Source organism: Acinetobacter sp. AR2-3 (assembly GCF_001878775.1).
Classification (GTDB): Bacteria; Pseudomonadota; Gammaproteobacteria; order Pseudomonadales; family Moraxellaceae; genus Acinetobacter; species Acinetobacter lwoffii_D.
Map to the genome: position 1 here is coordinate 55,645 of NZ_MJIQ01000038.1, position 89,548 is coordinate 145,192.

86 protein-coding genes and 7 pseudogenes (1 of these 93 cut by a window edge) are annotated in these 89,548 nt (G+C 43.5%); 40 read left to right on the plus strand and 53 right to left on the minus strand.

Translation table 11 applies throughout. The features are described 5' to 3' along the window. The 10 genes and pseudogenes from rplP to BFN00_RS07260 form a co-directional block, all read right to left on the minus strand. Positions 1-85, minus strand: the 5' portion of a protein-coding gene (gene rplP, locus BFN00_RS07215; protein WP_004281506.1) for a 50S ribosomal protein L16. It extends 329 nt beyond the left edge of the window; only the first 85 of its 414 coding nucleotides appear in the window; it begins with the start codon at positions 83-85; its stop codon lies beyond the left edge, outside the window. After that, a pseudogene (rpsC, locus tag BFN00_RS07220) lies at positions 25-841 on the minus strand (30S ribosomal protein S3). Before rpsC ends, rplP begins: the two are co-directional and overlap by 61 nt. Position 842: 1 nt before the next feature. Next, the gene (rplV, locus tag BFN00_RS07225) at positions 843-1,172 is read right to left on the minus strand and encodes a 50S ribosomal protein L22 (RefSeq protein ID WP_001982638.1); all 330 of its coding nucleotides are present in this window, start codon (positions 1,170-1,172) and stop codon (positions 843-845) included. An 11-nt stretch (positions 1,173-1,183) separates the two neighbouring features. Next, entirely contained in the window at positions 1,184-1,459 is a 276-nt protein-coding gene (gene rpsS, locus BFN00_RS07230) for a 30S ribosomal protein S19 (RefSeq protein ID WP_004281508.1), read from the minus strand. Positions 1,460-1,478: 19 nt separating this feature from the next. After that, positions 1,479-2,303 carry a 50S ribosomal protein L2 gene (gene rplB / locus BFN00_RS07235; protein WP_004281509.1) on the minus strand — a complete coding sequence of 275 codons (825 nt, stop codon included), beginning with the start codon at positions 2,301-2,303 and terminating at the stop codon, positions 1,479-1,481. 11 nt (positions 2,304-2,314) lie between these two features. Continuing rightward, entirely contained in the window at positions 2,315-2,635 is a 321-nt protein-coding gene (gene rplW, locus BFN00_RS07240) for a 50S ribosomal protein L23 (protein ID WP_004281510.1), read from the minus strand. Continuing rightward, positions 2,632-3,234 carry a 50S ribosomal protein L4 gene (rplD, locus tag BFN00_RS07245; RefSeq protein WP_004281511.1) on the minus strand — a complete coding sequence of 201 codons (603 nt, stop codon included), beginning with the start codon at positions 3,232-3,234 and terminating at the stop codon, positions 2,632-2,634. The genes rplW and rplD overlap by 4 nt, the downstream gene beginning before the upstream one ends. Before the next feature lie 11 nt (positions 3,235-3,245). Continuing rightward, on the minus strand, positions 3,246-3,884 hold the full coding sequence (gene rplC / locus BFN00_RS07250) for a 50S ribosomal protein L3 (RefSeq protein WP_071850873.1): 639 nt from the start codon (positions 3,882-3,884) through the stop codon (positions 3,246-3,248). Between the two features lie 60 nt (positions 3,885-3,944). After that, complete coding sequence (rpsJ, locus tag BFN00_RS07255) at positions 3,945-4,256, minus strand: 30S ribosomal protein S10 (RefSeq protein WP_000070912.1); 312 nt, start codon at positions 4,254-4,256, stop codon at positions 3,945-3,947. 272 nt (positions 4,257-4,528) lie between these two features. Further along, a complete protein-coding gene (locus BFN00_RS07260) occupies positions 4,529-5,263 on the minus strand; it encodes a type 1 glutamine amidotransferase (protein ID WP_005108602.1) in 735 nt (244 codons plus the stop codon). Positions 5,264-5,426: 163 nt separating this feature from the next. Between BFN00_RS07260 and BFN00_RS07265 the strand changes: the two genes are divergently transcribed. From BFN00_RS07265 to yihA, 5 genes and pseudogenes are all read left to right on the plus strand, one after another. Further along, on the plus strand, positions 5,427-6,629 hold the full coding sequence (locus BFN00_RS07265) for a PLP-dependent transferase (RefSeq protein ID WP_071850875.1): 1,203 nt from the start codon (positions 5,427-5,429) through the stop codon (positions 6,627-6,629). A gap of 18 nt (positions 6,630-6,647) precedes the next feature. Beyond that, complete coding sequence (locus BFN00_RS07270; protein WP_005249894.1) at positions 6,648-8,198, plus strand: helicase HerA-like domain-containing protein; 1,551 nt, start codon at positions 6,648-6,650, stop codon at positions 8,196-8,198. A 152-nt stretch (positions 8,199-8,350) separates the two neighbouring features. Beyond that, entirely contained in the window at positions 8,351-9,112 is a 762-nt protein-coding gene (locus BFN00_RS07275; protein WP_071850877.1) for a globin domain-containing protein, read from the plus strand. 97 nt (positions 9,113-9,209) lie between these two features. Next, positions 9,210-9,650, plus strand: coding sequence for an RrF2 family transcriptional regulator (locus BFN00_RS07280; protein ID WP_071850878.1), 441 nt, complete (start codon positions 9,210-9,212; stop codon positions 9,648-9,650). Between the two features lie 105 nt (positions 9,651-9,755). Further along, positions 9,756-10,532: pseudogene (yihA, locus tag BFN00_RS07285) on the plus strand (ribosome biogenesis GTP-binding protein YihA/YsxC); the annotation flags it as partial. A 276-nt stretch (positions 10,533-10,808) separates the two neighbouring features. Here the strand turns inward: yihA and BFN00_RS07290 are convergent. Both BFN00_RS07290 and BFN00_RS07295 read right to left on the minus strand, forming a co-directional pair. Beyond that, complete coding sequence (locus BFN00_RS07290; RefSeq protein WP_071850882.1) at positions 10,809-12,056, minus strand: dicarboxylate/amino acid:cation symporter; 1,248 nt, start codon at positions 12,054-12,056, stop codon at positions 10,809-10,811. Between the two features lie 174 nt (positions 12,057-12,230). Continuing rightward, the gene (locus tag BFN00_RS07295) at positions 12,231-13,103 is read right to left on the minus strand and encodes an acyl-CoA thioesterase (protein ID WP_071850884.1); all 873 of its coding nucleotides are present in this window, start codon (positions 13,101-13,103) and stop codon (positions 12,231-12,233) included. A gap of 284 nt (positions 13,104-13,387) precedes the next feature. On the opposite strand from BFN00_RS07295, the gene plsB reads away from it, so the two are divergent. Beyond that, positions 13,388-15,955, plus strand: a complete 2,568-nt coding sequence (gene plsB, locus BFN00_RS07300) for a glycerol-3-phosphate 1-O-acyltransferase PlsB (protein ID WP_071850886.1) — start codon at positions 13,388-13,390, stop codon at positions 15,953-15,955. A 190-nt stretch (positions 15,956-16,145) separates the two neighbouring features. Here plsB and BFN00_RS07305 read toward each other — a convergent pair whose 3' ends face one another. After that, on the minus strand, positions 16,146-16,949 hold the full coding sequence (locus tag BFN00_RS07305; protein WP_071850888.1) for an NAD-dependent epimerase/dehydratase family protein: 804 nt from the start codon (positions 16,947-16,949) through the stop codon (positions 16,146-16,148). Between the two features lie 33 nt (positions 16,950-16,982). Between BFN00_RS07305 and recG the strand changes: the two genes are divergently transcribed. Together recG and BFN00_RS07315 are read left to right on the plus strand one after the other, a co-directional pair. Beyond that, complete coding sequence (recG, locus tag BFN00_RS07310) at positions 16,983-19,028, plus strand: ATP-dependent DNA helicase RecG (protein ID WP_071850890.1); 2,046 nt, start codon at positions 16,983-16,985, stop codon at positions 19,026-19,028. Next, complete coding sequence (locus BFN00_RS07315) at positions 19,015-19,650, plus strand: ComF family protein (RefSeq protein ID WP_071850892.1); 636 nt, start codon at positions 19,015-19,017, stop codon at positions 19,648-19,650. The genes recG and BFN00_RS07315 overlap by 14 nt, the downstream gene beginning before the upstream one ends. A gap of 4 nt (positions 19,651-19,654) precedes the next feature. Here the strand turns inward: BFN00_RS07315 and BFN00_RS07320 are convergent, their stop codons facing one another. Together BFN00_RS07320 and BFN00_RS07325 are read right to left on the minus strand one after the other, a co-directional pair. Then, a complete protein-coding gene (locus tag BFN00_RS07320) occupies positions 19,655-20,056 on the minus strand; it encodes an NUDIX hydrolase (RefSeq protein WP_071850894.1) in 402 nt (133 codons plus the stop codon). Between the two features lie 30 nt (positions 20,057-20,086). After that, positions 20,087-20,677 (minus strand): LOG family protein, encoded by a 591-nt coding sequence (locus BFN00_RS07325; protein ID WP_004732303.1) that lies wholly within the window; start codon positions 20,675-20,677, stop codon positions 20,087-20,089. A 152-nt stretch (positions 20,678-20,829) separates the two neighbouring features. Between BFN00_RS07325 and BFN00_RS07330 the strand changes: the two genes are divergently transcribed. Next, entirely contained in the window at positions 20,830-21,843 is a 1,014-nt protein-coding gene (locus tag BFN00_RS07330; RefSeq protein WP_005248226.1) for a CorA family divalent cation transporter, read from the plus strand. Between the two features lie 242 nt (positions 21,844-22,085). Here the strand turns inward: BFN00_RS07330 and BFN00_RS07335 are convergent, their stop codons facing one another. The 8 genes from BFN00_RS07335 to dxs all read right to left on the minus strand — a co-directional run bounded on the left by BFN00_RS07335 (position 22,086) and on the right by dxs (position 31,009). Then, positions 22,086-22,376 (minus strand): STAS domain-containing protein, encoded by a 291-nt coding sequence (locus BFN00_RS07335; RefSeq protein ID WP_071850897.1) that lies wholly within the window; start codon positions 22,374-22,376, stop codon positions 22,086-22,088. Positions 22,377-22,391: 15 nt separating this feature from the next. Continuing rightward, the gene (locus BFN00_RS07340) at positions 22,392-23,030 is read right to left on the minus strand and encodes an MlaC/ttg2D family ABC transporter substrate-binding protein (RefSeq protein ID WP_071850898.1); all 639 of its coding nucleotides are present in this window, start codon (positions 23,028-23,030) and stop codon (positions 22,392-22,394) included. Between the two features lie 18 nt (positions 23,031-23,048). Further along, positions 23,049-23,726, minus strand: coding sequence for an outer membrane lipid asymmetry maintenance protein MlaD (gene mlaD, locus BFN00_RS07345; RefSeq protein ID WP_071850900.1), 678 nt, complete (start codon positions 23,724-23,726; stop codon positions 23,049-23,051). After that, positions 23,726-24,505 carry a lipid asymmetry maintenance ABC transporter permease subunit MlaE gene (gene mlaE / locus BFN00_RS07350; RefSeq protein ID WP_005248230.1) on the minus strand — a complete coding sequence of 260 codons (780 nt, stop codon included), beginning with the start codon at positions 24,503-24,505 and terminating at the stop codon, positions 23,726-23,728. Before mlaE ends, mlaD begins: the two co-directional genes overlap by 1 nt. Further along, positions 24,502-25,320: an ABC transporter ATP-binding protein gene (locus BFN00_RS07355; RefSeq protein ID WP_004281532.1), complete on the minus strand. Its 819-nt coding sequence runs from the start codon at positions 25,318-25,320 to the stop codon at positions 24,502-24,504. The genes mlaE and BFN00_RS07355 overlap by 4 nt, the downstream gene beginning before the upstream one ends. Positions 25,321-25,726: 406 nt before the next feature. Further along, the gene (locus tag BFN00_RS07360; RefSeq protein WP_071850902.1) at positions 25,727-27,601 is read right to left on the minus strand and encodes a DEAD/DEAH box helicase; all 1,875 of its coding nucleotides are present in this window, start codon (positions 27,599-27,601) and stop codon (positions 25,727-25,729) included. Between the two features lie 552 nt (positions 27,602-28,153). Then, complete coding sequence (locus BFN00_RS07365) at positions 28,154-28,984, minus strand: inositol monophosphatase family protein (protein WP_004281534.1); 831 nt, start codon at positions 28,982-28,984, stop codon at positions 28,154-28,156. Positions 28,985-29,098: 114 nt separating this feature from the next. Next, positions 29,099-31,009, minus strand: coding sequence for a 1-deoxy-D-xylulose-5-phosphate synthase (gene dxs / locus BFN00_RS07370; protein WP_071850904.1), 1,911 nt, complete (start codon positions 31,007-31,009; stop codon positions 29,099-29,101). Positions 31,010-31,318: 309 nt separating this feature from the next. On the opposite strand from dxs, the gene ribA reads away from it, so the two are divergent. Continuing rightward, positions 31,319-31,921 (plus strand): GTP cyclohydrolase II, encoded by a 603-nt coding sequence (gene ribA, locus BFN00_RS07375; RefSeq protein WP_004645027.1) that lies wholly within the window; start codon positions 31,319-31,321, stop codon positions 31,919-31,921. Between the two features lie 139 nt (positions 31,922-32,060). Here ribA and hemN read toward each other — a convergent pair whose 3' ends face one another. After that, positions 32,061-33,434 carry an oxygen-independent coproporphyrinogen III oxidase gene (gene hemN, locus BFN00_RS07380; RefSeq protein ID WP_071850906.1) on the minus strand — a complete coding sequence of 458 codons (1,374 nt, stop codon included), beginning with the start codon at positions 33,432-33,434 and terminating at the stop codon, positions 32,061-32,063. A 239-nt stretch (positions 33,435-33,673) separates the two neighbouring features. Here hemN and hemF point away from each other — a divergent pair, with 239 nt between their 5' ends. The 5 genes from hemF to BFN00_RS07405 all read left to right on the plus strand — a co-directional run bounded on the left by hemF (position 33,674) and on the right by BFN00_RS07405 (position 38,637). Continuing rightward, a complete protein-coding gene (gene hemF, locus BFN00_RS07385) occupies positions 33,674-34,630 on the plus strand; it encodes an oxygen-dependent coproporphyrinogen oxidase (RefSeq protein WP_071850909.1) in 957 nt (318 codons plus the stop codon). A 134-nt stretch (positions 34,631-34,764) separates the two neighbouring features. Then, entirely contained in the window at positions 34,765-34,971 is a 207-nt protein-coding gene (locus tag BFN00_RS07390) for a hypothetical protein (protein ID WP_004281539.1), read from the plus strand. Between the two features lie 99 nt (positions 34,972-35,070). Next, positions 35,071-35,859, plus strand: a complete 789-nt coding sequence (gene aroE, locus BFN00_RS07395) for a shikimate dehydrogenase (RefSeq protein ID WP_071850960.1) — start codon at positions 35,071-35,073, stop codon at positions 35,857-35,859. Positions 35,860-36,256: 397 nt separating this feature from the next. Continuing rightward, positions 36,257-38,080 (plus strand): acyl-CoA dehydrogenase C-terminal domain-containing protein, encoded by a 1,824-nt coding sequence (locus tag BFN00_RS07400; protein WP_071850911.1) that lies wholly within the window; start codon positions 36,257-36,259, stop codon positions 38,078-38,080. A gap of 347 nt (positions 38,081-38,427) precedes the next feature. Then, positions 38,428-38,637, plus strand: coding sequence for a cold-shock protein (locus tag BFN00_RS07405; RefSeq protein ID WP_004281542.1), 210 nt, complete (start codon positions 38,428-38,430; stop codon positions 38,635-38,637). Between the two features lie 223 nt (positions 38,638-38,860). On the opposite strand, the gene hemW is transcribed toward BFN00_RS07405, so the two are convergent. Then, a complete protein-coding gene (hemW, locus tag BFN00_RS07410; RefSeq protein ID WP_005101242.1) occupies positions 38,861-40,015 on the minus strand; it encodes a radical SAM family heme chaperone HemW in 1,155 nt (384 codons plus the stop codon). Positions 40,016-40,141: 126 nt separating this feature from the next. Here hemW and BFN00_RS07415 point away from each other — a divergent pair, with 126 nt between their 5' ends. Together BFN00_RS07415 and BFN00_RS07420 are read left to right on the plus strand one after the other, a co-directional pair. Continuing rightward, positions 40,142-40,600, plus strand: coding sequence for a DMT family transporter (locus BFN00_RS07415; RefSeq protein ID WP_005101244.1), 459 nt, complete (start codon positions 40,142-40,144; stop codon positions 40,598-40,600). A gap of 99 nt (positions 40,601-40,699) precedes the next feature. Continuing rightward, positions 40,700-41,998, plus strand: a pseudogene (locus BFN00_RS07420) (MATE family efflux transporter). Positions 41,999-42,040: 42 nt separating this feature from the next. Here the strand turns inward: BFN00_RS07420 and BFN00_RS07425 are convergent. Beyond that, complete coding sequence (locus tag BFN00_RS07425) at positions 42,041-42,247, minus strand: DUF1737 domain-containing protein (protein ID WP_071850912.1); 207 nt, start codon at positions 42,245-42,247, stop codon at positions 42,041-42,043. A 287-nt stretch (positions 42,248-42,534) separates the two neighbouring features. On the opposite strand from BFN00_RS07425, the gene BFN00_RS07430 reads away from it, so the two are divergent. Both BFN00_RS07430 and BFN00_RS07435 read left to right on the plus strand, forming a co-directional pair. Continuing rightward, entirely contained in the window at positions 42,535-43,833 is a 1,299-nt protein-coding gene (locus BFN00_RS07430; RefSeq protein ID WP_005248249.1) for an ABC1 kinase family protein, read from the plus strand. A gap of 96 nt (positions 43,834-43,929) precedes the next feature. Further along, positions 43,930-44,181 (plus strand): type B 50S ribosomal protein L31, encoded by a 252-nt coding sequence (locus BFN00_RS07435; protein ID WP_004732342.1) that lies wholly within the window; start codon positions 43,930-43,932, stop codon positions 44,179-44,181. Between the two features lie 89 nt (positions 44,182-44,270). Here the strand turns inward: BFN00_RS07435 and crcB are convergent, their stop codons facing one another. Beyond that, entirely contained in the window at positions 44,271-44,651 is a 381-nt protein-coding gene (gene crcB, locus BFN00_RS07440) for a fluoride efflux transporter CrcB (protein WP_005101255.1), read from the minus strand. 175 nt (positions 44,652-44,826) lie between these two features. Here crcB and BFN00_RS07445 point away from each other — a divergent pair, with 175 nt between their 5' ends. After that, entirely contained in the window at positions 44,827-45,159 is a 333-nt protein-coding gene (locus tag BFN00_RS07445) for a HopJ type III effector protein (RefSeq protein WP_071850914.1), read from the plus strand. A gap of 73 nt (positions 45,160-45,232) precedes the next feature. Here the strand turns inward: BFN00_RS07445 and BFN00_RS07450 are convergent, their stop codons facing one another. After that, a complete protein-coding gene (locus BFN00_RS07450) occupies positions 45,233-45,796 on the minus strand; it encodes a hypothetical protein (RefSeq protein WP_005101258.1) in 564 nt (187 codons plus the stop codon). Positions 45,797-45,987: 191 nt separating this feature from the next. On the opposite strand from BFN00_RS07450, the gene BFN00_RS07455 reads away from it, so the two are divergent. Beyond that, on the plus strand, positions 45,988-46,617 hold the full coding sequence (locus BFN00_RS07455) for a class I SAM-dependent methyltransferase (RefSeq protein WP_004732352.1): 630 nt from the start codon (positions 45,988-45,990) through the stop codon (positions 46,615-46,617). 18 nt (positions 46,618-46,635) lie between these two features. On the opposite strand, the gene BFN00_RS07460 is transcribed toward BFN00_RS07455, so the two are convergent. Beyond that, a complete protein-coding gene (locus BFN00_RS07460) occupies positions 46,636-47,214 on the minus strand; it encodes a hypothetical protein (RefSeq protein WP_004732353.1) in 579 nt (192 codons plus the stop codon). Positions 47,215-47,241: 27 nt separating this feature from the next. Continuing rightward, the gene (locus BFN00_RS07465) at positions 47,242-47,709 is read right to left on the minus strand and encodes a Holliday junction resolvase-like protein (protein WP_004645008.1); all 468 of its coding nucleotides are present in this window, start codon (positions 47,707-47,709) and stop codon (positions 47,242-47,244) included. 124 nt (positions 47,710-47,833) lie between these two features. Here BFN00_RS07465 and BFN00_RS07470 point away from each other — a divergent pair, with 124 nt between their 5' ends. The 5 genes from BFN00_RS07470 to BFN00_RS07490 all read left to right on the plus strand — a co-directional run bounded on the left by BFN00_RS07470 (position 47,834) and on the right by BFN00_RS07490 (position 53,129). Then, complete coding sequence (locus tag BFN00_RS07470; protein ID WP_064094557.1) at positions 47,834-48,478, plus strand: ParA family protein; 645 nt, start codon at positions 47,834-47,836, stop codon at positions 48,476-48,478. A 128-nt stretch (positions 48,479-48,606) separates the two neighbouring features. After that, entirely contained in the window at positions 48,607-49,737 is a 1,131-nt protein-coding gene (locus BFN00_RS07475) for an AI-2E family transporter (protein WP_502686041.1), read from the plus strand. A 122-nt stretch (positions 49,738-49,859) separates the two neighbouring features. Beyond that, positions 49,860-50,402: a superoxide dismutase family protein gene (sodC, locus tag BFN00_RS07480; RefSeq protein WP_071850962.1), complete on the plus strand. Its 543-nt coding sequence runs from the start codon at positions 49,860-49,862 to the stop codon at positions 50,400-50,402. Positions 50,403-50,528: 126 nt separating this feature from the next. Continuing rightward, positions 50,529-52,712, plus strand: a complete 2,184-nt coding sequence (gene yccS / locus BFN00_RS07485) for a YccS family putative transporter (RefSeq protein ID WP_071850964.1) — start codon at positions 50,529-50,531, stop codon at positions 52,710-52,712. A gap of 120 nt (positions 52,713-52,832) precedes the next feature. After that, entirely contained in the window at positions 52,833-53,129 is a 297-nt protein-coding gene (locus BFN00_RS07490) for a DUF3817 domain-containing protein (RefSeq protein WP_071850918.1), read from the plus strand. A gap of 179 nt (positions 53,130-53,308) precedes the next feature. Here BFN00_RS07490 and craA read toward each other — a convergent pair whose 3' ends face one another. From craA to BFN00_RS07510, 4 genes are all read right to left on the minus strand, one after another. After that, positions 53,309-54,538 carry a chloramphenicol efflux MFS transporter CraA gene (craA, locus tag BFN00_RS07495; protein ID WP_071850921.1) on the minus strand — a complete coding sequence of 410 codons (1,230 nt, stop codon included), beginning with the start codon at positions 54,536-54,538 and terminating at the stop codon, positions 53,309-53,311. Between the two features lie 265 nt (positions 54,539-54,803). Continuing rightward, entirely contained in the window at positions 54,804-55,388 is a 585-nt protein-coding gene (locus tag BFN00_RS07500) for a hypothetical protein (protein ID WP_071850923.1), read from the minus strand. Positions 55,389-55,466: 78 nt separating this feature from the next. Continuing rightward, a complete protein-coding gene (locus BFN00_RS07505; protein WP_071850925.1) occupies positions 55,467-55,844 on the minus strand; it encodes a hypothetical protein in 378 nt (125 codons plus the stop codon). A 141-nt stretch (positions 55,845-55,985) separates the two neighbouring features. Further along, the gene (locus tag BFN00_RS07510) at positions 55,986-57,395 is read right to left on the minus strand and encodes a D-2-hydroxyglutarate dehydrogenase (protein ID WP_071850927.1); all 1,410 of its coding nucleotides are present in this window, start codon (positions 57,393-57,395) and stop codon (positions 55,986-55,988) included. Positions 57,396-57,749: 354 nt separating this feature from the next. On the opposite strand from BFN00_RS07510, the gene serA reads away from it, so the two are divergent. The 3 genes and pseudogenes from serA (at position 57,750) to BFN00_RS07525 (ending at position 61,025) form a co-directional block, all read left to right on the plus strand. Beyond that, a complete protein-coding gene (gene serA, locus BFN00_RS07515) occupies positions 57,750-58,982 on the plus strand; it encodes a phosphoglycerate dehydrogenase (protein WP_071850929.1) in 1,233 nt (410 codons plus the stop codon). A 124-nt stretch (positions 58,983-59,106) separates the two neighbouring features. Further along, positions 59,107-59,973 (plus strand): EamA family transporter, encoded by an 867-nt coding sequence (locus tag BFN00_RS07520; RefSeq protein WP_071850931.1) that lies wholly within the window; start codon positions 59,107-59,109, stop codon positions 59,971-59,973. Between the two features lie 119 nt (positions 59,974-60,092). Beyond that, positions 60,093-61,025: pseudogene (locus BFN00_RS07525) on the plus strand (IS5 family transposase). A gap of 7 nt (positions 61,026-61,032) precedes the next feature. On the opposite strand, the gene BFN00_RS07530 reads toward BFN00_RS07525, so the two are convergent. Further along, a complete protein-coding gene (locus tag BFN00_RS07530) occupies positions 61,033-62,211 on the minus strand; it encodes a hypothetical protein (RefSeq protein ID WP_071850932.1) in 1,179 nt (392 codons plus the stop codon). Positions 62,212-62,574: 363 nt separating this feature from the next. On the opposite strand from BFN00_RS07530, the gene BFN00_RS07535 reads away from it, so the two are divergent. Beyond that, a complete protein-coding gene (locus tag BFN00_RS07535; protein WP_071850933.1) occupies positions 62,575-63,453 on the plus strand; it encodes an EamA family transporter in 879 nt (292 codons plus the stop codon). 410 nt (positions 63,454-63,863) lie between these two features. Here BFN00_RS07535 and BFN00_RS07540 read toward each other — a convergent pair whose 3' ends face one another. The 5 genes and pseudogenes from BFN00_RS07540 to truB form a co-directional block, all read right to left on the minus strand. After that, the gene (locus BFN00_RS07540; RefSeq protein WP_004281581.1) at positions 63,864-64,331 is read right to left on the minus strand and encodes a hemerythrin domain-containing protein; all 468 of its coding nucleotides are present in this window, start codon (positions 64,329-64,331) and stop codon (positions 63,864-63,866) included. Positions 64,332-64,465: 134 nt separating this feature from the next. Continuing rightward, positions 64,466-64,882: pseudogene (locus BFN00_RS07545) on the minus strand (sulfite exporter TauE/SafE family protein); the annotation flags it as partial. Between the two features lie 61 nt (positions 64,883-64,943). Further along, positions 64,944-66,248 carry an RNA-guided endonuclease InsQ/TnpB family protein gene (locus BFN00_RS07550; protein WP_005101271.1) on the minus strand — a complete coding sequence of 435 codons (1,305 nt, stop codon included), beginning with the start codon at positions 66,246-66,248 and terminating at the stop codon, positions 64,944-64,946. A gap of 123 nt (positions 66,249-66,371) precedes the next feature. Then, positions 66,372-66,719, minus strand: a pseudogene (locus BFN00_RS07555) (sulfite exporter TauE/SafE family protein); the annotation flags it as partial. A gap of 12 nt (positions 66,720-66,731) precedes the next feature. Beyond that, a complete protein-coding gene (truB, locus tag BFN00_RS07560; protein WP_004644992.1) occupies positions 66,732-67,637 on the minus strand; it encodes a tRNA pseudouridine(55) synthase TruB in 906 nt (301 codons plus the stop codon). 181 nt (positions 67,638-67,818) lie between these two features. Between truB and BFN00_RS07565 the strand changes: the two genes are divergently transcribed. From BFN00_RS07565 to BFN00_RS07585, 5 genes and pseudogenes are all read left to right on the plus strand, one after another. Then, on the plus strand, positions 67,819-68,847 hold the full coding sequence (locus tag BFN00_RS07565) for a lipase secretion chaperone (RefSeq protein WP_071850934.1): 1,029 nt from the start codon (positions 67,819-67,821) through the stop codon (positions 68,845-68,847). A gap of 389 nt (positions 68,848-69,236) precedes the next feature. Continuing rightward, positions 69,237-70,247: an esterase/lipase family protein gene (locus BFN00_RS07570; protein ID WP_071850935.1), complete on the plus strand. Its 1,011-nt coding sequence runs from the start codon at positions 69,237-69,239 to the stop codon at positions 70,245-70,247. An 85-nt stretch (positions 70,248-70,332) separates the two neighbouring features. Then, positions 70,333-71,304 (plus strand): esterase/lipase family protein, encoded by a 972-nt coding sequence (locus BFN00_RS07575; RefSeq protein ID WP_071850936.1) that lies wholly within the window; start codon positions 70,333-70,335, stop codon positions 71,302-71,304. A 133-nt stretch (positions 71,305-71,437) separates the two neighbouring features. Then, positions 71,438-72,406, plus strand: coding sequence for an esterase/lipase family protein (locus tag BFN00_RS07580; protein WP_071850937.1), 969 nt, complete (start codon positions 71,438-71,440; stop codon positions 72,404-72,406). A gap of 69 nt (positions 72,407-72,475) precedes the next feature. Next, positions 72,476-73,455: pseudogene (locus tag BFN00_RS07585) on the plus strand (esterase/lipase family protein). Between the two features lie 70 nt (positions 73,456-73,525). Here the strand turns inward: BFN00_RS07585 and rplS are convergent. The 12 genes from rplS to ispH form a co-directional block, all read right to left on the minus strand. Next, a complete protein-coding gene (gene rplS / locus BFN00_RS07590) occupies positions 73,526-73,900 on the minus strand; it encodes a 50S ribosomal protein L19 (protein WP_004281205.1) in 375 nt (124 codons plus the stop codon). Between the two features lie 185 nt (positions 73,901-74,085). Further along, the gene (trmD, locus tag BFN00_RS07595; protein ID WP_071850938.1) at positions 74,086-74,820 is read right to left on the minus strand and encodes a tRNA (guanosine(37)-N1)-methyltransferase TrmD; all 735 of its coding nucleotides are present in this window, start codon (positions 74,818-74,820) and stop codon (positions 74,086-74,088) included. A gap of 28 nt (positions 74,821-74,848) precedes the next feature. Further along, positions 74,849-75,397 (minus strand): ribosome maturation factor RimM, encoded by a 549-nt coding sequence (gene rimM, locus BFN00_RS07600; protein WP_004281200.1) that lies wholly within the window; start codon positions 75,395-75,397, stop codon positions 74,849-74,851. Between the two features lie 30 nt (positions 75,398-75,427). Continuing rightward, positions 75,428-75,685 carry a 30S ribosomal protein S16 gene (gene rpsP / locus BFN00_RS07605; protein ID WP_004281198.1) on the minus strand — a complete coding sequence of 86 codons (258 nt, stop codon included), beginning with the start codon at positions 75,683-75,685 and terminating at the stop codon, positions 75,428-75,430. A gap of 144 nt (positions 75,686-75,829) precedes the next feature. Continuing rightward, entirely contained in the window at positions 75,830-76,264 is a 435-nt protein-coding gene (locus tag BFN00_RS07610) for a type IV pilin protein (protein ID WP_071850940.1), read from the minus strand. Then, entirely contained in the window at positions 76,258-76,893 is a 636-nt protein-coding gene (locus tag BFN00_RS16245) for a type IV pilin protein (protein ID WP_071850942.1), read from the minus strand. Before BFN00_RS16245 ends, BFN00_RS07610 begins: the two co-directional genes overlap by 7 nt. A 1-nt stretch (position 76,894) precedes the next feature. After that, positions 76,895-80,821 carry a pilus assembly protein gene (locus BFN00_RS16140; RefSeq protein ID WP_249449788.1) on the minus strand — a complete coding sequence of 1,309 codons (3,927 nt, stop codon included), beginning with the start codon at positions 80,819-80,821 and terminating at the stop codon, positions 76,895-76,897. Between the two features lie 12 nt (positions 80,822-80,833). Further along, entirely contained in the window at positions 80,834-81,586 is a 753-nt protein-coding gene (locus BFN00_RS07625) for a pilus assembly PilX family protein (RefSeq protein ID WP_071850946.1), read from the minus strand. A gap of 10 nt (positions 81,587-81,596) precedes the next feature. Then, positions 81,597-82,544 carry a PilW family protein gene (locus BFN00_RS07630; protein WP_071850948.1) on the minus strand — a complete coding sequence of 316 codons (948 nt, stop codon included), beginning with the start codon at positions 82,542-82,544 and terminating at the stop codon, positions 81,597-81,599. Further along, positions 82,544-83,053, minus strand: coding sequence for a type IV pilus modification protein PilV (pilV, locus tag BFN00_RS07635; protein ID WP_427937710.1), 510 nt, complete (start codon positions 83,051-83,053; stop codon positions 82,544-82,546). The genes BFN00_RS07630 and pilV overlap by 1 nt, the downstream gene beginning before the upstream one ends. Continuing rightward, a complete protein-coding gene (locus BFN00_RS07640) occupies positions 83,053-83,541 on the minus strand; it encodes a pilus assembly FimT family protein (RefSeq protein ID WP_071850951.1) in 489 nt (162 codons plus the stop codon). Before BFN00_RS07640 ends, pilV begins: the two co-directional genes overlap by 1 nt. Before the next feature lie 163 nt (positions 83,542-83,704). Then, entirely contained in the window at positions 83,705-84,655 is a 951-nt protein-coding gene (gene ispH, locus BFN00_RS07645) for a 4-hydroxy-3-methylbut-2-enyl diphosphate reductase (protein ID WP_071850953.1), read from the minus strand. A gap of 133 nt (positions 84,656-84,788) precedes the next feature. Here ispH and gmk point away from each other — a divergent pair, with 133 nt between their 5' ends. From gmk to BFN00_RS07670, 5 genes are all read left to right on the plus strand, one after another. Next, a complete protein-coding gene (gene gmk, locus BFN00_RS07650; RefSeq protein ID WP_071850954.1) occupies positions 84,789-85,412 on the plus strand; it encodes a guanylate kinase in 624 nt (207 codons plus the stop codon). 76 nt (positions 85,413-85,488) lie between these two features. Next, positions 85,489-85,770, plus strand: a complete 282-nt coding sequence (rpoZ, locus tag BFN00_RS07655; RefSeq protein WP_004281186.1) for a DNA-directed RNA polymerase subunit omega — start codon at positions 85,489-85,491, stop codon at positions 85,768-85,770. Between the two features lie 214 nt (positions 85,771-85,984). After that, complete coding sequence (locus BFN00_RS07660; RefSeq protein ID WP_004732419.1) at positions 85,985-88,090, plus strand: RelA/SpoT family protein; 2,106 nt, start codon at positions 85,985-85,987, stop codon at positions 88,088-88,090. A gap of 75 nt (positions 88,091-88,165) precedes the next feature. Then, entirely contained in the window at positions 88,166-88,549 is a 384-nt protein-coding gene (ridA, locus tag BFN00_RS07665; protein ID WP_004644973.1) for a deaminase RidA, read from the plus strand. Between the two features lie 220 nt (positions 88,550-88,769). Next, a complete protein-coding gene (locus tag BFN00_RS07670) occupies positions 88,770-88,964 on the plus strand; it encodes a bacterioferritin-associated ferredoxin (RefSeq protein WP_004644972.1) in 195 nt (64 codons plus the stop codon). A gap of 317 nt (positions 88,965-89,281) precedes the next feature. Here the strand turns inward: BFN00_RS07670 and BFN00_RS15955 are convergent, their stop codons facing one another. Continuing rightward, on the minus strand, positions 89,282-89,422 hold the full coding sequence (locus tag BFN00_RS15955; RefSeq protein ID WP_171260773.1) for a hypothetical protein: 141 nt from the start codon (positions 89,420-89,422) through the stop codon (positions 89,282-89,284). Positions 89,423-89,548 lie beyond the last annotated feature (126 nt).

Consider the following 89,548-nt stretch of genomic DNA (forward strand, 5'->3'; position numbering starts at 1 on the left):
AAGATACTGTGCTACCGCGGTGTGCTAGACCAGTGTTACGGCCTTTCTGCACTTTACGGAATTTAGTACGCTTAGGTTGCAACATGGATTATTCTCCTTTTTCAGCAGAACGATCATTGCGACGACCACGACGCTCTTGACCTTCACCACGACCACGACCGCGTTTAGCTGGACGCTCTTCTGCTGGAGCTGGGTTCATGACTTGTTTCATGCCGCCCAAGATCTCACCACGGAAGATCCAAACTTTAACACCGATCGTACCGTAAGTAGTCTCAGCACGCATAGTCGCATAGTCGATATCTGCACGAAGCGTATGTAGAGGTACACGACCTTCACGATACCACTCAGTACGAGCAATCTCAGCACCACCTAAACGGCCTGAAACTTCTACTTTGATACCTTTAGCACCAGCACGCATGGTGTTTTGTACCGCACGCTTCATAGCACGACGGAACATTACACGTTTTTCCAATTGAGAAGCGATAGCTTCAGCAACTAGACGCGCGTCTAAGTCTGGACGATCAATTTCATTGATACTTACTTGCGCAGGAACACCCATAATAGATGTCAATTCGCGTTGTAGTTTCTCAATATCTTCGCCTTTTTTACCGATCACGATACCTGGACGAGCAGTGCTAATAGTTACTTTAGCAGCGCCTGTAGGGCGTTCGATAAGAATATTGCTGATCATCGCGTTTTTAAGTTTTTTGATCAAAAACTCACGAACTTGAAGATCTTTAAGCAAGTATTCAGCGTATTGTTTCGGATTCGCATACCAGTTAGCGTTATGACGTTTCACAACACCTAGGCGGATACCGATTGGATGAACCTTCTGACCCATATCAAACCCCTACCTTAACGGTGATGTGACAAGTACGCTTAGTAATACGATCTGCACGGCCTTTAGCACGTGGCATAATACGTTTCAGGCTCATGCCTTCATCAACGTAGATCGTAGAAACTTTAAGGTCGTCTACATCTAAACTGTTATTGTGTTCAGCATTTGCAATCGCAGATTCCAACGCTTTCTTAACTAGAACTGCAGCTTTTTTGTTGCTGAAGTTAAGGATGTTAAGAGCGTGCGCAACAGATTTGCCGCGGATAAGATCTGCAACCAAACGAGCTTTTTGTGCCGAGATAGCGGCACCGCGTAATTTAGCAGTTACTTCCATCATAGCACCCATTAACGTTTAGATTTCTTGTCAACACCGTGACCGCGATAGGTACGAGTTGGTGCAAATTCACCAAGCTTGTGACCAACCATGTGCTCAGAAACGATCACAGGAACGTGGTTACGGCCATTGTGTACAGAAATTGTTAAACCAACAAAATCCGGGAGGATCATCGAACGACGCGACCAAGTTTTGATCGGCTTACGGTTATTAGCCGCGATAGCCGCTTCAACCTTAGCGAACAAGTGCGCATCGACGAATGGGCCTTTTTTCAGAGAACGAGGCATTGTCAGATTCCTTTACTTGTTACTTAACGCGACGGTCGCGAATAATCATCTTAGTCGTACGCTTATTGGTACGTGTCTTGTACCCTTTAGCTTTTTGACCCCATGGGCTTACAGGTTGAATACCTTTGTTACGCCCTTCACCACCACCATGTGGATGGTCAACTGGGTTCATCGCCATACCACGAACGGTAGGACGAACACCACGCCAGCGTGATGCACCAGCTTTACCTAGTGAACGAAGGTTGCTTTCTGAGTTAGATACTTCACCTAACACAGCACGGCATTCAACGTGAATTTTACGCATCTCGCCTGAACGCAGACGAACGATAGCGTAAGAACCGTCACGACCCAACAGCTGAACTGAAGTACCAGCTGAACGAGCTAACTGCGCGCCTTTACCGATTTTAAGTTCGATGTTGTGAAGAGTAGAACCGATAGGCATGTTGCGAAGCGGCAAGCAGTTACCTGGACGAATTGGAGCATCGTTACCAGACTGTACTTTATCGCCAGCGCGAAGGCCTTTAGGAGCGATGATATAACGACGCTCACCATCAGCATACAATACAAGTGCAATGTGTGCAGTACGGTTAGGATCGTATTCGATACGCTCTACAGTTGCAGGAATACCATCTTTGTTACGTTTAAAATCAACTAGACGGTAGTGCTGCTTGTGACCGCCACCAACGTGACGAGTCGTGATGTGACCGTTATTATTACGGCCGCCAGTACGTTTTTTAGCTTCAACCAACGGAGAGTATGGTGCGCCTTTGTGAAGGTGATCGTGAACCACTTTCTCTACAAAGCGACGTCCTGGAGACGTTGGCTTACATTTTTGAATAGGCATAATTCTCGTCCTTATTCCGCTGTGCTTTCAGCGGTATCGCCCAAGTCAGCCATTTCAACATCTTGGCCAGCTTTCAGGGTGACGTATGCTTTTTTAACATCAGAACGACGTCCTAATGTTTTACCAAAGCGTTTAGACTTACCTTTAGTGATAGTCGTGTTAACTTTAACAACTTCCACACCAAAGAGTTGTTCCACTGCTTTTTTGATTTCAAGCTTGTTTGCATTTAATGCAACTTTAAACACTTGAACACCAGCAGTTTCACCTAAAACTTGTGCTTTTTCTGAGAATACAGGTCCTTGCAGGACTTGATAGATACGTTCGTTGTTCATCCGAGTTCTACCTCAATTTTCTTAGCAGCAGCTACAGACATAACAACTTTGTCGAACGCAATCAAGCTAACCGGATCGATTGCAGCAGCATCAACCACATCAACGTGTGGAATGTTGCGCGCAGCAAGATACAGGTTCTCATCAACAGCATCAGTAACGATCAATGCGCGAGTCGCATTCAAGTCGTTAAGTTTTGCAAGCAATTCTTTAGTTTTTGGAGCTGCAACAGCAAACTCTTCAACTAAAACTAAGCGATCTTGACGAACAAGTTCAGCTAGGATGCATTGCATAGCACCGCGGTACATTTTACGGTTTACTTTTTGAGACCAGTCTTGTGGACGAGCAGCAAAAGTTTTACCACCGCCAACCCAGATTGGGCTACGAATAGAACCAGCACGAGCGCGGCCAGTACCTTTTTGACGGAATGGCTTGCGACCACCGCCAGAAACGTCTGCACGTGATTTCTGAGCTTTTGAACCTTGACGGCCACCAGCTAAATAAGCTGTAACCACTTGGTGAACAAGAGCTTCATTAAATTCACGACCGAACGCAACTTCTGATAATTCAACAGCAGAGCCGGAAACAGTATTTAAATTCACGTTATTTCCCCTCAGGCCTTGATCGTAGGACGAACGATTACGTCGCCACCAGTAGCACCAGGAACCGCGCCTTTAACAACTAGAACTGAACGTTCTGTGTCGATAGCAACGATCTCAAGACCCTGTGTAGTTACGCGTTCAGCACCTAAATGGCCAGCCATTTTTTTGCCTTTGAATACGCGACCAGGAGTCTGGTTTTGACCAGTAGAACCTAAAACACGGTGAGAAACTGAGTTACCGTGAGTTGCATCTTGCGTACGGAAGTTCCAACGCTTAACACCACCTTGGAAACCTTTACCTTTAGATTGACCAGTTACGTCAACAACTTGACCAACTTGGAACAATTCAACGGTAAGCGTACCACCAACTTCACGACCTTCAAGATCAGCTTCTGTAGCACGGAATTCTTGAACTAGACGACCAGCTGCAACACCCGCTTTCGCGAAGTGGCCTTTCTGAGCGTTAGTTACGCGAGATTCGCGACGTTCACCAGTAGTGATTTGAATCGCTTGATAACCATCAGTTTCAAGCGTTTTGATTTGAGTGATGCGGTTAGGATCAAACTCAATCACTGTAACAGGCACAGAAACACCAGCATCTGTAAAGATACGTGTCATACCGCACTTGCGACCGACTAAACCAATAGCCATGTGCATAAACCTCTAAAAAAGCGGCCTAATTAACTTAGAGTGTTAATTAACCCGAAAGCCTTAACCCAATGCGATCTGAACATCAACACCAGCTGCAAGATCTAACTTCATCAATGCATCTACAGTTTTGTCTGTAGGTTGAACGATGTCGATCAAACGCTTGTAAGTACGGATTTCGTACTGGTCACGCGCGTCTTTGTTTACGTGTGGTGATGTTAAAACGTTAAAACGTTCAATGCGTGTTGGCATTGGAATTGGACCACACACTTGTGCGCCAGTACGTTTTGCGGTTTCTACGATTTCTTGAGCTGATTGATCAATCAGGCGATGATCAAAAGACTTAAGACGGATACGAATTCTCTGGTTAGACATACCAGTAAACTCCAAGCCAAATATATAAAGAATCACTCTTGACGCATCTCACCCCACTTTATATGGGCAAGTGTCAAGAGCAGTGAAATATCACTAAGGTCATGATCGATGCCACGACTGTAACGATAGTTAACTACTTTATTCGCAGTTAACCCCCTTCCTATTGAAGGGTCGCTTATTATAGCCATTGTTTAATGCATAAGCAAATCTCTTTTATGGTTTTATCCAAGTTTTCAATTTATGACTTAAAACAATAGTTTATTGTTTAAATACTAGGCAGTTTTTGCCAAAACATATTCTATAGCACGATTTAACATCTGATTTCCTTCAATAAATTTTTGCTTCGTGGTTTTTTTTAATTCAAATAAATTTTGCACATATTTTCCTGAAAATTGCGCAAGCTCTTCTTCATTTTCCAAAAACAATGCCAGGGTTTCCGGCGTGATTTCAGGATGAAACTGGAAGCCCAATACATTTCTGCCCAACTGGTACATCTGATTACGACAGGCTTCATTTTCTGCCAGATGGACTGCACCTTTGGGCAATTCAAATGTTTCATTGTGCCATTGCAGAATATTAAACTGCTCCGGCAGGCTAAAACACGTCTCTGGTAGATTCGCCACTCTGTGCACCGTGGTCCACCCCAATTCTTGTTCTGGATTGCGACTAACACCTGCACCCAAAGCATTTGCAATCAACTGCCCACCCAGACACAGGCCAATTGCTGGTTTACCATGCGAAAGATAGCGACGCAACCAGCGTTTTTCTATTTTTAACCAAGGGAAATTCGCTTCATCATTCACACTCATGGTACCACCCATAATGATCAGCAAATCCACTTCTTCCACTGCAGGCAGCGCCTCGATCTCCAAAGGTCGATCGACGGGTAAAGCAAAAAATTCAGTCGCTGTAATGTGCGCCTGATGCTGCTTTAAAAATTCATAACAACTACCAAAACCTTCACCAGCAATATGCTGAAAATAATGCACTTTTAAATGCGATTTCATGCTCCTCAACCTATTTTTTTAGCTATATAGATTTAGGTTTTGCAAAAATGAAGCCAACTTTTTATAAGACTTGTTGTTTTTAAACAATTCACAACGTAACTGGCAGTGAGTCACAGATTCTCTTAAGCTAGAGTAATATTTGATTACATTTGAGCGCATTCACGTGAAACAAGACCCTCAAACTCGCCTGATTCATGCACCACGAAAGGCTCCTCAAGCGATTTCCACCATTCAGCCTCCCCTCTATCGTGCATCGACGATTATCTTTAACAATACCGATGCCCTGTTTAATCGCCATTGGACCGATGACTATGACTATAGTTATGGCACGCATGGCACGCCTACGACCTTTACGCTGGGCGATAACATCGCACAGCTCGAAGGTGGTTTATATCACCTGCTCGCACCGAGTGGTTTATCCGCGATTAATCTCGTGAATTCTTGCTTTTTAAGCCAAGGAGATGAGGTTTGGGTGGCTGACAATATCTATGGTCCAAACATGGAACATTTACGCAATCTGGAAAAGCGTTATGGAATTACGGTTAAGGTCTACAATCCCATAGAGCTTGATACATTTCAGCCTACAGATAAAGCCAAACTGATCTGGCTCGAGGCTGCTGGCTCAGTCACCTTGGAATTTCCGGATCTGGCTGGTTTAGTGAAAAAAGCTCAGGCACACAATATTCTTACTGCGCTGGATAATACCTGGGGCGCAGGTCTGGCTTTTGATGCCTTTGATTTTAGTGAAGAGCATTTAAGTGTAGATATGACGGTACATGCACTGACCAAATATCCAAGCGGCGGGGGTGATATTCTGATGGGCTCGGTGGTTACGCGAGATAAGGCCCTGCATCACAAACTGTTCCGCGCACATGCCATTCAGGGCATTAGTGTTTCTGGTGATGATGTGGCACAGATACAACGCAGTCTGGCTTCGATGCAACTTCGCTATGAACATCAGTCGAAAAGTGCACTGGCATTAATGACATGGCTTCAACAGCAAGCCGAGTTTGTACAGGTGCTGCATCCTGCTGACCCGGACAGCGCAGGCCATCAGTACTGGAAAGAAATTTGCAAGCAAGGTGATAGTGCCGGCCTGGTCAGCGTGATCTTTGACAGCACATACGTAATGCAGGATATCCGGAATTTCTGTGATAGCTTAAAACTGTTTAAGCTTGGCTTTAGTTGGGGTGGCCCTGTCAGTCTGGTCATGCTATATAACTTAAAAGACATGCGTGTGCTGGAACATTCACACTTAAAAGACGGCTTGCTGGTTCGTTTCTGTATTGGACTGGAATATCCGGAAGATTTGATTCAAGATATTCAGCATGCACTAGAACAAATGAAAAAACTTAAAAACGAATAATAAATAACAGGAAAAGCTATGGGTAGACCAATTGTTATTGCTAAAAAAACTGCGGATACCACACAGGATATTGTGCTGCATTCCCAACTTGCCAATCGACATGGCTTGATTGCAGGTGCCACTGGTACCGGAAAGACTGTGACTTTAAAAGTATTGGCGGAGAGCTTTTCTCGAATTGGTGTACCTGTATTCCTCGCCGATGCCAAAGGCGATGTGTCCAGCCTGGCCAAAGCAGGTGAAAGCAGCCCCAAGTTTGATGAACGGATTAAAAGTCTCAATATCGAGTCCATTCCTTTTGCAGCCTCACCAGTGGTGTTTTGGGATTTATTTGGCGAACAGGGTCATCCGATTCGCACTACCATTTCTGAAATTGGCCCGCTGCTGCTGGCGCAAATACTGAATCTGAATGACACCCAGGAAGGCGTTTTATCTGCCGTGTTTCGGATTGCCGATGATCAGGGTTTATTGCTGATCGACTTTAAAGATCTGAAAGCGATGCTGAGTTATGTCTCTGAGCATGCGGCTGACTTTAAAGCTGAATATGGCAATCTTTCACCCGCCAGTCTCGGTGCGATTCAACGTAATTTGTTAGCACTGGCTGACCAAGGCGGTGACCAGTTTTTTGGCGAGCCGGCGCTGGATCTGATGGACTTTTTGCAGACGGATAGTCAAGGACGTGGCAATATCAATTTGTTGGCGGCTGACAAGCTGATGAATACGCCTAAGCTATATGCCACGTTCTTACTCTGGATGCTCTCCGAGCTGTTTGAACAGCTTCCCGAAGTCGGCGATCTGGACAAACCTAAACTGGTGTTTTTCTTTGATGAAGCCCATCTCTTATTTGATAATGCCAGCCCTGCCCTGCAAGAAAAAATTGAGCAGGTGGTGCGTCTAATTCGCTCGAAAGGTGTAGGGATTTATTTTGTCACGCAAAATCCGTTGGACTTACCTGAAAGTGTCTTAGGCCAGCTCGGCAATCGGGTTCAACATGCTTTGCGGGCTTTCACTCCCAAAGATCAAAAAGCAGTGAAAACCGCAGCAGAGACTTTCCGAGCCAATCCTGAATTTAAAGTCGATCAGGTGATTACCGAACTTGCTGTCGGTGAAGCCCTAATTAGCTGCCTGGATGAAAAAGGCATTCCGCAAATAGTAGAGCGTGGCTGGGTCATGCCGCCGCATTCATCCTTTACACCGATCTCGCTTGAAGAACGCAAGGCTCTCATGCAGCAAAGTATTGTCGCCGGTATTTATGAGCAGCCAGTCGATCGGGATAGCGCCCATGAAATGCTGCAAAACAAGGTCGCAGAACGCCAGCAACAGGCTCAGGCCGCCGAACTTGCCAAACAGCAAAGCAAGGAACAGGAAGCTCTTGCCAAGCAGCAAATTAAAGAACAGGAACGTCTGGCACGAGAACAGCAAAAAGAAGCTGAACGCGCAGCCAAGCAACGAGAAAAACTGACTCAGGATATTGTCGGCACCTTTGCCAAAAGTGCTGCCCGCAGCCTGGGCGGGAGTACTGGGCAGAAAATTGTGCGCGGCTTACTGGGTTCGCTGTTTGGCCGCAAATAATCACCCTCCTTTTCCGATCATCATCACACTTTTTATGGGATATTCTTATATCCCATAATTTTTTATGGTTTTATGACTATGCACTATTGTAAAGCCATTTTAAAAGATGTAAATTAAATGCATCTTTTAAAAAACATCTGTAGACGGCTCTCATGACTCCACAACATATCGAACTTGTACAAGCGACTGTTCCTGTTTTACGTGAAAACGGCGTAGCACTTACCACGTATTTCTATAACCGCATGCTGAACAACCATCCAGAGTTAAAAAACACCTTCAACATGGATCATCAAAGTACTGGCCGTCAACCACGTGCCTTGGCTGCCGCAGTACTTGCCTATGCTGAAAACATTACCAATCCGGGCGTTTTGGCCAAAGCCATCGAACGTATTACCACTAAACATGTCAGCCTGGATATTCAGCCGGATCAATATGCGATTGTCGGTGACAACCTGTTGCACTCGATCAGCGAAGTTTTAGATGTACCCATGGACTCAGACCTGATCGCAGCCTGGAAAGAAGCGTATATGCAACTGGCAGATATTTTGATTGGTGTGGAAAAATCTAAATATGCCACTCTAGCTTCTGAAAATGGTGGCTGGGCGGGCTGGCGCGAATTTGAAGTGGCAGCAGTCAATGATACCGATGCAGGTAAAATCTTTACGCTTAAAGCTAAAGATGGTGCTGCGATTGCAAGTGCTGAAGCGGGTGAACATATTTCAGTACGTGTACAGGTGCCTGAACAGCACATTCGTCAACCACAACAGTTTAGCTTTGACCAGGCTCAAAACGAGCAATATCAAATTACTGTGAAAGCGGAAGAAAATCCAACCGCATTCTCGGTTGCACAGACCCTGATCAACCACTACAAAGTTGGTGATGTGGTCGAAGTGTCTGCCCCGCTCAAGCTTTAATTGCAAAAACGGTTTAGACTAGCATCAGATTCTGATTAAAAGCTCCATTCGTGGAGCTTTTAGCATTCAATTCTTTCATTTTCTAGCTGTTGATCTTATGCAACTCAATAAATTCACTGACTATGCGCTTCGGATCCTGATGTATGTCGCACAGCCACGTGATCTCCCTTATACCATTGCAGAGCTTGCCGAGCGCTTGCAGGTTTCACAAAATCATGCCATGAAAATCGTGCACTTTATGGCGAAACAGGATTGGCTGATCACCACACGTGGCAAAGGTGGCGGCATACGTTTAAATCCGGCAAGCCTGAACCTTCAACTGGGACAGATTGTGCGGATCCTGCAACGCGACAGCAATGTAGTGGAATGCAATAGCCCACCCTGCGTGTTACGTCCGATTTGTGGTTTAAAAAGTATTTTAGATGATGCGGTTGAACAGTTTTATAGCAGTCTGGACCAATATGTGCTTAAAGATGTGATTAGGCCACGAAATGCGCGTTTCAGTAGAAATTCTCCGATCGGCCTAGTTAATCTTTAAAGTCTTGCGGGTCAGGTCTTGTGACTTATTCTTGCGGCAAAGTTCGCTTGCCTGTGCGACTTCCTTTATAATGTTTCATTGTAGATCATTTATTGAAGTTGAGTTATGCACCACAGCAGAGGAAAATCCAAAAACAGTAAGACAGCCCATGCGCCTAAGCAAAAGATCAGCTATGAGAAAAAAGTTGATTCTGCCATTACTGAATATTCTGTGCGCGCACTCAACTGGCTACGCAAAGCCGAATTTTTAATGAGTGCACCCAAACTCAGTCTTTGTGTAGAAGATACAGGCTATGAAATTGCTTTTGCCGGCCGCTCGAATGCAGGTAAGTCTAGTGCGATTAATGCCCTGACTAACCAGAAACAGCTGGCACGTGCATCGAAAAAACCTGGCCGCACCCAGATGATCAACTTTTTCAGTCTGGGTAATCCGGATCAGCGTCTGGTCGACTTACCCGGTTATGGTTATGCGGCTGTGCCTGAAAAAATGAAACTGGTCTGGCAAAAAGAACTGGAAAACTACCTGATTCATCGCCAGAGCTTACAAGGCCTGGTATTGTTGATGGATATCCGTCATCCCCTGCAACACTTCGATGTGATGATGCTGGAATGGGCTTATTCCCGCCAGTTGTTCGTGCATGTCTTGTTAACCAAGTCAGATAAACTAAACCGTGGTCCTGCATCCAAAGCCTTGCAGGAAGTCAAAGCGGCATTGAAAAAGATGAAGCTGGATTTCTCGATTCAACTGTTTTCCTCCATGAACAAACAAGGTTTAGAAGAACTGGCCAGTGTCATGGGTGGTCGTTTGAACTTTACCTTAGATCAAGCGTCTGAATATGATCTGGACAGTATTCCTGAAGCATCAGCGCATGATTTGAATGAATCCGATGAACCGCTTGGAGAACTCGAGCTTAGTGAAACTGATTCAGAGCATATTACTGAAGTATCGATGCATGCTTTAAATGAAGCTGAAGAACCACTGAAATTGCTTGAGCAGGATCAATCCGAGCTTAAAGCGGCAGATGAGCTAAATCAGAATAAGCGTTCAGCGGATTAAGATCCATATCACCGCAATGGTCTGGGATTGTTCTTGATTTATTAAAACTTACCTTATAAAAAAAGCAGACCAATGGCCTGCTTTTTTTATTTTTTAAATGTTTTAGCTATCTGTAGCTTGAAGATCGGGTTCACGTGTATGCCGATCTACCACCACACTGATCATCATATCTCCCTGAACATTCACGACTGTGCGTACGGTATCCAGTAAACGGTCGATCGGTAAAAGAATGGCAATCGCCTCGGCAGGCAAACCGACCGATTGCAAGACCATAATCATGGTCACCATACCGGCACTCGGAATTCCCGGTGCACCCAAGGATGCAATCATCGCCGTCGCACAGACCACCAGCTGCTGCCCCAGACTGAGATCCAGCCCCATTAAATTGGCAATAAATAGAGCTGCAGCTGCTTCATACAGCGCCGTACCATCCATATTTAACTGTGTACCGAGTGGAATTACAAAGCCTGCAGTATGTGGACGCACACCTAAATTTTCCTGCGCGCATTTCATCGACAAGGGCATGGTGGCCGAACTGGAACTGGTGGCAAAGGCAGTAATCAAGGCAGCACGTGTGCCTTTAAAGAACGTGACCGGATCCATCTTGCCGAAAATCCACAGCAATAAAGGCAAAACCACGATGCCATGAAAAATCGTCGTACCGGTGACTACCGCAGCGAATTCAGCCAGACGACTGAGAACTGAAACATCTTCAGTGGCAATTAATTTAGCCAATAAGGCAAAAATACCGAGCGGTGCCAGTTTCATCACCCAGCCAATCATCAACATCATGATTTCAAAAAACTGGTGACTCAGCTTGCGCACAGTACGGAATTTATCTCCACCTGCGACTAGTGCTACACCAACAAATAGCGCAAAGACTACCACCGCCAAGACATTGCCATCGGCAAAGGCTTTAAACGGATTGATCAGGGTATTTTGAATAAAGTTGGTAAAGAAAGAAGATGGCGTGAGCGTATCCGGTGTTTGATGTTGTGCCATGGCATCCTGGAACATCAGTACATCGACGCCTTTGCCCACATCAAACAGATGCGCACACGCCAGACCTAAAATGAGCGCCAAGGTGGTGGTGGTCACACAACACATCAGGGTAATTTTCCAGGTACGGCTCAGTTGCCCACCCGCCTGCAGATTGGATACACCGACCACGATTGAGCTAAAAATCAGCGGCACTAACAGCATTTTTAACAAGCCAATAAAAATACTGCTGACAATACCGATGCCATATAAGCTGATATCAAAAAATGAGGTCTGCGGAAATATCGTCAATAGAAATCCAAACAGCACCCCCAATACGGCGGCAATTAGAATTTGCGTATTTAAGCTCATCTTTTCATGCATTTTTAATATTGATCTTAAGCCGCACTATGCCATGCGAATTCTACAGAATCGAGTAATATTTTATAAACGCGGCGTGAGGACATGATATCAAATGGCCATTTTCATCCGGCTTAAAAACAAAAAGCCGAATCAGGGATTCGACTTTTTGAGCAGGAAGAAAAATTACTGTGTTTCGATTTCACGTAAACGGATCAAGCCTTCCTGAGAGGTACTGCAGACCAGCTCACCGTTCTGCCACATCCGGCCAAAATTCAGGCCACGCGAACTGGCGCTTTGGGTGGCATCCATATCGTAAAGCATCCACTCATCCGCACGGAACGGTTTATGGAAGTACATGGCATGGTCAATACTGGCACATTGTAAACTTGGCGAGATATAGCTCAGACCATGTGGACGAAGCGCCGTGGTCATCAAGGTAAAGTCGGAATAGAAAGCAGCAATGGCCTGATGCAAAGAGATCTGATCAACTTCTGCAGCAATACGGTCATGCGTACGGATATAGTGCGCATAAGACGGTGCTTCAGGTTGAGGCTGGAATGGATTTTGCGGATTGACCGGGCGAATTTCCACATGACGATCACGGGTGAAGGACGCACGGACATTTTCCGGAATAAACTCAATCATTTGTTTGATCAGTTCTGCTTCATTTTTCAGGCTTTCTGCTGGCGGATATTCCGGCTCTGAAATCTGGTAATTGAGACCTTCTTCCTGATGCGCAAAAGACACCATACACATAAAAATAGTGCGACCATGCTGAATCGCACGTACTTGACGGCTGACAAAGCTCTTGCCGTCACGGATACGATCCACTTCATAAATAATCGGTGCGTTGACATCTCCGCCAAACAGAAAATAGGCATGTAACGAGTGTGCCGGACGGTCTGTGGTATAAGACGCAGCGCGGAGTGCCTGCCCTAAAACCTGCCCACCAAACACGCGCTTGCCCACCAGATTACGGCTGATTCCCCGAAAAATGTTTTCTTCTAACTTTTCCAAGCTGAGCAGCTCGACCAGTTCCTGTGTTAAGGCATTCATAAGCAACCTACGTAATATTGGAGATATCCCAAAATGGAAAAACAGATCTAAATAATTAATCTGGAATATTCTGCCACAAAATCAGACCGAAACTCTAAAGATTGCATGACTGTTCTGTCATACTGATGTCATAAGTGACTAGGAAAAGCATCTGCTTTCACGCTAAAATTAGCGCACTTCTGTTGAAGTTGTTAAAAAAAGATATATGGTTTCGCTTTGGAAACCCGCAAAAATAAATCCCCTCAGAAGTCCTGTGGTTTTGGTCAGTAAAATTAGGAGCAGCTATGTCCAAGAATGGCTTTGGTCAAATGTATCGCAAGCTTTCAAGTAAGCTACTTGATCTTGTGGTTACCCCTCATGTTCTTGGGGAAGTACCAAGTGAAGTGACAGCACCTGAACCTGATCAGACCGCGGCAGAATCGCGAAAGCTGGTCTGTTACGTTTTACAGAACCATTCGCGTAGTAATGCGTTGGTCGTCGATGCAGAAACCCGCCGTTTAAAGTTGCCAGCTGCGCTCGATCCAATGCAACTGGGCAATAGTAAGGAAAAAGCTTCGCTGCTGTTTTTACAGCATCATGATGAAAATAACCTGCTCAGCTCACCACCGCATGCTTTCCCGCCGCGCCTGTTACGCCTGATTGAAATCCTGGAACAGCATCCTGAACTGGATGTCGAACTGGTACCGGTAACAGTACTTTGGGGACGTGAGCCTGAAAAAGAAGATTCTTGGTTTAAGCTGTTGTTTACCGATACCTGGTCTACACCGAGCCGGGTCAAGCAACTGGTCAATATCGGCCTGCATGGTCGCCAGTCTTATTTAGAATTCCATGAACCGCAGTCTTTACGCGCATTGATTAACTTTGCCAAAGAGACGCATCCAAATTCAGCGCCAGCAACTTATATTGTCAGCACTTTAAATGATTACCTGGATGGTCAGCGTGAAGTCATTCTCGGGCCGGATCTGTCCGACCGCCGTAATGTGATGCATGGTCTGATCAAGTCACCAGATGTACAGGCGGCGATTCGCAATGACAGTATTCGCAGTAAAACCTCGATGCTGGAATCCGAACGTCGTGCCATCGGTTATCTGAACGAAATCGTTTCCGACTATTCTCATTCTACCGTACGTTTTGCCGACAAAGCACTGACCCGCTTATGGACCCAGCTTTATGACGGCGTGGAAGTCCATAATTTCAGTACCGTGCGTGAACTGGCCAAGGATTATGAAATTGTCTATACCCCCTGTCACCGCAGTCATATTGACTATCTGTTATTGTCATATGTGATCTATCGCCGTGGTTTGATGGTGCCGTATATCGCAGCGGGCGACAACCTGAATATGCCTTTTGTCGGCCAGATTTTACGCGGTGGTGGCGCTTTCTTTATTCGCCGTACCTTCCGCGGCAACGCGCTCTATACCACGGTCTTTAAAGAATATCTGTATAGCGTCCTGTCACGTAATACCCCGCTGGAATACTTTATTGAAGGTGGCCGTTCACGTACCGGTCGTTTGCTACCGCCAAAAACCGGGATGCTGGCAATGACCGTGCATGGTCATTTACGTGGCAAGTCCAAACCGATTGTGTTTGTACCGACCTATATCGGCTATGAACGCCTAATGGAAGGTGGTACCTATGTCGGTGAGATGAGTGGTAAGCCAAAAGAAGCCGAGTCTATTTTTGGTATTTTGAAAACCCTGCGCAAGATTGAACGCATTTTTGGCAAGGTGCACCTGAACTTCGGTAAACCGGTATTTCTGGATGATATCCTGAAACAGCATGGTGCAGAAAATATCAAGATCGAAAAGAACGATGATCCGGTTCCACAAGCGGTTTCTGACGCGGTGAATAGCTCTGCACAGGCTATTCTGGAAAATATTAACAGTGCAGTCGTGATCAATCCGGTATCGTTATTATCTTTAATCTTGCTGGCCACGCCAAAACATACGCTGGATGAAGAAATCTGTATCAAGCAGTTGGATACCTATCGCACCTTGCTCACCGCCCTGCCTTATGATGAACGCATGCAGGTCACGCCGCTGTCAGGCAAAGAAATAATTGCCTATGCGATGAAGCTGAAACTGATCAAGCGGGTGAAGCATGTACTGGGCGATATTATTGCGATTGAAGATAATCAGGCGGTTCTGCTGACCTATTTCCGTAATAATATTGTGCATACTTTTATATTGCCATCCCTGATTGCAGCCTTGACTGAACATAACGGCACCATCCGCCGTCATGATGTGGTCAATATCAGCAGCACCCTGTATCCGTTCCTCAAAGCTGAGCTATTTTTAAAATGGCATGAAGATGAGATTCAGGATCAGGTCAATGCCCATATTGATAACCTGATTTCTGCCAAACTGATCACGCAAGATGGTGAAAACCTCATTGCACCTGCACCAAATACAGAAGCGCATCATCAGCTTGAAGTTCTAGCTGCACCAGTAACCCAAAGTCTGGAACGTTACTACATGACTTTGGCACTGATTACCCAGCGTGGTTCTGGCAATATTTCGACCCGTCAGGTCGAAGAGCTGAGTTATCTGGTGGGACAGCGCCTGTCTGTGCTATATGAGTTCAACTCACCTGAGTTCTTCGACAAAGCCCTTTTCCAGAGCTTTATTAAAGTCTTAACCCAAAAAGGTTATCTGTGTACCAATGAAGACAATGCGATTGTCTTTGATGAGCAGCTAACCAATGTGGCTCAATATGCAGATTTGGTACTGGATGAAGTGAAGCTACAAATGCTGCACCACATCACCGACTTTACGGATGAAGAACTGAAAGAAGCTTTGGATGCAGTTGCGGCTGAACAAGCCAAGAAACGCGCGAAGCGGAAGAAGAAGTAAGATTATTTAAGCCCCTAAGCTCCTTCTCCCTCCGCGGTGAAAAGCACTGCTTCGCAAGGGAGATGAGGAAAAATGTTCAAAAAATTCTCCACCTCTCCCTAGCCCTCTCCTAAAAGGAGAGGGAATTTAATCCTCCCTCTCCCCTTCGAGAAAAGGAGGAATGTTCCTCTTTTAAAAGAAGGGCTAAAGATTATTTTTCCATCAACTCCAAATAATCCTCATAACAATCTGGATGCTCTAACTCAAATCCCATTTTCTGCATTCGAGTCGCATAAAGTTTCTTACCTGTCACCTGCCCGCTCTCAACTTTAAGCAAAGGAATCCTCATCTGCTGTTGAAACCATTGCAATATTTCATGCAATAATTTTGGCTGGTTATCGGTCACAATATAAGAAGATTCCGGATGTTCCACGTGAATCATATGTGACAAGAAACGTGATAAATCTTCAATATGAATCCGGTTGGACCAGTGCAGATTCGGATATCTCAACATCGAGGCGGCCATTTTTTGTAGGCGTTCTACCGATGCTCCATAAATCCCACTTGGACGAATGATGGTACATTTCTCAGGATAAGCAGTGAAATAAGCCTGCTCCATCTGCTGCAAGATTTTGCTCTGAGCATCATTCGGGTGAATTTCAGTTTCGTCATCTACGATTTCACCGGAATTTTGCCCATAGACCCGGGTGGATGACACCACCACAATCTGTTTCACCGGATGCTGTTTCAAGGCAGCCACAATAGGCTGAACAGAATCCAGATAGGTTTGCTGATAGCCTTCAACCGTACTTTGTTTTGGACTAAGTAATACATAGACCCAGTCAATCGGTGTAACTGCTGTTAAATCCAGTTTATGCACATCCTGAATCAGATGAGTTGCGAATGAATCTGTTTTGGGACTCTGGCTAATTGTGCTAATTTGATGACCTTGCTCAAATAGTTGTTTAGCCACACGTCGGGATGTTTTACCATAACCGGTAAATAAAATATGCATTGAGCACCGAATCACAAATCTGGTTGAGGGGACATGGCTGCAGTCCATCAGTTACAAGGCGTTGGCAATGCCGCCGCTTCATTACTCGAAAAACTAAATATCTTCAATACTGATGATTTGCTTTTTCATCTACCACGTGACTATGAAGACCGTAGCACGATCATTCCCATGAATCAATTGAGCGTGGGACGCAGTTATCTGCTGGAAGGGATCGTTAAAGGTGTAGATTTTCCACCCGGTAAACGCAAATCTATGGCTGTGCTGCTGGATGATGATTTTGGCAAGGTTACTTTACGTTTTTATCATATCTATAAAGGTATTACTGACCGTTGCAAGCTCGGTAACCGTTTAAGAATTTTTGGTGAAGTGCGGGTCGGTGCGCGCGGTTTGGAAATGTATCATCCCGAGCTGCAAGTCATTACTGAGGACACACCTTTACCTCAAACCCAGCTCACGGCGATTTACCCGGCGACTGAAGGCCTGACCCAGCCCAAAATACGGGATTATATTCAGCAGGCCCTGGCTCAGTATAGCGATCATCTGCCTGAACTGCTGCCAGCAAAATTTAGCAATGGTTATGCGCTGAAACAGGCACTAGAATATATCCATCACCCACCAGTCAATGCCAATATGCTGCAGTTGGCACAAGGCTCACATCCTGCCCAGCAGCGTCTGATCTTTGAAGAACTGGTAGCACATCAGATCAGCTTATTGACCCGGCGTGCCTTTATTCAGCAGGTCGAAGCACCTTCTTTTGTACCAAGTAAAACCTATGCCAAACAGCTTTTAGCCGGTCTGGCTTTTGAAATGACCGATGCACAAAAACGCGTATCCCGAGAAATCGCGCAGGATTTAAAAACCAATAAACCAATGTTGCGTCTGGTACAAGGCGATGTCGGCGCCGGCAAAACACTAGTCGCCGGTGTAGCTGCCTGTCACGCCCTGGAAGAAGGCTGGCAAGTGGCGTTGATGGCACCCACCGAAATTCTGGCCGAGCAGCATTATCTCAACTTTAAACGCTGGTTTGAGCCTTTGGGCTTAAATGTAGCCTGGCTTTCCGGTAAACAAAAAGGCAAAGCCCGCGCCGCAGCAGAACAGGTGATTCGGGATGGGAGCGCCCATCTGGTGATCGGTACCCATGCCCTGTTTCAGGAAAATGTCGAGTTTGCCAAACTGGGTCTGGTGATTATTGATGAACAGCATCGCTTTGGTGTGGATCAGCGCCTTGCTCTCAGAAATAAAGGTCTGGATGGTATGTCACCGCATCAACTGGTGATGAGCGCGACTCCGATTCCACGCACACTGGCCATGTCTGCCTATGGTGATCTGGATACCTCAGTGATTGACGAGCTGCCGCCGGGCCGTACCCCGATTCAGACCGTGACCATTCCATTAGACCGGCGCGAAGAAGTCTTGCAACGGATTGCCAGCAACTGTGCCGAAGGCAAGCAGGCGTATTGGGTCTGTACCTTGGTGGAGCAATCTGAAACGCTGGATGCCCAAGCGGCCGAAGCCACTTTTGCTGAAATCAAAGAACGCTTTCCTGAACTGAATATCGGTCTGGTACACGGCAAAATGAAAGCCGATGAAAAACAGGCGGTGATGCAGCAATTCAAGCAGAATGAATTACAGCTACTCATCGCCACCACAGTCATTGAAGTCGGTGTCGATGTTCCCAATGCCTCCATTATGGTGATTGAAAATGCCGAGCGTTTGGGCTTGTCCCAGTTGCATCAGTTACGGGGCCGGGTCGGCCGTGGTGCCAAGGCCAGTTTTTGCGCCCTGTTGTATAAACACCCGCTATCGCAAAATGGTCAGGAACGCTTAAGAATCATGCGTGAAACCAATGATGGTTTTATGATTGCCGAGAAAGATCTGGAATTGCGTGGTCCGGGGGAACTGCTCGGCACCAAACAGACCGGTGACATGAATTTTCGGGTGGCCAAACTGGAGCGAGATGATCACCTGCTCAGTCAAGCCCATTATGTCGCGCAACAGATGCTCAAGGATTATCCTGATCAGGCCGAAGCATTATTGCAACGCTGGCTACCGGAAGCACCGCGCTATGCCTATGTTTAAACTGCTGCAACATGGCAAATCCTGGCTCACTCGCTTACAGCCCTGTCAGCTGTGTCATAGCGATTCTCAAGCAATTCATTCAGTTTGTCAGGATTGCTGGCAACAATTGCTCTGGACACACAGCACCATTCAACGGCAGGAAATGCAGTTCCAGATTGCCTGCGACTATGCCTACCCGATGGACCGGCTGATTCAACTGTTTAAATATGAACAGAAGCTGCATTTGCAAAATTTACTGGCAGGTGTGCTGTTAAGTTTAGACCTACCTAAAGTCAGTGCAATAGTACCGATGCCGATCTCGAATGAGCGTCTGGCTGAGCGCGGTTATAATCAATCTCTGGTGCTGGCCAAACATGTGGCAAAACAGTTGAATGTACCCATCTGGCAACCTGTTCGACGAATGAAACAACACTCGCAAAAGGGCCTAAGCCGGCTGGAGCGGATTGAAGACATCCAATCACAATTCCAGATCAGTACCATTTCCAAGCTGCGTTACCGTCGGGTGCTGATTATTGATGATGTGGTGACGACCGGCAGCTCGATTCGAGCACTGAGCCAAACACTTGAACAACTGGGCTGTCAAAAAGTTTATGCAGCCTGTCTGGCAGGTGCTCAAATCTGAAAATTTAAGCTTGGGCGAGTAACTGCGACTTCACCCAAGGAATCACAATTTCAGTAGTCAAGGGTGCGAGTCGTACCTCTTTTTCATCCAGATCGACCCATTTCATTTCGGCAATTTCCGCTTCAATTTTTGGTGCTTGATCCAGACTTACCCAATAGACATAACTCACCAGTTGATGATCTGGTTCATTCGCCGTCTGGGTTTCAAAACGCCCAATGAATTGCTGAATCTCTGCCTTTGTACCAATTTCTTCCTGAATTTCACGCAACATCGTTGCTTCTGGTGCTTCATTTGGCTCCAGTTTGCCACCAACCTGCATAAAGCAGGACGTCCCTTTTTTGCGAACCACCAGCAGTTGCTGCGCTTCATTTAAAATAATGGCCGCAGCCACCGTAATCACTTTCATTTATTTTCTACAAATCATGCTGTGGACAGCTTATTTTACAAGATCGGTCTGATCGACCATACCCCATTTCGCTTCGGGCGGCTGATAACTTTCAAATTGGCGCAAAATATCATCCAGATTATCACTGACAATTAAAGCATCGCTAAAGCGCGCTTTGGTAAAACCTTTCTCAGTCGTCATATGGATAAATTTGAGTAAATCATCATAGAAGCCATCTACATTTAAAAAAGCACAAGGCTTTTTATGAATTCCCAACTGTGCCCAGGTCCATTGTTCAAAAATTTCTTCCAGTGTTCCTGCACCACCCGGAATGGCAATAAATCCCTGTGCCAGTTCCGACATGCGGGTTTTACGCTCGTGCATATTATCGACCACAAACAGCTCGGTAATATGCGGATGCGCCAGTTCACGATTGACCAGCTGTCTTGGAATTACGCCAATCACCTTGCCACCAGCAGCCAAAGCACTATCAGCTATAATCCCCATTAAACCGGAGCGACCACCGCCATAGACCAGCGTCTGATGCCTTGCTGCCAAGGTCTGGCCAACCTTTTCGGCAATCTGGGCATAGAGAGGATCCGAGCCCAGTGCTGAACCACAAAAAATTGCGATAGAATTCATCATTTCACTCTCCAATTGACGCTATATTGTACGAAATCGCTGCAAGCGCGTTTTTTCCAAAAATAACTGCTTAATATCAGTGTTTTTATTCAATTCCTTGTCTAAAATACACCCATTCCAATTCACATACTGCGCCAGGGAGAAAAGACAGCATGCTTGAAGCCTTTTACGCCACAGAGCGCGGTAGCTTAGAAGATATCACGATTAACGGTGATTTCGACCTGCATCCAGATTTAGTATGGCTTGATCTGATTGCACCTTCACAAGAAGAGCAGCAATGGATTCTAGATGCCTATGCACAAAACTTACCGACCTTAAAATCGCTGGAAGATATTTCCTCGAGTGCCCGATTTTACCGTGATGATGATGGTATTTTGCATATCAGTACCTATTTTTTAACCAAAAATAAAAACTATCAGGTCGAGAACGAAAACGAAGATGAATCCAGCATGCTGGCGACGGTACAAACTGTGGCATTTATTCTGCATAAGGACCGTCTGTTTACCTTGCGTGGCGAAAAGCTGGTGGCCTTTCGTGCCTTCCGGGCCCGTGCGCGCCGCAATGATTATGAAATCGATTATAAAGATCCAACCTGGATTTTATTGGGTCTGCTCGAAGCCAAACTGGATGAACTGGCCGACATTCTGGAAGACGTCCATAAAGATTTAGAGAAATATTCAACTGAAGTGTTGAATAACCGCCATCGCGAGCAGATTCTTGATCTGGATGACATGATTACCCGTCTGGCTCAACTGGAAGATATGCTCGGTAAAGCGCAGCTCTGTCTGATCGATTTGCGTCGTGTTCTGACTTTCCTGTCTCGTCCACGCGCCTTGGGCAGTCATATTTATGATGCGGATATCCGAGAACTCAGTGAAGATGTTCGCTCGCTGGTTGAACATGATGCCTTCCTGTTCCAGAAAGTGCGTTTCCTGCTCGATACCACGTCCGGATTCATTAACACTGAACAGAACGATACGATTCGTCGATTCTCGATCTTGCCAAGTATGCTTGCGCCGCCGATGCTAATCGCCAGTATTTATGGCATGAATACCGAAGTTCTGCCTTTTGCACAAGGCACTATGAGCTTTATTATGGTCAGTATTATTTTAATCGGCTTTTTGATTGGGCCATTGATTTACTTTAGATGGAAGAAGTGGATTTAATTTCTTCACCCTCTCTCTAACTCTCTCCCATAGGGAGAGAGGACTTCCAATATTTATTGAGATAGTAGTTTTTAAAAATCATCATTTCTATCCATAAATTTAGAGAGGAAGTTCCCTCTCCTTTTAGGAGAGGGTTAGGGTGAGGTCATATTTTAATCCTTCCTAACGTCCTTTTGATAAAGGAAGGACTTTACTTTTAAAATGTATCAACAATAAAAAAGCACCTTTCGGTGCTTTTTTATTTACTGAATGATCTGTAAATCATCCTGTAAATGACAGGCCTGAATGATATTCATCATTTTAGCAGGGACAGCTTTAAACTGTAGTCCTTGCGCTTGAGGCGTCTGGCGCAACCAGCGCACCAATACCGCCAAAGCCAAAGTACTGCCACTTTCAAGCCCAGCCAAGTTGACCACAAGCGGAAACTTGGTCTGTGACTGAACTACACGCAGACCATTGAGGTAATAGTCCTGCGCATTAGCATAGTCAATTTTGCCTGAAACCTGCAATTCCTGATCCTTGAATACAATCACGGCTCACCTATCTGATTATTTCTTGTTCTTGTCGATTGCAGCTTCTGCATCCGGTTTGAAGTTAGCAATAGCCTTATCTATATTACCGCCATTACGTTTGACTGTCGCAGCAAACTGGTTACGGAATTGCAAACCTAGATCGATACCCGATACGTTGATGTTGCGGATTTTCCATTGTGAACCTTTGTCCACCAGCTGAAACGCTACCGGAATTTTCTCGCCTTTATTATTAAAGTCGATGGTTACAACAGGGTTTTTGCTATTGCTAGCCTTGTATGGACGCACGCTATAGGTCTGATTACTAAACTTGGAAAATGCAGAACCATAATTTTCAATCAGCGTTTCACGGAAATTCTTTTCAAACTGCGCGCGCTGTGCAGCAGTACTATACTGGTTCGTCGCATAAGTCCCCATTACAATACGCGTGAAAGACTGTGAATCAATGTATGGATCCAGATTCTGGCGGACAATCGCTTTGACCAGCGCCGGATTGTTCTGCAATTTTGCATTATCAGCTTTGAGGCGCTCAATCAAACCATCTGCCACTTTTTTAATAAAAGCAGGTGGCGCTTCAGACGGTGCAGCAAACACTGTACCAGCAACCATTGTTGAAAAAATGCTTGCTGCAAGCGTTTGTTTTACTAAAGTCTTCACTGAAATCTCCTCAATCTATTATTCAACAAATGCAGGTTCTGCATCAGTCGATTCTGAAACTGTCGCCTGTTCTGGGGCAGTTTCTTGACTATCCGACGATTTACCGGCACCGCCAGTAATAAACTTCGTCACTAAATCTTCAATTTCCATGGTGCCTTGGGTATTGGCAATCTGATCACCGCGTTTCAAATAGTTCAGACCACCACCTGGAATAATTTTCAGGTATTTTTCACCCAATAACCCATTGGTCGCTACCATAATATAAGCATCCTCATCAATATTGGTGATGGATTTCATGTTAGCTAACAGTTGTTTTTCCATGTCTTTTTGTTGCTCAGGTGCAGCCGCAGTATAGTCCGAACTATAACGCAACTCTTCCAGCGCTTCCTGCTGAACCTGCTTTAACTGTTCAGCATTAAAAGAAGTCAATGCGCCATCCAGGGTCATATGCACGGTCGCCAGACGCGTCACTGGATCCAGGGTAATGTCATCTACCTGCCCCACTTTCACACCACTTAATGCCACTTTGGCACGCGGTTTGATCCCATTTACATTTTCAAAAGTCGCTGTCATTTTATAGCTGTCGGAAATATTGTGTCCAACCAGACCACTGACACGCATCGCCAAGAAAAATAAGGCAATACCAAACAAAATAACAAAAACACCAACGGCCAGCTCACTAGTACGTGATTTCATTAAACACCTCCGAACATGACCGCAGTCAACACAAAGTCAAAACCTAAAACGCACAACGAAGAATACACGACTGTACGTGTTGTAGAAGTTGCAATACCTTCCGATGTCGGGACACAGGCATAGCCTTGGTACACCGCAATCCAGGTACAAATTAATGCGAATACAAAACTTTTAATAATGGTGCCATTCAAGACATCTTTATAGAATTGCACGCTGCTTTCCATGCCGCTCCAATAAGCGCCTTCATCGGCACCCAGAAAATCCACCCCGACCATTTTACCGCCCATAATCCCAACTGCAGCAAAGATGACGGAAAGCATTGGCAAGCTAAAAATCCCTGCCCAAAGACGCGGTGAAATTACCCGCTTCAATGGATCGACACCGATCATTTCCATACTGGACAATTGTTCAGTGGCTTTCATCAGGCCAATTTCAGCAGTCAAGGCCGAACCGGCACGTCCTGCAAACAGCAAAGCGGCGACTACAGGTGCCAGCTCACGCAGCAAGGTCAGCGCGACTGCTGTTCCTAGCATCGACTCACTACCAAAGGTCGACAAGATGCTAAACATCTGCAAACCAAGCACGGCTCCAATAAACAGGCCAGAAACCACAATAATCAGCAAGGACAATACCCCAACCCGATACATCTGATAAACAAACAGCTTTACGCCAAGCCAGGTCGGCATGGAAAATAAAATCTGCAATAGCATCAGGGTCGCGACCCCAATTCCCTGTACACGTTCAATAACGCGTCTACCTAATGCGGCAATTGCATTCATGAACGAACCTCATCACTTAAATAAGCTTGATGACTAAACTGATAATCCACCGGACCTTCTACCGAACCGGTCAGGAATTGCTGTACAAAAGCAGACGGATGCGCTTTCAGCTCTGCCGGTGTTCCTTCGCCCTGAATTTTGCCTTCTGCCACCACATAGATGTAGTCCGCAATCGATAAAGTTTCTGCAACATCATGCGAGACAATAATCGTGGTCAAGTCCAGTGCTTCACGTAATGAACGGATCAGACGAGTCAACACCCCCATCACAATCGGATCTTGTCCGGCAAAGGGTTCATCGTACATGATCAGCTCAGGATCTAGCGCAATCGCACGGGCCAAAGCCACGCGTCGGTTCATACCACCGGATAGTTCAGATGGCATCATCTGTTCTGCACCACGTAAACCGACTGATTCCAGCTTCAGTGCCACGATTTCCTTAATCAGATGTTCCGGCAATTTGGTATGTGCCCGAATCGGAAATGCGACATTTTCATACACGCTCATATCGGTAAACAAAGCACCACTCTGAAACAGCATGCCCATCCGTGCACGTGCTGAAAAAAGTTCGGAACGTGACATCGTGGCAATATCTTTGCCGTCCAGTAAAACCTGACCGTGCTCAGGAACCAGCTGCCCACCAATCAACCTCAATAAAGTGGTTTTACCAGTACCGGATGGTCCCATAATGGCGGTAATCTGCCCACGACGAATACTTAAACTCACGTCGTCATAAATCACGCGCTCACCCCGCTTGAAGCTCAGATTCTTGACTTCAATCAGAGATTGAGTATCTCGCGCTGTTTGATTTTTCATAGCTGAGTTTATTCCTGCATTTTTTCAGCATGCATACTATAAAGGAACGAAGTTCAAAATGTTAGCAGTTGAAAAAGATGGGTTAATATCATAATAAAATGACAATAATTGAATATTTCGGATTTTTTATAGTAAAAATATGTACTTAGGCTTAAGCCAGGTACATTGATTAATTAAAAAGACTGTATAAATAATAGATAATATTACATAAAATCAAAGTCAATGCGATATATGGCATATACACCTCTATCAATTGAGATCGAACAGTTAAGCTTTTCATATTAATAATTATCATAACCCTGACAAAATATGATTTAGTAGACATTTTACGTTAAAAAGCAAAAAACTCAATGCATAAAAAAACCGGTATTTCTACCGGTTTTTTTATCTTCATCTAGCGACTGAATTAGTCGTTAAATTTACGACGTGGACGATCTTCACCACCGAACGAACGTTCACCACGTGGCTTGTCATCAAAGTTGCGACGTACTGGACGATCACCGAAATCACGCTTTGGACGGTCATCACCGAATGAACGCGCTGGACGATCACCGAAACCACCTTCACGACGTGGAGCTGGACGATCACCAAAATCACGTTTTGGACGATCACCATAACCGCCTTCACGAGCTGGTTTATAATCTACACGGTTGCCACGGTTGTCATCATTAGAACGAGGACGGTCACCAAAACCACCTTCACGACGTGGAGCTGGACGATCACCGAAGTCACGCTTTGGACGGTCATCAAACGAACGTTGTGGACGATCACCGAAACCGCCTTCACGACGTGGAGCTGGACGATCACCGAAGTCACGCTTTGGACGGTCATCAAAAGAACGTTGTGGACGATCACCAAAACCGCCTTCACGACGTGGAGCTGGACGATCACCAAAGTCACGACGTGGACGATCTTCGCCAAATGCTGGACGTTCGCCACGAGGTTTGTCATCGAAGCTACGACGTGGACGATCATCACCGCCTTCACGACGTTTGAAGTTGCTTTCGCCTTCAAAACGACGACCACCACCGAAACCACCACGACCGCCATCACGACGACCGCCATCACGGCCACGACCGCGACCAGCGCCATCACGGCTACCACGTGCAGGAGGTGGAGATGGCTCAAGACCTTCAATTTCAGATACGTTTAGACGCGCATCAAGGAAGTCTTCTAAAGCACGGATTTTACCGCGTTCACGATAAGTCGCCAAAGTAATGGCTTTACCAGTACGACCCGCACGACCTGTACGACCGATACGATGTACATAGTCTTCGTTCTTCATTGGAAGACCGAAGTTGATTACGTGTGAAATAGTTGGTACGTCAAGACCACGTGCTGCAACGTCAGTTGCAACCAAGATCTTCGCACGACCTTCACGGATGCTGCGTAAACGACGGTTACGAACAGTTTGTGGCATAGCACCGTGAAGCGCTACAACTGATAAACCTGCTTCAGCAAGTTCTTCAGCCAACATATCTGTGTCTTCTTGAGTTGACGCAAATACAACTGCTTGATCAACTTCTTCTTCGTTCAACCAGTGAGTAAGAAGTTTTTTCTTGTGCTCGAAACCGTCAGTCCAATGCAAAGTCTGAGTAATATCAGTATTTGTAGAGTGACCAGTTTCGATCGAAATACGCATTGGATCATTCATCATGCGTTCTGCAAGTGTAATGATACGTGGTGCAAAAGTCGCAGAGAACATAAGAGTTTGTTTGCGGTTTGCAGCCAACTCACCAATTGCTTCTAAGTCTTCAGAGAAACCTAGGTCAAGCATACGGTCAGCTTCATCAACGATTAACGCGTCAACTTTATCCAATTTGATTTGACGACGATTCACCAAGTCAAGTAGACGACCTGGAGTTGCAACAACAACTTGCGCGCCTTTTAACTGTTGAATTTGCTTACCGAAAGGCATACCGCCCATGATTGCCGCAATACGCACGCCTTTCATGTGACGTACAAATGCAATCGCGTCTTGACATACCTGTTGTGCCAATTCACGAGTTGGTGAAATCACCAAAATATTCGGTTGAGTAACCGCTTTCATACGGTCTTTAAACGGTACTAATGTATCTTGGTTTGCCAACGCATTTAACGTAGGCAGTAAGAATGCAGCAGTTTTACCAGAACCTGTTTGGCTTGACACAAGAAGGTCTTTGCCTTCAAGCGCAGCTGGAATCGCTTGTTCTTGTACAGGAGTAGGAGTAGTAAAGCCTAAAGCGTCGAGAGCCTGGGTTAGAGATTCATCGAGGGAAAAATCAGCAAAAGTTTTGCTCATAGAGAGTATTCACCCTGAAGTGGGTGCTCCATTTAATAAATAACAATTATGGACATCGGCAAAAAGCGGCACAGCAAATAATGCTGAAAATATTAGGATTCAGCAGCGATCCGAGTAACGACGATGTGGATATAACGCACGCATGATTACGGCCGCAAACCTGAAGGAATCGCTTAAGCGATTGGGGCGCGAAGGATATGTCCTCTCTATGGACAGCACGCGCATACAATGATTAGAAGATAGTGTTCAGGTAAAGAACAGAAATTAAGTGCGTGGCGGAATTATAGCAGAATATTCCACAATGTCATTAAGTTTTAAAACTAATTTCCCTTATTCTTAATTTATCTATATATTTCTAATACTTAAAATACAATAAAAAATGTAACAGTCGGTATAAAAAGTTACTTTTCGCCAATTCACCTGATATTTCCAGTATTCAGGCATAGACAAACAATCTTGCATCAGTCTCTCGCGACTTAAATTTCCATGCATAAAAAAGGCATCCCGAAGGACGCCTTTTCTCAATATTAGATCTGATTCATCTAAACCCGATTATTTTGCTGCTTCGCCCCAAGCAGGAACAACTGCTTGCATTAAAGGCTTAAGCATTTTCATTGAACAAGCCAAAACTTGACCATTTTCCATAGAGTCGCTACCACCACGTGCATCAACTACAGTACCGCCTGCTTCTTTCACGATCAATTCGCCAGCTGCGATATCCCAAGGCTTTAAACCAAGTTCGAAATAACCATCGAAACGACCTGCAGCAACATAGGCTAAATCCAATGCTGCAGAACCTGAACGACGATATTGCGCGCCAGCTTCAGTTACGTTTAACAGGGTTTGAAAATGATTCTTGGCATAAGACACAACTTCGCCATTACGCTTGGCACGATAAGCGTGACCAACAGCCATAAAGGTATTTTCCAGGCTGTCTTTGACATTCACACGAATACGGCGCTGGTTCATCATGGCACCACGGCCACGACTGGCAGAGAATAGCTCATCTTTCACCGGATCATAAATCACCCCGTGTTGAGTAATGCCTTTGTGCTGAACTGCGATAGAGATACAGAAATGCGGGAAACCGTTAATGAAGTTTAAAGTACCATCTAACGGATCGATCACCCAACACCAATCGGCGTCATGACCTTTACCTTCCTGATAGCCAAACTCTTCACCAAGGAAACTGTGATTTTTATAGCTTTTACGTAGGGTATCGATGGTCAACTGTTCCAAATAACGATCTACACGCGTTACCGGACCATCAATTCCTTTTTCTTCGACTTGTAGATCGAGTTTATGACGATTCTGATGCGCTTTTAAAAGCTCTTGACCAACTAACTGAGCCGCACGCGCAGCCATCACCACCATAGGTTCCATTGAACACCCACTACAAATTTGAAGACACTGATAAAGAATAATGCATAAAAGCCCCGATATCTTAGCAAATATCAGGGCTTTTTTGGGAAAAATGTGTCTAAAATTTTTAAGATATTATGACAAAACGCTTTGTCCGAGGCTAGACCAAGCCTGATTGATCGATTTTTCAATGCCTTGCGCATCCAGACCCGCCTGCTGCAACATCTGTGCATGGGTCGCTTGCGCCATAAATGTATCATCCAGACCCAAATTCAGCATCGGTTTGACAATCTGTGCTTCTGCCATATATTCATTCACGGCACTGCCAGCGCCGCCCATCACTGCATGTTCTTCTACCGTGACAAACAGACTGGTGCTTAAAGCGAGATCATCGAGCATTTGAGTATCGAGTGGCTTGACAAAACGCATGTTGATTACACGCACGCCAATTTCATGTTTCACTGCAAAGGCTTCAGCTGCGTCGACTGCGGACTGTACCCGGCTACCAAAGGCCAGTACAGAAATATATTCGTCATATTGTCCATTAAAGCTGGCCACAATTTCCGCCTGACCGATTGGAATCTCGATCATTTTTTGCTGAATCTCAACGCCCAGTCCATTGCCACGCGGATAACGTACCGCTGCCGGCCCTGGGTATAAATATGCAGTATGCAACATTTGACGGCATTCATTTTCGTCTTTCGGCGCCATGATCACGATATTCGGAATGGTACGCATATAGGCATAGTCATATGCACCGGCATGCGTCGGGCCATCTTCACCGACCAGCCCCGCACGATCAATACCGAAAGTAACATCCAGATTCTGCAAAGCCACGTCGTGTACCAGTTGGTCATAACCGCGTTGCAGGAAAGTCGAGTAAATTGCAACCACCGGCTTTAAGCCTTCACAAGCCATACCGGCAGCCAGTGTGACTGCATGCTGTTCAGCAATTGCTACATCAAAGAAACGTTCCGGATACTCTTTGGCAAACTTCACCATGCCTGAGCCTTCGCACATGGCAGGTGTGATTGCGAGCAAACATGCATCTTGTGCCGCTTCATCGCAAAGCCATTGTCCAAATACATCCGAATATTTCGGCGCAGTATTGCTGGCAGCAACGGCATTGAGTTTGCTAATCGCGTGATATTTGATTTGATCCGATTCTGCCGGAGCAAAGCCCTTGCCTTTTTTGGTATAGATATGAATCAGGCGTGGACCTTTACGCTTTTTCAGCGCATTAAAGACATGCACCAGCTGTTTGACATCATGACCATCGTATGGGCCAAAATAGTCAAAGCCAATGGCTTGGAATAAGTTATCTGCAGCATCGGTTGCCGCACTGTGCAAACGCGAGTTATACAACCATTCCGGATGTGGCTGTACATATGCCTCACCCTGCTCGGTAACATTAACGAATTCACCGCGCTCCCAAATGGCAGCCAGATGTTTGGCAAAACCACCGGTACTGCAAGAAATCGACATATCATTGTCGTTCAGCACCACCATCAGATCAGCACTGTGTGCCACAGCATCATTCAAGGCTTCAAAGGCCATACCTGCCGTCATGGCACCATCGCCAATAATCGACACAACTTCACACGGATTATTCTGGTAACGACGTGCCAGCGCCATCCCTAGGCCAGCAGAAATCGCCGTCGAAGAATGCCCTACCCCGAAGGTATCAAATTCAGATTCTTCACGAGCCGGAAATGCAGCCAGACCATCTTTGGCACGAATGGTGGTGAGCTGTTCACGACGACCAGTCAACACTTTATGCGGATAGGCCTGATGACCCACATCCCAGATCAGGCGATCATGTGGCGTATTAAAGCAATAGTGTAAGGCCACGGTGAGTTCAATCACACCGAGGTTGGCACCAAAATGTCCGCCACTTTGCCCGGCAGCATACAAAATGAATTGACGTAACTCATCCGCCACTTGTTCTAGCTGGCTTTGCTCGAGTGCACGCAGTTGCTCAGGATGATTGATCGCATCAAGCAACGGTGTTACAGGGCGTTGAGTTGGGATTTCTGTATACAGCATATTATGGCAAAGCCTTCTAAAGCCTGGCAAATCTAAAGCTAGGTCAATGGGGAGTACCCGATCATATAGCTGAATTGTAGCAGCTTCAATTCAGCTACGCTTCTAGCGATGCAATATTAAACAATGATCTCGTCGGGGTGAAAAAATTGCAGCCTACGATTATCCTGAATAATCTTACTATTTATCAACTATTATCGTTCGCTTTCTACAAAAAAGAAAATCTATTGCAGAATTTCGACTTTGCAATTCTACCAATGTTCAATCATTACGCTATACTTTAGCCAATTTCAGGATTTAACGGGTTCAGCTGTGCCAATCGAATTTGTCGCAACGTCAAGATTACCTACCGCTCACGGTGAATTTAAAATTACTGTATTTCAAGACCCTAAGACTGGCGAAGAACATGTCGCACTTTCCAAAGGACTTGAAGAAGTATCAGATGAGCCTGTAGTGGTGCGTGTGCATTCTGAATGTTTAACCGGTGATGCCTTTGCTTCACTCAAATGCGACTGTGGCCCGCAATTGCAAGCGACTTTAAAACTGATCAATGAATTAGGCCGCGGAGTCATTCTGTATTTGCGTCAGGAAGGTCGTGGCATTGGCCTGACCAATAAAATTCGCGCTTATGCCCTGCAAGATCAGGGACATGACACCGTAGATGCCAATTTAATGCTGAACCTGCCAGCAGATGCACGCCAGTATGATATGTGCAGCATCATGCTGGATCATTTACAGGTGAAAGCAGTACGCCTGGTGACCAATAACCCTTCTAAAATTGAGGCTTTAAAAGCCCAGGGAATTAACGTGATCGATCGTGTGCCTTTGACTGTGGGTTTAAACCCTTTTAATGAACAATATCTCAAGACCAAGCACGAACGCATGGCACATCTTTATAAAAAGGATGATTTTTAATATTTTTAAAACCCTGTCCTACCTTATTTTAACTTAACCACTCCAAACCTCCCTTTCTTGCGCTTCGACTTAAAGCAATGCTTAAATCTTGCTCGGGGAGGTTTTCCCTATCTTTCTTAAAAATGGGGTTAGGGGAAGATTAAATCGTCATCGAGAAAATCCGGTTCTCCGGTATGCGTCGATTTAAACGTAAATCAAAAGCCATACAAACATTGCGTACAAATGGTTTCCCTTTCTCCAGAATCGTGACTGACGAGTCTAAAAATTGAATCAAACCATCCTGTGCCATTTCGTCAAGCTGTTCCAAAACCTCATCAATTTCAGGGAAAAGCATCTCGGAATTTTCCCATGAGGTGCTAAAGCTGCACATCAAATTTAGAATATGTTGCCGGATGATCAAATCTTCCTGATTTAAGACATGTCCTTTAAATACCGGAATTTCATTGCGCGCCAGGCATTCATAATATTCTTCAATGGTTTTCACATTCTGCGCAAAGCTGTACCAGCTATCACTGATTGAAGAAATGCCTAGCCCAATCATCACCTGGGTTTTAGAGGCTGTGTATCCCATAAAGTTGCGGTGCAATGTTCCCGCTTGAAAGGACTGGTACATCGCATCTTTCTCTAAGGCAAAATGATCCATACCGATTTCATGATAGCCATGTGCCAGAAGTTTCTTTTTACCCGCTTCATAGCATTCCCGTTTGATCGCATCTTTGGGCACATCGGCATCTTTAAAACCGCGCTGACCATTACCTTTAATCCAGGGCACATGGGCATAGCTATATAAAGCCAGACGGTCCGGCAAGAGTGAATTGGTTTGTTCAATGGTATTTAAGACATCTTCCAGACTTTGAAATGGCAGACCAAAGACCAGATCATGCGAAATCGACTCATAGCCAATTTCTCGTGCCCATTCAGTCACCTGTTTGACATTTTCATAAGGCTGAATGCGGTGAATCGCCTTTTGCACGGTTTCATTATAATCTTGCACCCCATAACTGACCCGACGAAAACCAAGATCATACAATCCTTGTAGATGCTCACGCGTGGTATTATTGGGATGGCCTTCAAAACTGAATTCATGTACAGGCGCTACGTCGGCTTGGGCCAGAATGCCTTGAATCAGTTGAGCCAGATGCGCCATTGAAAAAAATGTCGGCGTTCCCCCGCCCAAATGAATCTCTTTAATGATGGGCTTTTCTTGTAATAGCTCACAATATAAATCCCATTCTTTCAGCAGTGCCTGAATATAAGGTTGTTCGACTTCATGGCGTTTGGTCACGCGCTTATGACACCCGCAGAAGGTACACAGGCTTTCGCAAAATGGCAGGTGGATATACAAGCTAATGCCTTCGCTTTGATTGGATTCATCAAAAGACTTTTTTAGCGTTTGCTTCCATTGTTCCAGCGAGAAATTCTGCTCTTCCCAATACGGAACAGTGGGATAACTGGTATAGCGTGGCCCGGGAACATTATATTTTTGAATCAGGGAATTGACCTGTACCAACATGACACCCACCTATTACCGTCGAGAAATGCTCAAGCCAATGAGCGCTTGTGAGTTATTGTGCTGAGCTTGGAAAAAGAATTCAACCTAGCCATTTGGTCGGATTTAATGACGTATTCTATCAATGAATCATAAAACTCAAAGTACGCCTTTTATGGCGTGCATCACCAAATAGACCTTAATCTTTGACTGATTTTATGCTTTGATGTCGTTAGTTTTTTTATTTTCTTACGAGGGCTCTGATGCAGCATCCTACATCTGCGGATATTCAACGCGTTCGTGAATTTCTCCTCGACTTGCAGGCACGGATTTGTGCGGCACTGGAGCAACAGGAACGTGCTGGTGGCGGTACGGCCGAGTTTATTATTGATGACTGGGAGCGCCCGGAAGGTGGTGGTGGACGTTCACGTGTTTTGCAAAATGGCACGGTGATTGAAAAAGGCGGCGTGATGTTCTCCCACATTAACATTTCCAAGCTGCCTGCTTCTGCGACCGAACGCCATCCCAATATTGCCGGTGCCAAAGCACAGGCCATGGGTGTATCGCTGGTGATTCATCCGAAAAACCCGAATGTGCCCACCTCACATGCCAACGTGCGTTTATTTGTGGCAGAAAAAGAAGGCCAAGATCCGATCTGGTGGTTTGGTGGTGGTTTTGACCTGACCCCATTTTATCCGAATGATGAAGATGTATTGTCCTGGCATCAAACGGCGCATGATCTGTGTGTGCCATTTGGCGAAGAAGTTTATTCTGAACATAAACAATGGTGTGATAATTATTTTTATCTAAAACATCGTGATGAACAGCGAGGCGTTGGCGGCTTGTTTTTTGACGACCTAAATCAATGGGATTTTGAAACCTGTTTCCAGTATATGCAGGCTGTAGGCAATGGTTACTTAGAAGCCATTCTGCCGATTTTCCAACGCAATCAGGATAAGCCTTATACCGAAGCACAACGCGAGTTTCAGTTATACCGTCGCGGCCGTTATGTGGAATACAATCTGGTTTATGACCGCGGCACCCTGTTTGGCTTGCAGACTGGCGGCCGGATTGAATCGATTCTGGTCAGCCTGCCCCCGCTTACCGGATGGTCTTATCGTCCTGAATGGGATGAAGGCTCACCGGAAAAACGTTTAACAGATTACTACCTGAAACCACATGACTGGTTAACAGAATTAAAATTCAATGCAATGAAATGATACAAACAGCCCTCAAATAGAGGGCTGTTTTAATAGATATATCCTCTATACTGCTGCATAGAAATACCTGATTTGATCGCGGCACCCTATCGCTACATCGATCATATTCCATTTGATGTCTAGTGAGAATAACAATGCATAATCTTCAATTAAATCTACCTGTGTTGGCCTTTTGGCTTTTTCTGGCTCTCGCCATCAGCGCGATGAGTACTGCAATTTTGAGTCATAATCTGATTCTGGATGGTGCCGCTATTCTGGTGAGTATCCTGACTGGGTTTGGGGTTGTTCTCAGTATGGCGCTGATGTTTGCGGAACATATTATGGATATTTGTAGTTCCTAAAACCCTGATAACTTAGCAGCAATTTAAAATCGCGCAGGCTTTAGTCCCTGCGCTTTTTCACGTATATTGATGGCCATTTCCGCACATGGACATTGTGAAATGAGCAAACAATTTGCCGTGATTGGTAACCCGATTGAACAATCACGTTCTCCAGAATTGCACCACGCCTTTGCAGCCAAAACTGGTGTCGACCTGAATTATAGTAAACGTCTGGCGCCACTGGATGGTTTCAAAGCCGATATTCAGGAATTCTTTGGCCAGGGTGGTAGCGGCATGAATGTCACCGTACCCTTTAAAGAACAGGCTTTTGCCCAATGTCAGGTGCTAAGTGAACGGGCCAAAATTGCCAAAGCAGTGAATACTTTATGGATGGAAAATGGTGTCCTGCATGGCGACAATACCGATGGTCAGGGACTGGTTGAAGCCATCCGCGCCTTGGACTGGCCACTAGAAAATGCCAATATTCTGATTATTGGTGCTGGCGGTGCTACGCGTGGTGTGATTTATCCACTCGCCCAAGCAGGTGCGAAAAAAATCGTGATCGCTAATCGTACCTTGGTACGCGCGGAACAACTGGTCGCTGATCTTCAGAATGCCGTACCGCAAGTCGAATTACAGGCGATTTCACTAGATCATCTAGCTGGTGAATTTGATTTGGTGATTAATGCCACCTCTGCAAGCCTCAGTGGTGATGCCCTGGTTTTACCGGAAACGCTACAGTTTAAACGGGCCTATGAAATGGCCTATGGCAAGCCTTCTTCCTTTCTTGATCAAGCCAAAGTACGCGGTGTACCGACATCCGAAGGCTTTGGCATGCTGGTCGGTCAGGCAATTGAATCTTTTTACATCTGGAATGGTATTAAACCGGATTTAAAAGAGTTTCTTTAAAACTCCTCTCTATTCGATGAGTTCAGTTCGGGTTGCAACTGCAACCCTTTACTCCCCTCCTACTAATTTTTATAAGCTGAAAAACCCTGGATTGGTTTTAATGACATTTTAGGATGAGTTATTTTTCGACCTGAATCCGAGCACAATTCATACAAAAATATACTAGACAAATCACCTTTTTATTCATTAAATTCCATTGATATAACAAGTTTTCAATCTTCCTGTAATGTAAACGCCTAATGATGAAATTCGACGATTTCATTCATTAGCCTTAAAAACCGATTCGCTTTTCTGACATTTTTATTCACTGAATTCATCAATGTTTTTTTATCCCGAATGTGAATAATCAAAGAATCGATACAGATAATCCAAAACTATTTCAATCAGGATTAAACGCATGCCAGCATATAAAGCCCCTTTACACGACATTCGCTTCCTTATGAATGAAGTGCTTGACTACCCTGCGCACTACCAGAATTTGTCGAATGGTGAATATGCCGATGCCGACACGGTAGACATGATCTTAGAAGGTGCGGCAGATTTCTGTGAAAATGTACTGTCGCCATTGAATCAAAGCGGTGATGAAGAAGGCTGTCATTTTGAAAATGGCGAAGTGAAAACACCGAAAGGCTTTAAAGAAGCTTACGACCAGTTTGTACAAGGTGGCTGGCAAGGTCTGTCTTATCCTGAAGAATTTGGTGGTCAAAACCTGCCAATGTCTTTAAACCTGATTAAATCGGAAATGATGGGGACTGCAAACTGGTCATTCCAGATGTATCCGGGTTTAAGTGTGGGCTGTATTAACACTATTATCCAGTATGGTACCGATGAGCAGAAAAACACGTATCTGCCTCACCTGGTTGCAGGAACTTGGGCGGGCACCATGTGTCTGACTGAGCCGCAATGTGGTACGGATCTGGGTCAGGTTAAGACCAAAGCAGAGCCGAAAGAAGATGGCAGCTATGCCATTTCAGGTACCAAAATCTTTATTTCTGCAGGTGAACACGACCTCACTGAAAATATCGTACATATCGTACTGGCACGCCTTCCAGATGCACCTCAAGGCACCAAAGGGATTTCCCTGTTTATCGTACCGAAATTTATTGCTGCTGCAGATGGTGGGATCGGTGAACGCAATCCTGTGAATTGCGGTTCGATTGAACACAAAATGGGGATTCGCGCTTCAGCAACGGCTGTACTGAATTTTGACAATGCGACTGGCTACCTGATTGGCGAACCGAATAAAGGCCTGCATGCCATGTTCACCTTCATGAACACAGCACGTATTGGTACTGCGATTCAGGGTATTTGTCATGCTGAATTGTCATTCCAGGGTGCTTTACCGTATGCCAAGGAACGTATGTCAATGCGTGCCCTGTCTGGCAAAAAAGATCCGGAAAAAGTAGCGGATGCGATCATCCATCATGCCGATGTCCGCCGTATGCTGTTGACGCAAAAAGCCATTGCTGAAGGTGGCCGTGCCATGATTTATCATGCTGCACAAATTGCCGATAACATGAATGATGCTTTGTTGCGTGGCGATACCGCTGCATTCGAACAGCATGATGATCACCTTGGGTTCTATACTCCAATCCTGAAAGGCTTCCTGACCGAAATGGGCTATGAGGCATCAAATCACGGTATGCAAGTCTTCGGTGGTCATGGCTATATCAAAGAATGGGGTATGGAACAGATTGTGCGTGATTCACGTATTTCTACCCTGTACGAAGGCACGACAGGCGTTCAGGCACTGGATCTGATTGGCCGTAAAGTGCTGTTAACCTCGAAAGGCAAAGTTATTCGTGATTACACCGCTGAAGTCCTGAAATTCTGTGGTCAGCATGCACGCAATAAATACATGCGCCGTTTTGCCTGGGATTTAACCAAGCTATGTGCACAGTGGAATGCATTAACCGTGCGTATCATGCTGGCAGCACGTAAAGACCGTGACATCGTTTCTTCTGCGTCAGTAGATTTCCTGATGTTCTCCGGTTATGTAATGATGGCATACTTCTGGGCACAGCAAGCTGCAGTCGCTTCAGCCAAACTGGCATCTGGCGATGGTGCGGAAGTTCCAGAATTCTATAAAGCAAAAATCAAAACTGCTGATTTCTACTTTGAACGTATTCTGCCACGCACCCAAGGTCATGCTGAAGCGATGGTGAATCCGTCTAAAACCATGACGGCACTGGCGCCAGAGCACTTTAGCTTTGACTACTAAGTTGTAAATTGACTTAAAAAGAGCGCTTCGGCGCTCTTTTTATTGATGTAGATGCCCTTCTTCAACTTAAAAAACCTTCCTGGATAGAAAATATACAAATTTAATTTTATATTTTTCAACATCCTAACAAATTAGCCAAATAAAACACTTGTATATCTGAAAATAAGCGGTATGATAATCCCAACTAGAAAAATTCTTGTTTTGGTTAGTCTTCTTTTAAGTATCGCAGTTTTAGTCATAAACCTTCGTATTACAGATCAAAAAGCTCCATCCTTTTTATTTTTCAAAGTTACAGTTAGTCATCTGAAATTTTGGCTATAAATTCATACGATTCAATAGGTTATATTATGTCTAATACAGTTAACGGTACAGTAAAATGGTTCAACGAAACTAAAGGTTTTGGTTTCATTCAACAAGAATCAGGTCCAGACGTTTTTGCTCACTTCAGCGAAATCACTGGTTCAGGTTTCAAAACTTTAGTTGAAGGCCAAAAGGTTTCTTTCAGCGTAGCTCAAGGTCAAAAAGGCCCTACAGCTGTAAATATCGTTGCTCTATAATTTAGAAGCAAGATATTGAAAAAAAGCACTCTTAGAGTGCTTTTTTTGTGCCTGAGATTTTTAAAGTTTGCTGTTTTCTTTTCAAAGATTACATCGAAGATCTGAAAACAGATAACCTCTAGGCTATAAAAAATTCCTGATCTGGGGAAATCTGCGCAATAAAAAAAACCCTCATAAATTTATATGAGGGTTTTTCCAAAAATAAGTAGTGGATTAAAATCAGTTAAAGAAATTCTTCCAGCACCGAATTTAAAAAGATATGCCCCTGCTCGGTACAAGAAAGCCGGTCTAGATCATCGACCATTAATTTTCTATCACGCAAAGAGCTCAGCAATTCATGTAAAGTATCTAGACTCAAACCAGTACGTTCGGCATACAGCTTGGCTTCCACGCCCTGATTTAAACGTAAGGCATTCATCATAAATTCAAAAGACAGGTCGGCATCTTCAATGCGCTTAAACTGCACATGTTCTGCAGGTACTTTGGCTAAGTAGTCCTTAGGTAGACGGGTTTTCTGGAACCGATACACGCCATCCGGCTGAGTGACTTTGCCATGTGCTCCGGCGCCAATTGCCAGATAATCACCAAACTGCCAGTAATTCAGATTATGCGCTGAAGGCAGTTCTTTACGCCAAGCCGAAACTTCATAGTTGACAAAACCCTGGGCTTTTAAATAAAGCTCACCCTGCTCCTGAATATCTTCCAATACTTCATCGACAGGCAAAATCGGTTGAGTCCGGAAAAATACCGTATTGGGTTCAATCGTCAACTGATACCAGGAAATATGCGTAGCACCCTGTTCTACCGCCAGTTTTAAATCATGTAAAGCCTGTTCTAAAGTCTGTTCCGGTAAACCATGCATCAAGTCGACGTTAATGCGCTGAAAGCCAGCTTCACGTGCCAGCCCAATGGCAGAAATCGCATCTTCATTGCTGTGAATCCGTCCCAAACGCTTGAGATGCTCGGTATTAAAACTCTGCACCCCAATTGACAAACGATTAATGCCAGCCTGCAAATAACCGGCAAACGGATCATGTTCGACCGTACCGGGATTGGCTTCCAGCGTAATCTCACAGCCTTCGGCAAAGGGAATAACGGCTTTGAGCTGATCAAATAACCATTGATAGCCTGGGGCAGAAATCAGTGACGGCGTCCCCCCACCAATAAAGACACTGTGAATCTGCCGGCCTTGGGCAAAATCGACCTGAGTTTTAAAGTCTTCCACCAGTGCTCGTAAATATTCCTGTTCCAATTCCAGTGATAGCTGACCATCCGGAACCGCATGCGAATTGAAGTCACAATAAGGACATTTGCGCACACACCAAGGCATATGAATATATAAGGACAAAGGGACAGCAGCAGGATTCAATTCAGCCAAAGAACTACTCAAAAACGATTACAAGATATAGCGGAATTTTAACATGACTAGGCGGCAACACTGCTAAAATTAAATTTGATCGTGTGATATACCTAAAAATTTAAATAGAATTAGTCAGTTAAAATTATGAAAATATCTTCTCAACTTATTATTTTACTTCCTTTAGTTTTTGCAATCGGTGTTTTATTGACACTCCAGACCGCAATTAACACACAACTAAAAGAATATTTATATTCTCCTATTCAAGCTGCATTTTTTTCCTTTTTGATTGGTACAATAGTGCTCGCCGTAATCGTACTTTTTCAGTCCAATCCCAAACCCGGTCTACAGGAACTGATGAGTGTTCCCTGGTACTTATGGCTCGGGGGAATAGTGGGTGTATATGCGATTAGTATGAGCATTTATGCAGCGCCCAAACTTGGCTTTCTGGTTCTTAGCGGTCTCATTATTTTTGGTCAGATGATGATGTCGATGCTGGTCGATCATCTGGGATTATTGGGTAATGAAAAAATGCCGATTAATTGGCAACGTCTTTTAGGCGGCGTGGTAATTTTTATTGGTGTGCTTCTCACTTTACAACGCTAAACCTTCTATTTAAGCACATGATCACGATGAGTAATTTTTGTGTCGAATGTTTCACCAGTCACAACCTTTGGTTTTGAATTAAAAAAACTTTTTCATCTGATGCTGCCTATTCTGGTGACCCAATTTTCTCAGGCTGGTCTGGGCCTGATTGATACCATTATGGCCGGTCACCTGTCTGCTACCGATCTTGCCGCGATTGCCGTCGGAGTAGGACTCTGGATTCCGGTGATGCTGCTGTTTAGTGGCATTATGATTGCCACGACGCCTTTGGTTGCCGAAGCTAACGGCGCACGCACACCTGAAAAAATTGCCACCATTGCACGTCAATCACTTTGGGTCGCCTTGATCCTTGGAGTAATTACCGGCCTGATTTTGCAACTCCTGCCCGCCACTTTGCCACTCTTGGGTGTACCGGAAAGCTTACAGCCTAAAGCCGGTTTATTCCTGCATGCCATTGGTTTTGGTATGCCTGCGGTAACCATGTATGCAGCCTTACGCGGCTACTCAGAAGCGATTGGAAATCCGCGTCCGGTGACCGTGATTAGTTTATTGGCGCTGGTCTTGCTAGTTCCGCTGAACTATATCTTTATGTATGGTATTGGCCCTGTTCCGGCCCTAGGCAGTGCAGGCTGTGGGTTTGCCACGGCGATTTTACAGTGGCTAATGGTCATCACCCTCGCGTTGTATATCTTTAAAAATAAGGCCTATCAACGTACCCAGCCTTTTACCCATTGGGAAAAAATCAACCCGGAATAGATGAAGCGCATCTTACAGCTTGGCTTTCCAATCGGATTGGCAATTTTTTTTGAGGTCAGTATTTTCAGTACTGCTGCAATTGTGCTGAGTCCTTTGGGTGAGACCATTGTCGCTGCCCATCAGATTGCTATTTCTGTCACTTCACAACTGTTCATGATTCCCATGTCACTGGCGATTGCCCTGACCATTCGGGTTGGCACCTACTATGGTGAACAGAACTGGCAAGCCATGCGTAAAGTACAATATCTCGGCCTGATTACTGCCACTATTCTGGCGATCCTGACCATGATTCTGCTTTGGGTTTTCCGCAATGAAATCGTAGCACTCTACACCTCAGATCTGATCGTGACCCAAATTGCGGTGTATCTGATTCTGTTTGCCATTGCCTATCAGCTGATGGATGCCTGGCAGATCAGTGCGGCAGGTTGTCTGCGCGGCATGCAGGATACCAAGGGGCCAATGTGGATTACCATGCTGGCTTACTGGGTCATCGCCTTCCCGGTCGGGGTGTATTTGTCCCGCTTTACCGACATGGGCGCCGCCGGTGTCTGGGTTGGCCTGATTGTAGGCCTCAGCGTAGCTTGTATACTTTTATTGGGCCGTTTATATGGCAATAATAAACGCTTAAGTCTAAACAACTAAACACTTTTATTTGATTAATTTAAGCTAGAAAATGCGCTGAGATTAAAGATCCAGCGCATTTTTTAATCCTTGTGGAATCTCAGATTCATCCACTACATCTTTAATCACCACCTGCCCCACAATTACATCCGTACCATTAAAAGTCATGGTGGGTGAACCATATAGCTCATAACCTTCATTTAAGACACGGGTCACCCGCGCACAAAAATGTACATCATCTTTCCCGGTAAAATATCGATAGACTTTCATTGAATTTTCTTCATTACTACACTCTGTTTATTCTAAGCTTTTAGCTATAAAACAACATTCAGAATTAGTACTCGGTCTTATCTAAAACGATGACGGATTCCGGCATATTCTTATAGTTTAAACGCAAGCAATAAAGATAAATCTTTTAACAAATCAAAGATGATGCATTAAACATGGAGAAGCTGAAGGAAATCACAACACAACCTCTACAATTAAATCTAGGCAATTGAACCTTTGTCACCTATGATCAAATACATCCATTCATAGTTGGTTTCAAGGAATCTCGCATGGCAAAAACGGCTAGCACACCCGGTCGTCGCTTTATGAAACTTGCCGGAATGACCGCAAGTATTGCAGGTAAAACCCTCTCCAATTCCATTAAAAATTTAACTGCCGATGACGAGCAGAAAAACACTGCGCGCAGTAAATTATTTCAGGATATTGGTGTGCAGATTGCGGATACCTTGGGGGAAATGAAAGGCGCAGTCATGAAAGTTGGCCAGATCGCCTCTCAATATAAAGATGTTTTCCCGCCCGAAGTCGCTAAAGCCATTGCCAAGTTACAGCGTCAGGCGCCACCGATGCCGTTTAAAGAAATTCAGGCACAAGTGGAAAAAGAATTGGGTAAACCTTTACAGCAACTTTTCCAGCAGTTTGATGAGCAGCCATTTGCCGCGGCCTCGATTGGTCAGGTGCATAAAGCCACCCTACCGAATGGCCAGCAAGTTGTGGTCAAAGTACAATATCCTGGTGTGGATGAAGCCTGCGAAAGCGACCTGAAACAAGTTCGTCTGGCACTGCGCATGATGGGCGTCTTAAAGATTGACCGTAAACTTCAAGATCAATTATTTAAAGAAATTCAGCACAGTCTGGACAATGAGCTGAACTATGAAATTGAAGCCCAGAATCTGGAAATCGCCCGTGCCTTCCATGAGCCTCTGGACAATAAAATTGTGATTCCGAAAGTGTTTCATGAGTATTCATCGCGACATATTTTGACCTTAAGCCAAGAGCTTGGTGAAAGTATCGAAACTGCCAGCACTTGGCCACTCGAAACCCGAAATGCTTTAGGCCGCCGCCTCTTCCGCGCCATTGGTCAGGAAATTTTTTATCTGAAACGCTTTCACTGTGACCCGCATCCAGGCAACTTTGCATTTCGTGAAGATGGCTCTGTGATTGTTTATGACTATGGTGGCGTCAAAACCTTATCGACTGAAGTGATTGGACATTTTAGGGAACTGATCCATGCTGCACGCGAGAAGAATATTCCCGTGATCGAGCAACAGCTGGATGCGCTGCATTCCTTGACTGAAACTGGAAAATTCCCGAAAGAATTATATGAACAGTGGCTGGAAGTGCTCATGCGTCCTCTGGTCACTGACTATGATTTTGCCGAAAACTCAGCGCATCATGATGGGATGGAGTTGCTGAAACCTTCGTTGAAATATTGGGATGTATTTAAGCCCTCTCCTGATACCTTGATGGTGAATCGCACAATTTCAGGACAATACTGGAACCTGATTCATCTCAAAGTACATGATGATTTAAGTGATGTATTTGAAGAACTGGTACCGAGTCGAAGCTAAGTTGAGACGATAGGCTTACACGCTGTAACCCTAGATTACTTGAAATATCAAATGTTACATTATAACATTTAATCAAGAATCATGAGGAAGTTAGATATGCGTTCAGATATCCATCCCGAGTATCGTGAAGTGTTATTCCATGATACCAATGCCGATGCCTATTTCGTGATTGGCAGCACGATGAACTCGAGCCAAACTAAAGAATATCAAGGTAAAACATATCCTTATGTAACACTAGATATTTCGAGTGCATCACATCCTTTCTATACGGGTGAGCAACGTCAGACCAGCAATGAAGGACGTGTGGCAAGCTTTAACAAACGTTTTGGCCGCTTTAAACGGGGCTAAAACCGAAAACCCTCAGTTATCTTAAGATTTAAATCGTGGTTTATGTCAGGAAATGACCTCCAATTTCCTGACTTTTTTATGCGCTTATTTTAACTCTGTGCCAATACGATTGAAGTTAAATAAAAGCCCAGCGCCAGAACAATAATGCCGACAATTAAGCTGGATAATGCATATAACAGCGCTAGGCCCATAGCACCTTGCTTGAATAACAAAAAGCTTTCCAAACCGAAACTGGAAAATGTGGTAAAACCACCGAGAATTCCCACCATTAAAAACAGACGAGCTTCTTGTTGGAGTACTGGATACTTTTGGCTACAGGCAAAAAAAATCCCGGCACATAAACAGCCCAGAATATTGATCCACCAGGTGGGCCAAGGAAATTGCATTTGTGGTTTGAACAGCCAAAGTCCGGCTGCATAACGCAGACTGGCACCGATTGCCCCACCCATTGCCACCCAAAGCCAGCCCATATTTTTTTCCTGTTCTATTTATTGATCAAGTTTATTTTATCCAAAGTTTCATATTCATCATGGATAATTTTCACTGTTATCTTGAACCGAAAATCAATGAAATACCATGGAACTTCGCAAGAAAATTGCTATATTTATTGCATCCAATTTTCATGAATGGCACAGGAAAAACAGCATGGCACAGGATTTATTGGCCCAGTTGGCAGCAGGCGAAGCAAAATTTGCAGATGTGATTACTTATATCGAATCGCGTTATACGCATACACCGACTGCATTTAAAAATGGCCAGCAGAATAATGCGGCCACAGAAAACCAGGGCAGCGCCAAAGTCTTTTCTTTTGCACAATTAAATGGTCTGGATCAGACACAGACCTTAAGCCTGTTTGCTGAGCATTATGCTTCTGTACTGGCGACGCCAGAGGCGACTGATCATCAGAATATCCGCCAGTTTATGCTCAATGGCTGGGATGGAATTGCCTTTGAAGGTCAGGCTTTAACTGCGAAGTAAGTACTAAGCAGATAAAAAAACCGCTCAAAGGAGCGGTTTTTTATACAACTCAGAAGTGTATAGGATGTCTGTTTTAGCTCTTACCGACTTTTTCAATCCACTTAATGGAACTGACGCGGAAAACTTCACAAGCACCATCACCCGTATCGGTCGGCGTTAAAGACGATTTCCAGACCAGATCTTTGTCACGCACTTCAACCAGTTCCCCTTGCATACGCACCAGATCGCCACGCTTTACTTTTTTAATTGCCTTGGCAATTTCAGGATTGGCAGGAATGATATGCATATTGGACACCATCTGCTTGGCTTGTTCTACCGGCACTGGCACCCGATCCATTTTCCAGTTTAAATAACGGTCATATTGATTCACTGTGATATGTCGGGCAATTTCAGGTTCAGCAAACAGCCCCCAACTGACGGCATAATCAATCGGAGAGAATTTGGCTTGCGGGTCAGAACTATAAACCTTGGAACCCAGAATACGGAAATCACCTTTAAAGGGCTGCAAGACCGAAATTGACTGGCCTTTAACGACAGGAGGCAAACCTTTGGCAATATTGTGGTCGACCGAGCTATAGCCCGAAATAGGCAGCAACAGGCTGGCCAGCAAAGCATAATGTTTAAAGTATTTGAGCATAATTTTTAATCTAATCCTAATCAAGTTGATCAAACGTTTTAAGGATATCTTCCTTGATCTTACGGATTTTTTAATGAATAAACAGTTGAACTTGGTAACAAACTGCACGTATTTAGTCAGCTCGATATATGCCTGTCATTTTATTTTTCAGTTAAGCTAGAACGTATTTCCATCAAATTAAAATAACTCAAATGCTGTATAAACTTTATCAACAACATATCTTTCCGCATCTGCTGAATCAAGTGATGCAAACGCCATCCTTGATGGACTTGCGTCGTGAACTACTTTTGGATATTTCCGGTGAAGTACTGGAAATTGGTTTTGGTACCGGCCTGAATCTGCCTTTTTATCAATCGGTTGATAAGGTCTATGCACTAGAACCAAACCCGACGATCTTCAAACTGGCAGAATCACGAATTCAACAGGCCGCTTTTCAGGTCGAACATATTCAGGCCAGTGCAGAAGCTTTACCTTTTGCCGAAAATAGTCTGGAAAATATTGTATCTACCTGGACGCTTTGTAGTATTGCAGAGCTGGAACAGAGCCTGCAGGAAATTTATCGTGTGCTACAACCGGGTGGGACTTTACATGTGGTCGAACATGTTCTGAATCGACAAAATTTAAATATTCAGCGTCTACAACATTTACTCACTCCCATTCAAAAGAAAGTCGCAGATGGCTGTCATCTGAATCGGGATATTGAGACCGCCTTGCTGGAAACCGGTTTTGAAATAGAAACTTTAAATTATGTAGATGCGGAAGGTATACCCAAGATTGGCCAACGTATGTTGTTAGCACGTGTTCGTAAACTAGGAAGCTAATTTACGACCATCTTATATTTAGTGTGGCTGAAGGTGGGTTACTTGCAGCAACTGACAATGAGCACGATATTCAGAGCCCGTCCCGACCCGGAATTCTTGTCCAGTCGTGCCTGAATGAACTGTCACCAGATCACCAGTGAGCGTGATTTTCTGCCCCGATTTTAGCCGGCGAATCTGATCGGCAATTTTTTCAGTGGCAGCAATCAGACTAAAATACTGTACATGCGTATTGACGAAGTCACGCTCCGCTTTATTGGTTTGTCCTTCGAGCTGATAGCAGCGTTTTGCTTCATCAAACTCCAGTTTTGCCTGTATAGCGGGCAGCGGTTGAGTCAGCAACAGCACATCAATATTACTCAGATAGGCCAGATCATTAAAATGCCCCACCACAGGGCTGGCCTGATGCAGCACCCGACGATCAGGTTTTACGAAACGGTGATCATGCACAATATAAGTCGCGGAAATGCGCTTAACGGGTTCTACTTTAAAGTTTTTAAGTACGCCCTTTTCTTGCAGATGCGGAATGGCACGAAAAAATTCATTCCACACCCAGAGTCCTAGCATAAACAGCAGCGCAGTGATCAGTAATTTTTGCATAATTTTTTATTCTTCACTGGATTTTGGTCAATCCTGAAAATCAATCCGAATGGTTTCAAAACGTACCCGCCCTTCCTGAACCGCACGGGCAATGGCTTGCTGGCCTTTGGTCAGACGTGCTCCGCCACTTTTAATGTCAATCAAAACCACTTCAATATCTTCAGCGTCGCCTTCGCCATCACGAAAATCGGTATAACCATCAAAGACCACATAATCCACCGGATCACCCAAAAACTTGGCATCACTCGGCAGATATTGAAATTCCGGCATGATCGGTGCGAGCTGTTCCGCCATTTTGCCTTTGAGAACGGCACGGCTAGTATTTACACTGCGCTTTTGCGCGGCAATCAGGGATTGCTGATGCTCCAGTTCCAGCTCGGCGATATACTGCTCATATTCGGCCTTGATCCGTCCGTTGCGTGTCTGACTTAAAATAATAGTGGTCAATACCACCCCGATACATGCGCCAATCAGCATGGCCATCCATATGGACATTCAATCTTCCTAATTTACTTGATTTTTATAACATCGCATTCGACTGAAGTTGAGGATATCGGCCATTTGCATACTTGAAAAGAATGATATGCTAGGCTGGAACAGAATAAAATCACCTTGAGTCATGAAAACAATTTTAGTTGCGAATCAGAAAGGCGGTTGTGGTAAAACCATGACAGCCATTAGTTTGGCGTCAGCACTCGCACAAAAGGGTTATACAGTGGCATTGGCCGATGCCGACAACCAGAAATCCACATTGCAATGGCTTAAGCACCGCCCGGCACAGGCGGCACCTATTCAAAGTCTGGACTGGCGCAATAGCAAATCCATTGGTGATGCTCCCAAGCAGATTGAATACCTGATTATTGATGCACCAGGTGCGTTAAGTGACGATCATGCGGAACAGCTGGTCAGTGAAGCACATGCGATTATCATCCCGATCCAGCCTTCTTTTTTTGATATCGATTCAACCCGCCGTTTTCTCAAACATTTACAGGACATTAAACGTATCCGCAAAGGCAAGGTCGAAATTTTGCTTCTGGCCAATCGCACCAAAGCAAATGCAGCCAGCAATCAGGATATACAACAATTTTTTGACAAAATCGACCAACAGCCGGTGGCCTGGATTTCGGAACGCGCCCCTTATAGCCGTTTAGCGATGGAAGGTCTTTCAGTCTTTGATAAACAACAAAAAATTTACCGGGAACTGCAGGATCAATGGCAACCGGTACTGAATGCCATTATTGATGATCCGAGTCAGTGGTTTTGAGTCAATCCTCTGAATCGTGGTATAGCTTTGGGAAAATAATCTCGCTACTTGGCTAGCTATCATTTTCGATCGCTTTTTTTTCAGTTAATATGCCTGAACACGACCTAAAAAATGAGTCATTAAATTCAGTGCAACAGTACGCGCCTACATTACAAAAAGTCTTATTATTTGGATTGTTCTTTATCCTGATTTTTTTGAGTTTTCATATACTCAAGTATTTCATCATTCCTGTAGTTTGGGCAGCCATTATTGCCTATATGACTTGGCCCTTGTATCAATCGGTGTTACGCCTATGCGGCAATCGACCGACATTAAGTGCAACCGTAATGATCTTGGCCGTGATTCTGGTCTTTGGTCTGCCGTTTATTTTCGCCATTTTCATGCTGCAGCACGAAGGTCGTAACCTGTATTTTGAATTGCAGCGACAGGTCTTTTCCGGTCACCTGAATGTCCCTGATTTTATTCGCGGGCTTCCGATTGTCGGCAAGGAAATTACCCGAACCTTAAATGAAATTAACACTGATCCGCAGAGTATTGCACTGTCGGTATCGACCTGGATTCAAGGCCATCTGAATTACGGCAAAGTGGTGTTGAATGAAGTTAGTAAAAACATCTTTAAATTATGTTTTGCGATACTTTCGCTGTTTTTCTTCTACCGTGATGGTCAGACCATTTTAAATCAGGTGCGTAAAGCCTTTGAAATGGTGGTCGGTCCACGTGTACATCATTATTTTTCCACCATTTCTGCAACCACACGTGCCGTAGTATATGGCGTCGGTTTGACTGCGATTGCACAGTCCTTGTTGGCAGGTCTGAGCTATTTTGTTGCAGGTGTGCCGAATCCGATGGTTTTAACCATTGTGACCTTTATTTTTGCCTTGATTCCCTTTGGTCCGCCTCTCGCCTATAGTGCGGTGGCGCTATGGCTGTTTTCACAAGGACAAACCATTGAAGCCATTGGGGTCATGGTCTGGGGTGTCTGTATTGTCAGTACCGCCGATAACGTGATTCGTCCATTGGTGATTTCTGGCGCAACCCAGATTCCTTTCCTACTGATCATGTTTGGAGTCTTGGGTGGTATTGCCAGTTTTGGTCTGGTCGGGGTATTTATTGGCCCGGTGATTCTGGCTGTGCTGCTTGCAATCTGGCGTGAATGGTTACATGAAAGTAATCTGAACGAACCTTTAATGATGCCTAAAGCCACCATGGCACATGAAATTGATCCAGAAACCAAGGACACACCGCCCAAAGCACCTTAAAGCATAGATAGAATCGACTTAAACAAAACAAAACATTTAAGTACTGATTCTATATAGAGCTTCTGATTTTGCTCTGTTTAAATGAACTCACAAAACAGAATAAAGATCAGGATGCCAAAATCATGTCTTCATTGTTTAAAATTACGACACTTTGCGCGTTAAGCGCCGCACTTTTTACCGGTTGTGCATCAACCTCCCCATCAAATGAAGTGGTCAGAGCTGTGACTGTGAATGCTGTAAATGCTCAAGGTGTGGGCCAAGAGATTGGGACCGTATTACTCAGTGACAGCCCAGCCGGTCTGGTCATTCGTACCAACCTGAAACGACTTCCTGCGGGTGAACGCGGTTTCCATATTCATGAAAATGGTTCATGCGCGCCTGCCATGAAAGACGGCAAGATGGGTGCAGCACTGGCTGCAGGTAGCCATTACAATCCAAATCAGGCACCGCATCACGGTACACCAGTGACAGGTCACTTAGGTGATTTACCCGCATTGAAAGTCAATACAGATGGAACTGCACGTGTCACCCTGCTTGCGCCACGTCTGAAACTGGCTGATGTTCAGGGTCGTGCCATTATGGTTCATGCCGGTGGCGACAACTATTCAGACAACCCATTACCCTTGGGCGGCGGCGGTGAACGTATTGCCTGTGGTGTGATCTAAACACCTTCATGCCAATGACTCAATAGAAAAACGGGCACTATGCCCGTTTTTTATAGACATTTCCTTTATTTTGGCGTCTAAATTGCATTCAGAACTTTGCGTTTTTACTTCCCGGATCCTGTCCTTGTGAATGCTGCCCGACCTGCGACTGCTACTTTTGTTAAAATTATAAAACCTGTCCTGCTGCCCTTTCAGTCTAGTGCGCTGATGACTTATTGCCTGCAAATCTTGCTAGTGTTTTTAGGTACCACTTTCGGTCTGAAATTTCTGGGTTATGAGTTCTTGATCGTTCCAGTAACTTTAGGGGCAATTGCCACGGCACTGACTGATTTTGATGACCGGCTAAGCCTGCGTTTGCGCAACCTGTTACTGGTCATCATTCTGTTTTTTAGTGTCAGCAGCATTCTGGAATTTCTTGCTCCACATAAATTCTGGTTTGCACTGTGGCTATCCCTGTCGAGTGCGCTGTTTATTCTAATGGGTGCATTAGGCCAACGTTATGCCATGATTTCATTTGGCACCATTTTACTGTCAATCTATACCATGTTCGGCCTGGGCGAATATCAGCACTGGTATGAACAGCCGCTTTATTTTGTCATTGGGGCGCTATGGTACGGCCTGACGTCTATTCTATTTTTTCTGCTGCGTCCTACTTTGCAGGTTCAGGAAAATCTCGCACAAAGCTTGCAGCACATGTCGGATTTACTGCTGAGTAAAGCCAAACTGTTTGATCCAGACCAGCATCCGAATGTTGAAAACCTGCTCTATGAGTTGTCACTTAAAAATACTTTAGTCATTCAGAGTTTTAACCGTAGCAAAGATTCGCTATTGACCCGACTCAAAGCTTCGCGTGCCAATCGTAACACCATTTACTGGCTGAATCTGTATTTTCTGATGCAGGATATTCATGAACAGGCCACAGCCAATTATCTGCATTATGAACAGATCGAACAGCATTTTAGCCGCACTGACCTGATTTTCCGGATTCAGAAAAATATCCGCCTGCAAGCCCTTGCCTGTCAGCATTTGGCAGACTGTGTGCTGCGCAATGAAAAATTTTATCTGTCTACAGATGATGAACTGGCATTGAAACATTTACAGGAGTCGATGCAGGACTGGATTACCCAGCATCCACAGAATATTGAAGTTAAAAATTTACAGCTTATTCTGGCCAATCTGCTCAGTGTACATGAGCAGTTACAACACCTGCATGATCAACAGGCGTTGTATAAGCCACGCTATCAGCAGCATTTTGATGACCTGAGCCTGTTTGATGATGATATTCGCGATAGCACAGATCTCTGGCTGAAACTCAAACCGCACTTAAGTCCGCAATCGGCACTCTTTCGGCATGCCGTGCGGATTGCCATTGTATTTCTAGTCGGCTATGTCATTTCATTATTACCCTTTGCGAAAAATGGCTACTGGATTTTATTGACCAGCCTGTTTGTCTGTCAGATCAGTTATTTTGCCACCAAAAGCCGGCTCAAATTGCGGACTCTGGGAACATTATTAGGGGTCATGCTGGGTGTTCCCATTCTGTATTTTGTACCAAGTATCGAAGGACAATTGCTGCTGACAGTGATTTTTGGTGTCGGTTTTTTCTATCTGCGTTCCAAAAAATATGCCATGGCAACCCTCATGGCGACCTTGATGGTACTCCTGATCTTCAACCTGAAAGGTGCCGGTTATGCCATTATCTTACCGCGTATCATTGATACCCTCATAGGCTGTCTGATTGCCTGGATGGCAGTAAGCTGGATCTGGCCTGACTGGAATTTTCGTAATATTTCCAGCAATATCAAAAAATCATCACATGCAACACTGAACTATTTTTCTGCAGTGGTCGAGCAATATCGAAACGGTAAAGATAACAGTATTGCTTACCGGACTGCACGGCGTCTGGCCCACAATGCACAGATTGATTTATCCAGCATGATTTCAAGTCTGAGTACCGAACCGAATCCAGATCCGCAACTGGTCAAAAGTGCCTTTCGCTATCTGGTCTATAGTCATAGCCAACTCAGTTATATTGCAGCATTGGGGAGTCACCGTGAGCAGGTTACTGATACACAAATTCTGGATTTAATGCACTGGTGCCAGCAAACCTTAACTGGGGTATTGCTGCAACAACAGCCTTTAGATACCTACGACATCGATCATAAACTGGCAGAAATTCAACGCTTAAGTACCCAGGAAAACCAGTCAGCACATCTGCTTTTGGTGTTGAAACAGATCAGTTTATTGTTGGAAACCTTACCGGAATTACTAAAATTACGTCATGAATTATTAGGTGCCGAGATTAAATAACCAACTACCTTACTTGGTTATAACTTATTAAAAATATTGAATATATCTTTATTATTAAGATTCAATATTCAGGTGATATTCGGTACACTCAGAACTAATTCGGTTAAATCAATATGTATTATGAACATCAAAACTTTGCGTCTGGTCGGTTTGCTTGAAGGGATTTCATTCCTGCTGCTGTTATTTATCGCGATGCCAGTGAAATATATGATGGATAATCCGATTCTGGTCAAATATGTCGGTATGGGTCATGGGGTACTGTTTGTGCTATTTCTGGTGGTTTTATTTGCGGTATGTGAAAAACAGAAATGGTCTCTCAGCACGTTTGTGATGGGTTTAATCGCTTCGATTCTACCTTTCGGTCCATTCCTGTTTGATATGAAATTGAAGAAGCTAGAACAGCCCGCTGAAGCTTAATTGTAGAATCCTAATATAATTAGATAAGTCAAAAGAAAATTTTCTCTCCCTTTGGGAGAGAGTTAGAGAGAGGGAACTTATTAAATACTTAACCTCACCCTAGCCCTCTCCTAAAAGGAGAGGGAAATTCAATACTGAACATATGATTTCAATAATTTATAAGTTCCCTCGATAAGGAATCAAAACTCCCCACGCTCCTGTCTTTCCAGCATTAACTGTTTGAGCTGCATGCGCGGCAAAGTAAACCAGAGTGCAATCAGAATCAAAGAGGCAGCACAGTAGGCCCAGATATCGTAGGCTTCATATGCCATTCGTACTGCTTCAATCACTACAAAAAAGCTGAGCATCAGGATAATAGAAACCGTCGCGGCCACCGTGCCTTTGGATACTTCAGAAGACATCAGTGCAAAACGGTACAGTACCGAAAAACTTACACCCTCACCGAGACTGATACAGGTGGTACCGATAATCAGGCAATGGACAAAATACTCTGGAATCAATAAGCCCAACATCAATAAACCTGCACCTAACAGCATCAATGGCAGACCCAATAATACGGTTTTGCCCAGCGGTATTTTATCGATAATTTTCAGCAGAATCAGATTACCTGCAATCAGACCGCCCAAGACCGGAAACTGCGCCAGACCATATTGCACACTACTGAATCCAAATTGCTCGACCAGAATCACCGGTGACAAGGCAATCCATAACATCAAGGGCAAACTCACCAAAGGCAAGGCTACAGTCATAATCACAAAGCGCTTATTTTTTAGAACCTGTTTAAAGTCATCCAGAATATAGCTGACCGGCTGTCTGGGAATACTGACTTTCAGGGTTGGCATTTTGGCTTTCAGGCCGAACCAGCTCAGAAATGACAGAAATGCAATGCCGATAAAACCCCAATGCCAGGAGATATGATCAATCATAAAAGCGCCCAGCACTGGTCCTAGCAAGGGGGCCAGCAAAGATACATTCGCCATGAGTGCCATGACTTTGATGGCATCGCGTTCTTCAAAGCTTTCCTGAATGGCGGCATAACCTACAGCGGTAATAAAGGACAGGCCAAAGCCCTGTAAAAAGCGCAGAAATAAGAAACTTTCGATATTGGGTGTTAATAAAATAGCCAGACAGCTAAGGGTAAAAAATGCCACACCGCCGAGCAGTACCATTTTACGTCCGAGACGATCGGACAATGGCCCCAAGATCGCTGCGACAAATGCCCCGCCCAACAGGAAAAAGGACATGGAGGATGGTGCCCATGAACTACTCACGCCAAAATCACGGGTAATCGCCAGCATGGCTGGTTGGATCAGGTCATTACAGATATAGACGGAGAATTCAAACAGGACCAATGCCAGCGGAAACATGAGTGTGGCACGGGTCAGTTTTTGAGTCTGGATATTTTGCATGGGAGTTTTTATTGTCAGTCTGCCCAGTGAAAGCAGACTAAACTTTATCTAAAATAGAAAGAAGGAATTTTAGCAGAGTCCTGTTTTTAAGTCCGTTCTCTTTTTTAATGACCGACTCAAAATATTATTTTTGCTTTTAGTGACTGGAAACCAAATTATCTAATTCATGAAAATTATTGAAAAGCCGTGAAATGAAAAGTACTTATAATCATTACAAATCAATGGAGGATACATTATTCATCTATATTCTAATAATTTATAAAAATCAAATAGACTCTACTGAATTCCACTCTTGAAACCATTTTTCTTTTCTAACATTTTCAAAATGAAGAATTTGTTCTACTAAGTCTATAATTAGTTGATCAATATCTTTTGCTATTGAATATCCTAGCGTTATTTTTGAAATGCTCCCACTTTTTAATTGGTCATTACAGTCTAATCTAGAGGAATGATAGTTAGCCCTATCCATGATAAATTGATCAATATAATTAACATGTCCTTCTGTTGAAAAATGATCTTGAGGAAAAAATCTTACTAAGCTTAGCCAACAAAATCTTAAAAACCAGATTAAGTCTTCATTACCTTTTATCATATTAAGAGTGATTCCGCTATCCCAATTGATATGACAGTTTAAATACACTTCTCTTTTCAAATTAGGTAAAGAAAAAATAAAATTTTGATCTGCCTCTAGTTCACTATCTTTCTCACGATACAATAATTTTTCTCGTAGGATTTTTTCTGATTTTCTTTTATCGTAATTGGTATAAAACCTATTTAGATAGAATAATAAGAGTGAAGCTAAAAATCCTCCAATTACGCCAATTGTAGCGGCTAATATATTTGAGTCCATTAACTCCCCCTTCCCAAAACAAAAAAGCGCATCCTTAGATACGCTTTTAATCAAAATCTGCCTAAAGATCAAACACTATTAAGGACAAACCGCTTTTTGGAAAGTCTTGGTATTTGAGCCTCGTGCACAACGATACAACTTCTCGGTATTTTGCAGCATCCAGCTGTTATCTTCCCGTTTAAAATAATAAATGGTCTGCACTGAGCGTACCGAATCATCCATTAAACCGGTTTCAGTGACTTTGACCTGTCCAATCGTGGGCGACTCTACCTTGTCAAAGAACTGGCGCAATTCAACCGTTGCCAGCTCTTTACGCAAGTCCGGTCTTAATTGTAAAACCTGTTCTAAAGGCGTATCCGAAGATGACTGTACCTTTGCAATGACCTGTTGAGCAGTTGCACAGCCTGAACCCAATAGACCAAAAGCGAGAGTTGCAACTGCCAATATCCGGAACATATTATTTAACCCTTTATCGTCATTCTTATTCCACCCCATCATGCCGAGCTTCTTAATACAAAACCATTTAGACTCTGTAACTGTATTTACACAGCAATAAAAAAGCGCACCTTTCGATGCGCTTTTTTCAATTTCGACCGATTAAAGATCGAAAAGTTTACCCGGGTTCATGATGCCATTTGGATCGAACACTTTTTTCAGGGCTTTCATATATTCAATTTCTTCCGCCGAACGCGAATATTCAAGATATGGCTTCTTGGTCATGCCCACACCATGTTCTGCAGAAATTGAACCGTCATATTTTTTCACGGTATCAAAGACATACCTGTTCACCACCTGACATTTGGCAAAGAACTCATCTTTAGACAAATCCGCAGGTTTCAAAATGTTCAGGTGCAAGTTACCGTCACCGATATGACCAAACCAGCAGATTTCAAAGTCTGGGTAATTCGTCGATACAATCGCATCAATTTCTTTAATGAACGCTGGAACATGCGTGATCAGAACGGAAATGTCATTTTTGTATGGAATAAATGGCGCGATAGATTCAGAAATATCTTCACGTAAACGCCATAAACTTTCTACTTGATCCAGGCTTTGGCTCATTACGCCGTCCAGCACCCAACCTTGTTCCATGCAATGCTCGAAGATTTCCATCGCCTTGTCCATAATCGGCTCAAACGGCGCTTCAAACTCAAGCAATACATAGAATGGGCATTCAGTTTCAAATGGACGTTGCACGTGACCATGTGCCAACACTTTTTGCATTGCCAGTTCACCAAAGAACTCAAATGCAGTCAGGTCAATTTTCGCCTGGAAGGCATGCAATAACGGCATGATCGCATCAAAGTCAGGTACACCCAGTACCATCACTTGCAGGTCTTGCGGTTGACGTTCAAGCTTGATTTCCGCTTCAGTCACCAGACCCAGCGTCCCTTCACCACCAATAAATAAATGCTGAAGTGCATAACCAGTTGCATTCTTGATCATGCCTTTGTTCAGACGCAATACATCGCCCTTACCCGTCACCACAGTCAGGCCAAGCACCCAGTTACGGGTCATGCCATATTTAATCACTTTGATGCCGCCAGCATTGGTCCCGATGTTACCGCCAATTTGCGATGAACCAGCCGAAGCAAAGTCAACTGGGTAATACATGCCCTGCTCTTCAGCATAGTTCTGTAACTGTTCAGTCACCACACCTGCCTGTACGCGCACCATGCGGTCTGCCGGGAAGAATTCCAGAATCTGGTTCATCTTGTCCATGCTGACCACGATCTCACCATTGGCTGCGACAGCACCTGCAGAAAGACCGGTACGACCACCCGATGGAGTCACTGCAACGTTAAATTGGTTTGCCAATTTTACGATGTCTTGAACTTGCTCAGTTGACGACGGAAAAACGACGACTGACGGGTTTGGATCAAAGTGCTTCGTATGATCGCGACCCCAATTCTGGAGGCTGTCCGTATCGGTTTTAATACGGTTTTCACCCACAATTGCAGTCAATTGGGTCAATAACTCAGGGGTTAAAGCGACTGGAGCATTCATCGTTTACAGACCTAGCATGATTTAAACAAGAGAGACTTCGCTGGTTCATTTGCACATTTTTTATACATAAAAACATGGATACAAATCAGGCGAAACATGATTATTAAAGCACCGGATCACGCTGCTTTAAAAGCATGGCGCAATATTATAAGCTATTTTTTGGTGTTTCCTGTGAAAAATGACAATTTTGATAATATACCTTTGAAAATGCAGATTTAAATCAACCAGCATGATCATTATTATCAATATATCTTGCCAGAATAGCTGATGTGAGCGTCATCAAGGAAATGTATAAGTGTGCTTTTCCTGTGCTATTATACCGCGACTAAATTTGGCCTTTGTAGCGGAGCCGTAATGAGCCAACATCTATCTCTACCTAAAGATAAAATCCGTTTCTTGTTGTTAGAAGGCGTTCACCAGAATGCAATCGACACTCTAAATGCTGCTGGATATACCAACATCGACTATCGTAAAACTGCGCTTGAGGGTGAAGCGTTGAAAGAAGCGATTAAAGATGCTCACTTCATCGGTATTCGTTCCCGTACTCAACTGACTGAAGAAGTCTTTGAAGCTGCGAACAAACTGATTGCTGTCGGTTGCTTCTGTATCGGTACCAACCAGGTGAACCTGGATGCTGCAATGCGTCGCGGTATTCCAGTCTTTAACGCACCTTACTCAAATACGCGTTCAGTGGCTGAACTGGTATTGGCAGAAACTATTCTTCTTCTACGCCGTGTACCTGAAAAATCAACAGATACACATGCAGGTGGTTGGAACAAATCGGCTGTCGGTTCATTCGAAACACGTGGTAAAACTTTAGGTATCGTAGGTTACGGTTCAATCGGTTCACAACTTTCTGTACTGGCTGAAAGCCTAGGCATGAAAGTAACCTACTATGATGCAGTCACAAAACTACCTTTAGGTAATGCACGTCAAGTCGGCTCTATGGGCGAATTACTTGCCAATGCAGATGTGGTTACTCTACACGTTCCGGATCTGCCATCTACTCGTAATTTCTTTGGCAAAGAACAGTTTGCGCAAATGAAAGAAGGTTCAATCTTCCTGAATGCGGCACGTGGTACCTGTGTCGTGATTGAAGACCTGGCAGATGCGATCAAATCTGGTCATATTGCTGGTGCTGCGGTTGACGTATTCCCGAAAGAGCCTAAAGCGAACGGTGAAGAATTTGTTTCTCCATTGCGTAACCTGCCAAACGTGATCCTAACTCCGCACGTGGGTGGTTCGACCATGGAAGCGCAAGCGAACATCGGTCTGGAAGTAGCTGAGAAATTCGTAGCTTACTCTGACAAGGGTATGACGCTTTCTGCGGTGAACTTCCCAGAAATCGCATTGCCGTTGACTGAAGGCAAACACCGTTTACTGCACATCCACCAAAATATTCCGGGCGTGTTGTCTAAAATCAACAACCTGTTTGCTGAACAAGGCATCAACATCTCTGGCCAGTCACTGATGACTAAAGGCGATGTCGGTTACCTGGTGATGGATGTCGATGCTGCTGCATCTCATGAAGCACTCGATATGCTTTCGAATGTTGAAGGTACAATCCGCGCACGCGTATTGTTCTAATTCAATATTGTAGAAAAACCACAGCTCTCGGGCTGTGGTTTTTTATTTTTAAGGTTTGTATTTTTAAACCTTTTTCAGCTTATGCTGCTCTTCCGCTATTCGAGCAATCGAAACCTATTTAGTCATGCTGAATTTTAAAATTGCACCTATTGTGCAAGCGCCACTAATTCTGTTGATCGCCATGATCAGTATGCAAAGCAGTGGCTCCTTTGCCAAATATCTGTTCGGTCAATTTCCCATTCTGACTGTTTCCGCAATGCGTCTGCTGTTAGGCGCTATGATTTTGGCACTGATTTTTAAAATTTGGAAAATCCATTTCAGACAGATCAAGTGGCCGGCCATTATCAGTTATGGCCTTGCCCTGGCTGGCATGAATCTACTGTTTTACCTGTCGATTGATCGCCTGCCGCTGGGGATTGCCGTCTCTTTTGAATTTATTGGCCCCTTAAGTGTTGCCCTGTTTTATGCACGTCAGAAATTCGACTTTGTCTGGGTCGGACTGGCGATTCTAGGGCTAATTCTACTGTTCCCTTTTGATCAGGCTGCCCAGCCGCTTGACCCGATTGGGATGGCATTCGCCTTGGGTGCAGGTGCCTGCTGGGCCTTATATATCGTTGCCGGCCAAAGACCTTCAGGCGTTTCTGGCAATCATACTGTCTGCTTAGGCATGTTTGTCGGTATGCTGGTTTTGATGCCGATTGCGCTCTTTGCAGGCATGCCGGCACATACTTTTGAACCGATGAGTTTGCTGTATCTTGTGGCTTTGGCAGTACTAGCCAATGCCCTGCCTTTCACACTGGAAATGATTGCCCTGCGTAATTTAAGCGCACTGAGTTTCGGCACCTTGATGAGTTTGGAACCCGCTATTGCCGCACTCTCAGGCCTATTGTTTCTGGGTGAAACCTTGTTGTGGACACAGTGGCTGGCATTGGCCACGATTATCAGTGCTTCGGTAGGCTGTACAGTGACAGCACAAAAAAGGAAGCATTGAATAAAAATAAAGGCGCTAGAGCGCCTTTATTTAAGATTACTTATTTTCAAATTTTAACGTGGTGTGGCTTTGTTGCACAAACCTATCTGTAAAGGCTTTTTCAGCGATATAATTTTCAAATGAAGAAGCCTACACAGAAAATCTACCGCACAACCAATTGGCCCGCATATAACCGAGCACTCATGAGTCGCGGAAATATTGCCATTTGGTTTGATCCTGCTACGTAATGGTATGCGCCATCAAAAGGCAAACAAGGGCGAAATCAAACCTACTCCGACGCAGCCATCCAATGCTGCTTAATGATTAAATCTTTATTTCGTCTGTCTTTACGTATGGTCACTGGCTTTGTGCAAAGTCTGATTAAACTTTGCGGATTAAATTGGACACCACCAGATTACACCACGCTTTGTAGAAGACAAAAGCATATTGATATTGCAATCAGTTACCAAAAAAGTAGCGATGGGCTGCATCTACTCATGGACTCTACAGGGATGAAGTTTCTAGGTGAGGGCGAATGGAAACGCAAGAAACATGGACCTGAATATCGTCGCCAATGGCGTAAACTACATATTGGTATAGATGCCAAAACCCTGCAAATACGAGCAGTTCAGCTTACAACCAATAATGTCAGTGATTCACAGGTGCTTGGTGATTTACTTAATCAGATTCCACAAGATGAGCAGATTGACTCTGTTTATACCGATGGAGCTTATGACACCAAGCAATACCGTCAGGTCATTGCAGATCGGCAAGCGCATGCGGTGATTCCACCTAGAAAAAATGCGAAACCATGGAAAGATACAAAGAGTAGCTCGCTAGAGCGAAATGAATTACTTCGAACAATTAAACGTTTAGGCAGGACACTATGGAAAAAATGGTCAGGCTATCATCGTCGAAGTTTGGTTGAAACTAAGATGCATTGCATCAAATTATTAGGAGATAAGCTCAGTGCAAGGAGTTTTGATAGCCAAGTGAATGAGATCCATGCACGTGTAGCCGTCCTTAACAGATTTACGGAATTAGGTCGACCACTTACCCAAGTTACGCCTTAAATTTGGCTCAATTAGGGGCGCTTTGCATTTCAAATCTTTGTGCAACAAAGCCACGTGGTGTTGCGTCTTTAATTGCAGTATTTAATGCATTTGCTGCTGTCACATTATAGCCATCACATGCAGAGGCAAGCTGATCATACATATATTCTGTCCATTTGATCATTAAAGAAGTTACACCTTCTTGTTGATTCAAGTTATCCAAGGCAGCCTGTCTTGATTGAGCGATATAGTCGTCGTGATCAATATGTTCCCCATGTTCCGAGAAATCAACTGAATAAATTCCGCCTTGATATTCGATCGCACCGAAATACTTGTAATATTGCATAGCAGCATCTTTATATTCGGCCTTTTTATATTTTAAGCCAGCCATGGTGCCATCTATAATAGCTTCTGCCATTTCCTGGACAGAGCTTTGTGCCTGCCATTCAGCCAGTGTGGTATACCGAGTTTTTTCTCCCCGATTAAATTCAATATATTCTTCTTCAGGATGTTCCGCCAGAAGACGGAAACATTTAGATCCATTCGGGAAGGTACGGGCTTTTTGTAAACCAACAAAGTTGCTTGCAAACTCATTATAATATTTATGGTCAGCGGCTGTCGTATTATCAATATTAAAGAATACCCGGGTCTCAGTATCATCATACATCTTCACCACAGCAATATTAGTGCGTTCAGTTAATGCCTTACCAGACAGGTCATACCACGCTATGTGTCGATGATTACTGATGTTGTTTTCCGGTATCGTTACAGGGCGGCTCGTAAATCTGTCCGGTGTATTTTCCAATACTTTTTCCAGCTTATAACCTAATGTCGTAAGTGTACGATCTGTAGGGAACACGCCTTGCTCTGTGACATAAATTGGAAAAACCATATCCTCTTCAATCGCATATTCAGTATCAACAGCGCTGTTATCATCCGCATATAATATGCCGTCAGTAATTTTATTTTTATGACTGGCTAATAGAAGTTTTTGCGATTCCATCTCTGATCCATCAATATTCGGTAAGTTGAATTGATAGTTATAGAATTCAGAAATGCTGTCTGATGCTCCATCACCCGGGGTTCCAGGATTGGTCGGTGCCGGTTGACTAGTGACTGGTTCATTATTATCAGAACTATCGGAGCCACCACCACATGCTGCCAGCATGCAGCTCAAAATGGCGCAAGAAAGTATTCTTAATTTCATTATTATCTACCTTAATTATTTGATATTGTTATTTTAATTCTGTCCCTAAACACGGGATCTAAGATGTTTTCATTGTTATTTTAAAGCTAACCCGAATCACGAGGTCTAAGATATTTTAATAATATAAAAACAAGATCAATTTAAAAATTGATTAATTTGTAACCGCAATGACATAGAAGATTAACTTTGAATTTAAAATCTTTAGGTATTTGATTGGGCCAAAACTTAACTTGATTGAATCAAAATTTAAGCTCGCATCGGCAAAATATTTCCTTGCCCTACTCATTAAAAATTAACCAGTTTGCTATAATTTCACTTTCCCCTATTTCTCATTTTCACCCATTCTGGGTAGAAGCTGCTTTCATGCCAAACACCCAACTCCTTGCCGTATTGTTCATGGTCTTATCCATGACCTCCTACCAGATCAGTGCATCTTTTGCCAAACAGCTGTTTAGTGTGCTGGATCCGATTACTGTGACCATTTTAAGGCTGTGCTTTGCAGCAATTATTGTTGGGGTGATGTTCCGTTCCTGGAAAATTATTTCCCGTTTGCCTTTTTTGAAATGGCGGGATTTACTCTGCTATAGCGCCGCTTTAGGGGTCATGAATATTTTATTCTATTTGTCTCTAGGAAGATTACCGCAGGGAATTGCAGTCGGTCTGGAGTTTATTGGTCCTTTAGGTCTGGCCCTGCTCTCGATCAAACATCGTAGTGATTATATTTGGGTATTGATGGCCATTTTAGGCATTGCGTTAATGGTGCCATGGGGACAGGCCAATAGTAGTAATTTCGACCTTCTGGGCGCCGCCTGTGCTTTAGGTGCGGGTTTATGTTGGGCACTGTATATTTTCTTCGGGCAACGCGTAGTTCAGCAGAATATCGGCATGCATGCGCTGACCATTGCCATCAGTATCTCGGCTTTGTGTCTGCTACCTATCGGTCTCTACAACAACACGCCCGCATTGATTGATACGCAACATTGGGGCAAGGCAATTAGCATTGCTGTACTGGCAACAGCCATTCCTTATGCTCTGGATTTAAAGGCACTTCAGCATTTGAATAAAACCAGCTATGGTACCCTGTCCAGCCTGTCTCCGGCTTTGGCTGCACTGGCCGGTTTTGTACTATTAGGCGAAAAAATTACGCTTCTTCAGACCGTGGCACTGATCTGTATCATGCTGGCATCAGTCGGCGTGACTGTACGTGCCGCCCGTCAAGGATCGGGAGAAAAGAATACCTAAAAGGCTTATTGGAATTTGAACAACTAAATATATCTCATCATTAATCTCTTCACTTTACCCCTTTGATATAACTAAAAAAATAGATGAATGGATAAAAATCCCATATCTCCAGATAAAAAGATGATCAGATGCCCTAGTTGCAATAAAGAGATTTTTGATACGCGAGTGTGGCAAGGATGCCACATGTTACCCATCACGACAGGACGTCGTGTATGGGTAACAAAAGACTTTTGCCTACTTTGGGTCTTTCCAAAGTATGGAGATTGCCTACACAAAAGCATTTAAATTTTTAAGAAATGAGGCTGTACAATCATCTTCTTAAGCTAAACATGCATAACTTATAACTCATACATCTAATTTGAGTTATAAGTTATGGAAAAGTAGCTAATCAAATGTCATCTTTTCGATGTTTAGTTTTGTACCAGCATATCTTTTTTCATGTCTTTATAACGCTGGTATTCATTCTTGTACTGCACTGCTAAAGCGGTCTTCTGCTCTTCACCCAGAATTTTACCGGCCTGCTGGAAGAAACCATGTTCCTCTTCTTTTAAGTGATGATGCACTTTTTCGGAAAGTTTTTTAGCAATGGCAATCCAGCCTGGATTACTCAATTCAGTTGCAGTTAATTCCTCGATCATTTCATCCATTTCATGATGTTCCGCCAAGGCATGGCGGGTAATATTCAGGCCCGAATCGGTCATCATCAAGGGAATATAAAAATAACGGTCTTCCGCAGCTTCATGGGCAAATAATTCATTTTTGAGTTGCTTGAACAGCTCGCGGCGTTCTGGTGTATCCCCGGAAGTCTGTAATAATTTTTCTGCAAGATCACGCTGAATCTCATGACTCTCTCTTAATGCTTCAAAAATAGTCGTCATTCCGATATTTCTCCGATTGTTTTATTTTTCATATCATTGATTCTAGAAGATTTTCAGAACAGGTTCAGACGCAGTTTATACAGTGATTTGTTAAGAAATTTTAATATCGAGAATGATTTACATCGGGTTTAGATCTAAAAAAACATCTGGTATGCCATCCGGCAAATCAGCAGACTGACCAGAATCAGGAATAAAATCCGGATAAAGCCACTGCCATATTTAAATGCCAAGCGCACCCCGACCAAGGAACCACAAATATTGGCTACCGCCATCATTGCCCCAACCATAAACAGCACATTGCCACTGGGAATAAAAAAGCTTAAGGCGGCCAGGTTGGTGGTGAAATTGGCAATTTTCGATAAAGCCGATGCATGCAGGAAGTCGACGCTTAAATAGCGAATAAAAAAGAAAATAAAGAAACTGCCGGTGCCCGGACCAAAGATACCATCATAAAAGCCTATCGCCAGACTGCCCAAAGCGGCCAGAATCAGCATTTTCCGATTCAGTTTTTGTTCGGTATGCACCTGGCCGAACTGTTTTTTCATTAAGGTTTGACATACTCCCCTCACTTTCATTTTATCTCAAGTGGGGGGATTCTAAAAGCAAAAGCTCTTAGGTGACTTCCTCACGGATTTCACTTGCTTTCTGCTTCACAGGGCGACCTTTACCGCATCGACCCTCCACAGACAAAACGGCATGTCCTGCCGCTAAAATGTTGCGAGAAGCGTTAATATCCGCATTCTCGCTAAAGCCACATTCAACACACTCAAATTTAGATTGAGTTTGTCTATTCTCTTTCGCTACATGACCGCATGAGCTACAAGTTTGACTTGTATATCTAGGGTCAACTTTAACGAGTAAACCACCTCGCCATTGTTGCTTATACTCCAATATTTTGACAAGCATTGACCAACCTTGATCAAGAATTGATTTGTTCAAGCCTGACTTGGCTTTCACATTCTTTCCTTTGTTCTCGATTGTACCTTTTGCTGACTTCGACATATTGGCTACTTTTAAGTCCTCAACTACGATCATTGCGTGGTTTTTGCTGAGAGTTGTAGTGACTTTATGCAAGTAGTCATGCCGAATATTGGCAATATGATGGTGTAGTTTATTGATCTTTAAATTGAGCTTTTTCCAATTTTGGCTGAACTTGGTTTTCTTCTTCAACTTGCGTTGAAGCCTAGCTAATTTAACTTGATTAGCTTTAAAACTATTGATCGGGTCGAACACCTGACCACTAGATGTTGTAATTAATTTTTTAACACCTAGATCAACACCAATGGCTGATTTGGATGGGTGAATCGGTGCATCTATTGTGCTTTCAACACCGAAAGAGATATACCACTTTCCAACATGCTTTGAGATTGTGACATTCTTGATTTCACCAAGAATCTCTTGTGATTTTCTGAATTTCACAACGCCAATGTCATTAGGCAACTTAACCTGATTACCTTTAACCCAACAATATCTGCCAAATTGAACAATGCGAATTGAATCATAACCATCAGATTTCTTTTTAAATCGTGGCATGAGTGGTCTAAGCTGAATTTCACTGCCATCGGTCAACTTAAAGAATCTTGGTTTTTTAGGCTTAAATGGTTTTTGCTTTAACTTGGCTTGTTCTTTTTTATCAAAAAATTTAGCCCAAGCATCACCAAGATCACGGACTTTTTGTTGGAGTGAAACACCATTAGAGCTTTTTTCTAAAAAAGCACATTCAGGTTTTTTGCGTAATTCAGGAATTTTATTGACTAAATTAACTTTGTTGATTCGCTCATTTTTAGCAAGCATCTCAAATGATACAGCTAAAATTTGATTCCAAACAAAACGTGCAGAGCCAAGCAACTTGTTTAAAACAAGCTCTTGTTCCGCATTAGGCTCAAGCCTAAATTTGTACGCTTTGTTGATCTTCATTTCGCCTTAAATCTATTTAGATACAGAAACTTAATGCAAATTATTCTATCATATTGCACTAAAAAAAAGTCGTGAAATTCACCTCCACCCTAATGTTGGGTGGAGTCCTCTTTCACACTAAAGATAGATGGCGATCACGATCAACATGACCAGCACAAAAGGCTTAAGAATCTCGACTGGAATTAGCGTAACGCTGGCTGCACCCATAAAAGAACTGACAAAACTGCACAGTGCAATCACGCCCAAGAGCAGCCACGGCAGTTTTACCTGACGCAGATAGGAAAATGCCGCAGAAGCGGTGCCACAAATGGACGCGAGTTTATTGGTGCCAAAGACCGTAGCAGGCTGTAAATGCGGTAAACTCCCCATAATTGCCGGGATCTGGATCAGACCACCACCACCCACGGCAGCATCAATCGCCCCTGCAAAAAATGCAAAGACAACCAGACTGATGATGATCTCTATTTCCATATCTTGACTCGATTAGAGGTTCAGGACGCGTTTGGGTACCAGACGTTTTTTGTCGGTAATTTCTGCCAGCCCCAGACATTTCTCGCCATCAAAAACCAGCACCTGTTCAGCTGCTTCATGTTCGATATTGCTTTCCATGCCGCGGCTAAAATATTCTGCGCGACCTTCGGGTACCTGCACTTTTGGAAAATGATCAACCGGTGCATAGGCCGGCAACAACAGTGCATCACGCTCTGCTTCGCTCAGGCTTTCCAGATATTCAATGGTATAACTCGGGATCAAATCAAAATGACCGGTTTTGATGCGGTGCAGATAAGTCAGATGGCCATAAGTTCCCAGTGCTTTGGCAATATCTTCACCCAATACCCGGATATAAGTGCCTTTAGAACAGGTAATATCCAGCGTAATACTGTTTTCGGTAAAGGATAAAAGCTCAATCGCTAAAATTGTAATCGGACGTGCTTCACGCTCAATCTCGATACCTTTGCGCGCCAGTTCGTATAAAGGACGGCCTTCTTTTTTCAAGGCAGAATACATCGGCGGCACTTGCTGGATATCACCCACAAATTGCGCCAGTGTTTTTTGAATCAAAGACTCGGATAATTCAGGAACCGCTTTTTCCAGAAGCACCTCGCCTTCCACATCTCCCGTGGTGGTGCTATGCCCCAAAAATACGGTCGTCTGATAACGCTTGACCGAATCTAATAAATAATGCGAAAACTTGGTCGCCTCCCCCAAACACACGGGCAATAAACCGGATGCCAGCGGATCCAGCGCACCGGTATGGCCGGCTTTTTGTGCCCGATACAACCAGCGGACTCTTTGCAATGCAGCATTGGAACTGATGCCCAAAGGCTTATTAAGCAGGAAGACACCACTAAGATGACGACGCTGAATTTTAGGAGATGATGCTTTCATGGCAAAAAATCAGACATTTTATAAATTGGCGCCATGGTAAAACCCTGCGAGAGGATTTACAACTTTTCTATAGTATCTGATGATTTTTATGGCATATTGAGCCGGTTTGAACAACTCAACGCTTTTAAAAAGCTTAAACCTCTAAAAATAATGAAATAACGAGAAAATAGGTGCATAGGATATGCAGAAATATAAAATATGGATCATTCTGGCGTTGCTGGTGCTGTGCATTCTCACGCTGATCTTATGGCTGTCCCCAAAAGAAAATACTCAAACAGATACCGGGACAAAAACGCCTTTAACTGAAACTCAGGCAGAGCAAACCGTACGCTTGGTCAATGGCCCTGCCAATGCTTCCTTCCCCAGTGCCAGCCAACAAGATACCGAAATTAATTGTCAAATGCAGTTAGATGTCAGCAATCGTCTGATCGTGAATGAACAGACCCGCAACTGTTTTGAATATTTTATTACCCAATTTGGTGAAAAAAATCTGCAGCAGATCCAGCAGGATTTTAAAGCCTATATTCGCCAGAATCATAAAGAACCGGGACTCTCGCAAATTCTGGATTTATGGGATCGTTATATCCAGTACCGTCAGGGTTTGGGCCAGCTCGCTGCACCGGCTGGGTTGAATCAGGAAGATCCTGCCTATTACCGCAGTATCTATAACACTACCCAGAATTTGCGCCAGCAGTACTTTTCCAAGTATGAAATTGAGGGCTTGTTTGGCACAGAAGATGCCTATCATGAATATACCCTGGACCGGATGAGCGTATTGGCAGACAAAAGCTTGACTGAGACTGAAAAAGCTCAAAAGCTCAAAGCACTGTTTCAGCAACTCCCGCAGGACTGGCAGGAAAATCTGGAACAACTGAATAAACTGGAAGATCTGCGCAAACTCACCGCTGATATTAAAGCCCGGGGCGGTTCCCGTGATGAAATCCGGCAGATGCGGATAAATCTGGTCGGTCCTGAAGCCACACAACGACTGGAACAACTGGATGTACAACGCAGCGACTGGAAAAACCGGGTGACGGGCTATTTAGATGAACGGGATCAGATTACCCAATCCAGCATGTCCGATACTGCCAAACAGCAAGCCATTGCCCAGCTGCGTAGCAAGCATTTCAATACACCGCAAGAACAGCTGCGGGTAGAAACCTTTGAACAGGTTCATGATCAGGGAGCCAAGCTACCCTTTGCTGACTAAGCCTAAAAGCCATCACCTGTTGATGGCTTTTTTATAAATGCCCTTTTGATAACTTTATATTTTTTCTCAAAATGATCTTTTATAGTTGTTTCCAAATATTTCGTATTTACACAAAATAACTTAGACGAAGTTTAATGATTTCAAAGACTTTTTATTTAAATACATCTGTTAATAAAACATATATTTACAATGTAAATCCCTCCTGTCCTGCATGTCCCCAAATGACATGGTTTTAGACCTCTGAAGTGAAAAAATACCGCTTCTTCAAAAGAAAAATTGCTCAGCCACTGAAGGCCGAAACTGTATTTTCATCGTCTGATTTGTGGCTTGCAACACTATACAAAAAGCAATGATTGCTTGAATAACGATAAAATTAAAAAGGGACAGCTATGCATACTTTCAGCAAGACAGCCCAGTTACTGACTGTGGCTTTAGCGACAACTCTAGGATTCAGTTTTTCTGCACACACTCAGGCGGCAGCGAGTGCAACACAAGTCATCGAAAAGACCCGGTCTGACTATGCCAAGACCAAATATCCGATCCTGATGGTGCATGGCTGGTTAGGCTGGTCACGTATTGGCACTGATAGTATCGGGCTGGATTACTGGTATCAGATTCTGCCAGATATGGCACGTAATGGCTCTACCGTCTTTGCGGCACAATTATCGCCGGCAAATACAACGATGCATCGCGGAGAACAACTAATCCATCAGGTTGAAGAGGTTCTGGCAATTACCGGAAAGCAAAAACTGAACTTGATTGGCCATTCCCATGGTGGACCAACAGTGCTGTATGTTGCAGCGACCCAGCCGCAGTATATCGCCTCTATTACCGGCGTTGCAGGAACCTACCATGGCTCCAAAGTGGCAGATGATATTCAGAACAATAGCCTGACGCGTACCGCCTTTAACATTTTAGGTGATTATATTATTGGTCCATTGATTGCACTGGGTCAGTTTAAGCCTGAACTGGAAATTGATTTTGATGCTTCCATGAAATCCCTGACCCAGACCGGCTCAAATACTTTTAATGCCACAGTGGCGCAGCAGGTGGTCAAAGATGGTGTATTGGCGTCCAAAGAAAACTGCAATAAAAATTTAAAACAGAAAGATAGTAAAGGCATTCATTATTATTCATGGACGGGTGTGGCCCAAGCCACCAATGCCCTGGATATTGATACGATCCTGATGCAGCTCGGCCCTTTATCTTATGGCAGTAAAGACAATGATGGCATGGTTTCACGTTGTAGTGCGTTCATGGGCAAGGTGATTCATGACCAGTACAAACTCAATCATACGGACCTGGCCAATATGATGTTTGGTCTGAAAGGCGTGTTTGCACCAGATCCGGTCGCCCTCTACCGCCAGCATGCCAACCGACTCAAATTAGAAGGTTTATAACCCCAGAGTGCCTGTATTTTCAGCTGAAATATAGGCTTTTTTTCTGGTTCTTTTTATTTGACCTATCCGCGATCGGGAAGCTGCAATGAAAAAAATAATATCTTACTTAAGCTTTTTGCTACTGGTTTCCCTATTAACTGGCCCTGTGCAAGCCTCGGCATTACAGGAATATAAAAGCAATTTTGTCCTCTCGAGTTATGCCAAGACAAAATACCCGATGGTCTTTGTTCATGGTTTTGGTCTAGGTTTTAACCGGATTGGAACAGATCACATCGGTTTAGATTATTGGTATCAGATTCCCCAAGACCTGAGCCGGCATGGTGCACGGGTGTTTTCTGCCGAATTGTCTGCTGTTGCGTCCAATGAACTGCGCGGTGAACAGCTCTTGATGCAAATTGATGAAATACTGGCACTGACGGGCCAGAAGAAAGTCAATCTGATTGGGCATAGCCAAGGTGGCCCAACAATTCAATATATCGAGGGCGTTGCACCGCATAAAGCCGCCTTTTTAACCGCCATTGCCGGGGCGATGCAAGGCACCCCGGTTTTTGTCAATGCCAGCCAGACGCCACTGCTTGAACCCTTTATCCATGCCATTGGTACAATTTTGGGCCATAGCATGAATCTGGTTACAGCTAACCAGTATCCGGTCAGTATGATTGAGGCACTGCAAGCCATGAATCCAGAGGCGATTCAGGCCTTCAATGTGAAATATGGCTCCTCTGCCATTCCCCAAAACTGTCAGACCCAAGGCAGCAAACTTACATCCAATGGAATTTACCACTATTCCTGGATGGGCAACCGGCAGGCAACCAATTCCTTGGATGCGATAGAGTCTACAGTCGTGACTTTAGGTAGCAGTTTCCTGAAAGGAAAAGCCAATGATGGTGCTCTACCGCTGTATAGCGGACGCTATGGCCAAATCATCCGTCAGGACTATGCCCATAACCACTTTGATGAAGTAAACCAGTTTTTTGGCATTTTGGGTCCTTTCGCGCAGGATCCGGTCGCACTGTATCGCCAACATGCCAACCGGCTCAAGCTGCAAGGCTTATAAATCACTTATTTTATGAATAGATCATCTTTATTAATTAAAAAAACTTAGGAAACTGAGTCCCTGCTACATAGGGGAACTTTAGGCAACTGGATGAGGATCATCCCGTTAAAACAACAAAAGTGAGGAAAATATAATGAAATTCGGAATATTAATCCCCGGCCTGCTGCTGGCGGGTACATGTCTCAGCACCCAGGCATCCACCCAGGCCAGTCAGGTCACAGCAAAAGCCAGTTCACAATATGCCAAGACCCAATATCCGATTGTCTTTGCACATGGTATGGCGGGTTTCATCCGGATCGGTACTGACCAGTTTGGACTGGATTACTGGTATCAGATTTTACCGGATCTGGCGCGTAATGGCGGTAATGTCTGGGCAACACGTGTCTCGCCTTTTAACTCATCGGAAATTCGGGGTGAGCAACTTTTAGAGCAGGTAAATGAAATTCTGGCCATCACCGGTGCAAAGAAAGTCAATCTGATCGGTCATTCCCATGGCGGCCCGACCATTCGTTATGTCGCAGGTGCAGGGAATGGAATAGTCGCTTCCCTGACTTCTGTCGGTGCTCCGCATAAGGGCTCCCCGGTTGGAGACCTGATCCTGCAAGCAGAAGGTACACCGATACAAGGGCCTTTAGTCGGTGGTATCAACCTGGTGTCTAAGGCCATCACCTGGGCACAAGGGTTGGATCCGAACAGTTTCCCGCATGATTCTCTGGCCGGTGGTAGCAGCCTGACCCTGGCAGGATCCGCTCAATTCAACCAGAAATATCCGCTCGGTATGCCAACCACTGCCTGCGGTGAAGGTAAGGAAAAAGACGGTGATATTCGTCATTATTCATTCACAGGTATAGGTCAAGTCACCAACCCGCTCGATCCTGATTCAGCACTCAAAGTTACAGCTCTACTCATAGATGGCGGCAAGGAAAATGATGGTCTGGTCTCCCGCTGTAGTGCCAAATTCGGTAAAACGATTCGGGATAACTACAACTGGAACCATCTGGATGAAGTGAACCAGTTCCTCGGATTAAAGAATATCTTTGCTCCAGACCCAGTCGATGTTTATCGCCAGCATGCCAACCGGCTCAAATTGCAAGGCCTGTAATTCAATCTCATCCCTGTCATCACAATGTGCAGGGATTTTTTAATTTTTAAAACGCCAAAATGGAACTTTATGAAAATTAAAACGCATTTGATAACCTTATGCTGCGTGTTATTTACGGGCCAATATGTACAGGCTTCCAATTTGCAGCTAGCAGAATCCAGATTTGTCGTGTCCAATTATGCCAAAACACAATACCCGATTGTCTTTGCACATGGCATGGTCGCTTTAATCGCATTGGTTTTGATGCCTTAGGCATGGACTATTGGTATCAAATTTTGCCAGATTTAGCCCGTAATGGTTCAACTGCCTTTGCCACCCGCATCTCACCTTTCAATTCCAGCGAAATCAGAGGTGAACAATATGTGGAGCAACTCAAAGAAGTCATGGCAATCACCGGCGCCAAAAAACTGAATTTAATTGGTCATAGTCATGGTGCGCATAGCGTGCGTTATGCAGCCGGGGTGATGCCGCAACATGTAGCCTCAGTGATGACTGTGGGCGGTGCCAACCAAGGGACAATTGTTGCTTCTGATGTCATGCGACTTGCTAATCAAACCGGAACATCTGAACTGCTCAATACCCTGATCAGCAGTTTTGGCAACGTCATCATGTGGGCACAAGGCTTAGATGGTCAAGCTTTCCCACATAACGCTCTGGCAGCAGGACACAGTACCTCAATTGAAGGCACAGCCGAATTTAACCAGCGCTTTAAACTCGGTCTTTCGCTGAGCCCATGTGGTGAAGGCAAATATACAGACCAAGGCATTGCACTGTATTCAATGACGGGCAATCAACCCGTGACCAATCCCCTAGATGTCAGCGATGCCGCCATGAAAGCCTTGGATCTGCTTTCTGCGAGTAAGGCTGGTGCGAATGATGGAATCGTGTCGGTGTGTAGTGCCAAATTTGGTAAAACGATTCGTGATGATTATCCATGGAATCATCTGGATGAAATCAACTTGTTGTTTGGCATCAAAGGTACCTTTGCACCTGATCCGGTTGCTGCCTATCGCCAGCATGCCAACCGCTTAAAACTGCAAGGTTTATAATTTATTAAAATAACCAGACATAAAAAAATGCGCCCAAAGGCGCATTTTTTCACTCGTATAAAACTTAAAATTAAGCTTTAGTTTTACGAGCTGGTAATTTTTCACGAATACGTGCAGCTTTACCAGACAATTCACGTAGGTAGTAAAGTTTAGCACGACGAACGTCACCACGACGTTTCACTTCGATACCAGCAACGATTGGAGAGTGAGTTTGGAATACACGCTCAACGCCAACACCGCTAGAAATTTTACGTACTGTGAACGCAGAGTTCAAACCACGGTTTTTCTTAGCAATTACAACGCCTTCAAACGCCTGTAAACGCTCACGGTCGCCTTCTTTTACTTTAACTTGAACAATAACTGTATCACCTGGTGCAAAAGCAGGGATGTTTTGTTTCAATTGTGCGTTTTCAATTACTTGAACTAAAGGATGCTTACCGCTCATGGGGTATCTCCAATATATGCGAGTCAGAAGAGGTCTGATCATCGCTGGGTATAGAGGCTAAAGCGCATACACCCGATTATCTTTCCCTTTATGGTTGACCATCTCAACCATAAAGAGCCTATTAAAGAATACTTAAATGATTTTAAGTACTTGCTTGAAGATAGAAATGATTACTCATTAATATCTTACAAATCTTTTAGCCATTTTTTCTGCTGCTTGGTCAGTTCGACTTTTTCCACCAACTCTGGGCGGCGTTCAAGTGTACGCTGATATCGCTGCAAAAACCGCCATTTTTCAATATTGGCATGATGCCCGGACTTTAACACCTCAGGCACATCCAAACCTTCAAAATGATCTGGCTTGGTATATTGTGGGCAATCTAGAAGACCATCCACAAATGAGTCTTGCACGTGTGACTGTTCATCAGACATGGCACCTGGAAGTCTCCGGATAATACTGTCCAATAAAACCATCGCAGGAAGCTCACCACCCGATAAGACATAATCTCCAATTGACCATTCCTGATCAACATATTGCTGGATCAAACGTTCATCGACGCCTTCATAACGTCCGCACAGTACGATGATTCCGTCATATTTGACAAAATCCTGTACCGCAGTTTCGTTTAAGGTCTTTCCTTGCGGTGACATATACACCACAGGAACCTGAACTGCACCTGCTTGCGTTGCAAGCTCTTTGGCATGCTGGATTGCTTTTGCCAAAGGCTCAGCCATCATCACCATACCCGGACCACCGCCGAATGGACGTTCATCCACCCGTTTATAGTTGCCCGTCGCATAATCGCGAGGATTGATGCAATGAATTTGCATCAACTCACGTTTTGCTGCGCGCCCGCTAATACCATAGGCTGTAATCGCTTCAAACATTTCAGGAAAAAGCGTAATGACTGCAAAAAACATCGCAGACTCCCGTATTTCCGAAAAATTCTTAGTAGTCTACGCCCCAATTGACGTAGATACGACCAGCTTCAAGATCAACGCGTTGCACCACATCTTTATGCCATGGGATCATTCGCTCTTCGCCATCAATGCTGTCGGCAGTTGCGCGAACCACCATCACATCGTTAGCACCTGTTTCAAACAGCTCAAAAATTTGACCGAGATTGACTTCTTGTTCTTCATCATCCAGACCTAACACAGTTAGACCTTTTAAATCAGACCAATAGTACTCATCTACGCCTGCTTGAGGCAGTTGCGATTTAGAGATCCAGACATTGGAGCCAACCAGTTCGTCTGCACCAGTGCGATCACTCACACCTTTAAGCGAAACTACCAGGCCTTTACCATGTGGTTTCCAACGTTTTACATCGACAATTTGCCAACCTGCTTTGGTCTCAATGTACCAAGGCAGATAGTCAAATATGTTGCTCATAGGTTCTGTATTGGAATAGACCCAGAGCCACCCATTTAATCCATATGCTGAACGCAACTGTCCAATCTGAATACGATCTTCGGGAACATTCTGTGTTGGTGTCATGGGCAAGCTACTACCTAATTTATATAAAAATTATGCAGCAACTGCAGCTTTCTTAGCTTGAGCAGCTAAAGAAGCAACACGATCAGAAGGTTGAGCACCTTGAGAAACCCAGTGAGCAAAACGGTCAGCATCTAAACGAAGTTTTTCTGCTTTACCTTGAGCTGTAGGGTTGAAGAAACCGATACGTTCGATGAAACGACCGTCACGTGCATTACGGCTATCAGTCACAATGATTTGATAGAACGGACGTTTTTTAGCACCACCGCGTGCAAGACGAATAACAACCATGATAGAACCTTATAGTTTTTACGGATTATCCTTGTACCGACCATCGATACAGCTCAAACCCCTTTCATAGAGGGCAATATTTTACGTGAAATTTGCCCTGAATGAAAGATCAAAAAGTGTTTATCCACAATTTTGAATTTGAGGTTATTTGCCGTCCCAATTAGAGGTGGCAGAAAGACCATTACAACTATTTACACCTTTTTCCCAATAACGTTGCGACTTATAATTCAAACACAACCATCCATTATCTTTTTGCATTGTTGACACCTTTGGCTTAGCAACTAAAGTCCATTTCGTTGCTTCAACTGCTGAAGGCTCAAACGACACATCATATAAGGCTTTAGTTCTGGGAATAGTTGTTTGACCATATAACTTTTGAACAGTTGCCCCATTAAAGGAACCATTTACTCCTTTATACTCTGTCATTCTTTGCGCAATGAACATTAATTCAGACTGAGCATCAGCTCTATTTGTTCTAATTGTATAGGCAGTATAAGACGGATATGCTATCGCTGCTAAAATTGCAATAATTGCGACAACAATCATAAGTTCAATCAATGTAAATCCTTGCTTCACCATGATTGAGCTCCATCAAGTTCTGTACCGCATGTAAGATAGGTGACTTTTGTATAATCTTTTTTATTCATACATTTGACCCCCCTACTATTAAGCAATAATTTATAATTTTGACCATCTAAGCTCTCTGCTTGCATGGCCCAATCTCTACCAATGACAAACATATCTGCTTGTGTTGCTTTATCAAAATTTATTACTTTGTTTAATTTATCAAATTTAATTTCTGTTTCCTTTACTCCAGTAATTTTTCCTTCTTCATCTTTTGAATACTCATTTACTGCATAAAAACCAATTATTGATATTTTATATCTAGGATTGGCTGTATCCAATGGGAGTTGAACTTCTTGAGCAGCAACATCAAAGTTACTACTTAAGGTTCCAGCCTTATCCTTATAAAGATAAGCCGCATCAAATCCCTTATAGCTAAAGTTTTTGGCTTTATGCCGTTCAAGTTGCTCAGCTAGTTTTTGCATTTCTTGCTGCGCTTGAGCTAAATTTCCCTTACGAATATAAAGCTGGTATGAAGGTAGTGCAATTGCCGCAAGCACTGCGACAATCACAACAACAATCATTAATTCTATTAAAGTAAAACCTTTAGTATTCTTCGATGACAACAACGAATCATTTTTCATTTTATTGCCCCTTCGTTGAATAACGTTCATACCAACGATGTGGAATAAATCTCAAAGCGCCACCTGCAGGTATAAATCGATTACCAGCTGTTGGACAATCTACACCTTCACACTTAATATTCTCTGCTCTAGTTGGATCAGGGATAATAATACCTTTATTACCCTTGTTGCTTGACATTGGGCCAACATTCAAACTCACAATGCCTGAACCTAAATTATATTTAAAATTTGCTTTTTCTTGGCACACACCAGTAGGTAGACATAATCTTTGGGTAAAACTTTGTCCTTTTACACCCGCTCCACAAGTTTCAGTAGAACCGGCTTCTGATGAATCATAAAGTGTTACATATAGATTTCCTTCCATCGCAACTAAAGGTGTAATCCCTTTTACAACACCAGCAACCTCAGCACCGTCATCGATATTTTTATTCAACTGATAATACCACCCCCCCCAACCATTGGTTGGGCTAATTTTTGCACCAAGCATAGTCGTTGCCGTCTTATCATTTACAATCGTACTTAACGGCATAAGTTTTTTAAGGTCAGCCGTTACAGAATCAGTTGAAAGCGTTTTATCCTTATTTTTACTTTCAGACGAAGTATTATCTGGATAATACTCACCAGTAGGCAGAATATCGTATTGATAAATACCATATACAGCATCCATAGTTAAACCAGTTGCATCTTTTTGCGGGGATTCACTTGTACCCAGTAATGGCGAACTTTTATTCCCTGAAATAAAGGTAGCCATTACAATATTACCACCCTCTGTTTTACTCGTGCTGTGGTGCGCTGTAAACACAGGTTGTAAATAAAATCTAGGACTTTTCCCGTTGCTATTATTTAAGTTTAAAATGCGGGTAACTTGGGGTTCAAATGTATATCCATGATCGGCAGGTCTATTAAGATCTACACGGAAAGCTTGACCTGCAAGGTCACCAAAATATAGATGATCAACAATACCATCATTATTACGATCAACTGTTTTAATTTCACTTACAACACTATATTGCAAGTTATCATCTTGAGTATATTTATCTGGTTGACTGTATTTTATGTCATCCGTATCAACTGCTGTAGCTTTCGTCTTGCTCGAATACCAGAGTAGATCACCATTATCGGCATCAAACATATAAACGCCAGCGCCAATTTCATTGTCTTGTTTGTAATCATATTTTTCGTAACCGTCATACCCTGTACGCACACCATTTACATCGCGTAAGCCATCACCGTTCACACCACCTGCATCATAGCCACCACCCACGAACATAACTAATTTACGTTGACCATTCCAATTTACATAATCAAGTTTTGGTTTTGACCAGCTTTGTCCCATTTTTTCAACAGCAGGATAATGCTTTACAACTAGCTCTTTTTCGCCATTTGTTTTTACGCGCTGACGTTTTACCGTGCCAGTATTTGGATCAATATGAAATTTAATTTTGGGTACAAATGAGTTGGAGCCACTCAAACCTGTTAAATCAAGCGAATAGTAACTTCTGCCCCCCATACGCAGACCACCATAAACCCATTGCTTACCCTTTAGGTTTTCTTTTTCGCCTTCATCACCACCGACAACATTTCGAGCCACACCATCGACGGTTAAAGTACCATCATCCTTACTTACGTATACAGTATGAGCAGTCCACTCACCATCTACTCCATAATAAAGCCCATCTTTACCATGATTCCAAGTGCCTGCACCATACTTAAATAATTCATATTGCTTTTCCGCCATTTCTTTAGGTAAAAAGCTAAATTTTTCCACACCATCTTCTGCATCAACTACATGCAATAAGCCTTGTGTCGTTCCAAAAAGTACAAAATCTTTACGACCTTTGGTATCAATATAAACCTTCTTATCATCATTAAGTTTCGCTACAGCTTCGCCTTCTTGTGTAAGTAGAACAGGTAAAGAATGCAGTAGACTTCCCATCTGACGCATTTCAGCAGGTACAGAAGATAAATCTTGATTGGCATCAGAAATATTATATCCCAGCAGCCCCATGAGTCCTTTAATACGATTGGCATCATCAGTCTTGGTTTTTGCATCAGTTGTATATTGATGTGTAATTCGTACTAGTCCTAAATTCTGCTTAATTTGATTACCTGCACTTTCTGTACTATCAAATTCATAATCTGTGTGTAAATTACGTCCTGTAATAGTGGAATCCGTTGCAATTGATGTACCTAACGGCAGTTTTGCTAATGCTCCATATTTAGCATAAACAGCCAAATCTGCAGAAGCTATTCCTTCACCCCAAATATCTTGTAAATCTTGCAATCGACTTTTTTTATCAACCTCTACAACAACTCTCTTCGTCCCATTATCATCAGCAAAGACTCCATTATTGACAACATGGAATTTTTTTAAATTACCAAACCATAATTGTTGTTTTGCCTCATCTGCAACCTTAGGTTCAAACTGTGGAAAATAAGAATAAGGTTGAATTACCTCAGGATTGAGTGCATCCAAAGGAATTGTAGATGAACCTGTACTAATACTCGGTATCGTTCCAGAAACACCTGTAATAAAATCGTTTAAACTTTTAACAATTTCTTCTGGCTCTGAAGCAGGAATGTAACCTCCTTGTCCATATACACCGCCATCATTTGCATGCTTACCCCATGCTTCAACATTAGTCCTGTCATTACCTGTAATCCCTGACCCAAACCCAACCACAGCCGTTACCACGGGTCTAGACAAGTTTTCAATCCCTGATGCTTTTCGCACAAGTTCCAAATCATTTAACGACTTAGCAAAAGATCCTATTGCCTTCCAATCGGATTTAAAACTCCCATCATCATATAAACCATTATTACTAATACCCTCACTAATTTCATAAGTATCTATATTCAAGGCTTTTGCCATTAGTACGTCTGTATTCGTACTTTTAGGTGACTGTGGCTGTCCATCGGTTAAAAAGTAAATGCCTTGTCCACTACAAGATGCTGTTGTTGTACTTAACGGTGAATTATATTTTGAGCCATTAGCAGCGCCATTTAGTGCCTTATCCATTCCACTATAAGAGCCACCACCAGTAGTCGTGCCCAATAAATATGCAGCTGCCTCAGCATACGCGGCAGAAGTTGGAGTACCACCATAGCCTTTAAAATCAGATGACCTAATCATTGCTAAAACTTTCGCTTTTTGTGTAGCATTCCAAGGGGCAGCTGGAATTCGAATATATCCTCTTAAATTATTTTCAGAACTTGACGTATAAGGGAATGTTCCAATACCTATTTGAACATTTTCCTTAATACCTTCGGGATTTGTCTTTTCATCATAAGGGGCTGTTGTCGCTAAATCATATAGCGCATTTTTTAAACGACTAATTCGATCATAAATGTAAGTTGAACCTGGGGAATTATAATAATATACACCATCATCTCCCCACCCTCCATTTTCAGGTAAATATCCGGAGGTAGACGGTGGAGAATCTAACCGATTAGCACAGGTTGTAGAGCTTTTAGTGGCTGATCCAGCCCCACCAGCTCCACAGCTATACCATGTAACCCTTGTTTCTCTGCATCCAAATATACCCCAACGGGTACACTCTTCTACTTTTCTATATACATAATTTTTTACACCACTTACTTCACAATAATTAACCTTATAGCCTCTGCTACTATCAGGATGATCTTTATTTGTCTGCCTAGTTGCCGTTACACCGCTCGGCAAGTCACAAGCTCCATTATTATTTGTTTCTTTAATATCCATACTTCCAGATGTATCAAGCATTAATATGACTGTAGCACTGCTTGCAGTGGAAGATGGTTTAGTATAAATCTCAATATCACTTGCATAAGTATTTGTACTTTGAGCAATCAATAATGTAATTGATGCTGCTAATACAGAAACTTTAAGCTTTTGTACCACTTTAGCTTCACCCTGTAGAGGATGGTTTTGAACTATTAACTTTTTCATCTTTTTCATCTCCTACGAGTTTGCTTTTAGCGTACGCAGACTGTATTCCATTTCTTGGGTACTATAAGGAACGTTTAATTGTGATAGACAGTCGGTAACTGTGTCATTTTTAACAAGTGGATCTACAAAGCTCGTGTAATCTGATAGACATCCACTCACCTGTTTAAGACTTGCATTTCCTAAATTTGGCAATATGGATGTCGCTGTAATCGCGACTTTTTGAATACCAGTACTTTTTGAACTTTCTTTATCATCACCTTCCATCATGTGTTCCCAATCACGAGAGGCATCTGCTGCACGAATAGAAACCTGTGTCATCACAGCTTGACGACCGCTAATAAAATCACCACGTTCAACCTTACAAAAACCATTAACACCCAACTCAGTATTCATAATTGAATTACCTACCCAATAAACTGAGCTCGCAATACGACTACCCGAAAAATTATCAGTCACAGCCCCACGAATACAGAAGACCAACTCTTTACCTTTGTTTTCAGGTCTCAGCACATAAGCCAACATGCCATCACCAATCCGCATTTGAGCAAATGTCAAATCATCACTCGTTTTATTTTCTAGGGTGTAAAACACTGAGTCACTGTTTTGCATAAGCAAAGATTGAGCTTGAGCATTGGTAGAAATATTGAGTGACGTAATGCTTGAACGGATAGCCCAGGTTCCAGCAATAGCAATAATAACTAGCATGATCAGCACGACAATTAAAACTGCACCAGACTGACTTTTCATATTTTTAATGTTGATCATAGCGCCAATCCTATTCCTGCTTCTCTATACCAAAACCATTTCTTAGAGCAATAGTCTGAGTCACAATGCTGCGCATATATTGGTCATTTTTAGTATTAGGTTTCAATTTAGAATTTACATTTAATATTTCATACAATTTATCTTCATTAAATAAATCATTACTACCTGTAGAATTCGTTGAACGTACCAACATTCCCACTTTTAACATTACAATTTGAGGCTTCGTTGTTAATAGCTTATAGTCATTTATTGATATATAACCAAAACAGCTCATCAAGGCATCTCCTTCTTCGGTAGCATCACATGTATCCTTAGCAACACCTAACATGACCCCAAAATAATCCACTCGAGGGATAATAATTTCGCCATTTCCACTTAAATCGATTTTTGCTGGCTCATCACCTGTATAAGTAAATGCTTTACATGCCAAAGAAAAAGGTTCATTAGGTTCATTTTTAGCACTGTCTTTACGAACAAAATACTTTTGAACCACAAAGGTATTTACTGGGATTTTTGCACCCTCACAATCAAACTGATCTTCCATCATATTTTTATATTGAATGACCAATTGATCACTTTTTACACCCGACAAATTAGATGTATTTTCTATATTACCTAGCGATAAAGCATCTACAAGCTCGACATCACCCAGTCCTGCACCCGTTCTTTTTGAAGTATAATTTTTCGCATCAAGTACAATACCACCATGCAGAACGCTGTCATTTATAACGACATCTGAAGCATTTAAATTTGCGAGGCGAATATCCCTAACAACCGCCTCTAAACCAAATAAAGCATCATTTTGTAAATTAGACATAGCTTGCTGACTTGAAACACCTTTTTGGGCCGTTACGGTCAATTGAATTGCTATTGCACTAACAATTAGGCCAAGTGTTAAGGCAATCATTAATTCAAGTAAAGTAAAGCCTTTATTAGCGTTTTGAAGACCTCTATTCATTAGTAAGACTCCATAACTAAACATTGAGCATTAGCAACATAACTTCCACTTGTAGAAACACATTGATCAATAGATGTTTTTATATCTGTATCGCCCCACGCCACATAAACACAGCTTAATGTAGAACCACGACAAGCATCTATTCTTACGATATGTCCATTGGCATTAGCCTTCTTATTTATTTCAGAAGCATCATAGTCAGCCATTTTTTCAGCATTACAACTTGGAGCATATGAATTTGTACTACCTACACAGCCTGTCTCATTGATTTTATTCGAATTAATAGAAGTTTTATATTGATCAAAACCAGATTTATTTGCTCTCATTCGCTCAGATAAATCACGTGCAATATTAATAGCGAAGGTTCTATCCGCTGCTTCATTTGCTGCATCCATTGCTCTTAATTGCAAGGCAGAAAAACCTAAAATTCCAATCGCAATCAAAAGCAAAGCAACAAGTACTTCAATCAGTCCCACGCCATGTTGTGATTTTATATGTTTTGAACTCATTAGCATTGCCCCGACTCTATACTTGTCACAGTGCCATTCATCGATACCGAAATCGTTCTACTTTGTTTTATTTCAGGATTACATAATGAAAATTTCAATGGAATTCTCACGACCTTAGTAGATGAATCTGCTGGATCAATAATAGTTTTTGTCCGCTGTAACGGTTGTCCAATAGGTGTAAATACGACATCTGAAAAATCAACATCATTTGCAGTATTATCTAATATGATATTTTCTGATTTTGGAGCCCAATACTTTAGAATTGAAGTATTTTGGCCATGTTGAAATTTAAGGGTGACATTGGACCTCAATGTTGTTGCTTGAGCACGAGCTTCACTTAACACAAAAGATAACTCTCTTGTTTCAGCATCTAATTTTCTTTTTTCAATTAAATTCCCAAACGAAGGCGCAGCTAAAGTCGCAATAATCGCCATAACAGCAATTGTCACAATCAGCTCTATTAACGTAAATCCATTATTTTTCTGCATACTCCCCCCAAGGCGCGCCAAACTTTACCCTATTAAAAATAATATCTAATTAAATTACAAAACAAACACAAATTAGGATAAAAGGCATAAAAAAACAGATAATTGCCAAAAAGCAATTATCTGTCAATTCTTAAAAAATTCAGAATGTTAAGTCATTAACACTTTATGCCTGAGTTACAGGAATACGTAACTCTTTTGGTAAACTAAATGTAATATTTTCTTCGCGGCCATCCAACTCTTGAGGCGCTTTTGCTCCCCAATCTTGTAGTCGCTGAATTACTTGTTTAATTAATATTTCAGGTGCAGATGCTCCTGCAGTTACACCAATTTTTGTGTGCTCATTAAACCAGTCTTGCTGCAACTGATCGGCATTGTCCACCAAATACGCATGCTTACCCATCCGTTCAGCCAATTCACGCAAACGGTTTGAATTAGAGGAATTGGGTGAACCCACAACAAGTACCACATCACAACGTTCTGCCAAGTCACGCACTGCATCCTGACGGTTCTGCGTAGCATAACAAATATCGTCTTTACGTGGACCCTGAATCAGCGGAAACTTCTGGCGCAGAGCATCAATCACTTTCGCTGTATCGTCAATTGATAAAGTGGTTTGCGTGACAAAAGCCACTTTTTCAGGATTACGTATCGTTAAAGCGGCGACATCTTCTTCATCTTCAACCAGATAAATCTCACCGCCATTTTTTTTGTCATATTGCCCCATGGTGCCTTCAACTTCGGGATGGCCCTCATGACCAATCAGGATCGCTTCCACACCTTCACGGGCATATTTGGTCACTTCAATGTGCACCTTAGTCACCAAGGGACAAGTCGCATCAAAAACTTTCAAACCACGATGTTCAGCTTCTTGTTGTACCGCTTTAGAAACACCATGTGCGCTAAAAATCACGATATTATCGTCAGGAACTTCGTCGAGCTCATCGACAAAAATCGCACCGCGCTGACGCAAGTCATCGACCACAAATTTGTTATGCACCACTTCATGCCGCACATAAATTGGTGGGTTAAAGCATTCTAGGGCACGGTTCACGATCGCAATGGCACGATCTACACCAGCACAAAAACCACGCGGATTGGCTAAAACAATTTCCATAGAATCCTCAATACTCACACCATTTTTAGCGGTTCAATTGAAATAAATGTAAACAATCGACTGACAACTATTTAGTTTAAAGCCGCTCTACTCTAAAATAGAGAAGATATTTTATCATATCAGGAAAAATATCATGTCGGGTCTATTGTTTGTCGTTTCTGCAGCGTCTGGAACAGGCAAAACATCCCTTGTTAAAGCCCTACTTGAGCGTGTCAACAATCTTCACGTTTCTGTGTCACACACTACACGCGGTCAACGACCTGGCGAACTCGATGGCGTACACTATCATTTCTCCAACAAAGACGATTTTTTAAATCTGGTCAATGAAGGTGGTTTTATCGAATACGCCGAAGTATTTGGTAATTACTACGGTACTGCGCAAGCCACAGTCAAAGAACAACTGGCCAAAGGTCATGATGTGCTACTGGAAATTGACTGGCAAGGTGCGCAACAGGTTCGTCGACTTTTTCCTGAATCTAAACAAATTTTTATCTTACCACCAAGCCAGTTCGACTTGCGTGAACGCCTGTCTAACCGTGGTACTGACGCAGTTGATGTGATTGAGCATCGTCTGAGCTGCGCGGTAGAAGATATGCAACAATATAGCAACTTTGACTATATCATTATTAATGACGACTTTAATAAAGCACTGCATGACCTTGAAGCGGTGATTATCGCCAACCGCTTAACCCTGTCGCAACAGGCCAACCGTCATGAAAAACTGATTCAGAAACTAATTACCCCAACTGAGCAGTGATTAAAACTTGAGTCTATAAACAAAGCCTTTTATACTGTGCAGTCTGTTAAAATTTATTATTCAAACGAGAATTCTTATGGCACGCGTCACCGTTGAAGATTGTTTAGACCATGTAGACAACCGCTTTGAGCTTGTACTAGTGGCAAGCAAGCGCGCGCGTCAATTGGCACGTCAAGGTATTGAACCAACTGTAGAATGGGACAATGACAAACCGACTGTTGTTGCTTTACGTGAAATCGCTTCAGGTCATGTATCAAAAGACATTTTGAAACAACGTGATCAAGACTATCAAACATCAAGCTTGGATCTTGCACTTTCTGCAAATAATCTAAACTTAGACGGTTTTTCTTTCCAATAAAAGATCGTCACTCAAAAAGCCTAGTTCTAAACTAGGCTTTTTTTGTTATGTGACTTTTATATTTATGCCAGAACGGTTATAACATAAGGGTTAGCTATCAAGTTTGAATGGGTTTTCTGCTCACTAGCAGCAAAAAACCATCAAGCCAGGAAATTCACATTTCTAAAGTGCTTTCAGGTTTTATTTGTAAAAAATTCAGTTGAAAAGGTGTTTTATGCCAGGCCCACAGGTCAGTCAAGCCAAGCAGCAGTTAGAGATCATTATCGATGCGTATTTAAATGAAAGCGATGTCGAACGTGTGCTTGCGGCCTGTGATTATGCAGATATGGCACATGACGGGATTGTGCGTAAAAGTGGTGAACCTTATATTCTGCATCCGATTGCGGTCAGCTGTATCTTGGCGCATATGCGTCTGGACACTGAAACCTTAATGGCCGCCCTGCTGCACGATGTGATTGAAGATACCGAATTTAACAAAGATGATATTAGCAAGATTTTTGGTTTTACCGTCGCAGAACTGGTCGATGGTGTCACCAAACTGAGTCATTCGAGCGATAAAGAATATAATAAAGCGGCTTCTTTCCGGAAAATTCTGCAAGCGACTTTACAAGATCCACGTGTCATTATTGTGAAACTGGCCGACCGTTATCACAACATGACCACTTTGGACGCATTGCGCCCCGACAAACGCGCGCGTATTGCCCGCGAAACCTTTGAAATTTTTGTTCCCATGGCCCGTATTGTCGGCATGAATGAAATGGCCGATAACCTGGAACATCTTTGTTATCAGAATCTAGATCTGGACATGTATAACAATGTGCAGGCCGCCCTGTTGGAAACCAAGCCAAAACGCTGTGAATATCAGGCTAAATGGGAAAAAAACCTGACCGAACTGCTGCAACAGAATGCCATTCAGGGCCGAATTAAGAAGAAAAATAACAATATTGAGCTACTGCGCCACTTCGTTAAAAATGACATCGATCTACAAGAATTAACTCACAGCCATGCTTTTGAAATTATTTTACAGAGCATCGCGGACTGTGACCGACTGGCAGAAATTCTGACCCAAAGCTTTAAAATCCAGAGTTATGAAGATCATATCCGCCGTCCATTACCGGGAGGCAACCAGTCCTTGATGATGCGCTTGAAAGGCGAAGAGACGACCCTGTCGCTCACCATTCAAACCGAACTGATGCGTAAAGCAGCACGTTTTGGCGTCGTACTCGGTGAAAGTGCCCCGCAAGCCTGCCGCTCTGCGATTCAGGCATCAATGCAGAATCTGAATGTACTGGTGGATGGCGAATGTGCCAAAACCACATTCAGTGAATTACTGGACTATTTACATCAGGAAAAAATCTGGGTCTATACCCCGCACGGCCATTTACATGAATTGCCGCAAGGCGCCACGGCGGTCGACTTTGCTTATGCCGCGAGTTTATTCCTAGGCAACCATGCCGTTGGTGCAAAAATTAATAATGAAACTAAACCACTGTCGACTCCTTTAGTCAGTGGTCAGGTAGTCGAGATCATTACTGATGTCCTCGCCACCCCGAATCCGGATTGGCTCAGTTTTATTAATACCCAGAAAGCCCGTCGTGCTATTCAGAATATTCTGCGCGATCAAGATCCAGATGAGCAACGTCTGGTCGGACAACAGGCACTTAATCGTGCACTGAAACTCTTCCATCGTTCTATTCGCGATCTCACTGAAGCCGACTGGAAAAACCTCTTGGAATGGCGCCATGTTTCCAGCAAAGAACAGCTCTTTGAACAGATTGCAGTCGGTGATTTATTACCACAACTGGTGGCCAATCATTTATTTGCCCAAGATCAGCATCAGAATATTGCCAGTTCAGATCGTCTGATTCAGGGAACGGAAGGTGTCGATGTCAAATATGCACATTGCTGCAATCCTGTGCTGGGTGATCCAATTCAGGGGCATTTGACCCGTCGCGGTCTGATTGTGCATCGTGCGCGCTGCCATAACCTGCTGCATGAACAGCATCAGCATCCAGAAAATATCATGTTGTTGCAGTGGACCTCTGATGATCTGGAAGATATCAGCTTTACTGCCTATCTCAGCATTGACCTAGACATGAATGACGAGCAGATTTCCGACCTGATTTACCAATGTCGTAAAGCGCATTCCGGGGTGGAAATGGTGCGCACTCAGGATGACAAAACTTACGTCAATATCGTGGTGCATAACCGTAAACAGATTGCACAGATTATCCGGGATTTACGCATGTATTTCGGTTTCCCGCGAATTATCCGTCTGGCACAGCCCGTCGTTTTCAGTGAAGCCTCTAAAGCGAGTTAATCATTTAAAACGATAGTGCTTTGATCGGCCGAATTGATCGAATATGATGTATGTCGATGATAAAAGGAGAAATTAATGTCCCGCCAAGTAATCCATACTGAAAATGCCCCTGCTGCGATTGGCACTTATTCGCAAGCCATTTTAGTGGGTGATACCTTATATCTATCAGGTCAAATTGGCCTGGATCCTTATAGTATGGAACTGGTTGAAGGCATTGAAGCTCAAATTCGCCGGGTGTTTGATAACTTAAAAGCAGTCTGTGAAGCCGCTGGTGGCTCTTTGGCAGATATTGCCAAACTGAATATTTTCCTGACCGACTTATCTCACTTTCAACTGGTCAATCAAATTATGGGTGAGTATTTTGCCCAGCCCTATCCAGCACGTGCCGCTTTAGGTGTCGCCAGCCTGCCTAAAGATGCTTTGGTTGAAATGGATGGTATTGTCATCATTAATCAATAAGTTATAAAAACCACTTAATTCCCGCCCTGCAATATCTCATTCTAAATCACAAATCACTCTTGTGCGGAAATCTAAGCAGTACTTGGATTTCCGCTCAGATGATGCTTTTTTATCTAAATCATCAATCATGATAAAAGCTATTTCAAATGATTTTTATTGACAAACGATAACAATTATCAATAATATTACTTATCTTATTTAATCACTGTGGTTGTGTCCTATGTACGTTTGTCTATGCCGTGGCATTACAGATCAAGACATTAAAGATGCTATTGCAAATGGCGCTGAAAGTTATCGTGATGTCCGCGATATGTTGGACTTGGGAACTTGCTGTGGCCGCTGTGCACCAGAAGCTCGTATGATCATCAGTGATGAAGTTTCACAAATTGCAGCACGGCTGGCCGTTGCAGCATAAATTTAGAAAGATTTCTCCCTATAAGCATAATGAAAAAAATAATGATCTTTGGTCATTACTCCTCCCCCGCCTTTGACTCTGGCGGGTTTTTATTGTCATTCATCTGAGTCTGAATCGATTCGATGTCGATTTTCATTTGCTGTTCCTTGACATCCTCACCTCTCTAAATAGAGCTGATTCCTCCTGCGAGACGCTTATGCCCAAGCGCAAGTATGTTCTTAGCACTATTCAAGTCCCGCTGCCTATCTAAACATCTATAAAAGTTTATGAATATAAACCTTATTAAATTAAAGATTTATACTTTGTTTACATATAAACTATGAATAATCATGTAGCTTACCATATAACATTTCGATAGTCTTTTTTTGCTCTAAATTAGAAAGCTCTAATTCTTTTATTCTTGCCTTTAAGGTTGCGATTAAAGCATCTTTTGAAGTGTCGGAAGTTTTTTCTAACACAAGTTTATTATCATTTTTCTCTGTACACGACAAATTTCACAGAACCCTTATCCCTGTCTCTTATACACATCTGACGCTGCCGACGATCTTACGCGTGTAGATCTCTGCCTCCTCCGCACCCTTCGA

Excerpts from the sequence above, each read along its gene's own strand:
- BFN00_RS07455 (WP_004732352.1), top strand. The coding sequence starts at position 45,988 with ATGCTGTATAAACTTTATCAACAACATATCTTTCCGCATCTGCTGAAT.
- rplC (WP_071850873.1), bottom strand. The coding sequence starts at position 3,884 with ATGGCTATTGGTTTAGTCGGTCGCAAGTGCGGTATGACACGTATCTTT.
- BFN00_RS07290 (WP_071850882.1), bottom strand. The coding sequence starts at position 12,056 with ATGAGCTTAAATACGCAAATTCTAATTGCCGCCGTATTGGGGGTGCTG.
- BFN00_RS07640 (WP_071850951.1), bottom strand. The coding sequence starts at position 83,541 with ATGCAGAAAAATAATGGATTTACGTTAATAGAGCTGATTGTGACAATT.
- aroE (WP_071850960.1), top strand. The coding sequence starts at position 35,071 with ATGAGCAAACAATTTGCCGTGATTGGTAACCCGATTGAACAATCACGT.
- BFN00_RS07360 (WP_071850902.1), bottom strand. The coding sequence starts at position 27,601 with ATGAGCAAAACTTTTGCTGATTTTTCCCTCGATGAATCTCTAACCCAG.
- BFN00_RS07505 (WP_071850925.1), bottom strand. The coding sequence starts at position 55,844 with ATGTTCCGGATATTGGCAGTTGCAACTCTCGCTTTTGGTCTATTGGGT.
- truB (WP_004644992.1), bottom strand. The coding sequence starts at position 67,637 with ATGAAAGCATCATCTCCTAAAATTCAGCGTCGTCATCTTAGTGGTGTC.
- dxs (WP_071850904.1), bottom strand. The coding sequence starts at position 31,009 with ATGCTGTATACAGAAATCCCAACTCAACGCCCTGTAACACCGTTGCTT.
- rimM (WP_004281200.1), bottom strand. The coding sequence starts at position 75,397 with ATGACACCAACACAGAATGTTCCCGAAGATCGTATTCAGATTGGACAG.
- BFN00_RS07390 (WP_004281539.1), top strand. The coding sequence starts at position 34,765 with ATGCATAATCTTCAATTAAATCTACCTGTGTTGGCCTTTTGGCTTTTT.
- BFN00_RS07400 (WP_071850911.1), top strand. The coding sequence starts at position 36,257 with ATGCCAGCATATAAAGCCCCTTTACACGACATTCGCTTCCTTATGAAT.
- BFN00_RS07465 (WP_004645008.1), bottom strand. The coding sequence starts at position 47,709 with ATGTCCATATGGATGGCCATGCTGATTGGCGCATGTATCGGGGTGGTA.
- BFN00_RS07565 (WP_071850934.1), top strand. The coding sequence starts at position 67,819 with ATGCAGAAATATAAAATATGGATCATTCTGGCGTTGCTGGTGCTGTGC.
- BFN00_RS07450 (WP_005101258.1), bottom strand. The coding sequence starts at position 45,796 with ATGCTCAAATACTTTAAACATTATGCTTTGCTGGCCAGCCTGTTGCTG.
- BFN00_RS07445 (WP_071850914.1), top strand. The coding sequence starts at position 44,827 with ATGGCACAGGATTTATTGGCCCAGTTGGCAGCAGGCGAAGCAAAATTT.
- rpoZ (WP_004281186.1), top strand. The coding sequence starts at position 85,489 with ATGGCACGCGTCACCGTTGAAGATTGTTTAGACCATGTAGACAACCGC.
- plsB (WP_071850886.1), top strand. The coding sequence starts at position 13,388 with ATGTCCAAGAATGGCTTTGGTCAAATGTATCGCAAGCTTTCAAGTAAG.
- BFN00_RS07660 (WP_004732419.1), top strand. The coding sequence starts at position 85,985 with ATGCCAGGCCCACAGGTCAGTCAAGCCAAGCAGCAGTTAGAGATCATT.
- BFN00_RS07330 (WP_005248226.1), top strand. The coding sequence starts at position 20,830 with ATGCTTGAAGCCTTTTACGCCACAGAGCGCGGTAGCTTAGAAGATATC.
- BFN00_RS07520 (WP_071850931.1), top strand. The coding sequence starts at position 59,107 with ATGCTGAATTTTAAAATTGCACCTATTGTGCAAGCGCCACTAATTCTG.
- BFN00_RS07550 (WP_005101271.1), bottom strand. The coding sequence starts at position 66,248 with ATGAAGATCAACAAAGCGTACAAATTTAGGCTTGAGCCTAATGCGGAA.
- rpsJ (WP_000070912.1), bottom strand. The coding sequence starts at position 4,256 with ATGTCTAACCAGAGAATTCGTATCCGTCTTAAGTCTTTTGATCATCGC.
- BFN00_RS07510 (WP_071850927.1), bottom strand. The coding sequence starts at position 57,395 with ATGAATGCTCCAGTCGCTTTAACCCCTGAGTTATTGACCCAATTGACT.
- BFN00_RS07425 (WP_071850912.1), bottom strand. The coding sequence starts at position 42,247 with ATGAAAGTCTATCGATATTTTACCGGGAAAGATGATGTACATTTTTGT.
- BFN00_RS07275 (WP_071850877.1), top strand. The coding sequence starts at position 8,351 with ATGACTCCACAACATATCGAACTTGTACAAGCGACTGTTCCTGTTTTA.
- BFN00_RS07435 (WP_004732342.1), top strand. The coding sequence starts at position 43,930 with ATGCGTTCAGATATCCATCCCGAGTATCGTGAAGTGTTATTCCATGAT.
- rplB (WP_004281509.1), bottom strand. The coding sequence starts at position 2,303 with ATGCCTATTCAAAAATGTAAGCCAACGTCTCCAGGACGTCGCTTTGTA.
- BFN00_RS16140 (WP_249449788.1), bottom strand. The coding sequence starts at position 80,821 with ATGAAAAAGTTAATAGTTCAAAACCATCCTCTACAGGGTGAAGCTAAA.
- BFN00_RS07280 (WP_071850878.1), top strand. The coding sequence starts at position 9,210 with ATGCAACTCAATAAATTCACTGACTATGCGCTTCGGATCCTGATGTAT.
- hemN (WP_071850906.1), bottom strand. The coding sequence starts at position 33,434 with ATGTTGGTACAGGTCAATTCCCTGATTCAAAAATATAATGTTCCCGGG.
- mlaD (WP_071850900.1), bottom strand. The coding sequence starts at position 23,726 with ATGAAATCACGTACTAGTGAGCTGGCCGTTGGTGTTTTTGTTATTTTG.
- BFN00_RS07610 (WP_071850940.1), bottom strand. The coding sequence starts at position 76,264 with ATGGTGAAGCAAGGATTTACATTGATTGAACTTATGATTGTTGTCGCA.
- BFN00_RS07670 (WP_004644972.1), top strand. The coding sequence starts at position 88,770 with ATGTACGTTTGTCTATGCCGTGGCATTACAGATCAAGACATTAAAGAT.
- BFN00_RS07580 (WP_071850937.1), top strand. The coding sequence starts at position 71,438 with ATGAAATTCGGAATATTAATCCCCGGCCTGCTGCTGGCGGGTACATGT.
- rplV (WP_001982638.1), bottom strand. The coding sequence starts at position 1,172 with ATGGAAGTAACTGCTAAATTACGCGGTGCCGCTATCTCGGCACAAAAA.
- BFN00_RS07260 (WP_005108602.1), bottom strand. The coding sequence starts at position 5,263 with ATGAAATCGCATTTAAAAGTGCATTATTTTCAGCATATTGCTGGTGAA.
- rplW (WP_004281510.1), bottom strand. The coding sequence starts at position 2,635 with ATGAACAACGAACGTATCTATCAAGTCCTGCAAGGACCTGTATTCTCA.
- BFN00_RS07500 (WP_071850923.1), bottom strand. The coding sequence starts at position 55,388 with ATGGACTCAAATATATTAGCCGCTACAATTGGCGTAATTGGAGGATTT.
- BFN00_RS07415 (WP_005101244.1), top strand. The coding sequence starts at position 40,142 with ATGAAAATATCTTCTCAACTTATTATTTTACTTCCTTTAGTTTTTGCA.
- BFN00_RS07490 (WP_071850918.1), top strand. The coding sequence starts at position 52,833 with ATGAACATCAAAACTTTGCGTCTGGTCGGTTTGCTTGAAGGGATTTCA.
- BFN00_RS07295 (WP_071850884.1), bottom strand. The coding sequence starts at position 13,103 with ATGAATGCCTTAACACAGGAACTGGTCGAGCTGCTCAGCTTGGAAAAG.
- BFN00_RS07535 (WP_071850933.1), top strand. The coding sequence starts at position 62,575 with ATGCCAAACACCCAACTCCTTGCCGTATTGTTCATGGTCTTATCCATG.
- BFN00_RS07270 (WP_005249894.1), top strand. The coding sequence starts at position 6,648 with ATGGGTAGACCAATTGTTATTGCTAAAAAAACTGCGGATACCACACAG.
- serA (WP_071850929.1), top strand. The coding sequence starts at position 57,750 with ATGAGCCAACATCTATCTCTACCTAAAGATAAAATCCGTTTCTTGTTG.
- recG (WP_071850890.1), top strand. The coding sequence starts at position 16,983 with ATGGCTGCAGTCCATCAGTTACAAGGCGTTGGCAATGCCGCCGCTTCA.
- pilV (WP_427937710.1), bottom strand. The coding sequence starts at position 83,053 with ATGAGTTCAAAACATATAAAATCACAACATGGCGTGGGACTGATTGAA.
- craA (WP_071850921.1), bottom strand. The coding sequence starts at position 54,538 with ATGCAAAATATCCAGACTCAAAAACTGACCCGTGCCACACTCATGTTT.
- BFN00_RS07355 (WP_004281532.1), bottom strand. The coding sequence starts at position 25,320 with ATGAAAAATCAAACAGCGCGAGATACTCAATCTCTGATTGAAGTCAAG.
- rplS (WP_004281205.1), bottom strand. The coding sequence starts at position 73,900 with ATGAGCGGTAAGCATCCTTTAGTTCAAGTAATTGAAAACGCACAATTG.
- BFN00_RS07470 (WP_064094557.1), top strand. The coding sequence starts at position 47,834 with ATGAAAACAATTTTAGTTGCGAATCAGAAAGGCGGTTGTGGTAAAACC.
- BFN00_RS07460 (WP_004732353.1), bottom strand. The coding sequence starts at position 47,214 with ATGCAAAAATTACTGATCACTGCGCTGCTGTTTATGCTAGGACTCTGG.
- rpsS (WP_004281508.1), bottom strand. The coding sequence starts at position 1,459 with ATGCCTCGTTCTCTGAAAAAAGGCCCATTCGTCGATGCGCACTTGTTC.
- BFN00_RS07320 (WP_071850894.1), bottom strand. The coding sequence starts at position 20,056 with ATGAAAGTGATTACGGTGGCTGCGGCCATTATTTTAAATGAAGCGCAG.
- BFN00_RS16245 (WP_071850942.1), bottom strand. The coding sequence starts at position 76,893 with ATGAAAAATGATTCGTTGTTGTCATCGAAGAATACTAAAGGTTTTACT.
- BFN00_RS07430 (WP_005248249.1), top strand. The coding sequence starts at position 42,535 with ATGGCAAAAACGGCTAGCACACCCGGTCGTCGCTTTATGAAACTTGCC.
- BFN00_RS07625 (WP_071850946.1), bottom strand. The coding sequence starts at position 81,586 with ATGATCAACATTAAAAATATGAAAAGTCAGTCTGGTGCAGTTTTAATT.
- crcB (WP_005101255.1), bottom strand. The coding sequence starts at position 44,651 with ATGGGCTGGCTTTGGGTGGCAATGGGTGGGGCAATCGGTGCCAGTCTG.
- BFN00_RS07325 (WP_004732303.1), bottom strand. The coding sequence starts at position 20,677 with ATGAATTCTATCGCAATTTTTTGTGGTTCAGCACTGGGCTCGGATCCT.
- ridA (WP_004644973.1), top strand. The coding sequence starts at position 88,166 with ATGTCCCGCCAAGTAATCCATACTGAAAATGCCCCTGCTGCGATTGGC.
- BFN00_RS07405 (WP_004281542.1), top strand. The coding sequence starts at position 38,428 with ATGTCTAATACAGTTAACGGTACAGTAAAATGGTTCAACGAAACTAAA.
- hemF (WP_071850909.1), top strand. The coding sequence starts at position 33,674 with ATGCAGCATCCTACATCTGCGGATATTCAACGCGTTCGTGAATTTCTC.
- trmD (WP_071850938.1), bottom strand. The coding sequence starts at position 74,820 with ATGTTTTTTGCAGTCATTACGCTTTTTCCTGAAATGTTTGAAGCGATT.
- BFN00_RS07315 (WP_071850892.1), top strand. The coding sequence starts at position 19,015 with ATGCCTATGTTTAAACTGCTGCAACATGGCAAATCCTGGCTCACTCGC.
- BFN00_RS07575 (WP_071850936.1), top strand. The coding sequence starts at position 70,333 with ATGAAAAAAATAATATCTTACTTAAGCTTTTTGCTACTGGTTTCCCTA.
- ispH (WP_071850953.1), bottom strand. The coding sequence starts at position 84,655 with ATGGAAATTGTTTTAGCCAATCCGCGTGGTTTTTGTGCTGGTGTAGAT.
- gmk (WP_071850954.1), top strand. The coding sequence starts at position 84,789 with ATGTCGGGTCTATTGTTTGTCGTTTCTGCAGCGTCTGGAACAGGCAAA.
- rpsP (WP_004281198.1), bottom strand. The coding sequence starts at position 75,685 with ATGGTTGTTATTCGTCTTGCACGCGGTGGTGCTAAAAAACGTCCGTTC.
- BFN00_RS07630 (WP_071850948.1), bottom strand. The coding sequence starts at position 82,544 with ATGAATAGAGGTCTTCAAAACGCTAATAAAGGCTTTACTTTACTTGAA.
- BFN00_RS07305 (WP_071850888.1), bottom strand. The coding sequence starts at position 16,949 with ATGCATATTTTATTTACCGGTTATGGTAAAACATCCCGACGTGTGGCT.
- sodC (WP_071850962.1), top strand. The coding sequence starts at position 49,860 with ATGTCTTCATTGTTTAAAATTACGACACTTTGCGCGTTAAGCGCCGCA.
- BFN00_RS07530 (WP_071850932.1), bottom strand. The coding sequence starts at position 62,211 with ATGAAATTAAGAATACTTTCTTGCGCCATTTTGAGCTGCATGCTGGCA.
- BFN00_RS07365 (WP_004281534.1), bottom strand. The coding sequence starts at position 28,984 with ATGGAACCTATGGTGGTGATGGCTGCGCGTGCGGCTCAGTTAGTTGGT.
- mlaE (WP_005248230.1), bottom strand. The coding sequence starts at position 24,505 with ATGAATGCAATTGCCGCATTAGGTAGACGCGTTATTGAACGTGTACAG.
- BFN00_RS07570 (WP_071850935.1), top strand. The coding sequence starts at position 69,237 with ATGCATACTTTCAGCAAGACAGCCCAGTTACTGACTGTGGCTTTAGCG.
- BFN00_RS07540 (WP_004281581.1), bottom strand. The coding sequence starts at position 64,331 with ATGACGACTATTTTTGAAGCATTAAGAGAGAGTCATGAGATTCAGCGT.